Source organism: Sphingorhabdus sp., from assembly GCF_035329025.1.
Classification (GTDB): Bacteria; Pseudomonadota; Alphaproteobacteria; order Sphingomonadales; family Sphingomonadaceae; genus Sphingorhabdus_B.
Genome location: NZ_DAOLHN010000002.1, coordinates 1 through 107,801, shown reverse-complemented (window position 1 = coordinate 107,801; position 107,801 = coordinate 1). Strand labels below are relative to the sequence as shown.

General features: G+C 58.5%; 124 protein-coding genes. 44 read left to right on the top strand and 80 right to left on the bottom strand.

Annotated elements, in window-relative coordinates; genetic code table 11:
• Window positions 1-111: 111 nt before the first annotated feature.
• Window positions 112-1,008 (bottom strand): NlpC/P60 family protein, encoded by an 897-nt coding sequence (locus PKC81_RS01110; RefSeq protein ID WP_324332773.1) that lies wholly within the window; start codon window positions 1,006-1,008, stop codon window positions 112-114.
• Between the two features lie 126 nt (window positions 1,009-1,134).
• Window positions 1,135-2,526: a leucyl aminopeptidase family protein gene (locus PKC81_RS01105; RefSeq protein ID WP_324332772.1), complete on the bottom strand. Its 1,392-nt coding sequence runs from the start codon at window positions 2,524-2,526 to the stop codon at window positions 1,135-1,137.
• 42 nt (window positions 2,527-2,568) lie between these two features.
• On the opposite strand from PKC81_RS01105, the gene PKC81_RS01100 reads away from it, so the two are divergent.
• Window positions 2,569-3,204 carry a hypothetical protein gene (locus PKC81_RS01100; protein WP_324332771.1) on the top strand — a complete coding sequence of 212 codons (636 nt, stop codon included), beginning with the start codon at window positions 2,569-2,571 and terminating at the stop codon, window positions 3,202-3,204.
• A gap of 110 nt (window positions 3,205-3,314) precedes the next feature.
• On the opposite strand, the gene PKC81_RS01095 is transcribed toward PKC81_RS01100, so the two are convergent.
• On the bottom strand, window positions 3,315-4,847 hold the full coding sequence (locus tag PKC81_RS01095) for an NAD(P)/FAD-dependent oxidoreductase (RefSeq protein ID WP_324332769.1): 1,533 nt from the start codon (window positions 4,845-4,847) through the stop codon (window positions 3,315-3,317).
• 79 nt (window positions 4,848-4,926) lie between these two features.
• Window positions 4,927-6,312: a 30S ribosomal protein S12 methylthiotransferase RimO gene (gene rimO / locus PKC81_RS01090; protein WP_324332768.1), complete on the bottom strand. Its 1,386-nt coding sequence runs from the start codon at window positions 6,310-6,312 to the stop codon at window positions 4,927-4,929.
• 66 nt (window positions 6,313-6,378) lie between these two features.
• On the opposite strand from rimO, the gene PKC81_RS01085 reads away from it, so the two are divergent.
• A complete protein-coding gene (locus PKC81_RS01085; RefSeq protein ID WP_324332767.1) occupies window positions 6,379-6,780 on the top strand; it encodes a DUF1761 domain-containing protein in 402 nt (133 codons plus the stop codon).
• On the opposite strand, the gene PKC81_RS01080 is transcribed toward PKC81_RS01085, so the two are convergent.
• Entirely contained in the window at window positions 6,738-7,211 is a 474-nt protein-coding gene (locus tag PKC81_RS01080) for an Rrf2 family transcriptional regulator (RefSeq protein ID WP_324332766.1), read from the bottom strand. The genes PKC81_RS01085 and PKC81_RS01080 overlap by 43 nt on opposite strands.
• A 79-nt stretch (window positions 7,212-7,290) precedes the next feature.
• On the opposite strand from PKC81_RS01080, the gene PKC81_RS01075 reads away from it, so the two are divergent.
• From PKC81_RS01075 to PKC81_RS01065, 3 genes are read left to right on the top strand one after another with little or no spacing between them, the layout of a single operon-like run.
• Window positions 7,291-7,752: a group III truncated hemoglobin gene (locus PKC81_RS01075; RefSeq protein ID WP_324332765.1), complete on the top strand. Its 462-nt coding sequence runs from the start codon at window positions 7,291-7,293 to the stop codon at window positions 7,750-7,752.
• A complete protein-coding gene (locus PKC81_RS01070; RefSeq protein WP_324332764.1) occupies window positions 7,745-8,194 on the top strand; it encodes a hypothetical protein in 450 nt (149 codons plus the stop codon). Before PKC81_RS01075 ends, PKC81_RS01070 begins: the two co-directional genes overlap by 8 nt.
• Complete coding sequence (locus PKC81_RS01065; protein WP_324332763.1) at window positions 8,191-8,478, top strand: DUF1971 domain-containing protein; 288 nt, start codon at window positions 8,191-8,193, stop codon at window positions 8,476-8,478. Before PKC81_RS01070 ends, PKC81_RS01065 begins: the two co-directional genes overlap by 4 nt.
• Window positions 8,479-8,484: 6 nt before the next feature.
• Here PKC81_RS01065 and surE read toward each other — a convergent pair whose 3' ends face one another.
• Window positions 8,485-9,249 (bottom strand): 5'/3'-nucleotidase SurE, encoded by a 765-nt coding sequence (surE, locus tag PKC81_RS01060; RefSeq protein WP_324332762.1) that lies wholly within the window; start codon window positions 9,247-9,249, stop codon window positions 8,485-8,487.
• Window positions 9,249-10,529: a serine--tRNA ligase gene (gene serS / locus PKC81_RS01055; protein ID WP_324332761.1), complete on the bottom strand. Its 1,281-nt coding sequence runs from the start codon at window positions 10,527-10,529 to the stop codon at window positions 9,249-9,251. Before serS ends, surE begins: the two co-directional genes overlap by 1 nt.
• 211 nt (window positions 10,530-10,740) lie before the next feature.
• On the opposite strand from serS, the gene PKC81_RS01050 reads away from it, so the two are divergent.
• From PKC81_RS01050 to dksA, 3 genes are all read left to right on the top strand, one after another.
• On the top strand, window positions 10,741-11,040 hold the full coding sequence (locus PKC81_RS01050; protein WP_324332760.1) for a hypothetical protein: 300 nt from the start codon (window positions 10,741-10,743) through the stop codon (window positions 11,038-11,040).
• A 33-nt stretch (window positions 11,041-11,073) separates the two neighbouring features.
• Window positions 11,074-11,553, top strand: a complete 480-nt coding sequence (locus PKC81_RS01045; RefSeq protein WP_324332759.1) for a hypothetical protein — start codon at window positions 11,074-11,076, stop codon at window positions 11,551-11,553.
• A 638-nt stretch (window positions 11,554-12,191) separates the two neighbouring features.
• Window positions 12,192-12,656 carry an RNA polymerase-binding protein DksA gene (dksA, locus tag PKC81_RS01040; RefSeq protein ID WP_298598952.1) on the top strand — a complete coding sequence of 155 codons (465 nt, stop codon included), beginning with the start codon at window positions 12,192-12,194 and terminating at the stop codon, window positions 12,654-12,656.
• Between the two features lie 44 nt (window positions 12,657-12,700).
• On the opposite strand, the gene PKC81_RS01035 is transcribed toward dksA, so the two are convergent.
• From PKC81_RS01035 to PKC81_RS01015, 5 genes are all read right to left on the bottom strand, one after another.
• Window positions 12,701-14,191 (bottom strand): M48 family metalloprotease, encoded by a 1,491-nt coding sequence (locus PKC81_RS01035; protein WP_324332757.1) that lies wholly within the window; start codon window positions 14,189-14,191, stop codon window positions 12,701-12,703.
• A gap of 101 nt (window positions 14,192-14,292) precedes the next feature.
• Window positions 14,293-15,240, bottom strand: coding sequence for an acetyl-CoA carboxylase carboxyltransferase subunit alpha (locus PKC81_RS01030; protein ID WP_324332756.1), 948 nt, complete (start codon window positions 15,238-15,240; stop codon window positions 14,293-14,295).
• 31 nt (window positions 15,241-15,271) lie between these two features.
• Complete coding sequence (locus tag PKC81_RS01025; protein WP_324332755.1) at window positions 15,272-16,210, bottom strand: tyrosine-type recombinase/integrase; 939 nt, start codon at window positions 16,208-16,210, stop codon at window positions 15,272-15,274.
• A gap of 7 nt (window positions 16,211-16,217) precedes the next feature.
• Window positions 16,218-18,035 (bottom strand): hypothetical protein, encoded by a 1,818-nt coding sequence (locus PKC81_RS01020; protein ID WP_324332753.1) that lies wholly within the window; start codon window positions 18,033-18,035, stop codon window positions 16,218-16,220.
• A 1-nt stretch (window position 18,036) separates the two neighbouring features.
• The gene (locus PKC81_RS01015) at window positions 18,037-18,213 is read right to left on the bottom strand and encodes a hypothetical protein (protein ID WP_324332752.1); all 177 of its coding nucleotides are present in this window, start codon (window positions 18,211-18,213) and stop codon (window positions 18,037-18,039) included.
• Window positions 18,214-18,285: 72 nt separating this feature from the next.
• Between PKC81_RS01015 and PKC81_RS01010 the strand changes: the two genes are divergently transcribed.
• Together PKC81_RS01010 and aroB are read left to right on the top strand one after the other, a co-directional pair.
• Window positions 18,286-18,831: a shikimate kinase gene (locus PKC81_RS01010; protein WP_324332751.1), complete on the top strand. Its 546-nt coding sequence runs from the start codon at window positions 18,286-18,288 to the stop codon at window positions 18,829-18,831.
• On the top strand, window positions 18,831-19,937 hold the full coding sequence (aroB, locus tag PKC81_RS01005; protein WP_324332750.1) for a 3-dehydroquinate synthase: 1,107 nt from the start codon (window positions 18,831-18,833) through the stop codon (window positions 19,935-19,937). Before PKC81_RS01010 ends, aroB begins: the two co-directional genes overlap by 1 nt.
• Here the strand turns inward: aroB and PKC81_RS01000 are convergent.
• From PKC81_RS01000 to PKC81_RS00975, 6 genes are all read right to left on the bottom strand, one after another.
• Window positions 19,934-21,715, bottom strand: a complete 1,782-nt coding sequence (locus PKC81_RS01000; protein WP_324332749.1) for a cation:proton antiporter — start codon at window positions 21,713-21,715, stop codon at window positions 19,934-19,936. The two genes, aroB and PKC81_RS01000, sit on opposite strands and share 4 nt — an antisense overlap.
• The gene (locus tag PKC81_RS00995) at window positions 21,715-22,167 is read right to left on the bottom strand and encodes an iron-sulfur cluster assembly scaffold protein (protein WP_324332748.1); all 453 of its coding nucleotides are present in this window, start codon (window positions 22,165-22,167) and stop codon (window positions 21,715-21,717) included. The genes PKC81_RS01000 and PKC81_RS00995 overlap by 1 nt, the downstream gene beginning before the upstream one ends.
• Window positions 22,157-22,681 carry a CvpA family protein gene (locus PKC81_RS00990; protein WP_324332747.1) on the bottom strand — a complete coding sequence of 175 codons (525 nt, stop codon included), beginning with the start codon at window positions 22,679-22,681 and terminating at the stop codon, window positions 22,157-22,159. Before PKC81_RS00990 ends, PKC81_RS00995 begins: the two co-directional genes overlap by 11 nt.
• Window positions 22,682-22,690: 9 nt before the next feature.
• On the bottom strand, window positions 22,691-24,055 hold the full coding sequence (radA, locus tag PKC81_RS00985; protein ID WP_324332745.1) for a DNA repair protein RadA: 1,365 nt from the start codon (window positions 24,053-24,055) through the stop codon (window positions 22,691-22,693).
• A 294-nt stretch (window positions 24,056-24,349) separates the two neighbouring features.
• Entirely contained in the window at window positions 24,350-25,288 is a 939-nt protein-coding gene (locus PKC81_RS00980) for a DUF4189 domain-containing protein (RefSeq protein WP_324332744.1), read from the bottom strand.
• A 384-nt stretch (window positions 25,289-25,672) separates the two neighbouring features.
• The gene (locus PKC81_RS00975) at window positions 25,673-26,332 is read right to left on the bottom strand and encodes a nitroreductase (protein ID WP_324332743.1); all 660 of its coding nucleotides are present in this window, start codon (window positions 26,330-26,332) and stop codon (window positions 25,673-25,675) included.
• 250 nt (window positions 26,333-26,582) lie between these two features.
• Here PKC81_RS00975 and PKC81_RS00970 point away from each other — a divergent pair, with 250 nt between their 5' ends.
• The gene (locus PKC81_RS00970) at window positions 26,583-28,916 is read left to right on the top strand and encodes a patatin-like protein (RefSeq protein WP_324332742.1); all 2,334 of its coding nucleotides are present in this window, start codon (window positions 26,583-26,585) and stop codon (window positions 28,914-28,916) included.
• 3 nt (window positions 28,917-28,919) lie between these two features.
• On the opposite strand, the gene PKC81_RS00965 is transcribed toward PKC81_RS00970, so the two are convergent.
• From PKC81_RS00965 to dnaK, 4 genes are all read right to left on the bottom strand, one after another.
• Window positions 28,920-29,831, bottom strand: coding sequence for a TonB family protein (locus tag PKC81_RS00965; protein WP_324332741.1), 912 nt, complete (start codon window positions 29,829-29,831; stop codon window positions 28,920-28,922).
• 125 nt (window positions 29,832-29,956) lie between these two features.
• Window positions 29,957-31,144 carry a hypothetical protein gene (locus PKC81_RS00960; protein WP_324332740.1) on the bottom strand — a complete coding sequence of 396 codons (1,188 nt, stop codon included), beginning with the start codon at window positions 31,142-31,144 and terminating at the stop codon, window positions 29,957-29,959.
• Window positions 31,145-31,211: 67 nt separating this feature from the next.
• Window positions 31,212-32,336, bottom strand: coding sequence for a molecular chaperone DnaJ (gene dnaJ, locus PKC81_RS00955; protein WP_324332739.1), 1,125 nt, complete (start codon window positions 32,334-32,336; stop codon window positions 31,212-31,214).
• 131 nt (window positions 32,337-32,467) lie between these two features.
• Window positions 32,468-34,372: a molecular chaperone DnaK gene (gene dnaK / locus PKC81_RS00950; protein ID WP_324332738.1), complete on the bottom strand. Its 1,905-nt coding sequence runs from the start codon at window positions 34,370-34,372 to the stop codon at window positions 32,468-32,470.
• A gap of 184 nt (window positions 34,373-34,556) precedes the next feature.
• Here dnaK and PKC81_RS00945 point away from each other — a divergent pair, with 184 nt between their 5' ends.
• From PKC81_RS00945 to PKC81_RS00930, 4 genes are all read left to right on the top strand, one after another.
• Window positions 34,557-35,048: a copper chaperone PCu(A)C gene (locus PKC81_RS00945; RefSeq protein ID WP_324332737.1), complete on the top strand. Its 492-nt coding sequence runs from the start codon at window positions 34,557-34,559 to the stop codon at window positions 35,046-35,048.
• Between the two features lie 29 nt (window positions 35,049-35,077).
• Window positions 35,078-35,533: a vgr related protein gene (locus PKC81_RS00940; protein ID WP_324332736.1), complete on the top strand. Its 456-nt coding sequence runs from the start codon at window positions 35,078-35,080 to the stop codon at window positions 35,531-35,533.
• On the top strand, window positions 35,530-36,108 hold the full coding sequence (locus PKC81_RS00935; protein WP_324332735.1) for a hypothetical protein: 579 nt from the start codon (window positions 35,530-35,532) through the stop codon (window positions 36,106-36,108). Before PKC81_RS00940 ends, PKC81_RS00935 begins: the two co-directional genes overlap by 4 nt.
• A 94-nt stretch (window positions 36,109-36,202) precedes the next feature.
• Window positions 36,203-37,360, top strand: a complete 1,158-nt coding sequence (locus tag PKC81_RS00930) for an indoleamine 2,3-dioxygenase (protein ID WP_324332734.1) — start codon at window positions 36,203-36,205, stop codon at window positions 37,358-37,360.
• On the opposite strand, the gene PKC81_RS00925 is transcribed toward PKC81_RS00930, so the two are convergent.
• Window positions 37,357-38,751, bottom strand: coding sequence for an MATE family efflux transporter (locus PKC81_RS00925; RefSeq protein ID WP_324332733.1), 1,395 nt, complete (start codon window positions 38,749-38,751; stop codon window positions 37,357-37,359). The genes PKC81_RS00930 and PKC81_RS00925 overlap by 4 nt on opposite strands.
• 125 nt (window positions 38,752-38,876) lie before the next feature.
• Here PKC81_RS00925 and PKC81_RS00920 point away from each other — a divergent pair, with 125 nt between their 5' ends.
• The gene (locus PKC81_RS00920; RefSeq protein ID WP_324332732.1) at window positions 38,877-39,545 is read left to right on the top strand and encodes a CDP-alcohol phosphatidyltransferase family protein; all 669 of its coding nucleotides are present in this window, start codon (window positions 38,877-38,879) and stop codon (window positions 39,543-39,545) included.
• A gap of 6 nt (window positions 39,546-39,551) precedes the next feature.
• Here the strand turns inward: PKC81_RS00920 and PKC81_RS00915 are convergent, their stop codons facing one another.
• The 4 genes from PKC81_RS00915 to PKC81_RS00900 all read right to left on the bottom strand — a co-directional run bounded on the left by PKC81_RS00915 (window position 39,552) and on the right by PKC81_RS00900 (window position 43,080).
• Complete coding sequence (locus PKC81_RS00915) at window positions 39,552-40,232, bottom strand: hypothetical protein (RefSeq protein WP_324332731.1); 681 nt, start codon at window positions 40,230-40,232, stop codon at window positions 39,552-39,554.
• A 103-nt stretch (window positions 40,233-40,335) separates the two neighbouring features.
• A complete protein-coding gene (grpE, locus tag PKC81_RS00910; RefSeq protein WP_324332730.1) occupies window positions 40,336-40,902 on the bottom strand; it encodes a nucleotide exchange factor GrpE in 567 nt (188 codons plus the stop codon).
• 45 nt (window positions 40,903-40,947) lie between these two features.
• The gene (gene hrcA, locus PKC81_RS00905; RefSeq protein WP_324332729.1) at window positions 40,948-41,991 is read right to left on the bottom strand and encodes a heat-inducible transcriptional repressor HrcA; all 1,044 of its coding nucleotides are present in this window, start codon (window positions 41,989-41,991) and stop codon (window positions 40,948-40,950) included.
• A 33-nt stretch (window positions 41,992-42,024) separates the two neighbouring features.
• Window positions 42,025-43,080, bottom strand: coding sequence for a hypothetical protein (locus tag PKC81_RS00900; RefSeq protein ID WP_324332728.1), 1,056 nt, complete (start codon window positions 43,078-43,080; stop codon window positions 42,025-42,027).
• An 83-nt stretch (window positions 43,081-43,163) separates the two neighbouring features.
• On the opposite strand from PKC81_RS00900, the gene rph reads away from it, so the two are divergent.
• The 4 genes from rph to PKC81_RS00880 all read left to right on the top strand — a co-directional run bounded on the left by rph (window position 43,164) and on the right by PKC81_RS00880 (window position 46,666).
• Entirely contained in the window at window positions 43,164-43,877 is a 714-nt protein-coding gene (rph, locus tag PKC81_RS00895; protein WP_324332727.1) for a ribonuclease PH, read from the top strand.
• Window positions 43,878-43,966: 89 nt separating this feature from the next.
• Entirely contained in the window at window positions 43,967-44,605 is a 639-nt protein-coding gene (gene rdgB, locus PKC81_RS00890) for an RdgB/HAM1 family non-canonical purine NTP pyrophosphatase (protein WP_324332726.1), read from the top strand.
• Window positions 44,602-45,762, top strand: coding sequence for a radical SAM family heme chaperone HemW (hemW, locus tag PKC81_RS00885; RefSeq protein ID WP_324332725.1), 1,161 nt, complete (start codon window positions 44,602-44,604; stop codon window positions 45,760-45,762). The genes rdgB and hemW overlap by 4 nt, the downstream gene beginning before the upstream one ends.
• A 13-nt stretch (window positions 45,763-45,775) precedes the next feature.
• Window positions 45,776-46,666 carry a tyrosine recombinase XerC gene (locus PKC81_RS00880; protein ID WP_324332778.1) on the top strand — a complete coding sequence of 297 codons (891 nt, stop codon included), beginning with the start codon at window positions 45,776-45,778 and terminating at the stop codon, window positions 46,664-46,666.
• Here the strand turns inward: PKC81_RS00880 and PKC81_RS00875 are convergent.
• The 4 genes from PKC81_RS00875 to rsmI all read right to left on the bottom strand — a co-directional run bounded on the left by PKC81_RS00875 (window position 46,623) and on the right by rsmI (window position 49,614).
• Window positions 46,623-47,270 carry a DedA family protein gene (locus PKC81_RS00875; protein ID WP_324332724.1) on the bottom strand — a complete coding sequence of 216 codons (648 nt, stop codon included), beginning with the start codon at window positions 47,268-47,270 and terminating at the stop codon, window positions 46,623-46,625. The genes PKC81_RS00880 and PKC81_RS00875 overlap by 44 nt on opposite strands.
• A gap of 6 nt (window positions 47,271-47,276) precedes the next feature.
• Window positions 47,277-48,245, bottom strand: a complete 969-nt coding sequence (gene gshB / locus PKC81_RS00870) for a glutathione synthase (RefSeq protein WP_324332723.1) — start codon at window positions 48,243-48,245, stop codon at window positions 47,277-47,279.
• Between the two features lie 18 nt (window positions 48,246-48,263).
• On the bottom strand, window positions 48,264-48,635 hold the full coding sequence (locus PKC81_RS00865) for a YraN family protein (RefSeq protein WP_324332722.1): 372 nt from the start codon (window positions 48,633-48,635) through the stop codon (window positions 48,264-48,266).
• A gap of 97 nt (window positions 48,636-48,732) precedes the next feature.
• Window positions 48,733-49,614: a 16S rRNA (cytidine(1402)-2'-O)-methyltransferase gene (gene rsmI / locus PKC81_RS00860; protein WP_324332777.1), complete on the bottom strand. Its 882-nt coding sequence runs from the start codon at window positions 49,612-49,614 to the stop codon at window positions 48,733-48,735.
• A gap of 4 nt (window positions 49,615-49,618) precedes the next feature.
• Between rsmI and PKC81_RS00855 the strand changes: the two genes are divergently transcribed.
• Both PKC81_RS00855 and tadA read left to right on the top strand, forming a co-directional pair.
• Window positions 49,619-50,830, top strand: coding sequence for a penicillin-binding protein activator (locus tag PKC81_RS00855; protein ID WP_324332721.1), 1,212 nt, complete (start codon window positions 49,619-49,621; stop codon window positions 50,828-50,830).
• An 11-nt stretch (window positions 50,831-50,841) separates the two neighbouring features.
• Window positions 50,842-51,297: a tRNA adenosine(34) deaminase TadA gene (tadA, locus tag PKC81_RS00850; RefSeq protein ID WP_324332720.1), complete on the top strand. Its 456-nt coding sequence runs from the start codon at window positions 50,842-50,844 to the stop codon at window positions 51,295-51,297.
• A 7-nt stretch (window positions 51,298-51,304) separates the two neighbouring features.
• Here tadA and PKC81_RS00845 read toward each other — a convergent pair whose 3' ends face one another.
• The 12 genes from PKC81_RS00845 to PKC81_RS00790 form a co-directional block, all read right to left on the bottom strand.
• A complete protein-coding gene (locus PKC81_RS00845) occupies window positions 51,305-52,300 on the bottom strand; it encodes an acyltransferase (protein WP_324332719.1) in 996 nt (331 codons plus the stop codon).
• A gap of 72 nt (window positions 52,301-52,372) precedes the next feature.
• Window positions 52,373-53,266, bottom strand: a complete 894-nt coding sequence (yghX, locus tag PKC81_RS00840; protein ID WP_324332718.1) for a YghX family hydrolase — start codon at window positions 53,264-53,266, stop codon at window positions 52,373-52,375.
• Window positions 53,256-53,519, bottom strand: coding sequence for a hypothetical protein (locus tag PKC81_RS00835; RefSeq protein ID WP_324332717.1), 264 nt, complete (start codon window positions 53,517-53,519; stop codon window positions 53,256-53,258). The genes yghX and PKC81_RS00835 overlap by 11 nt, the downstream gene beginning before the upstream one ends.
• 2 nt (window positions 53,520-53,521) lie before the next feature.
• Window positions 53,522-54,322: a LytTR family DNA-binding domain-containing protein gene (locus PKC81_RS00830; protein ID WP_324332716.1), complete on the bottom strand. Its 801-nt coding sequence runs from the start codon at window positions 54,320-54,322 to the stop codon at window positions 53,522-53,524.
• Entirely contained in the window at window positions 54,319-55,476 is a 1,158-nt protein-coding gene (locus PKC81_RS00825; RefSeq protein ID WP_324332776.1) for a histidine kinase, read from the bottom strand. Before PKC81_RS00825 ends, PKC81_RS00830 begins: the two co-directional genes overlap by 4 nt.
• 211 nt (window positions 55,477-55,687) lie before the next feature.
• Complete coding sequence (locus PKC81_RS00820; RefSeq protein ID WP_324332715.1) at window positions 55,688-56,104, bottom strand: hypothetical protein; 417 nt, start codon at window positions 56,102-56,104, stop codon at window positions 55,688-55,690.
• A gap of 157 nt (window positions 56,105-56,261) precedes the next feature.
• Entirely contained in the window at window positions 56,262-57,182 is a 921-nt protein-coding gene (locus tag PKC81_RS00815; protein ID WP_324332714.1) for an Hsp33 family molecular chaperone HslO, read from the bottom strand.
• Window positions 57,182-58,108, bottom strand: coding sequence for an ornithine carbamoyltransferase (argF, locus tag PKC81_RS00810; protein WP_324332713.1), 927 nt, complete (start codon window positions 58,106-58,108; stop codon window positions 57,182-57,184). Before argF ends, PKC81_RS00815 begins: the two co-directional genes overlap by 1 nt.
• Window positions 58,105-59,301 (bottom strand): aspartate aminotransferase family protein, encoded by a 1,197-nt coding sequence (locus PKC81_RS00805; protein ID WP_115549133.1) that lies wholly within the window; start codon window positions 59,299-59,301, stop codon window positions 58,105-58,107. Before PKC81_RS00805 ends, argF begins: the two co-directional genes overlap by 4 nt.
• Before the next feature lie 312 nt (window positions 59,302-59,613).
• A complete protein-coding gene (locus PKC81_RS00800) occupies window positions 59,614-60,033 on the bottom strand; it encodes an OsmC family protein (RefSeq protein ID WP_324332712.1) in 420 nt (139 codons plus the stop codon).
• Window positions 60,023-60,145, bottom strand: coding sequence for a hypothetical protein (locus tag PKC81_RS00795; protein ID WP_324332710.1), 123 nt, complete (start codon window positions 60,143-60,145; stop codon window positions 60,023-60,025). The genes PKC81_RS00800 and PKC81_RS00795 overlap by 11 nt, the downstream gene beginning before the upstream one ends.
• Before the next feature lie 190 nt (window positions 60,146-60,335).
• The gene (locus PKC81_RS00790; protein WP_324332709.1) at window positions 60,336-60,728 is read right to left on the bottom strand and encodes a GFA family protein; all 393 of its coding nucleotides are present in this window, start codon (window positions 60,726-60,728) and stop codon (window positions 60,336-60,338) included.
• A gap of 128 nt (window positions 60,729-60,856) precedes the next feature.
• Here PKC81_RS00790 and PKC81_RS00785 point away from each other — a divergent pair, with 128 nt between their 5' ends.
• Window positions 60,857-61,273, top strand: a complete 417-nt coding sequence (locus PKC81_RS00785; protein ID WP_324332708.1) for a hypothetical protein — start codon at window positions 60,857-60,859, stop codon at window positions 61,271-61,273.
• 74 nt (window positions 61,274-61,347) lie between these two features.
• Window positions 61,348-61,536 carry a hypothetical protein gene (locus tag PKC81_RS00780; protein ID WP_324332707.1) on the top strand — a complete coding sequence of 63 codons (189 nt, stop codon included), beginning with the start codon at window positions 61,348-61,350 and terminating at the stop codon, window positions 61,534-61,536.
• Window positions 61,537-61,562: 26 nt separating this feature from the next.
• Here the strand turns inward: PKC81_RS00780 and PKC81_RS00775 are convergent, their stop codons facing one another.
• From PKC81_RS00775 to glmU, 7 genes are all read right to left on the bottom strand, one after another.
• Entirely contained in the window at window positions 61,563-62,381 is an 819-nt protein-coding gene (locus tag PKC81_RS00775) for a division plane positioning ATPase MipZ (protein ID WP_324332705.1), read from the bottom strand.
• Window positions 62,382-62,616: 235 nt separating this feature from the next.
• Window positions 62,617-64,230 carry an NAD(P)/FAD-dependent oxidoreductase gene (locus PKC81_RS00770; RefSeq protein WP_324332704.1) on the bottom strand — a complete coding sequence of 538 codons (1,614 nt, stop codon included), beginning with the start codon at window positions 64,228-64,230 and terminating at the stop codon, window positions 62,617-62,619.
• Between the two features lie 96 nt (window positions 64,231-64,326).
• Window positions 64,327-66,150, bottom strand: a complete 1,824-nt coding sequence (gene glmS, locus PKC81_RS00765; RefSeq protein WP_324332703.1) for a glutamine--fructose-6-phosphate transaminase (isomerizing) — start codon at window positions 66,148-66,150, stop codon at window positions 64,327-64,329.
• On the bottom strand, window positions 66,151-66,534 hold the full coding sequence (locus tag PKC81_RS00760) for a type II toxin-antitoxin system VapC family toxin (RefSeq protein WP_324332702.1): 384 nt from the start codon (window positions 66,532-66,534) through the stop codon (window positions 66,151-66,153). It lies immediately after the preceding gene.
• A complete protein-coding gene (locus tag PKC81_RS00755) occupies window positions 66,531-66,803 on the bottom strand; it encodes a ribbon-helix-helix domain-containing protein (protein WP_324332701.1) in 273 nt (90 codons plus the stop codon). Before PKC81_RS00755 ends, PKC81_RS00760 begins: the two co-directional genes overlap by 4 nt.
• 28 nt (window positions 66,804-66,831) lie before the next feature.
• A complete protein-coding gene (locus PKC81_RS00750) occupies window positions 66,832-67,986 on the bottom strand; it encodes a serine hydrolase domain-containing protein (RefSeq protein WP_324332700.1) in 1,155 nt (384 codons plus the stop codon).
• Window positions 67,987-69,330, bottom strand: a complete 1,344-nt coding sequence (gene glmU / locus PKC81_RS00745) for a bifunctional UDP-N-acetylglucosamine diphosphorylase/glucosamine-1-phosphate N-acetyltransferase GlmU (protein ID WP_324332699.1) — start codon at window positions 69,328-69,330, stop codon at window positions 67,987-67,989. It lies immediately after the preceding gene.
• Between the two features lie 150 nt (window positions 69,331-69,480).
• On the opposite strand from glmU, the gene PKC81_RS00740 reads away from it, so the two are divergent.
• A complete protein-coding gene (locus PKC81_RS00740; RefSeq protein WP_324332698.1) occupies window positions 69,481-70,155 on the top strand; it encodes an HAD-IA family hydrolase in 675 nt (224 codons plus the stop codon).
• Here the strand turns inward: PKC81_RS00740 and PKC81_RS00735 are convergent.
• The 5 genes from PKC81_RS00735 to PKC81_RS00715 all read right to left on the bottom strand — a co-directional run bounded on the left by PKC81_RS00735 (window position 70,140) and on the right by PKC81_RS00715 (window position 74,381).
• Window positions 70,140-71,243 (bottom strand): nucleotidyltransferase family protein, encoded by a 1,104-nt coding sequence (locus PKC81_RS00735; protein ID WP_324332697.1) that lies wholly within the window; start codon window positions 71,241-71,243, stop codon window positions 70,140-70,142. The genes PKC81_RS00740 and PKC81_RS00735 overlap by 16 nt on opposite strands.
• A complete protein-coding gene (locus PKC81_RS00730; protein WP_324332696.1) occupies window positions 71,240-72,094 on the bottom strand; it encodes an HprK-related kinase A in 855 nt (284 codons plus the stop codon). The genes PKC81_RS00735 and PKC81_RS00730 overlap by 4 nt, the downstream gene beginning before the upstream one ends.
• The gene (locus PKC81_RS00725) at window positions 72,087-72,383 is read right to left on the bottom strand and encodes an HPr-rel-A system PqqD family peptide chaperone (protein WP_324332695.1); all 297 of its coding nucleotides are present in this window, start codon (window positions 72,381-72,383) and stop codon (window positions 72,087-72,089) included. Before PKC81_RS00725 ends, PKC81_RS00730 begins: the two co-directional genes overlap by 8 nt.
• A gap of 129 nt (window positions 72,384-72,512) precedes the next feature.
• Window positions 72,513-72,914, bottom strand: a complete 402-nt coding sequence (locus PKC81_RS00720; protein WP_324332694.1) for a hypothetical protein — start codon at window positions 72,912-72,914, stop codon at window positions 72,513-72,515.
• A 105-nt stretch (window positions 72,915-73,019) separates the two neighbouring features.
• Entirely contained in the window at window positions 73,020-74,381 is a 1,362-nt protein-coding gene (locus PKC81_RS00715; protein WP_324332693.1) for a porin, read from the bottom strand.
• Window positions 74,382-74,597: 216 nt separating this feature from the next.
• On the opposite strand from PKC81_RS00715, the gene PKC81_RS00710 reads away from it, so the two are divergent.
• The gene (locus PKC81_RS00710) at window positions 74,598-75,503 is read left to right on the top strand and encodes an SDR family NAD(P)-dependent oxidoreductase (protein ID WP_324332692.1); all 906 of its coding nucleotides are present in this window, start codon (window positions 74,598-74,600) and stop codon (window positions 75,501-75,503) included.
• Here PKC81_RS00710 and PKC81_RS00705 read toward each other — a convergent pair.
• Window positions 75,500-76,069, bottom strand: coding sequence for a helix-turn-helix domain-containing protein (locus PKC81_RS00705; RefSeq protein WP_324332691.1), 570 nt, complete (start codon window positions 76,067-76,069; stop codon window positions 75,500-75,502). The two genes, PKC81_RS00710 and PKC81_RS00705, sit on opposite strands and share 4 nt — an antisense overlap.
• Before the next feature lie 63 nt (window positions 76,070-76,132).
• On the opposite strand from PKC81_RS00705, the gene PKC81_RS00700 reads away from it, so the two are divergent.
• Genes PKC81_RS00700 through PKC81_RS00690 form a run of 3 tightly spaced genes read left to right on the top strand, consistent with a single transcriptional unit; the run spans window position 76,133 to window position 79,133 of the window.
• Window positions 76,133-76,492: a c-type cytochrome gene (locus PKC81_RS00700; RefSeq protein ID WP_324332690.1), complete on the top strand. Its 360-nt coding sequence runs from the start codon at window positions 76,133-76,135 to the stop codon at window positions 76,490-76,492.
• Window positions 76,489-77,886, top strand: coding sequence for a D-arabinono-1,4-lactone oxidase (locus tag PKC81_RS00695; protein ID WP_324332689.1), 1,398 nt, complete (start codon window positions 76,489-76,491; stop codon window positions 77,884-77,886). Before PKC81_RS00700 ends, PKC81_RS00695 begins: the two co-directional genes overlap by 4 nt.
• Window positions 77,883-79,133, top strand: a complete 1,251-nt coding sequence (locus PKC81_RS00690) for an alanine racemase (RefSeq protein ID WP_324332688.1) — start codon at window positions 77,883-77,885, stop codon at window positions 79,131-79,133. The genes PKC81_RS00695 and PKC81_RS00690 overlap by 4 nt, the downstream gene beginning before the upstream one ends.
• A gap of 101 nt (window positions 79,134-79,234) precedes the next feature.
• On the opposite strand, the gene PKC81_RS00685 is transcribed toward PKC81_RS00690, so the two are convergent.
• The 3 genes from PKC81_RS00685 to epsC all read right to left on the bottom strand — a co-directional run bounded on the left by PKC81_RS00685 (window position 79,235) and on the right by epsC (window position 80,619).
• The gene (locus tag PKC81_RS00685; RefSeq protein WP_324332685.1) at window positions 79,235-79,483 is read right to left on the bottom strand and encodes a GIY-YIG nuclease family protein; all 249 of its coding nucleotides are present in this window, start codon (window positions 79,481-79,483) and stop codon (window positions 79,235-79,237) included.
• Window positions 79,484-79,558: 75 nt separating this feature from the next.
• The gene (locus PKC81_RS00680) at window positions 79,559-79,906 is read right to left on the bottom strand and encodes a DUF2794 domain-containing protein (RefSeq protein ID WP_298597948.1); all 348 of its coding nucleotides are present in this window, start codon (window positions 79,904-79,906) and stop codon (window positions 79,559-79,561) included.
• Entirely contained in the window at window positions 79,903-80,619 is a 717-nt protein-coding gene (gene epsC / locus PKC81_RS00675) for a serine O-acetyltransferase EpsC (protein ID WP_115549158.1), read from the bottom strand. Before epsC ends, PKC81_RS00680 begins: the two co-directional genes overlap by 4 nt.
• Window positions 80,620-80,804: 185 nt before the next feature.
• On the opposite strand from epsC, the gene PKC81_RS00670 reads away from it, so the two are divergent.
• On the top strand, window positions 80,805-81,713 hold the full coding sequence (locus PKC81_RS00670) for a hydrogen peroxide-inducible genes activator (protein ID WP_324332684.1): 909 nt from the start codon (window positions 80,805-80,807) through the stop codon (window positions 81,711-81,713).
• Here PKC81_RS00670 and PKC81_RS00665 read toward each other — a convergent pair.
• The 6 genes from PKC81_RS00665 to recF all read right to left on the bottom strand — a co-directional run bounded on the left by PKC81_RS00665 (window position 81,710) and on the right by recF (window position 87,129).
• The gene (locus tag PKC81_RS00665) at window positions 81,710-82,993 is read right to left on the bottom strand and encodes a serine hydrolase domain-containing protein (RefSeq protein WP_324332683.1); all 1,284 of its coding nucleotides are present in this window, start codon (window positions 82,991-82,993) and stop codon (window positions 81,710-81,712) included. The genes PKC81_RS00670 and PKC81_RS00665 overlap by 4 nt on opposite strands.
• A 26-nt stretch (window positions 82,994-83,019) precedes the next feature.
• Entirely contained in the window at window positions 83,020-83,460 is a 441-nt protein-coding gene (locus PKC81_RS00660; RefSeq protein WP_324332682.1) for a molybdenum cofactor biosynthesis protein MoaE, read from the bottom strand.
• Window positions 83,457-83,708 carry a molybdopterin converting factor subunit 1 gene (gene moaD, locus PKC81_RS00655; protein ID WP_324332680.1) on the bottom strand — a complete coding sequence of 84 codons (252 nt, stop codon included), beginning with the start codon at window positions 83,706-83,708 and terminating at the stop codon, window positions 83,457-83,459. Before moaD ends, PKC81_RS00660 begins: the two co-directional genes overlap by 4 nt.
• A gap of 2 nt (window positions 83,709-83,710) precedes the next feature.
• A complete protein-coding gene (gene pgsA, locus PKC81_RS00650; RefSeq protein ID WP_324332679.1) occupies window positions 83,711-84,283 on the bottom strand; it encodes a CDP-diacylglycerol--glycerol-3-phosphate 3-phosphatidyltransferase in 573 nt (190 codons plus the stop codon).
• Window positions 84,284-84,404: 121 nt separating this feature from the next.
• The gene (locus PKC81_RS00645) at window positions 84,405-86,036 is read right to left on the bottom strand and encodes a sulfotransferase (RefSeq protein WP_324332678.1); all 1,632 of its coding nucleotides are present in this window, start codon (window positions 86,034-86,036) and stop codon (window positions 84,405-84,407) included.
• Between the two features lie 28 nt (window positions 86,037-86,064).
• A complete protein-coding gene (recF, locus tag PKC81_RS00640) occupies window positions 86,065-87,129 on the bottom strand; it encodes a DNA replication/repair protein RecF (RefSeq protein ID WP_324332677.1) in 1,065 nt (354 codons plus the stop codon).
• A gap of 572 nt (window positions 87,130-87,701) precedes the next feature.
• On the opposite strand from recF, the gene PKC81_RS00635 reads away from it, so the two are divergent.
• From PKC81_RS00635 to PKC81_RS00625, 3 genes are all read left to right on the top strand, one after another.
• Window positions 87,702-87,878, top strand: coding sequence for a PspC domain-containing protein (locus PKC81_RS00635; protein WP_298597974.1), 177 nt, complete (start codon window positions 87,702-87,704; stop codon window positions 87,876-87,878).
• A gap of 141 nt (window positions 87,879-88,019) precedes the next feature.
• Window positions 88,020-88,364, top strand: coding sequence for a PilZ domain-containing protein (locus PKC81_RS00630; protein WP_324332676.1), 345 nt, complete (start codon window positions 88,020-88,022; stop codon window positions 88,362-88,364).
• Window positions 88,365-88,423: 59 nt separating this feature from the next.
• On the top strand, window positions 88,424-88,924 hold the full coding sequence (locus PKC81_RS00625; RefSeq protein WP_324332674.1) for a thermonuclease family protein: 501 nt from the start codon (window positions 88,424-88,426) through the stop codon (window positions 88,922-88,924).
• A gap of 10 nt (window positions 88,925-88,934) precedes the next feature.
• Here the strand turns inward: PKC81_RS00625 and PKC81_RS00620 are convergent, their stop codons facing one another.
• From PKC81_RS00620 to PKC81_RS00605, 4 genes are read right to left on the bottom strand one after another with little or no spacing between them, the layout of a single operon-like run.
• Entirely contained in the window at window positions 88,935-89,831 is an 897-nt protein-coding gene (locus tag PKC81_RS00620; protein WP_324332673.1) for a carbon-nitrogen hydrolase family protein, read from the bottom strand.
• Entirely contained in the window at window positions 89,828-90,415 is a 588-nt protein-coding gene (locus PKC81_RS00615; RefSeq protein WP_324332672.1) for a GNAT family N-acetyltransferase, read from the bottom strand. Before PKC81_RS00615 ends, PKC81_RS00620 begins: the two co-directional genes overlap by 4 nt.
• Window position 90,416: 1 nt before the next feature.
• Window positions 90,417-90,827 carry a ketosteroid isomerase-related protein gene (locus PKC81_RS00610; protein WP_324332671.1) on the bottom strand — a complete coding sequence of 137 codons (411 nt, stop codon included), beginning with the start codon at window positions 90,825-90,827 and terminating at the stop codon, window positions 90,417-90,419.
• Entirely contained in the window at window positions 90,824-91,954 is a 1,131-nt protein-coding gene (locus PKC81_RS00605; RefSeq protein WP_324332670.1) for a beta-ketoacyl-ACP synthase III, read from the bottom strand. The genes PKC81_RS00610 and PKC81_RS00605 overlap by 4 nt, the downstream gene beginning before the upstream one ends.
• A 121-nt stretch (window positions 91,955-92,075) precedes the next feature.
• Here PKC81_RS00605 and PKC81_RS00600 point away from each other — a divergent pair, with 121 nt between their 5' ends.
• Together PKC81_RS00600 and PKC81_RS00595 are read left to right on the top strand one after the other, a co-directional pair.
• Window positions 92,076-92,681, top strand: coding sequence for a lysophospholipid acyltransferase family protein (locus PKC81_RS00600; RefSeq protein WP_324332669.1), 606 nt, complete (start codon window positions 92,076-92,078; stop codon window positions 92,679-92,681).
• A complete protein-coding gene (locus tag PKC81_RS00595; RefSeq protein ID WP_324332668.1) occupies window positions 92,678-93,484 on the top strand; it encodes a DUF1295 domain-containing protein in 807 nt (268 codons plus the stop codon). Before PKC81_RS00600 ends, PKC81_RS00595 begins: the two co-directional genes overlap by 4 nt.
• Before the next feature lie 13 nt (window positions 93,485-93,497).
• Here the strand turns inward: PKC81_RS00595 and PKC81_RS00590 are convergent, their stop codons facing one another.
• Window positions 93,498-94,718: a cytochrome P450 gene (locus tag PKC81_RS00590; RefSeq protein ID WP_324332667.1), complete on the bottom strand. Its 1,221-nt coding sequence runs from the start codon at window positions 94,716-94,718 to the stop codon at window positions 93,498-93,500.
• 143 nt (window positions 94,719-94,861) lie between these two features.
• Between PKC81_RS00590 and PKC81_RS00585 the strand changes: the two genes are divergently transcribed.
• Window positions 94,862-95,284, top strand: a complete 423-nt coding sequence (locus PKC81_RS00585) for an ion channel (protein WP_324332666.1) — start codon at window positions 94,862-94,864, stop codon at window positions 95,282-95,284.
• On the opposite strand, the gene PKC81_RS00580 is transcribed toward PKC81_RS00585, so the two are convergent.
• Window positions 95,285-96,121, bottom strand: coding sequence for a hypothetical protein (locus PKC81_RS00580; RefSeq protein ID WP_324332664.1), 837 nt, complete (start codon window positions 96,119-96,121; stop codon window positions 95,285-95,287).
• An 87-nt stretch (window positions 96,122-96,208) separates the two neighbouring features.
• On the opposite strand from PKC81_RS00580, the gene PKC81_RS00575 reads away from it, so the two are divergent.
• Both PKC81_RS00575 and PKC81_RS00570 read left to right on the top strand, forming a co-directional pair.
• Window positions 96,209-96,511: an alkylphosphonate utilization protein gene (locus tag PKC81_RS00575; protein WP_115549522.1), complete on the top strand. Its 303-nt coding sequence runs from the start codon at window positions 96,209-96,211 to the stop codon at window positions 96,509-96,511.
• Window positions 96,511-97,122, top strand: coding sequence for a hypothetical protein (locus PKC81_RS00570; RefSeq protein WP_324332663.1), 612 nt, complete (start codon window positions 96,511-96,513; stop codon window positions 97,120-97,122). The genes PKC81_RS00575 and PKC81_RS00570 overlap by 1 nt, the downstream gene beginning before the upstream one ends.
• Here the strand turns inward: PKC81_RS00570 and PKC81_RS00565 are convergent.
• The 3 genes from PKC81_RS00565 to PKC81_RS00555 all read right to left on the bottom strand — a co-directional run bounded on the left by PKC81_RS00565 (window position 97,119) and on the right by PKC81_RS00555 (window position 98,813).
• Window positions 97,119-97,859, bottom strand: coding sequence for a hypothetical protein (locus PKC81_RS00565; protein WP_324332662.1), 741 nt, complete (start codon window positions 97,857-97,859; stop codon window positions 97,119-97,121). The two genes, PKC81_RS00570 and PKC81_RS00565, sit on opposite strands and share 4 nt — an antisense overlap.
• 86 nt (window positions 97,860-97,945) lie before the next feature.
• Window positions 97,946-98,323 carry a VOC family protein gene (locus tag PKC81_RS00560; protein ID WP_324332661.1) on the bottom strand — a complete coding sequence of 126 codons (378 nt, stop codon included), beginning with the start codon at window positions 98,321-98,323 and terminating at the stop codon, window positions 97,946-97,948.
• Between the two features lie 61 nt (window positions 98,324-98,384).
• The gene (locus tag PKC81_RS00555) at window positions 98,385-98,813 is read right to left on the bottom strand and encodes a hypothetical protein (RefSeq protein ID WP_324332660.1); all 429 of its coding nucleotides are present in this window, start codon (window positions 98,811-98,813) and stop codon (window positions 98,385-98,387) included.
• A 78-nt stretch (window positions 98,814-98,891) separates the two neighbouring features.
• Between PKC81_RS00555 and PKC81_RS00550 the strand changes: the two genes are divergently transcribed.
• Window positions 98,892-99,023, top strand: coding sequence for a hypothetical protein (locus tag PKC81_RS00550; protein ID WP_324332659.1), 132 nt, complete (start codon window positions 98,892-98,894; stop codon window positions 99,021-99,023).
• Between the two features lie 32 nt (window positions 99,024-99,055).
• On the opposite strand, the gene PKC81_RS00545 is transcribed toward PKC81_RS00550, so the two are convergent.
• Entirely contained in the window at window positions 99,056-100,381 is a 1,326-nt protein-coding gene (locus PKC81_RS00545; RefSeq protein WP_324332657.1) for an MFS transporter, read from the bottom strand.
• A 106-nt stretch (window positions 100,382-100,487) separates the two neighbouring features.
• Entirely contained in the window at window positions 100,488-101,084 is a 597-nt protein-coding gene (locus PKC81_RS00540) for a hypothetical protein (RefSeq protein WP_324332655.1), read from the bottom strand.
• A gap of 11 nt (window positions 101,085-101,095) precedes the next feature.
• Here PKC81_RS00540 and PKC81_RS00535 point away from each other — a divergent pair, with 11 nt between their 5' ends.
• The gene (locus PKC81_RS00535) at window positions 101,096-101,533 is read left to right on the top strand and encodes a hypothetical protein (RefSeq protein WP_324332654.1); all 438 of its coding nucleotides are present in this window, start codon (window positions 101,096-101,098) and stop codon (window positions 101,531-101,533) included.
• Here the strand turns inward: PKC81_RS00535 and PKC81_RS00530 are convergent, their stop codons facing one another.
• On the bottom strand, window positions 101,534-101,842 hold the full coding sequence (locus PKC81_RS00530) for a hypothetical protein (protein ID WP_324332653.1): 309 nt from the start codon (window positions 101,840-101,842) through the stop codon (window positions 101,534-101,536).
• 101 nt (window positions 101,843-101,943) lie between these two features.
• Here PKC81_RS00530 and PKC81_RS00525 point away from each other — a divergent pair, with 101 nt between their 5' ends.
• The 4 genes from PKC81_RS00525 (at window position 101,944) to PKC81_RS00510 (ending at window position 105,588) form a co-directional block, all read left to right on the top strand.
• Window positions 101,944-102,582, top strand: a complete 639-nt coding sequence (locus tag PKC81_RS00525; RefSeq protein ID WP_324332652.1) for a DUF2726 domain-containing protein — start codon at window positions 101,944-101,946, stop codon at window positions 102,580-102,582.
• A gap of 23 nt (window positions 102,583-102,605) precedes the next feature.
• A complete protein-coding gene (locus tag PKC81_RS00520; RefSeq protein ID WP_324332775.1) occupies window positions 102,606-103,091 on the top strand; it encodes a YaiI/YqxD family protein in 486 nt (161 codons plus the stop codon).
• 155 nt (window positions 103,092-103,246) lie between these two features.
• The gene (locus tag PKC81_RS00515) at window positions 103,247-104,401 is read left to right on the top strand and encodes a Fic family protein (RefSeq protein ID WP_324332651.1); all 1,155 of its coding nucleotides are present in this window, start codon (window positions 103,247-103,249) and stop codon (window positions 104,399-104,401) included.
• A gap of 158 nt (window positions 104,402-104,559) precedes the next feature.
• Entirely contained in the window at window positions 104,560-105,588 is a 1,029-nt protein-coding gene (locus tag PKC81_RS00510) for a DUF3644 domain-containing protein (RefSeq protein ID WP_324332774.1), read from the top strand.
• Between the two features lie 13 nt (window positions 105,589-105,601).
• Here the strand turns inward: PKC81_RS00510 and PKC81_RS00505 are convergent, their stop codons facing one another.
• The 3 genes from PKC81_RS00505 to PKC81_RS00495 all read right to left on the bottom strand — a co-directional run.
• A complete protein-coding gene (locus PKC81_RS00505) occupies window positions 105,602-106,402 on the bottom strand; it encodes a haloacid dehalogenase type II (protein WP_324332648.1) in 801 nt (266 codons plus the stop codon).
• Window positions 106,403-106,523: 121 nt separating this feature from the next.
• A complete protein-coding gene (locus PKC81_RS00500; RefSeq protein WP_324332647.1) occupies window positions 106,524-106,883 on the bottom strand; it encodes a hypothetical protein in 360 nt (119 codons plus the stop codon).
• Window positions 106,884-106,929: 46 nt separating this feature from the next.
• On the bottom strand, window positions 106,930-107,801 hold an 872-nt coding region (locus tag PKC81_RS00495), incomplete at its 5' end, for a phosphomethylpyrimidine synthase ThiC (protein ID WP_324332646.1).

The window sequence follows — 107,801 nt, the reverse complement described above, 5'->3', positions numbered from 1 at the left end:
GGAGAGGGCTTGTGGCGGCCGCCCCCTCTCAAAGATTTGCTAGGCAACAAGTTGCCAAGCCAAGTCTTTCCTCTCCCGCAAGGGGAGAGGGGCAGAAAACCGAGGGGGCAATCACAACGCCACCCTCTTCCGCGCCAGCACCGGCTCATCATGTTCGGCGAACCGCGCCGTCGCGTCAGCCAAGGGCTCCACCGAAACCGCCATCGCCGCGCCATTAGCGTGGATCAGGTTGCTCTCGTCCGCCATGATACCGACATGGCCGGGGAAGAAGACAAGGTCGCCGCGCTGCAGCTTTTCGTCCGCGCCCAGTGCTTCGCCAAAACCCGACTGCTGCATATCGGCATCGCGAGGCGCCTTGATGCCCTTGAGTCCAAAGACCAGCTGCACCAGCCCCGAACAATCGAGCGCATCGCCGCTGCGCCCGCCCCAGCTATAGGGCACGCCGACCAGCTTTTCTGCCAGATCGGCCGGCGATCCCTCGACCTTGCCGGGTTCGGACAAATGCACGCGCGGAATCCAGCCGCCTTCGCAAGCCAGAAACTTGCCACATTCGCTGGCTTCACCGCAGACGATCTGCGCGCCCATCGGATAGCGGGCCAGCACCGGAGCCTTGATCGAGGGCGTTGCCACCAGCAAGGTGGCAGGTGCGCTGACCACATGGGTTGCAGTGAAATCGTCCCCCAGATCGGCAAAGCGCAGATAACCCAGATAATCGTCGTGCAGGCAATAGCCCCAGGCCCATTCGCCCGCGACATCGAGCACGGCAAATTCCTCCCCATGCATCAACGCGCTGACGGGCATTGAGGAGAGATGCGGCTCGGCATGGATTTCGGTGACAGGCGCAATCCCGGTGCGCAGCATCGGCACCGCATAGTGCGGCGCGAACAGCTTACCGGCGAGCTTGATGTCCGCCAGATCGCCGCGGATCGGCGTCGTGCGCTTGTCGCCTTCGATGCTATGCCCGCTGAGGCGATAGGTCGCGCGTTGTTTGGGTGGCTGCTTTGCCAATTCTAACCCTTACCCTGTTATCGTCACCCCCGCGAAGGCGGGGGTCCATCACCGGCTGTTGAAACTTCCAAGTCAGGTGATGGATTCCCGCCTTCGCGGGAATGACGAGATATTCGAATTTAGTCCTTAGCGGACCGGATAGGCCTGCGACAAGTAGCGATAAACCGCCCGAAGCCCCAGCGCCTCTCCGCCCTTGGGCCGCCCCGGCTTTGCGGTCGGGCGCCATGCGAAGGTATCGAGATGCGCCCAGCGAACTTCATCGGGCACGAATTTCTGCATGAACAGTGCCGCGGTAATCGCGCCTGCAAAACCGCCGCCCGCATTGGCGGTATCGGCAATGTCGCTATCGAGCATATCGATATAGGGCTTCCACAGCGGCATCCGCCATAACGGGTCGGCCACCGCCTTGCCCGCATCGAGCAGGCCGTCAGCCAGTTCATCGTCATTGGCGAAAAGCGCTGGCAAATCAGGGCCAAGTGCAACGCGGGCAGCTCCGGTCAGCGTTGCAAAATTGACGATCAGGCCTGCCTTGTCTTCCACCGCCTTGGCCAAAGTATCGGCCAAAATCAGCCGCCCTTCGGCATCGGTATTGTCGATTTCGACATGGATACCCGCACGGCTCTTCACAATGTCTCCCGGGCGCAATGCGCCGCCTGCTACGCAATTTTCGACCGCCGCGACCAGCAAATGCAACCGCACCGGTAGATGCGCCTTCATGATCAGCTCGGCGAGCGCCAACGCATGGGCGGCACCGCCCATATCTTTCTTCATCAACCGCATGCCGACCGCGCTTTTCATCGAAAGCCCGCCCGAATCGAACACCACGCCCTTGCCGACGATGGCGATACGCGGATGGCGTTCGTCGCCCCATTCAAGTTCGATCAACCGCGGCGCATAATCGCGCGACGCTGCCTTGCCGACCGCATGGATCAATGGATAGCCGGTTTCGAGATCATGCCCCTTGGTAACATGCAGCTTGCCCTTATGCGCCTTTGCCAGCCGCTGTGCCTCGGCCTCCAACTGGTCAGGGCCCAGATCACCTGCGGGGCGGTTGACGAGCGTGCGCACCAGATCAGTCGCCTCTGCCTGGCGCACGGCATTTTCGATCCGCCCCGGCTCGCTGGTGAGCAGGACGCGCGGTCCTTTCAGCTTGGGTTCGCTGCGATAAACGTCAAAGCGATATTGGCCGAGCAGCCAGCCCAGCAAGGCATCGCCGGTTTCCGCACCTTTCAACCGATATGTGCCTTCAGGCAAAACTTCTGACGCCTTGGACAGCGACCAATGTTCGAGCTTGGTGGCATCGGCGACCACCAGTGCGGCCTTCCAATCGTCACTACCCGGGATGTGCAGGATCGCGAAATCTCCGGCATTTCCGTCAAACTTTTGCGCGGTGGCGGCGGCGCGGACGGGGCCGGGTTGGGCCGCGAACCACTCGGCAAAACCCTCTTTCGAAACGATTTCTATCTCGGTTGCGGCTTGCCCGCTATCGGGCTGGATCAAATTGCTATAGTCGGTCATCCAGCCTTGATAGCGACATCGATTCAACAGGGGGAGAAGCAAATGGACCTTCGCGCGGATTTTCTGAAGCGATTGCCCTTATTGTTCCTGTTCCTGCTCGCTGCCTGTTCGTGGAATGAACCTGCAACTGTCGAATTACCGAGAGACATCGGAGCTACGTCTGACGCTTTTGTGGCGGCGCTGCAAAAGGGCGAGAAGGCAGCGGCAGCGCGCCATGTCGCACCGACCGCCCTGGATGAACTCGAAGCCCGATTTTCAAAAGAATCTAAAGAATTACAGGCGGCACCTAAACTGACACCGCGATTTATCTCCTACAAGCCCGAAGGCATGCAAGGCCCAGAGGATTCGGAAGTCACCGTCACCTATGCCGCCAAAGATAACGGCAAGTGGACGACTGCGGAAGTGCGCCTGTTCCAGCTGCGCAACGAGCCCTATGAGGTCGATTACTGGAAGATCAGCAACGAGATGCCGGTTGCCAAATCCTACACCCCCGATCTGAGGCCAATGTACGGCGTCTTCGCCGCACTCGCTGGTGCCATTTTTGTGATCGGACTGCTCGCCATCGGCATCATCCTGTGGATCGTCCGCCGCAAACCGCATGTCGTCGCACCCGAGCCGGTCGCCGAAAGACGGGTGGCGGCGGTTACGACGCGGGAATCCGAGAACGAAGGTCATTAGAGAAAACCGTAGCCCTGAGCCTGTCGAAGGGCGCCTCAAGGTTTACACTATTCTGAAGGTCGTGCTTCGACAAGCTCAGCACTACGGTCGATTTTGCGAGCGTGAAGTTGTTACTCCGCCGCCTCCAGCATCGGCTCTGCAGTCGCTTCCAACGGTTTCACCATCTCGCCGGCCTTCGAAAATTGCATGATGCCATCGTCAATCGGTTCTTCAGTCAGGATCTTTTTCTCCGCCTTGTAATCCTGCAATACCCGCCATGGGTGGCGGTCGCCATTTTTGGGCAGCTTGTCGAACGAGCGCGCGAAATAGCCCGAGGAGAAATCATCAACCCACGGCAGGCGCGGCATATCGGCGTCGGCCAGATGCGGGTTGGCAATCTGCACACCCTTTGCATCCATCGTTTTCAGCAGGCGGCAGACATAATCGGCAACAATATCGGTCTTCAGAGTCCAGCTGGCATTCACATAGCCAAACACGCTCGCCATGTTCGGGATATCGTTGAACATCATGCCTTTATAGCTGACATGCTCATGCGGCGCGGTCGCCTTACCATCAATGCTGAGATTGGTCTTGCCCATCATCACCAGATTGAGGCCCGTAGCTGTGACGATGATATCCGCCTCCAACTCGCGCCCTGATTTCAGCTTGATGCCGGTCGGGGTGAAATGGTCGATATGATCGGTCACAATCTCCGCCTTTCCGCTGGAGATAGCGTTGAACATATCGGCATCGGGCACAAGACACAGCCGCTGTTCCCAAGGGGTGTAAGGCGGTGTGAAGTCTTTTTCGAAATTCGGATAATCGGCAGGCAGCATCTTGCGCGCCATTTCCAGCAGCCGCTTGCTCATCTTCTCCGGCTTGTTACGCGCCATATTATAGGCAAAACGCTGCATCGCGATGTTGCGCCAACGGGTGATCTTGTACGCCGTCATCTCGGGCAGGATCGCGCGCATCATATTGGCCAGCCAATCCTTTGCCGGACGGGAGACCATATAGGTCGGCGTGCGCTGCAGCATGTAAACCTTCTCGGCGGTCTCTGCCATCACCGGCACGATGGTCACGGCGGTTGCGCCGGAGCCAATCACTACAACCTTCTTGCCTGCATAATTCAGGTCTTCGGGCCAATGCTGTGGGTGAATGATCTTTCCGGTATAGCTGGCCTCTTGCGGGAATTCGGGGCGATAGCCTTGGTCATAATCATAATAGCCTGCGCACATGAACAGGAAGTTGGCGGTGAACTGCACCTCCGCGCCATCCTCTTCGCGGCGCGCGGTTACCGTCCAGCAGGCTTTTTCAGTCGACCAGTCGGCACCGAGCACCCGGTGGCGAAAGCGGATATGCGGTGTAATGCCATATTCCTCGGCAGTTTCATGGACATATTTGTGGATCGACGGGCCGTCGGCGATTGCCTTCGCCTCGGTCCAGGGTTTGAAACGATAGCCGAGCGTATGCATGTCCGAATCCGAACGGATACCGGGGTAACGGAACAGGTCCCAAGTCCCGCCCATATCGGCGCGCTGCTCGACAATGGCATAGCTTTTACCGGGGCACTGCATCGTCAAATGCGCGGCGGCGGCAATACCCGACAGCCCTGCCCCGACAATCAGGACATCAAATTCGCCACCATGCTGCTTCCCGGCCATATGCGTCTCCTCTGCGCTATTTAAGCGTGCGCTTAAAAGGAAACTTACTTACATGGTTGCAGATTGCAACCCGTTTACATCAGCCTTGGGCAATCACACCGAACAAGTCATGCTCGTCAGCATCTTCTATCGCAACGTCAACGATATCGCCCGATTTAAGCGTTTCTGGCACATCCCGCAGGAACACATTGCCGTCGATTTCCGGGGCATCGGCTTGGCTGCGCGCGGTGGCACCGATGCTGCCTTCTTCGTCCGATTCCCCGACCTCGTCGATAATCACGGGCAGCGTTCGGCCGACCTTCGCGGCGAGTTTTGCAGCGCTGATCGCGGCGGTTTTCTCCATGATGCGTTGATAGCGCTCTTCCTTGACCTCTTCGGGCACTGGATTGGGCAACGCATTGGCGGCAGCCCCTTCGACGGGTTCAAACCGGAACGCGCCGACACGGTCCAGCTGCGCCTCATCGAGCCAGTCGAGCAGATATTGGAAATCCGCCTCGGTTTCACCGGGAAAGCCAACAACAAAGCTGGAACGGATCGCGATATCGGGCGCGATGCTGCGCCAGTTGCGAATGCGTTCAAGCACCTTGGCCTCATTGGCAGGCCGCTTCATCGATTTGAGTACCGAAGGCGCAGCATGCTGGAACGGGATATCGAGATAAGGCGTTAGCAGCCCTTCAGCCATCAACGGGATGACATCATCCACATGCGGATAGGGATAGACATAGTGCAACCGCACCCAAGGCGCTTTGCCCTCCGATGTCCGCAAGTGCCCCAGTTCGCGCGCAAGATCGGTCATGTGCGCGCGCACCTGCCGCCCTTTCCATTCGCGCGGTTCGTGGCGGGTATCGACGCCATAGGCCGACGTATCCTGGCTGATAGCCAGCAGTTCCTTTGTGCCCGCCGACACCAGTTTCTCTGCTTCGCGCAGTACCGCATCAATCCGGCGGCTGGCCAGTTTCCCGCGCAAGGACGGGATGATGCAGAAGGCGCAGCTGTGGTTGCAGCCTTCGGATATCTTCAGATAGCTGTAATGGCGTGGTGTCAGTTTCAGCCCGCCTTCGGGAACCAGATCGACAAAGGCGCCGCGCGCAGGCGGGGCCGCTTCGTGCACCGCAGCGACGACATGTTCATATTGATGCGCGCCGGTGACGGCCAATACTTCGGGGAAGCGCGCGCGGATCAGCTCGGCTTCATTGCCCATGCAGCCGGTAACGATCACCCGGCCATTTTCGGCAATCGCCTCGCCAATAGCCTCAAGGCTTTCCTCCTTGGCACTGTCGAGGAAACCACAAGTGTTGACCAGAACGACGTCCGCGCCCTCATAATCGGGCGACATTGCATAGCCGTCTGCGCGCAGCTTGGTAAGGATACGTTCGCTATCGACCAGCGCCTTGGGGCAGCCAAGCGACACCATGCCCACCTTGGGCGCTTCTTGAATTTTCGTTGCCATGATGGCGGCGCGCATAGGCGTTTTGCGCGCACTTGTCACGAAGTGCGTTCACGCGCATGATGGAGCCGGGAGGAAACAGACATGGCAAACGCAAATCTTCTGGCGATACTGGTGGCGGCGGCATCTGGCTTCATGGTCGGCGGGCTTTGGTACGGTCCGTTGTTTGGCAAAGCGTGGCAACGCGAAATCGGGCTATCGGACGATGAAATCAAATCGGGCAATATGGCCAAGATTTTCGGGATCACCTTCCTGTTCAGCATCTTGTCGGCGGTTTTCCTCGGCCATTTGCTCTCGCATTTCGATACCGATTTTTACCGGACGATGATGATCTCCACCGGGATTGCGATCGGTTTCGTCGCCCCCGCTATCGGCACCAATTACCTGTACGGGCGCAAATCTGGCAAGCTGTTCGCCATCGATGCCGGATACTGGATCGCCTTTTACGCCGCGATGGGGCTAGTTTTCGGGCTGTTAGGGGCCTGATCGAAAGCCTTCAACTGCCTCAGGAATCGGTTTCGATCGGGTAGCAGATCCGAAAGCATATATTCGTCAAGCTTGTCGAGAAACGCCGCCAGCGCTCCGTTCAGCGCGCCCTGCAGCCCGCAAGCGCCAGCAACCGGACAACTGTTTGACCCGCGATCGAAACATTCGACGAAACTCTCGAGACTTTCCAGCTTGCGCACGACAAAACCGACATTGATCGCTTCGGGGGCCACGGCAAGCGCGAAGCCACCGCTACGCCCGCGCCGGGCCTCTATCAATTGCAATTCCACCAGACTGCGTGCCACCTTCATCAGGTGGTTGCGCGAAATGCCGTAGGCCCCTGCGATTTCATCGACCGGCGCCTGATCGGATTTGGTCGCCAGATACATCAGTATGCGCAGCGCATAATCGGTGTGCAGGTTCAATCGCATTAAAGTTGTATATCAAATGTTGCTTTTAGGCGCAACGCGCTTATAGATGCATTTCAAATACCACTTAATGAGTCGTATCATGACAACGCATCCATATTCCGCCTCCGCGCGCCAGGCCAAGAAAGCAGCTGCCGAGGCTGTCGGCATTGACGAGGCCTATATCGGCCTGATGGTCGAAAGCTTTTATGCACAAATCCGCAGCGATGCGATGCTGGGGCCGATCTTCAACAGCCGGATCAAGGCTTGGCCCGAGCATCTTGAGCGAATGAAGCAATTTTGGCGGTCGGTCTTGCACAACAGCGGTAGTTTTTCGGGCAATCCGATGCTGAAACATGTGGCAATCCCGCAGATCGAGGCCATCGAGTTCAATCACTGGCTCGCCCTTTTCAAACAAACCCTTGCGGATACTGCGCCATCTGAGGCCGCCCGGGATCTGATACTCGGTCGCGCACACATGATTGCCGATAGCCTACTGACCGGGATTCGCATCCATCGCGATGGCCACCTCGCCTCCAGAATGAAGGATGTTCAACATGCTTGATGAATCGCAGAGCGCAGCCCTTATCGAACAAAAGCCCGTCCCGATTGATACTGCACGCCCCGTTCGGATTATTCCTGACATCCCTGTTCTGCCAGAGGCAACCGACCTGCAGATCCCTAACTCGGTATGGCACGTCATGTGGGCATGCTACGCGTTGTTCTTCGTCGGCCTGCTCGCGGCCATTGGCACCGAACTTTCGGGCCTGTTCATGCTGGCCATAAGCGCTGCCTATACATTCATGTTTTTCGGGACAGCCGCTGTGTTGTTCGGCCTGAATCCGCCCCGGAAAAAATCGCACTTCGAACATGGCATTGGCGTGCTCGAAACCTGGACCGGCCCGATGAGCCGCAGCGCAGTAGCAGGACAGATATTGGCCGTACCGCTTTGTATTGCGCTGTTCGGCATTTCGATTGCGGTGATCGCAAGGGCGGTGGGTTTGTGAGTAATCCGGCCGTCTTGCCTGCATCGGCCACGCCCTATCGCAAAATCGGGCCGTTCGATGCGGCGACACTTCCTTCAGGCCTGCGCGCGGAGCATCGGCTGAAAGAGGACGTGTGGGGAAAACTCGAACTACTGGAGGGCTCGGTAGACTTCGTCTGGGACGATGGCCGCACCGATAAGCGCCACAGGCTCGTTACAGGCAATATCCAGTTGGTTACGCCAACGACCCCGCACCATCTGGAAGTGTCGGGGCCGTTCCGGCTGACAATCGAATTCTGGAAATAGCGCCGTTCAGGAATAAGCGGTGCGCAGCACCTGCAGCGATTCACGATGGGTCAGATCGAGTTGCAGCGGTGTGACCGAAATGAAGCCGTCATCGACGACTTCAAGGTCGGTATCATGGCCTGAGGTATGCTCGACCCCGTGCAGGCCGAACCAGTAATAGTCGTAACCGCGCGGATCGGTGCCCTTGACGATCGAACCACGGCTGTAATCGTGGAAGCCCTGCCGCACCACCTGAATGCCCTTGACCGCATCGGGTGCAACCGCCGGGAAATTCACATTGACCAGTGTGCGAGGTACGAACGGGGTTTCGAGCAGCGGCGCGAGCACTTTCGCGCCCCACGCCTCCGCAGCAGAAAAGGGCACGGCATCGCCCATGCCTTCCTTGCCATAGACCTGGCTCATCGCGATCGCGCGAACGCCAGCCAATGCGCCTTCCATCGCGGCGGAAACAGTACCCGAATAGGTGATGTCATCACCCAGATTGGCACCGCGATTGACGCCCGACAGAACGACGTCGGGTTTCGCATCTTTCATGATCACACCCAGCGCCATCATCACCGAATCGGTGGGTGTGCCAGTCACCGAGAAATGCTGATGGCCATGCTGGCGTATACGCACCGGGCGGGTCAGCGTGAGCGAGTGGCCCGCACCCGAATTCTCCTCTGCGGGGGCGACAATCCAGATATCGTCGCTGAATTCGCGTGCGATCTTTTCGAGGACCTTGAGGCCGGGGGCGTTCACGCCGTCGTCATTGGTGAGAAGTATGCGCATCAGTTCATCGGCTCCAACTTATTAAGTCCGCCCATATAGGGCTTCAGCACATCGGGAACCGACACACTTCCATCGGCATTCTGGTAGTTTTCAACCACGGCAACGAGCGTGCGGCCTACTGCCAGCCCCGATCCGTTGAGCGTATGGACAAAGGCTGTACCTTTGCCTTCCGCCGGACGATAGCGCGCGTTCATGCGCCGCGCCTGGAAATCACCGCAGTTGGAACAGCTCGAAATCTCGCGATACAGCCCCTGCCCCGGCAGCCAGACCTCCAGATCATAGGTCTTGCGTGCTCCAAAGCCCATGTCGCCGGTGCAGAGCAGCAGCTTGCGATAGGGCAGGTTCAACGCCTGCAATACGCTTTCCGCCGCCGCGGTCATCCGCTCATGCTCGGCAACGCTGTCTTCGGGGCGCGTGATCGAGACCAGCTCGACCTTTTCAAACTGGTGTTGGCGGATCAAGCCCTTGGTATCTTTGCCCGCAGCCCCTGCCTCGGAGCGGAAACAAGGTGTCAGTGCGGTCATGCGGATCGGCAGCGCGGCTTCGTCGAGGATCTGCTCGCGCACGCTGTTGGTCAGCGACACTTCGGCAGTAGGGATCAGCCAACGGCCATCGGTGGTCTGGAAGTTATCCTCGGCGAATTTGGGTAGCTGACCGGTTCCGAAAAGCGACTCCGTCCGCACCAGATACGGCGTCGCACATTCGCTATAGCCGTTGGTGCCCGTCTGATGGTCGAGCATATATTGGCCAAGCGCGCGATTCAGCCGCGCCATCTGCCCGCGCATGAAGGTGAAACGCGCACCGGAAATCGCGACACCGGTTTCGAAATCCAGCCCCAGTGGAGGGCCGATCTCGCTATGGTCCTTGGCTTCAAAATCGAAGGTGCGTGGCGTGCCCCAGCGGCTGACTTCGACATTGTCATTCTCGTCAGCACCTTGCGGCACTTCATCGAACGGCAGGTTGGGGATCGAAGCGAGCAGCGCGTCCAATTCGCCGGAAACCGCACGCTCCTGTTCCTCCAGTTGCGGCAGCTTTTCCTTGAGCACGCCGACCTCCGCCTTCAGCGCGTCGGCGGTTGCGGCGTCCCCCTTGCCCATCGCGGCGCCGATGGCCTTCGATGCTTCGTTGCGGCGCGATTGCCCTTCCTGCAGCTCGGTCAGCACCGAACGGCGGCGTTCGTCAAGGGCAAGGATTTCGGCAGACACAGCTGCGGCACCACGCCGTGCAAGCGCGGCGTCGAAGGCGGCAGGATATTCGCGGATATATTTCAGGTCGTGCATGGCCAAGGCCTATGCCGAGCAGCGCGCGCGGGCGCAAGCATCATAAACGAAAAGGGCGGCCCGAAAGCCGCCCCCCTCAACATTCCCCTGTGACGAAAATCAGGCAGCTTTCGACAGCTTCTTCTTCGCATTACGGCGGCGAGCAAAAAGGCCGGCCGCTGCTGCGCCAAAGAGAAGGACCATCGGCGGGGCCGGAACGTCCGTGCCACCGGTGCTGCTCGAGCTGCCGCCGCTCGATGACGAAGAACTGGAGCTGGACGAAGAGCTGGAAGAGCTGCTGCTCGACGACGATCCACTCGAACCCGTCGATCCAGTGCTGGTGCTGCCGCCAAAGCTGGACGAACCGCCTGACGAGCTGCTCGAAGAGCTGGAGGATGACGAACTGCCCGACGACGAGGAGGAGCCGCTCGAGCCGGACGACCCGCTGCTACCTGACGAGCCCGAGGATCCACTGCTGCCCGATGAGCCGCTCGATCCACCATTGCTGGAATGGCCACCGCTGCTGCCATGATGGCCGCCGCTGCTACCGCCCGGCTTGCCTCCCGTGCTGCCGCCGCCTGAAGACGAGCTCGACGAAGATGACGAACTGGAAGAGGATGAACTGCTCGACGACGAAGAACTCGAAGAACTTGTGCTATTGTTGCCCGACGAGGTCGATACGTTACCGCTCGAGGTGCTCACGCCGCCGGTCGAAGTGCTGACACCACCAGTCGATGTCGAGACGCCGCCCGTTGAGGTCGATGTGCTGACGCCGCCCGTTGAGGTCGAAACGCCGCCCGAAGTGCTGGATGTGCTGGATCCGCCAGTTGAGGTGCTCGAGCCGCCCGAACCGCCCGACGATGTGCTGGTCGAACCGGTCGAGGTGGACGAAACAACCACGGTGCCACCGCTGCTGCCGCCACCGCCGCCAGAAAAGCCGCCGAAGAAGCCGCCGCCAAAGCCACCACCAAAACCACCGCCAATCACAACTGGAACACCGCCACCGCTGCTGCCGACATCACCCATCGGGGGAAGCGGAGCATAGGGAATGGGCATCGGCATGCCCTGAGCGATTGCAACGGGTTGCGGTACGCAGGTTGTTGTCGTGGTGCGCACGACCTTGCGGACGCGCTTGACCTTACGGACGGGCGCGTGGCGGGCGATCTTGCGCGCCTTCACCTTTTTCTTGGCCTTGTGTACCTTGACTTGTGCGGGCGGTTGGTCAGCAACCTGCACCGCGCCGCCGCCGATCAGGGCACCGCCACATGTGCACGCGCACAATTTTGCCAAAGCCATCCGTACTGACATATTCCCTGACCTCTTCAGTCGTTGCGACGGTCAATTCACCCTGTTTGATGGATTCCCGCCCTTAATCGGTTCAATTGGGCAGAAGACTCCCATAGCCGCAATTCCATTAACCCTGTTCACCCGCCGAGAACAAAAAAAATCGCACGTTTTCCGGTGTAAAATGACGAAACGTCCCGTTGTGGAACTGTTTGGCCAGGCAAGGGTTAACTCTAACCGAAGTTATAGCAAATTTTGAACGAAAATTTCCACAGACGAATCTCGTGCGTTCGATTTGCCGCTTGTGCGGCTTTGGAGCCGCGTCTATAGCGCCCGCCAAGAGAGGGAATGCAGGCTTTTCGGCCTGTATTCAAGCCGTTCTTCGGTGGAGATTCTGCAATGAATGCCAGCACTCAAGTGCAAGATAAATCCGAAAAAATCAGCGAATTGGAGAGTGACCTAGACCCCGATTACGTGCCGTCTGATGATGAACCGTTCATGAGCGAGAAGCAGTTGCGCTTCTTTGAACTTCAATTGCTCAAATGGCGCAAAGAGATTCTGGATGAATCACGCGGTACGCTGAACCAGTTGCAAGACGGGCCCATTCGCGAACCCGATCTCAACGACCGCGCGTCAAGCGAAACCGATTGGGGCATTGAACTCCGCACGCGCGATCGCCAGCGCAAGCTTATCGCAAAGATCGATGCCGCACTGCGCCGGATCAAGGAAGGCGAATATGGATATTGCCAGGTAACCGGCGAACCCATTTCGCTCGCCCGTCTGCGCGCACGCCCGATCGCAACCATGACGCTGGAGGCGCAGGAACGCCACGAGCGCCAGGAACGCATCTCACGCGACGACTAATCAGAGTTACGGCGTCCTTTGTATTTAAGGACGCCGTCTCTATCCTAATAAGTGACGATCTTCACCTTCTGACCGCGCGAAAGCGCAGCGTTGCCGGATAGCCCGTTGAGCGCCAGGAAGCGTTCGGTCTGGAAGTTTTTATAGGCCATTTGTGCTGCCATCGTGGCTACCGTATCCGAACGCCCAACGGTAACAACCCTGACCTTACGGGGTTTTATGTCAGCCGCCTGCCTGTCGGTGAGCCGCGATACGCTCTCGAACATCGAAGTGAACGGAGTTGTATTGACCGGTGCAATTGTGACGAAGTGGAACGCCTGACTGTTCGCCCATTCATAAGCGAAAACTGTCAGCCTGACTGTACCAGATTGCTGAGTCGGTACATCAGCTGATGCGTAAAATGCTGGAATTCCATTGACCGTGGTCTGTTGAATCTGGCCGTAGTTGACCTGTTGCTGATTGCCGACCACAGCCTTGAACGCGGCATCGATATAGGCCCGCCGGTCGCCATTATAGGGCTGTGTTGTGAAAAGCGCTTTGCCGCCATTACCGTTGATCGTCACCGCCTGCGTGCCGTTAGACATGCCAAAGCCTGAAGGCACAGCAAAGCGGAGGCGAATGTCGGGGTGGAGAAACTCCTGCCCTTCGATGACGCCCTCTTTCGGGTCATCATCATACATCATCCCGTCGATCGCCCTTAGATGCGCATCGGCATTACGCACCGTGCTTGCGGGATATTTCCGCGCATTGGTTGCTGCACGGACAACGCGCTTCGCGGGATCGGGGTGCGTGCTCGCCCATTCGGGAACCGAATGGCCATTGAGGCCCGCAGCCTTGGCATCCACCGCTGTCTGCAGCGCGAGCGAGTTCAACATTGCCGACAAGGCAGAGGGATCATAGCCAGCCTTGCTGAGATATTTGATCCCCAGATCATCGGCCTGTTCTTCCTGGCCGCGCGAATATTTGAGCGTGAAAATCTGAGCCAGTGCCCCTGAATATTCACGGGCAACACCGCCCAGTGCGCCAGCGAGACCGCCATTGTCACCCAGCATCGCTCCGCCGACCGTACCGATCGCGCCGAGGATATTGGCTATTGTCGCCTGTTTTTGACGCTTCTTGCTATGGCGGGCAGCCGTATGGCCAACTTCGTGCCCCAATACGCCGGCCATCTCTGCTTCGCTGTTGCACAATGCGGCAAGCTGGCGGGTGATGTAGACGTAGCCGCCTTCGATCGCAAAAGCATTGTTCACGGCCGAGTTGAGGAAGGTAACCGTGAATTCGCCCTCGCTATTCGCCAGGCCAGATTGGAGTGCAATCTTCTTACCTACGCGTTCGACATAGGCGGTCTGCGGGCTTTGATAGGCGCCGCCAAATTCCTTGAGGATTTCAGGGTGATATTTCGCACCATTGGCCTTTTCCTTTGCCGAAAATGGCAAGGGTTCGCTGCTTTTCGATTTTGCTGCAGATACGCCTTCGGTTGAAACGTTACCTATGGCGAGAGCAGAGGCGGCGAGGGTCAAGAGCAGTTTGTTACGCACGACGGACTCCTATTTTTGCAGGCATACTTTAGCATGCAATCCCAAGAGTCTAGGTAAATTGTTGCAGTTGGCCCTGTTATGAACCCGGTTCGTGCAAGCGCTTAGAATTGGCCCATTTTCAGGAACTTGGCGTGCCGCTGCTGCTTCACTTCGCTCGCGCTGAGTTTCTCGAGTTCGGTCAGTGCTTCGGACAAGGCCTTGCCTAGATTAGCACTCGCCTCCGCATGATCGCGGTGGGCGCCACCAACTGGTTCCGGAACGATCGAATCAATGACGCCCAGCGATTTCAGATCAGCGGCGGTCACCTTCATTGCCTGCGCCGCGTCGGCGGCGCGATCATTCGTACGCCAAAGGATCGACGCACAGCCTTCCGGCGAAATGACCGCATAAACGGCATGTTCGAACATCATCACTTTATTGGCGGCAGCGAGCGCAACTGCCCCACCCGAGCCGCCTTCACCGACAATGCACGAAATCATCGGCACGCCCAGTTGCAGGCACTTTTCGGTCGAGCGGGCGATGGCCTCTGCCTGACCGCGTTCTTCCGCCTGGACGCCCGGGAAGGCGCCTGAGGTGTCGACCAGCGAAATGACTGGCAGTCCAAAACGGTCGGCCAGTTCCATCAGGCGGATCGCCTTGCGATAGCCTTCGGGTTTACCCATGCCGAAATTATGACGAAGGCGGCTTTCGGTATCATCGCCCTTTTCATGTCCGATCAGGACCACGCGACGGTCACCCAGCCTTGCCAATCCGCCCAAAATCGCCTGATCATCGCCAAAGGCGCGGTCCCCCGCCAACGGCAGGAAATCATCGAACAGATTTGCGACAAAATGCTTGAAATGTGGCCGCTCGGGATGGCGGGCCACCTGCGTTTTCTGCCATGGCGTCAGCTTCGCATAGGTATCGGCCAGCAATTTGTCCGCTTTGGCACGCAATTTTCCGATTTCGCTCGCTGCATCAATTTCGGTCTCACCCGCTGTATCTTCCAGTTCCTGGATGCGGGCTTCGAGTGCGGCGACCGGCTTTTCGAAATCGAGATAGACTGTCATGCCTCGCCGTTAGAACCTGCAGGCGGCGGGGTCAACGAGAGAGCTTGCGTTTTGCGAGCGGGTGCCGCTGGTTCACCAGTTCGACGAGCTTCGAGGAATCGACATGGGTGTAGATTTGCGTGGTTGCGATATCCGCATGGCCCAACATAGCCTGTAGCGCCCGCAAATTGGCCCCACCAGCCAGCAAATGGGTAGCAAAAGCATGGCGTAATACGTGCGGGCTGACCTTTGCCGGATCAATACCCGATTCCGCAGCCAGTTCGCGGATTATCTGGAACAGGCGGATACGGCTGATGTGCACATCGCCATTACCCGAAGCCCGGGCCGCCCGCGAAGGGAAGAGATATTTCGACTCTTTGGGCACAAAGGCGTGCCAAGCACCGACCGCTTGCCGCGCACGGTCCGAAATCGGAACCAGCCGCTCTTTCGAGCCTTTGCCAATCAGGATGATGTAGGGTCGGTCGCGAACAATAGAGGTACGCGGCAGCGCAACAAGTTCGGTAGCGCGCAAGCCAGAGCCGTAGAGCAGTTCAACAAGTGCCGACAGCCGATAGTCGAGCGGCGACGGTTTTGGTTTGGCCAGTCGCGTTTCGATCGAAGCAAACAGCGCCTCCACTTCTGAAATATCGAGAACTTTTGGCAGAGCACGGCTTTGCACCGGGCGCGGCAAGGCAGCGGACGGATTATCAGCCCGAAAGCCTTCTTCTTCCAAAAAGCCGAAAAAGCCCCGCAATGCCGCCGCTTTTCGCGCGATAGAACTGTTCGCCAGATGCGACCAGCCGGCAGTCAATATGGCCAGCCTATCCTTGCCGGCTACGGCCATTTTGCCTGCAAGCATCTCGGATGCGGCAGCAAGATCGCTGCGATAGGCGAGAAGGGTATTTCGCGCGACGCCACGTTCTGCAGCAAGCATTTCGAGGAATCGCTCAATCAGATCGGCATCGGTACCTGGGTTGGTTGAGCTATTCAACTGAGCCTCAACTCCAGCTCACTGCTTCTGCGGCGATCATCCGCGCTTCCCCATCAAGCCCGACCTTTTTCAGCGCGCGCACAATGTGAAAGAGATGGTGCGGTGGAATATCCTCCCAGCCAGCGCCCTGCAGCGCCGCAGCAGAAAGGAGGACCACGGTTCCGCTTTCCCCGCGTTGCGCCGCCGATGTGATTGCACGCGACCAGCCACTTTCTTTGCGGATATTGACCTCGAGTGTCTCCGAGAAATCGGTGACTGCTGCGGCCTCTACACGGCCAAGTCCTGCAAGGCCTGCCAGCAAGAATTTCGATTTCCGATAATCGGTACTGTCGTCATTGCTGCGGAAATCGTTGAGTTCGCCTTCGTTGATCGCTCCACGCCATCCGGGTGCGGCACAGGCAAGCAGACCCCAGCCGAGCGAACCGCCCTCGACGATCGATGCCCAGCGAACCGCCTGTTCGTCAAAGCCGGCCGATAGCATGGACGCAACCAGTCGGTCGGCTTCGCCCGCATGATCTTCGCTAGGGGCAATCAAGGCCGCTGCACGCGCAGTCAAAACCAGTGCTGACCGGCGCTGATCGGGGGTTGAACCACCATCCCACAAATCGGCCATGGCAGCGACCTTCGCGGCGTTGCCATTGCCTGCATAGGCCGTTCGCAACAATTCCCCGCGTGCCTTGATGTCGGATGGCGCATCGGGGTCTTCAAAGGCGATGCTATAGATATCGACCAATGCGCGGTTGGATAGCACGCCCATCGCAGCAGCAGCCGGGGCGGAACGCATACGGGCAGGAAGCGAGGCCGTGGGAAGTTGCGCGACCCAGCCATTCACCTGTCTGCCTGCCTCCGCGTAGAGTGCTTCGGGGGGCTCAACACCGGTTGCCTGACCGATACCATGGCGCCAGGTCGTAAAGCCTTTGGCTTTTTCCCATTCAATTTTTACCGAGCGACGCCCCTGCATCCCGGCGCCGACCGCTTTTTCGCCCAGGAGGTAATCTATCCCTTTCATCCACCCGCGCGCGCGCGCCTGATTGATCAGCGCTGTCGCGCGGCCTTGCTCTCCAGCCAGCGAGGCGCAGATCGGCTGCGCCATCTTCCACGTGCCTTCGCCCGTCTGCTGCGCGCCAGAGTCTGCCACAGGGCACATGCCGGACAAATCGGCATTGGCGAGGAAAACCGGCATCGCGACTTGATACAGCCGCTTTGTATATCGATCCGGATCGATCTGTTGCACCAACTGGCGCGCTGCGACCGCATCGCCCATGCGTAAAAGCAGCCAGCTACGCTCTGCCGTCCAGTCTGCGCCATTGACATTGCGCGGCGTTTCCGTGCGGCTGGCGAGCAACCGACGGGTCATGATCATCCCCCAGCGCGATGCGAGCGGGCCGTTCGTCCGCTGCAAAACTTGCGTCAGAAATGGACCGTCTATGGTTCCGAACGCCCCTGCCGGAAAACCGCCCGATGCGTCGGTGAATAGTCCGACTGCCTTGAGGGAGCGCCTTGCGGTCGGCGGCACGTCATATCGAACTTCGGTCTCTTCCTCTTCCTCCTCTTCATCCTTTTCAGGATCTTCGGAAGACGTGGCGTCTGTAGCAGTGTCGTCGGCAGGAGCCGCGGAAGGCGCCGTTGGCGCACCATCCGAGGGGCGCGGCACATTGCTGCCCGGCGGCGGCGAAGGACGCGATGCAGGTGGAGGTGCAGGATCGTTAAAGCCAGGCGGCAACAGCGATTCCGGTCCCTGTTGGCCAAGCACCGGGATGGTGTAGACCAACGCCGCAACGCCTGCCGTCGCGCATAGAAGCATCGAGATCCGCTGCTTTGCCATATCAGTCTTTACCACTCGCTCCGTCGGTTGTGGGCCGGATGCCCGGCTGAACCTCTATTTCGACAACCCTTTGCGGCTGTTCACTGCCAAGCCATTCGAAGAAAAACAGCGCCGCGACAAGTACAATCGCCACCGTGAACCACGGCAAGATGCGCTTGACCTTAGGCTTACCCTGCACTTTTCCTCCTGAATACGCCATTCGGCAAAGGGCTTTCCGGCAGGGATTAGCCGATATATAGCGCGCATCGCAATGGCTTCGCGACCCGACCCCGCATCTGTTACAATTGACGGCAATGACCGCTCAATCGTGCTTGTCGGCATGATGGGCGTGGGCAAGTCAACCATAGGCAAATTGCTCGCCGGAAAACTCGGGCTCAGCTTTGTTGATTCTGACGAAGAAATCGAGAAGGCCGCCGGCATGCCAATTTCGGAAATGTTCGAACGCTTCGGCGAATCCAGTTTTCGCGATGGCGAGAGGCGGGTGATCGCGCGCTTGATAACCGAAGGCCCCAAAGTAATCGCGACAGGTGGTGGTGCCTTTATTAACGATGAAACCCGCAGGCTGATTAAAGAAAAATGCCGTTCGGTATGGATCGATGCAGACCTGGACGTGCTAATCGAACGCGTATCGCGCCGCAGCAATCGGCCGCTGCTGGTGGGCAAGGATCCGCGCGAAGTTCTGACCGATCTCGCGACCAAGCGCACACCCTTTTATGCCGAGGCAGACATTCATGTCCGCAGTGATTCCGGGCCCCACGCCCGCACCGTCAACCAGATATTGGAGGCATTGGCCTGATGGACAGGATTACAGTCGGTCTCGAAGGCAGACCTTATGATGTGCTGATAGGTCAGGGGTTGATCGGCAAATCGGGCGAGTATCTGGCACCTTATGCGCGGAGCGGACGCCTGTTGATCGTCACCGACACCCATGTCGGACAACATGTCCTTCCCCAATTTGCTGCTTCATTGCAAGCAGCAGGGCTCAGCTATGCCGCCCATTTGTTGCCCGCTGGAGAAGGCGCCAAAAGCTGGGCAGAGCTCGAACGCCTCGTCGACTGGCTGCTTTCCGAACATGTCGAGCGCAGCGACCATATCGTAGCCTTGGGTGGCGGTGTTGTCGGCGACATCACGGGTTTTGCGGCGCATATCGTGAAACGCGGCTGCCATTTCGTTCAGGTGCCAACCACGTTGCTCGCCCAAGTCGACAGCAGCGTTGGTGGCAAGACGGCTATCAACAGCGGCGCGGGCAAGAATCTGGTGGGCGCATTTCATCAGCCCGCCCTCGTCCTCATCGACCCTGATGTGCTCGATACACTCCCGCGCCGTGAATTGGGCGCGGGCTATGCCGAAGTCGTGAAATATGGCTTGATCGATGCGCCCGAATTTTTTGACTGGTGCGAAACCAATATCGACGCCTTTCTGGCGGGCGATGCCGATACTCGCCGTCATGCCATTGCGCGGTCGGTCGAGGCGAAGGCGCGGATCGTGGCGGCCGACGAAAAGGAATTGACCGGCGTTCGCGCCCTACTCAATCTCGGGCATACTTTTGGTCACGCGCTGGAGGCAGAGACCGGATATTCCGACACGCTGCTGCACGGCGAAGGCGTGGCTGCGGGCATGGCGCTGGCATTCCGCTATTCGGTGCGCAGGGGGCATTGCCCGGCGGGCGATGCGGATCGGGTGAGCGTCCATCTCGCCAAAGCCGGCTTACCGACCACATTGCGTGAAGCCCATGTCGATGCAAGTGGCGGACAGCTCGTCGAACATATGCTGCACGACAAGAAGAAAAGCGGCGGCACCCTGCCCTTCCTGCTCGCCAATGGGATAGGCAAGACATTCCTCGCCAAGGATGTCGATCTGGAAGATGTGGCGGCCTTCCTGGATGAAGAGCGGAATCGCTAACCCTCATCCATTGCAAAATCGTCCGATTCCTTGCCGCCGAAGCTGTGGCGCGAACCGGCACGCATATTGCCAGTCTTGAACTGCGCCTTCAGCCGGGCAAGATCACGGCGGCGGAATTCGGTGACAGCCTGTTCGGCGACCGAAGGGTCGACATTGATGGAACGCAGCGCATCTTCTGCCATTTGAACAGATGATTCAAATACTTCCCGTGTAATCTTGAGATTCTCTGCCGGCATCAGTTCGAGCATTTGACGCCTGTCATACGCCCTCACAAACAGCTTGGCATTGGGGAAGGTTTCGCGCACGGCGACCAAACCGTCGGCATCCAAATCACGGTCATCCATACAGAATAGGATCGCACAGGATTCATCCGCGCCCGCGCGGCGGAGCAAATCTATGCGCGTGCCGTCGCCATAAAATACCTTGCGCCCGAACTCGCCGCTGACGTCGATCTGCTCGGGCTTGATGTCAATCAGGGTTATGGACAGACCCGCGGCCTGCATGATCTGCCCGACAGTCTGGCCAAAGCGGCCATGGCCGACGATGATGATATTGGCTTGTGCTGCTAGTTCAGGATCATCAAGCGCGACATCGCTCGTCCGCCGACGGGCCGCCAATCGGCCTGCAAGGATCATCAGGAACGGCGTTGTCGCCATCGATAGCGTGATAACCGCACCGAACAGGCTGGCCGCCTCTGGCTCGATCAGCAGCGCATTTTGCGACGCGGTGAACAGCACGAAACCGAACTCCCCGCCCTGGCTGAGCAGCAGCGCCATGATGATCGACGCGCTGTTGTTTAACCCGAACAAGCGACCCAAGCTGAAAACCACCGCGGTTTTGACCAGCACCAGCCCCGCCGCCAAGCCGACAATCAGCAAGGGTTGCGCAGCGATGACATCGAGATCAAGCATCATCCCGACTGCGAGGAAAAACAGACCGAGCAGAATGGAACGGAAGGGATCGATATCCGCCTCCAGCTCATGCCGGTAGGGCGATTCGGCAAGCATCACGCCTGCGACGAACGCGCCTAGCGCAGCCGAAACGCCAATCGACTGCATCAGGGCAGCACTCGCACAGACCGCAAACAGGCCAGTGACAATGAACAATTCGCGTTCGGACACCCGACCGACCAGCCGCAACAAGGGCGACAGCACATAGCGCCCGGCCAGTATCAGCCCGCCGATGGCGAGTATGGCATAGATGGCGAGCACCAGCCCGCTGGGTGCGCCCTCTTGCGCCGGCGCGCGCGACAGAGCGGCAACGATGGTCAGCAAGGGGACGATCGAAATGTCCTGAAACAGCAGGATGGCAAAGCTTTTCTCGCCATAGTCGGTTTTCAAACGCCCACGCGATTGCAATAGCGGCAGGACCTGCGCGGTCGAGCTCAAGCCAAGCGGAAGCCCCAGCACCAGCGCCGCCTCCCAGCTGAAAGGAAGCACTGCGTAGATGATGGCGAACATCGCGAGGCCGCACAGCGCGACCTGCAGCGGTCCGAATAATAATATGTCCCGACGCATCACCCATAATCGCGAAGGCGACAGTTCGAGCCCAACGAGGAACAGCAGCAGGATGATACCGATTTCCGCAAAACTCAGGATGGTTTCGGGTTCACCGCTCAGGCCCAATACGTCCGGCCCGATGATGATCCCCGCGACCAGATAGCCGAGTACCGCACCCAACCCCAATTTGCGGAAAACCAGAACCGCCACCAGCGCCGCACCCAGCAGAAGTGCGCCAGTGGTCAAAATGTCGGTCAGGAAATGGTGGCCCTCGTCCATCAGTCGGCCCCCGTCATCGCGGCGAGAACCGCATCAAAAGGCAGTAATATCGCCGCATGGCGTGCCGGATAGGCGCGAGCGCTTTCAAAAACCGCCAGTTCGGGCCAACAGCCATCAAAGCCGCCATCTCCAACAAGCGCCTGCGCAAGCGCGGCCCGCGCATCCGCAATCTCTTCAGCCGAACGACCAACTGCAATTTTACGAACCACCGCCGCCGATGCCTGTCCCATCGCGCAGGCGCGGCCACGCAAGGCAATCGCCGTGAGAAGGCCATTGTCGACTTTCACTTCGGCGCGCATTTCACTGCCGCAGACTGGCGAACGGCGGGTTGCGCTTGCATCGGCGTCCCCCAACGCGTCTGCATGCGGCAGACTCGCTGCAAGCCGCAATATATCCTTGGTGTAGAGCTCGGGCTTGGGCGATTTCGAGCGCGCGGCAAGATCAGCCGGCATCGCTGCCCTCGCCTTCACTGTCCTGCTGACGTTCGCGAATGAAGGACGAGAGCGCATCCCCCGACGCGTTCAACAACGGATATGTGCGGGACGCGGTCATCCATTCCGGTCGTTTGCTGTCGCCGCCATAAGCGACTTCGAACAGCATGACGAGCAGCAGGAACAGCAAAGTCGCGCCGATCAGCCCCTTCACCGCGCCAAAGCCAAAGCCGAGCACGCGGTCGAACGGACCAAGCGCCGACTTGCGGCTCTTCTCGCCAATCTTGCGCGCTATCAACCGCCCGCCGACATAGGTGACGATGGCAATGGCGAGAAATGCCAGAACGGCCGCCCCGGCGTCGGTACCAACCGGACCATAAAGCCATTCGGCGGTCGGCGCGTGCAGAAATCGTATCGCCGCAACGACCAATACCCAGACGCCCAGCAACAGCACTTCCTGCGTGAAGCCGCGCATGAAGCCGAAAATGGCACCGGTACCGAGCAGGAATAGGACGATGATGTCGAATGCGGTCATCGCATCCAGTTAGTCCCGCCCGAGTATATGGTCAACGAGGTTGGAGAGCGTCCGGAACTGTTTCAGTTTCATGCCCGCGTCCTCCTGTACCGATGGTGGTACCAAAGCGGCCTGGAAGCCCAGCTTGGCCGCTTCCTTGAGGCGGAGATTGCCATGCGCGACGGGACGGATTTCGCCTGAAAGCGCCACTTCGCCGAACAAAACGCAATCTGAAGGCAGCGGCTTTTCGGCATAAGCGGAAACCAGCGCAGCGGCGACGGCAAGGTCAGCTGCAGGATCGGATATGCGATAGCCGCCAGCAATGTTGAGGTAAACTTCAGCTGTCGCAAAGCTGAGCCCGCAGCGCGCCTCCAGCACTGCCAATATCATTGCCAGCCTGCCGCTGTCCCAACCAACCACCGCACGGCGCGGCGTTGCGCCGCTGGACAGGCGCACGGTCAGTGCCTGGATTTCGACCAGCACCGGCCTTGTGCCTTCGAGCGCGGGGAACACTGTCGCCCCTGTCACCTGCTCGGCGCGGTCGGTAAGGAAGAGCGCGCTGGGATTGCCGACCTCGGCCAAGCCGCTGTCAGCCATGGCGAAGACGCCAATCTCGTCGGTACCGCCAAATCGGTTCTTGTTGGCGCGCAGGATACGATATTGGTGGCTGCGCTCCCCCTCAAACGCCAGCACGGTATCGACCATATGTTCGAGTACACGGGGCCCCGCAATGCTGCCATCCTTGGTGACATGGCCGACGAGCATCAACGCAGTGCCGCGCTCCTTGGCAAAGCGGATCAGCTCCTGTGCCGAAGCGCGCACCTGGCTGACCGTGCCCGGCGCGCCTTCGATGAGGTCGCTGTGCATCGTCTGGATCGAATCGATGATGAGCAAGGCAGGCGGCTTTGTGCTGCCCATCGTCGTCAATATATCGCGAACCGAAGTCGCCGCCGCGAGCTGCACCGGCGCATCGCCAAGCCCCAGCCGCCGGGCGCGCAGCCGCACCTGATCGACCGCTTCTTCACCCGAAATATAGGCGACATCGAGCCCGCGCCGCGCAAGATTAGCCGCCGTCTGCAGCAACAGCGTCGACTTCCCGATTCCCGGATCACCGCCCAGCAAGGTCGCCGATCCCGCAACCAGACCGCCGCCCAGAGCGCGGTCAAATTCCGCTATCCCGGTCGAAGCGCGATCGGGCAGCTTGATATCACTATCAAGCCCGACCAGCCCGACATCGCGCCCGCCATTTTGCAAATGATGCTTCAGCTCGAAAACGGTGGCGCCAGCCTCTTCAACAAGGCTGTTCCACGCACCGCAATCCTCACACTGCCCCTGCCAACGCGGTGCCACGGTGCCGCATTCCTGACAGACATAGCGTTTCTTGGGTTTGGCCATCGCGCAACAGTATCAGAACATATAAGGAACGCAACCAGGTAATTGGCCGCTATGTATACGAAAATGACACCAACGCAGCGGCGTTGCGGGGGTTAAAGGCGACACAGGTTACCGGCAGAATACCCCCCACTGTTACCCGTGTCACTTTAAGGATGTAATGAGGGCGGCGGATTTAGCAGGAGCGGAATGACCGGGTTCAAAGAGCTGGATACCGGCTCGCAAAACATATCCTACATTTCAAGAGGCGACGGCACTCCAATTCAGAAAACCGACGCCGCCATTCCATCTCGTTGTTCAATAAGGTCCAAGCTTGTTCAATCCGCTTTGGCTTGCAGGAACCACCGCTTTTACAGTGCAGGTCAATCCTGCGCCGCACGAGCCCTTTACTATGGTGTCCACCATATCTTCAGTTGGGCTTGATGTTACAAACATTCGACCGTCGCTTTGGCGTACCACTGCCATAAACGTATCCGCAACTGCACGGGCGATTGAGCATGTATTTTTACTCTGCTGTTGGCATGTTTCTAGCGCGCTACGCTCAGCTTCGGCTTTCGAGGCGTATCCGCCCGTTATATAAACCATGCTCTTCGCCGCATTTGTCGGACCAGCTTCGCCCTGCCAGGCTGCCGCAGCATGGACTTTACGGAAATTGCCTTCCGGTTGGTGCGATTCCTGTGTCGGTGCGTAAGAAATCGTGGGATGGGCCACCCAATGCCGAAAAACGGCGCAATAATCATTTTGGTTCCGGCACGCGATCAGAACCGCGGCATCGCTCACCGAAGTATCAGCACCCATTGCATAATATAGGTCTCCGTACATTCCACGCGCGAACGACGCGACATTGTTTGAACCGCTAAACGTTACCGAGCATCGCTCGACAGATGCTTCGTCTGCTCCTGCTTTTAGGAGCATGTTGATTCCGCAAAGCATGCGCGCATCATTTTCTGCGGAATTGCGTTTCGTTGCACCGCCCATGATAAATACATCTGAAGAATCAGGATGAAAGGCCACGGCATAATAGTTGTCGAAACGCTTTTTGACCTTCTTCTTTTTCAGCTCGTCAACCAGATCCTGATTGTTTGTGGCTGGCCCGTCAGACACCATAGCACAGCCTTCATAACCCGAATTTCCTCCGCCAATCGGAACCGAGCCCGGCGGGCAATTGCCCTCTGCCCGAGCACCTCCGGAAAATGTGAGCGCGATGAAGAAAAACAGCGCGAAAAATCTGATCATCCTATTTCCCTTATCGAGATACTTACTTTGCTTCCAAAACCGGCACACCTGTCAATTCAATCGACGCCATGACGGCGGTCTACGGCGAAGATGCCTGCCGTTTGGCGCCCGCCATTTTGGACTACAATGTGCACATGGTCTAGGTTCCAAATCTCTTTAAGTTGTCACCCAGCATGGCTTGCCAATCGAAAACCGCGCTTATCATATATCGATAGAACCAATCGCTAGCGCTGCAATGTCCATGTTGTACTGGTACGCCTAACCAAAGCACGCCGCAGCACGGCGACACACAATCACATGTCGCTCAAATTGCGCTCGGTCGTCCTGGTCGGCGGAGACATTGGATAGGATGTCCCCGGCTTCGCGGTCATTCCACCGTTTCAATCAAAACCCCAGAAAGGTCACCTGCTCGTCCAAAGGCACGCGCTCGCGTTGGAAGCCGTTCACCGAATCGCTCTCATCGCGATAACCAATGGCGAGGCCGCAGAAGAGGAGGACGTCCTCTCCCAACCCCAGCTGGTCTTTGATGGTCTTGCCATACATGCCCATATATTCCTGCGGGCAGGTATCGAGGCCTTCTTCGCGGCAGAGCAGCATGATCGTCTGCAACCACATGCCGGTGTCAGACCATTGGGCTTCCTTCATGAATTTGGGGAAATGGCAGAGCAAGAGCACCGGCGCGCCGAAGGAAACGAGGTTCGACTGGACGAAATCGGCGCGCTGTTTGCCATCATCGCGGGCAATCGCCATCGCGCCATACATCGCGGCACCTACGGCCTGCAGGCGCGCCTTATATTTGTCATGCTTGCCGGGTTCGGAGAAATCATAGTCCATAGGATCGTCCGGCTGGCTGGCGGTCAAACGATCCTGCAATGCCTTGAGCGGCGCGCCCGTGAGGACTGTCGCTTCCCACGGTTGGAAATTGCAGCCCGAAGGTGCCATCCGCGCGCGTTCCAATATGCGCTGGATCGTTTCAAACGGAACCGGCTTGTCCAGAAACGATCGGATCGAACGGCGTGTCGCTACGGCTTCGGATACCAGCATAAATTCTCCTCTGTTTATTTTATGTCTCTTCCGTAAACGACTTACCGTAGTGCTGAGCCTGTCGAAGCACGCCGCACAGCATGGCGCTGCAACTGAGAAGCGCCCTTCGACAAGCTCAGGGCTACGGTTGAAGTTTCAACGTTGTCCGGATGAACTCTGCACGCACATTTAATCGAACGATTAAATGCTGCAACAGATAAATGAACAACGCCCCCTTGCGCGCCCTGTCCCGCCCTGCCACATCTTCGGTATGCGCGAGAAGGAACTGCGGCTGGCCCTTATCTGCTATGGCGGGGTCAGCCTTGCAGTGTACATGCACGGGATCACGCGCGAGATCTGGCACCTTGTGCGTGCCAGCCGCGCCTTCCTCGAAGGCCAGCCGCGTAGCGGCGGTAGCGAGGATGTGTATCGCGAGCTGCTCGAATTGATCGAGGCAAAGTCAGGCACCAAGCTGCGCGTGCTCACCGACATTATTTCGGGCGCGAGTGCCGGGGGCATTAATGGCGTATTTCTGGCGCAAGCCATCACCACCGGGCAATCGCTTGAGCCGTTGACCGACCTGTGGCTGGAAAATGCCGATGTCGAAGTGTTGCTCGATCCCGACGCACGACCCCTGTCGCGCTTTTCCAAATTCTGGGCCGCACCGATTGCTTGGGCGGTATTGCGGCGGCGCGGCGGCGCGGTTGCGCAGACGGTCGCGAAAGAAGCGCAGGACGAAGTAGCAACCAAGCTGTCAGGCTTTGTCCGCGCACGCTGGTTCCAGCCACCCTTTGGTGGACGGGGCTTTTCTACCCTTCTGCTCGACGCTTTGCAGGCGATGGAGCAGCAAGGCGTTGCAAGACCCCTACTCCCGGCAGGCCAACCGCTTGACCTGTTCGTCACTGTCACGGATTTTCATGGCCATCGCGAGCAGTTGCAACTCAACAGCCCGACTAACGTCAGCGAGAATGAGCATCGGTTGACGATCGGTTTTTCGACGCGTGGGCAGGATGCAGGCCAACTCGCCCACCCGGCAGAGCTGGTATTTGCCGCCCGCGCCACCGCCAGCTTCCCCGGCGCCTTCCCCCCCTTTACGGTGCGGGAGCTGGACGGCCTGCTGCAAACCCGCGCCATTGGCTGGGATGGGCGCGAGGCTTTTCTCAAGCGCATATTGCCGCAGCAGTTCGAGGCGGGAAGTGTTGAGGACGCTTTCCTGATCGACGGTTCGGTGCTTGCCAACGCGCCCTTTGCACAGGCGATCGATGCTCTGCGCAACCGGCCCGCCCGGCGCGAAGTCGACCGGCGCTTCGTCTATATTGATCCCAAACCCGGCATGCCGAGCTTTCGCGTGCGTGGGCGCGGCAAGACTGCAGATGGGCATTTGAAACCACCCGGCTTTTTCTCCACCATCTTTGGTGCAACGTCGGACATCCCGCGCGAACAGCCGATCCGAGACAGCCTGACTGCGATCGAGGGCAGGTCGCAACGCATCGCCCGCATGCGCGAAATCACCGATCATCTGGAGGTTGAGGTTGAGCATATGATCGAGGTCATGCTTGGCAAGACCTGGTTCCTGACCAAGCCGACCCCCGAGCGCCTGCGCAAATGGCGGCTGACGATGTTGCAGAAATCGGCGGCGGCCACAGGGTACAGCTATCCGGCTTACGCCCATTTGCGAATGATGGGTGTGCTCGACGATCTGGCCGCCACAGCCCGGCGGCTTTGCCCCGATGCCCGGAGCGAACATTGCCGGATGTTGCGTGATGCGCTGTGGGGCGAAATCTGCCGCCGCGGGCTCGACAAGATGACCGGGCCACGAGGCAAGGTGATGGCTGCGGAATCAATGGCATTCTTCCGCGAGCAGGACGTCCGCTTCCGTATCCGGCGGCTGCGTTTCCTCGCGCGCCGCCTTGCCGAGGATGTGGAGGTGATGGCTGACATACCCCCGCATGTGGCAGACCGGTTGCGGCAAGCAATCTACGCCTCGCTCGCACATTTCCTCGAAGTCGAAACGTCCGAATATCTCGGCGTCGATGTGGCCGAAGCGGTTCGTCACGGGGTCGAAAATCCCGGCGCGCTGCTCGACCTGTTGGCTTCGCGGCGCAATCTGGAGATGGCGGATTCAGCAACCGACGCTGCCTTGATCGCCGCCCTGCGCGACGTTCCCGAAGCCGCCACCCGCAAGATCCTGCTCGGTTATCTCGGCTACATCCTTTACGACATCGCGACTCTGCCGCTGTTGCAGGGCGAAGGGCTCGACGAGTTCGACCCGATCAAAGTCGACCGCATCTCTCCCGATGATGCGACCACCATCCGCAAAGGCGGGGCCGCCGCGACGCTGAAGGGCATCGAGTTCAACAATTTCGGCGCCTTTTTCAGCCGCGCCTATCGCGAGAATGACTATCTCTGGGGCCGCCTGCACGGCATCGACAGGCTGGTCGATATTGTGCTGTCGTCAATGCCCGGAGCGGTATCAGCGGAACAGTCCGAGGTTATAGCGTTAAAAAAGAAAGCGTTTGAAGCGGTGCTGGAAGCGGAAGCGCTGCGACTGACACGGATTCAACCTCTGATTGAAGAGTTACGCAAAGAAATCGAAGCGATTTAACGCTCACATGGCGGTTAGTTGAAAATGAACTCGACCGTTCCAATAGGAACGAATGGGGCTGCCTTCCGCATCGATAGCCGGACTAAAATTTGCACTTCGGACCAGCGCATTGCAGACGGCATCGTCAAATTCTTTTTTTCGCGTAGTTTCCTGAATATGGCATCCGACTACCTGCCCATTTTCGTCAACATCGAGCCTATATTCGACAATAGAAGATTGACCTTCTGCCAACATTTTTTTTGGATAGTCGTTGCTGTTGATCCATGCCCCCGGATCCCCAATAGGTAGCACCTTTTGTTTCAACTTTTTATGTTTCTCGACGTCTAGCCCCCAATGCACCATTAGTTCATCGATGCAGTTGTTCAAAGCGGCGAAGGGACGGTCCATCGCTCCTAATTCCAGTTGGATAGGCTTGTGAAGCGGCATTCTCGCACGAAGGTAGGTCACCACTTTTTCGCGATCAGCCCCTATTTTAGCATCATCATAATATCCGTTCGAATTTGACTCGCCCGTCTGGCTCTGCCCGATTTCTGTCATTGGCGCCAACCGAATAGCTGAACTCATAATTGCGGCGGGCATCGTCGGCCCCAAAAATCCGACCAGAAAGTCGACTCGCTGTTCCCTTTCATTCGGACCAAACTGCAATGTGGCGATTCCGCTCGATTTCATTCGAAAGGGTTCACCTGCAAGGGTTAGGTTAAATTGATCACCTGGGCTAAAACGACTAAATGTTACAATAACTTGGTTTTCGTCCTGGCCGAACTGCCTGATCAACCGGCAACCGTCATTTTGATATTCGGCAACCCATTTTGAAGTTGGCAGGAGGCGCAGAGGTGAAGCGTCACTTTTCGCCTCTGATCGCGCACTCAAAAACAGTGAGACAAAAATCATTGTCCACAGCAATATCAATCGCATGGCCCATCTACCCCCCATTTAAACCTGCAATTCGGATGCACCGACTCCACAAGCTTAATAAAGGTGCAAAGTCTCGAACACTTTTTCGATAAACCAGTACACCGAGGCGCAATATGGGGACGGAATCAGGCCGCGGTTTGCATCTCGATTTCCCCCGCATCGGCGAGCAATTTCAGCATCACCGCCGCACCGCATTGTTGCGACTTGGCGGTCTGGCTGAACTTGCCATCGGCAACAAATTTGCCGCGCTCATAATGGTTGGAAAAGCTCCACAAATAGGGCGTCGGCACGCCAAGCCCGCGATAGCCAAGACCATTATAGGCCTCGAGCCGATAGAGCGTGCGTTCGAGGCTCCAGTCCTTTTGTCCGGTATAACCAAGCAGCCGCAGAGCATCGTTAGCGCTCGATTCCCAGTCCGATGGCGGCAACCATTTTGTCGGCCGACCTGCAGGAACCTGTCGCGTGCGCGCTGTCAGCGGGAAATCGCCATTGTGCAGGTGCGCGCGGAAATTGAAGCTCGCCTCCAGTCCGTGGGTGACCGCGATGAAATACCAGGGAACGCCTGTCTGCGCCTCGACCGTTTCATAACGGCTGCGCGCCTTTCGGATCAGATCGAGATGCCAGTCGACGGTTTCCTGATATTGCGGACGCACGGTCAGTTTGCGGAACAGCCGTGCATATTCGGCCTTGAGGGCAGCAAATTCGCGCGATTTGCTCAAGGGACGGTCGGGTTCGTCGATAATGGGCACGGTTGCAGCTTCGGCAGGAGCTGGAGTGGTTGGCAGCGGCGGGGCACCGGGAACAAAGATGATTTCACCTTGCGGCGTTTCAGGCTGGACCAGATAGCGCTGCTCTTCCGGCAGAAACGGTTTCACACCAGCGTCGCCGAAACCCAATTTGAGCGCTTCGGGCAGTTCGTGCTGGCTTTGATGCAGTTCGGCGAGCAATTCGCCAGCCTTGTCGGCAAAAGGAGGGTCAATATCCTCGCTTCGGTCAATCAGCGCAACCAAGCGCGGCATCGCCATCTGATAGAGCGAATCCGCCAAATCGGAGAGCGACTGTCCTTTGCGCGTTTCGAGGGGTGAATTGGGCAGACCTTTGCGGTCGGCTTCGCGTTCCAGTTGAACCACGGCTTCGGCAATACGTAGAAAGTTTAATGGCTTGCGCGGGATCAACTCGATGACCTGTTTCGGTAAGTCGAGCCCGAGGATGCGGCCGTCCTGCGCAAATACACGCTGGCCAATGAACGATGCAATCACACCGCCACCGGCCAGCTTCAAAAAATCGCGTTTGTCGAAACCCTTGCCCGCCATCGACTCGCTCCCATCGAAGCGAGCATAACATTGGGCATAAAGCGAGTCTTGTACCCGCCTGCAGATTTTACTCGGTCAAATCGTCCCAGAATTCCTTGACCTTGTCGAAGAAACCGCGCGACTGCGGGCATTCCTCGCCGGTTTCGGTCTCGCGGAATTCGCAGAGCAATTCCTTTTGCCGTGCGGTCAATCTTGTCGGGGTCTCGACGTCGATCTGGATGACAAGGTCGCCCCTGCCGCGTCCTTGCAGCACAGGCATGCCCGCACCGCGGACGCGGAGCTGCTTGCCCGACTGTATGCCTTCGGGGATGTTGACACTGTGCTTGCTGCCATCAGGTCCGGGGATTTCGATTTCACCGCCCAGCGCCGCTTTGGTGAAGCTGATCGGCGCGCGGCAGAACAAAGTCGTCCCGTCGCGTTCGAACACCTTGTGGCGCGCGATGTGCATGAAGATGTAGAGGTCGCCCGCAGGCGCACCGTTCGGCCCCGCTTCTCCCTTGCCAGCCACACGGATACGTGTGCCTTCATCGACGCCTGGCGGAATGGTAACTTCAATCTTCTGCCGCTCGTCTACTCGGCCTTCACCACCGCATTTGCGGCACGGATCTTCGATCACTTCGCCACGACCGTGACAGGTCGGACAGGTGCGTTCTACAACGAAAAAGCCCTGCTGCGCGCGCACCTTGCCATGCCCGCCGCACAAATTGCATCGGCGCGTACTGGTGCCCGGTTTCGCACCCGTGCCTTCGCAGTCACCGCATTTCGCGGCAACATCGATCGCGATTTCGGTGGTGCGGCCATGGAATGCGTCTTCAAGACTGATTTCCAGATCATAGCGCAAATCCGCGCCGCGCACCGGCCCACGCTGGCGACCACCACCAAAGGCATCGCCGAAAAAGCTTTCAAAAATGTCGGAGAAGTCGCCAAAGCCGGCACCGCTGCGGCCACCGCCCATGCCGCCATTTTCAAACGCAGCCTTGCCATATTGGTCATAGGCGGCGCGCTTCTGCGGGTCTTTCAGCACTTCATAGGCTTCGTTGACCGCCTTGAAACGGGCTTCAGCTTCGGCATCGCCGGGGTTGCGATCCGGGTGAAATTGCATCGCCATGCGGCGATAGGCGGATTTCAGCGTCTTGTCGTCCGCCGTCCGCTCACATTCCAGCAATTCGTAATAATCAATGTCGAGGCTCAAGGCATACCACTCCCACCTCCCACTTCGTCATTCCCGCGAAGGCGGGAATCCATCACCTGCTATTGAAATTTCGACATCCGGTGATGGACCCCCGCCTACGCGGGGGTGACGAAAATGGGCTTTACCTTAGCTTAGTCCTTTTTATCCTCGTCAACTTCAGAAAACTCGGCGTCGACGACATCATCGTCAGCCGGAGCTTCTTCCGAGGGAGCAGCCGACGCACCTGCCGCCTGTTCCTGTTCGTAGATCGCCTGACCCATCTTCATCGCGACCTGGGCCAAGGCATTCGCCTTTTCCTTCATCGCTTCGGGGTCGCCGCCTTCGATGGCCGCCTTGGTTTCGCCCATGGCTGCCTCGATTTCAGCCTTCAGACCAGCGTCAATCTTGTCGCCATGCTCTTCAAGCTGCTTTTCGGTGCTGTGAACGAGGCTTTCGGCATTGTTCTTGGCTTCGGCAGCCTCGCGGCGCTTCTTGTCTTCTTCGGCAAACTGCTCGGCATCGCGGACCATCTGGTCGATGTCAGCATCGGACAGACCGCCAGACGCCTGGATCTTGATCTGCTGCTCCTTACCGGTGCCCTTGTCCTTCGCGGTCACGCTGACCAGACCGTTGGCGTCGATATCGAAAGTTACTTCGATCTGCGGAACGCCGCGCGGTGCTGGCGGAATGCCGACAAGGTCGAAATTGCCCAGCAGCTTGTTGTCTGCCGCCATTTCACGCTCGCCCTGGAACACGCGGATCGTCACGGCGTTCTGGTTGTCGTCCGCCGTCGAGTAAACCTGCGACTTCTTGGTCGGGATCGTCGTGTTGCGGTCGATCATACGGGTGAACACGCCGCCCAGCGTTTCGATACCGAGCGAGAGCGGGGTCACGTCGAGCAGCAGCACGTCCTTGACGTCGCCCTGCAACACACCCGCCTGAATGGCAGCACCCATGGCAACGACTTCATCGGGGTTCACGCCGACATGCGGTTCCTTGCCAAAGAAGGCCTTCACGACTTCGCGCACCTTGGGCATGCGGGTCATACCGCCGACCATCACGACTTCGTCAATCGCGTCTGCCTTCAGGCCTGCGTCGGCCAACGCCTTTTTGCATGGCTCGAGCGTGCGCTTGATCAGGTCGTCGACCAGCTTTTCGAGGTCTGCGCGGCTGATATTCTTGACGAGGTGCTTCGGACCATTCTGGTCTGCGGTGATGAACGGCAGGTTGACTTCGGTCGTCTGCGCAGAGGAAAGCTCGATCTTCGCCTTTTCGGCAGCTTCCTTCAAACGCTGCAGCGCAAGCTTGTCTTTGGTCAGGTCAATGCCTTCGGCCTTCTGGAAATCGGCTGCGAGGAATTCGACCAGCTTGCTGTCGAAATCTTCACCGCCCAGGAAGGTGTCACCATTGGTCGACTTCACCTCGAACACGCCGTCGCCGACTTCGAGGACCGAAATATCGAATGTACCGCCACCAAGGTCATAAACCGCGATGGTCTTGTTCTCGTCCTTGTCGAGGCCATAAGCGAGCGCTGCTGCAGTCGGCTCGTTGATGATGCGCAGCACTTCAAGACCGGCAATCTGGCCGGCATCCTTGGTTGCCTGACGTTGGGCGTCGTTAAAGTAAGCGGGAACGGTGATGACCGCCTGCGTTACGGTTTCGCCCAGATAGGCTTCCGCTGTTTCCTTCATCTTCTGCAAGGTGAAGGCGCTGATCTGAGACGGGGAGTAATCTTCTCCACCCGCCTTGACCCAAGCGTCGCCATTCTTGCCCTTGACGATATTATAGGGGACGAGTTCCATGTCCTTCTTGGTCATGGGGTCGTCAAAGCGGCGGCCGATCAGGCGCTTCACCGCGTAAATCGTGTTGTCCGGATTGGTCACCGCCTGGCGCTTGGCGGGCTGGCCGATCAGGCGCTCACCATCTTTCGCAAAGGCGACGATAGACGGCGTCGTGCGCGCGCCTTCCGCATTTTCAATAACCTTCGGCTGGCCGCCTTCCATCACAGCAACGCAGCTGTTTGTGGTGCCCAGATCGATACCAATAACTTTTGCCATTACAAATTACCCCGATAACTAAATTAGCCCTGTTTTTGGCGAGCAGCCCTATCAGGCACTGCAGCCAAACATGCGAGGGCGATATAGGTGGCAAATTGCTTGGCACAAGGCTTCGCCCGGCTTACATTGTCAAAAAGGCGGGCAATGCCCCGTTTCAGAACGAAAAAGTCGAACCGGAAAGATTATGACAATGCTGAACATGCGCGCACGATTGGGACTATTTGCCGCTCCGTTGCTGGTAGCCGTTCTGGCAAGCTGCGGCCCCACGCCGCAACTTCGCGTCCACGACGCGGTGGTCAAGCTGAACCCGGTCGATAGCAATCCGTCGGCCATGTATTTCACGATCCGCGGCGGGCCCAAGGACGTCTATCTGATGTCGGTCACCTCGCGTTCGGCACTCCGCACCGAAATGCACGAGAGCAAGGTCGATCCCAAGACCGGCGCGATGACGATGCGTCCGCTGACCCGCGTTTTCATCCCGGCAGATGGCAAGGTCGAATTCAAGCGCGGCGGCAAGCATGTGATGGTCTGGGGTGTCAATCTGGTCGGCCGCCGACTGGGTGAGATGGAAACGCAATTCCTGTTTTCAAACAATGAACGCATCCTCGTCAAAGCCCGTGTCGAGGAAATGGACGGCCGCGAACCCGACGAGAAGACAGGCCACAATAACCACTGATGTTTGGTCCGCACCCATCAGGACGGCCAATGACAGCGCGCGAGATCAAACTTGCGCGCTCGGTGTTTCACGATGCCATCGACTATGAAAAGGTGCGCATCCACAAACGCAAATGGTGGTGGTTCCAGCCGCGCAAGATCACCATGGCGCCCGACGGGCATTTATGGTTCCACCCCGATAGCGACCTGTTCTGCGACGATTTTTGCGACCGCGATCTGGGATTGCAGGGGCTGTTCATTCACGAGTTGGTTCATGTCTGGCAGCACCAGCAGGGCATTTTCCTGCCACTCCGGCGCTATCCGTTCAGCAGTTATAATTATGTGCTGAAACCCGGCTGGATGCTGGAGCGCTATGGCATCGAGCAGCAGGCAGAAATCGTCCGCCACTATTTCCTTTTGAAGAACAAGGCGAAGGTGCCAGGCGCCCCTCCATTGGAACAATATGAGGGCGTGTTGCCTTTCGGCAAAAAAGCGACCGCGAAATGATGTCGCAGTTCGAATTCATTTTTTCGCTCTACAGCCTGTTGCTCGGCCTCTCGCTGGTCGAACTCCTGTCGGGGCTGGGCAAGACGGTGAAGGCGCGGCTGCATGTTGATGAAGAGACGAAGGCCGGATACCGCATCGGCTGGCTGACGCCGTTGCTCGGCCTGTTCGTCATGCTCGACCTCCTGTCCTTCTGGGGGGCGGCCTGGGCGGTGCGTGACATCATTGCCGTATCGGGCGGCTGGATGATGGGCACGATGCTGTTTGCGAGCGCCTATTACCTCGCCGCCCATCTGGTTTTCCCTGAAAGCATCCCGAAAAACGGCGATCTCGACCCGCATTATTTCCACGTCCGGCGGATTGTACTCGGGATGCTGTTTGCACTGTTGTTCGTGCAACTCACATTCTACCTCTCCCACCCCGACTTGTCGGAGCGTCTGGTCAATCCACTCGCACTGGGTCTGACGGCAGTTCTAATTGCTCTAATGACAGCAGCCTTTTTCGTCAAATCGAAGACCATGAACATCGCTGTCCTGATCGCGCTTATCGTCCGCTATGCGGCGGTGTATCTTATCTGAGGACTACTGATACACTCCCGCTTGCGCAAACCGGTTTCAATTGATACCAAATCAGTAGAGGTGGCCCAACCCGCACCTCGCCCAAGAGACTTCCATGAAACTTGAAGATTTTGGCCTCAGCGCAGAGCGTGGCTACCTCTCAACCCATGAAATCGATGAAATTTCGTTGCCCGATAGCTTCGACGAAATGCTGGATGCAGCGGCCAGCCTGTCGGACCTGATTACCTCAGGCCGCGTGCGCCATTTCCTGAAGCAGGTGGGCCATCCCGATATGGCGGCCTTCCTTGCGACCGCCAGCAATGAACAGGTGCGCACCGCGATGGTGCATTACAGCTTCCTCGTGCAGGCCTATGTCTGGGGAGAGGCCGAAGCGCCGACCACCCTGCCCGCAAATCTCGCAATCCCGATTTGCGCCATCGGCGACGATCTGGGACTGCCGCCGCTGCTCCCTTATTCGGGCTATGTGCTCGATAACTGGTACCGGCTCGACAAGTCCGGTGGCATCAGCCTGGATAATATCGCGATGCACCAGAATTTCCTTGGCGGTCAGGACGAGAACTGGTTCGTCCTTGTCCATGTCGCGATCGAGGCCGAAGCAGGCCGCGCATTGCAGTTGGCGACCGCATTGGTTGATGCGGCGGCACAGCAAGACGCAGTCAAAGTCGAGCAACTGCTGACCGACATGAACAGCGTCTGGGATGCGATGAACGCGCATTTTGATCGCATGCCTGAACGCTGCGATCCCTATATCTATTATCAACGCGTGCGCCCTTATATCCACGGCTGGAAGAACAATCCGGCGATGCCCGAAGGCCTGATCTACGAAGGCGTTGCCAAATATGCCGGTAAACCACAGGCATTTCGAGGGCAAACCGGTTCGCAAAGCTCGATTGTTCCCGCGATGGACGGGCTGTTTCAGGTTGTGCACGAAAGCGATCCGTTGCGCGAGTTTCTCGATGAACTCCACCAATACCGCCCGCCACAGCACCGCGCCTTTATCGACGCGGTTCGTGAGGCCAGCACTTTGCGCGACTTCGCCAAAACGCAAAACCAGTCGGTCAAGGATTCCTTCAACGCCTGCGTCGAACAGGTCGCGCGCTTCCGCACCCGCCACCTCGAATATGCCGCCAGCTATATCAACAAACAGGCCCCATCAGGCGCGGGCAACGATACCGATGTCGGCACCGGCGGCACGCCGTTCATGAAATACCTCAAAAAGCACCGCGACGAAAATCGCGCGCAGACGATCTAATTCGTCGGAACAAGTCTCAGCCGGTGGCGCATCAGCCACCGGCTGAGGACCAATGCGGCAACAATGCCAAGGCCGAGCGCCAGGCCGATCCAGATGCCGACACCATCATAGCCACGGTAAAAGGCTAGCCAAGCGCCAAAACCCAGCCCAACAACCCAATAGCCGAACGCGGCAAACAGCATCGGCCAGGTCGTATCCTGCAGCCCGCGCAACATGCCTGTGCCGACCACTTGCGCGCCATCGACGATCTGGAAAATGGCGGCGATAATCAGGAAGGAGACGGCTAGCCGCAGCACCTCTGCATTGCCCTTCAATTCGGGATCGAGGAAGAAACCGGCCAGCGTTCCAGGGATCGTCCAGATCAATATTGCCATTGCGGTCATGAAGCCCACGCCCAGCGCGTAAGCCGTCCAGCCCGATAGCCGGATTGCCTCCGCATCACGCCTGCCATAGCCCAGCCCGACCCGCACCGTCGCCGCTTGGGCGAGGCCCATCGGCACCATGAAGGTCATCGAAGCTATCTGGATCGCTACTGCATGGGCGGCGGCGGCCTCTATGCTGATATAGCCCATAAGGAAGATTGCGGCGGCAAAGACCATCGCTTCAAAACCCATATGCAGTCCGATAGGAAAGCCCAGTTTCCAGATCGTGGCGAAACGCTGCCAATCGGCTCGCCACCAGCGGCCAAAAAGATGGTAGCGACGAAATTTGGGGTGCCGCATTGCGATGGCAGCCAGAAACAGGAACTGGAACAGCCCGGTCAGCGAACTGCCGATACCCGCCCCTACCAGCTCCAACCGTGGCAGACCGAAATGGCCGAAGATCAAACCATAGTTAAGCACGGCATTGACCACCACGGCCGCAAAGCCCGCGACCATCGTCCATTTGGGTAACTCCAGCGCAGCCATGAAGCTGCGCAGCGCGACAACGCCAAGCTGCGGCCACAAGAGCCACATGATAGCGCGCATGAATTGCCCCGTATCTTCGGCCAGCCTTTCCGGTTGCCCCGCCCATGCGAGGATATCGCCGGTGAACCACAAGAACACCCAGATCGGAACACAGACCACCGTCGCCGACCACATCGACTGCCGGAATGTCCGGCGGATATCGCGTACCGAATAGGATTTGCGGCCAAGCTCCGCCGCCATCAATGGCGATCCGGCAACCACAATGCCGATCCCGACCAGCATCATCGCGAACAAAATGCCTGTCCCCAACGCGGAAGCCGCCAGCGCATCCGGCCCCAGCCGCGCAAGCAGAAATACGTCGGTCGAATTGATCAAGACCATCGAGACGTTGGTCAAAATCAGTGGCCAGGCAAGCACCAGCGTAGCGCGAAGCTCGTCACGCCAGGGAGACTGGCTGTCCAAAAGGCTTGCTGCTGTGGCCATGACATTCAATTAGCCCAGCAATTTGCGCACGGCTAGTGCTGGCAGTGCTCTCTGCATTCCAGCTTGCGCTTTTGCATCACCTGTCACAAAAGCGCAACATTGGGGGATGGCAAAAAGGACTATAAGTGACTGCCCCGAAACGCATTCAGGAAAATCTGACCGCCGCTGTCGAGCGGCGCCTGCTCAACTGGATTTGCACGCGTTTGCCCATGTGGTGGACGCCCGACCGGCTGACGGCGCTCGGCTTTTTCGGTGCCATCCTGATCTCCGCTGGCTATATTGCCAGCAATTGGGGCCGCGACTGGTTGTGGCTTTCAGTATTCGGCTATTGCCTCAACTGGTTCGGTGATTCGCTCGACGGCAGCGTCGCCCGCTATCGTAAAATCGAACGGCCCAATTATGGCTATTTCATCGACCACAGCCTTGATGCGCTCGCCAACACGATCTTCATTCTTGGAATGGGGTTGAGCCCCTATATGCGGATGGACACCGCTTTGTTCGGCTTGGCCGGTTATTTGCTGCTGTCGATCCACACCTTCATTTCAGCCAAAGTCACCGGTGTGATGAACCTGACCTATCTGGGCGGTGGGCCGACCGAGGTTAGGATGATGCTGATTGTCCTGACGATCTGCATGTTCGTTTTCGGACCAGAGACGAACATTCACTGGCCTGTAGCGAACCAGATGTTCTCCCCCTTTGACATTTTTGCGGTGGTGCTGGGTATTTTGTTAACAGGCGTTTTCGTGTTCCACACGACGCGGTCAGGCATAGATTTGTTCCGAAAGGGAAGTTGAACCCGCTTAATAACCGCACCAACTTGGCGCGCTTTCATCCCTGTCGCATTGTTTCCGGTCCATTCCGTCGAGATAATATTTCTGTCGCCCGATACGCGTCCAGATGACTTTCGATTTGGTCACCGGAGTGCCGGCGTCAGGTTCAAAAATTTCGATGCCGGTCGTCACCTTCTTCCGGTTGGTGAGAAAGTTGATACTGATTTCCTCACCCGTTCCGCCATTGCGCGCATAGGATCGGCGGTCAAAACCGATCAGGCGATAGCGGCCATTTTCCAGCCGGAATTTATAGCTGTCCTTGGACGTGCTCCAGCTACCGCAGCTGAGCCAATAATTGAGATTTATCGTCAGCACAGTGTTGCGCAAATCTATGCCGCCCTCCTCAAGCGGATCGGCAAGGCAGGGTGTATCGCTATCCCCTTCTGGCGGCAGGAAATTGTCCGCTGAACCGGTCTGTTTATAGCCAGCCGAAACGCGCGACAGAATCAACAACCGGCGCGGATTGGTGTTGAGCTCATCCGGCCCGAGCCCGGCATTTTTGATGCGCTTTGCCGGATCATCCTGCTCTACCATCAGAACGGCAGCATCGGCTTCGGCCGCATCGCCGATCAGTTTCCAGCCAGACGGAACATGACTTTGCCAATCTTCCGCCGCATATGCTGCGGGCGATGCAACCAGGGATAAAGCCAAGAAGGCAAGCGATTTCAAAACACTACTCCCGCATCATGGGCGCAAATCCTGAACCGGTTTTGCGCGTTTTGCAAGCGAGAGCGGTACCTAGTACATCACATAGCTAGTCCGGTTTTTTGGCAACTCCGACCATAGCCGGTCTCAACAGCCGGTCCTTGATCATATAGCCTGCCTGCATCTCCGCGACGACGGTGCCCGGTTCTGCATCTGCGGTCGGGATTTCGACCATCGCCTGATGCTGGTTGGGATCGAGCGGCAGACCCATTGCGGCAATGCGGCTGATGCCGTGTTTGGCGAAGACGCTTTCAAGTTCACGGCCCGTTGCTTCGAGGCCGGTGACCAGCGGCTTCATCTTTTCGTCTTCGCGCAGTTCGGCGGGAATGGCGTCGAGCGCGCGGGTGAGATTGTCCGATACCGAGAGGATATCGCGGGCAAAGCCGGTGGCGGCATAGGCGCGCGCATCGGCGGCTTCCTTTTCCATGCGACGGCGCACATTCTGCACTTCAGCCTGTGCATAAAGAATATCCTGCCGCGCGGTTTCCAGTTCTGCGGCCAGCTTGTTCAGCTCTTCCGCGGCGCTGTCAGCAGCATTGGCCTCGCCCTTCAGATGCTCGGGCATACCTTCCAGCTCCTGTTCAACCGCTGCGTCAATATTGTCCTTATCGTTCATAACTGCCCCGAATGTCTGTGTTGCAGGCGCATATAGGCGCTCGCATCATTTCATCAAGCGGCTGAGGGCCTGTGCGGTGAAATCGACCATGGGAACGATGCGGGCATAGTTTAGCCGGGTCGGGCCGATTACGCCGACCACGCCGACAATCTTGCCTCCCTGATCGCGATAGGGCGCGGCAATCACGGACGAACCCGAGAGCGAGAACAGGTTATTCTCGGAACCGATGAATATCCGCGTAGCCTGCGCTTCGCGTGCGCTGTCGATCAAGCGGGCGATTTCTTCCGTGTTTTCAAGCTCGTCCAGCAGCTGACGCACGCGATCAAGATCGGCTGCCGCGCTTTCATCGATAAGGTTCGATTGCCCGCGCACGATCAGCACTGGCCGGTCATTGGCGTCGAGCGACCAGACCGCAAGGCCATTGCGCACAAGTTCGGCACTGGCTTGGTCTAGCGCGGCTTTGTGGCTGCGAATTTCAGCATCAAGCCGTCCCAGCGCTTCCGATAGCGTCAGGCCGGAAAGGCGCGAGCTGATATAATTTCCTGCTTCAGTTAGCGCACCGTCGCCGACGGAAGGTGAAATATCGACCAGCCGGTTCTCGACGCTGCCATCAGCACCAACCATGATGGCCAACGCCTGCGTTGCAGACAATCGGGTAAAGCTGAAATGTTTCAGCACCGCCTCGCGCTTGGGCACCATCACCACTCCCGCGCAGGCGGACAGGCCGGAAAGCGCAACGGTTGCGGCGGCCAGTGCCGTTTCAATCGGGCCGCTGCCCGCAATCTGCGATTCGATAGCTCGCCGCTCTTCTGCAGTGGGTTCTGCCGCCTGCATCATGCCGTCGACAAACAGGCGCAAGCCTTGTTCGGTCGGCATCCGCCCTGCACTGGTGTGTGGTGCAGCGAGCAATCCAGCCTCTTCCAGATCCTGCATCACATTGCGAATCGAGGCAGGTGAGAGGTTAAGCCCGCTGACTTTCGACAGCGTACGCGATCCCACCGGCGCGCCAGATTCGAGATAGCTTTCGACAACGACCTTGAAGATCGTGCGCGTGCGATCATTGAGTTCAGAGATCGGGGGCGTTGCCATTGCAAGGGAATGTGCGCAGCCCCCGCGTTGGTGTCAATCAGGCTTCGCCAGATTTCGCGCTATCAAGGGATATATGGGTGCCAGCATTGCCCAAATCGCCTCATTCTTGGCGGTGTAGCATGTTCGATCAAAGCGATAGCCTTTTTGGTCTTTAACCTCCGACCACTTCAGAATTCCAAAGGGCTGATCGGTCATGCAGCGACGGTTGGGTTCATCCGGATCGGTTTCCCAAGGCTCTATCATCGGTGCGACACGTCCGGCAATCACGCCATCCAGTGAAGCCCGAACTTTGAGATAACCCGCCCGACCAATGTCGAACCGGCTTTCCCCGGTCGGAATGAAATATTGGTCGCGCAACTCCTTGTCCGCATACCAGCTGATATGACCGTCGGTTACGATTTTTCCTTTTCCATCCGGGTGCAAAATAAAAAGCTTGCCTCCAGCCCCCATGGGACCAACTTCATCATAGCGCAGCGTTTCGTTCCATTCGAAAGGTTTACCGTCTTTGGGAACGGAAATCGCGATATTACCGCCTTGTTCAGACAGGCGCTTGCCGAGAATCTGCCAAGCCTGATCGAACCGCGCCAACATCTCGGCAACCGCTTTATCTTCGTTGCGGCAACCAAAGTCTGCAAAAGCCAGCCCTTCCCTGGCATCTTTAGTCCAGCGCAGCTGTGCGGCACCGAGATCCATTGTGCGGGCCATACGGCATTCAAGCCACGGGCCATCCAGCGTCAATGGCATCGGTCCGCGTTCGACAATTTGCGCCAAAGCGGCGCGCAGTTCGGCATAGCCGTCCGCCCCGATATCAATAGGATGCTCGCCTTGCAGAAAGTAATAGTCATTCGCGGTCGCAGGGATCAGATGACCGATAGAGAATGGGATAGCGACTTCACCCTTACCATCGGGGCCGACGGTCCATTTGAACCGGTTACCAAAGCGTGTGCCGATGATAGTATAGTGCAGCGTTTCACCACCCAACTCAGCTTTTGCCATTTGAGGGGGAGCTGCCGGTGCGGCATCCGCCGCAGCCAGCGATGGCGCGAAAGCCAGTGCCGACAAAAATGAAAACAAACCACGCAGGCGCATAACTTTCTCCCTCGGTCGCATTGCTCCCATAGCTATCTTCGGATAAGTGCCGCGCCGTTGATACCATCAAAGGGAACTAGTACATGCGCCCATCCGGACGCGCGCCAGACGAAATGCGCGCCATTTTCATCGAGACCGCTTTCACCAAACATGCCGAGGGCAGCGTTCTCATCGGCTTCGGCGACACGCAGGTGCTGTGCACCGCCAGCGTCGAAGACCGGCTGCCGCCATGGTTGCGTGGCAAGGGTGAAGGCTGGGTGACCGCCGAATATTCGATGCTCCCCCGCGCAACGCACACGCGTGGCCAACGCGAAGCAGCCAAAGGCAAGCAATCGGGCCGGACGCAGGAAATCCAGCGACTGATTGGCCGTTCATTGCGCGCGGTTGTTGACCTCAAAAAGCTCGGCGAATTCCAGATCACGCTCGATTGCGACGTGCTGCAGGCCGACGGCGGCACCCGTACAGCTGCAATTTCCGGTGCGTGGGTCGCCCTGCGTCTCGCCGTCAACAAGCTGATGGCCGAGGGCAAAATCAAGGAAGACCCAATTACCGGGCGCGTGGCCGCTGTTAGCTGTGGCATCTGCAATGGTACGCCGGTACTGGACCTCGATTATGTCGAAGATTCAAGTGCAGATGCCGATGCCAATTTCGTGCTCATCGAAGGTGGCAAGATCGCCGAGGCACAGGCCACTGCCGAGGGTGCACCCTATGATGAGGAAGCATTGTTGCGTCTGCTGCGTCTTGCCCGCATGGGTTGCGACCGGATTTTTGCAGCACAGGCGGATGCGGTGAAGTAACGTGTTGAAACCGTAGCGCTGAGCCTGTCGAAGCACGCCCAGCAGTCAAGCGCCCTTCGACAGGCTCAGGGCTACGGTATGAGGAAAGCATGACTCACAGAAAACTTGCCCCCGGAAAGCTGGTCATCGCCAGCCACAATGCTGGCAAGGTGCGCGAAATCCGTGCGTTGCTCGAACCCTTCGGGATCGAACCGGTGTCGGCGGGTGATCTGGGCCTGCCCGAACCGGAGGAAACTGGCACGACCTTTGCCGAAAACGCGCTTTTGAAGGCGCATGCCTCGGCGCAAGGTTCGGGCCTGCCCGCCCTCGCCGACGACAGCGGTTTATGTGTCGCGGCTCTCGACGGAGCGCCGGGGGTATACACCGCCGACTGGGCCGAGAAGCAATGGTTCGAGGCGCAGGCACTGGGCGGCCCGGGGCGCGACTGGTATCTCGCCATGGGCAAGGTCGAGGGGAAGCTGGCCGAGCAAGGCCCCGATGTCGATCGCAGCGCCTATTTCACCTGCACGCTCGCCTTGGCTTGGCCTAACGGGCGTGAGGAAGTGTTTGAGGGCCGCGTCCAGGGCACCCTCGCCTGGCCGCCGCGCGGAACTATGGGTTTTGGCTATGATCCGGTATTCGTGCCGCTGGGCCGCGACCAGACATTCGCCGAACTCGATCCCGCCGAAAAACACGCAATGAGCCACAGGGCCGATGCCTTTCGCAAATTGGTTGAGGCACTGTTTTGAGCGAGACGCTCGCCCTTTACATCCATTGGCCTTTTTGCGTTTCGAAATGCCCATACTGCGATTTCAACAGCCATGTGCGCGAACAGGTGGACCAAGCGGCATGGCGCGATGCGCTGATCGCCGATCTGACGCATGAGGCGCGGCTGACCGAGGGGCGCAAACTGGGATCGATCTTCTTCGGGGGCGGCACGCCTTCGTTGATGCCGCCAGAAACCGCTGCCGCGCTGATCGATGCAGCAGAGCAGCATTGGGGCTTTGCCGACGATGTTGAAATCATGCTGGAGGCGAACCCCTCTTCGGTCGAAGCGGCACGCTTTGCCGAACTGGCATTCGCAGGAGTCAACCGCGTGTCGTTGGGGTTGCAAGCGCTCGATGATGCGACTTTGAACTTCCTCGGCCGTGCCCATCGGGTCGAAGAAAGCCTTTCTGCACTCGAAACCGCGCAAAGGCATTTCGGGCGGGTCACCATCGACCTGATCTATGCCCGACCCGACCAAAGCGCCAAGGCGTGGGATGCCGAACTGGCGCGCGCCATCGGCTTTGGAACCACCCATATGTCGCTCTACCAGTTGACCATCGAACCTGGCACACGCTTCGCCACCGATGTTGCGAAGCGGCAATGGGAACCGCTCGACGATGATGCCGCGGCTGATCTGTATGAACTGACTCAGGCGCGGATGGAGGCCGCCGGCCTTCCGGCCTACGAAATCAGCAATCATGCCGCACCGGGCCAGGAAAGCCGCCATAACCTCGCTTATTGGCGCTACCGGGATTATGTCGGCATCGGCCCCGGTGCGCATGGCAGGCGGACTAACATGGCGACACAACGGCACCGCAAGCCGGAGAATTTCCTCTCCGCCATCGAACGTAACGCGCATGGCCTGCAAAGCGAAACCGCGCTTGATGCATCCACACAAGCTATGGAGGCGATGCTGATGGGGCTGCGACTGCGCGAAGGCGTGGATATTGCCTCGTTGGCCGACCGGTTTGCAATGGATAGCGGCGATCTGGTTGATTGGACTGCAGTGCAAAAGCTGGAAGCCTTAGAGTTTGTCAACCGGGATGGACTTCATCTGGCCATTACTCCCAAAGGCTTCCCATTGCTCGACGCCATCCTGCCGCAAATCGTTGCGATTGAGCCGACGCCCGACGCCTGATAGCATCGCCGCCATGGCCGACGCGCTGATCGCCGAATATCGTTCCTACCTTGCGGATAATCGCCGCCGGTCGGTGCACAGCGTGCGCGCCTATGTCGCGACGGCGGAGCGACTGTGCGAATTCCTGACCGAACATTTGGGCGAACCCGCCAACCGCGCTACACTTGCCAAAGCGACCGCCGCGGATTTGCGCGCTTTCCTCGCCAACCGGCGGGGGGACGGCCTGACCAACCGGTCGACCGCGCGCGAGCTATCGGCGGTTCGCAATTTCCTGCGCTTTTCGCTTGGCGATGAAGCCACAATTCCTGCGCTCAAGGGCCCGCGCGTGCAGCGCAGCCTGCCGCGCCCGGTCGATCCCGAAGCGGTGTTGGCGCTTGCAGGCGATGCGGCTGATGGCGCCAGCGACAGTTGGATCGGTGCGCGCGACTGGGCCGTCCTTCTGCTTCTGTACGGCTGCGGGTTGCGCGTCAGCGAGGCGACCGGGCTAACCGGTGATGTTCTTCCGCTGGGGCCGACCTTGCGTGTAACCGGCAAGCGCAACAAGACCCGCATCGTTCCGCTGCTCGACAATGTGCGCGAGGCGATTGAGGGCTATCTCGAACTTTGCCCTTATCCGCCAGCCAAGGGAGAACCGCTGTTTCGCGGGCGGCGCGGCGGGCCGCTATCCCCTGCTCTTATCCGCCGTGCGGTGCAGGGCGCGCGCAATCGGCTCGGTTTGCCGGAAAAGACCACACCGCACGCACTGCGCCATAGCTTTGCAACGCACTTGCTGGCTGGCGGTGCGGATTTGCGCAGTCTGCAGGAACTCTTGGGCCATGCCAGCCTGTCATCAACGCAGGTTTATACTGCGGTCGATACCGCTATGCTTCTGGACGAATATCTGAATTCGCATCCACGGGCTTGATTGTTTCGGGTCGGGGCTTCCAGTGCGCGAGCCGCCAGATATAGGTCACCACAATCGCCGCAATCACCAGCGTCGAAAGCGGGCCCAGCCATTTTTCGACATCGTCGAATTGCGAACCGAGGAAATACCCAGCCCCAGCCAATGCCGCGCTCCAGCCTGCTGTGCCGATTGTCGAAAAGACAAGAAATCGGCGAAGCGACATGCCGAACAGGCCTGCCGGAATCGAAATCAGCGAACGCAAGGTCGGGATCATCCGCGCCATCAGCACAATCGTCGAGCCATAACTTTGGAACAGCCGCTCTCCGCGCTCAACCTCTTCCCAGTCGAGCGTCAGCCAGCGGCTATATTTGTCGATGAAGACATGCATCCGCGCTTCACCGAACTTGATAGCCAGCCAGTACCAGAACCAGTTGCCCAGCATCGCCCCGGCGGTGCCCGCAGCAATCGTACCCGTCAGCGTCATATTACCGCGCGAAGCCGAAACGCCTGCCACCGTCATGATGACCTCGGAAGGCACCGGCGGAAACACGGTTTCGAGCAGCATCAGAAACGCCACCCCCCAATAACCGGCCCAATCGACCAGTCGGATAATCCAGTCTTCCATGGGAGATCAGCTCGCTTTGCGATCCTTGAGACGACGTTCGATCGCATCCCAGATTTTGCCGGGGGTGTCGGTGCCGTTGAACCGGTCGATCGCGACGATGCCGGTCGGTGAGGTCACGTTGATCTCGGTCAGCCATTCGCCGCCAATCACGTCGATGCCGACAAAGATCAGCCCCAATTCCTTAAGGCGCGGGCCCATCGCGGCGCAGATTTCCTGCTCGCGCGAGGTAAGCTCGGTTGCCTCGGCGCTGCCACCGACAGCCAGGTTCGAACGGAATTCGCCCTCGCCCGGGCGGCGGTTGATTGCGCCGGTGACCTCACCATCGATCAATACGATACGCTTGTCGCCCTTGGCCACATCGGGAAGGAAAGGCTGCACCATATGCGGTTCGGGCCAGGTGGTGTTGAACACTTCAAACAACGCGCCCAGATTGTCGCCTTCGGCGGGCACGCGGAAAATCGCCTTCCCGCCATTGCCGTGGAGCGGTTTTACGACGACCGCGCCATGCTCCTTCTGGAATGCGCGCACCTCGTCGGTTGATCGAGTGATTAGCGTCGGCGGCATGAAACGGCGATAATCGAGTACCATCACCTTTTCCGGCGCATTGCGCACGCTGACAGGGTTGTTCACCACCAGCGTCTCATGCTCGATCCGCTCCAAAAGATGCGTCGCGGTGATATAGCCGACATGGAAAGGCGGGTCCTGCCGCATCAAAACGACATCCACATCCGAACCAAGATCGATCCTTTTGGGCTCGCCAAAGCGGTAATGCACACCTACCACGCGCTGCAGGTCATAAACCGGATGGGCCAAAGCGGTCAGCCGGTCATGGGCATCGAGTGTCAGTGTGCCGACATCATAATGCCAGACGTCATAGCCCCGCGCCTGTGCGGCGAGCATCAGTGCAAAGCTGCTGTCGCCATTGATGTTGACGCCCGCCATCGGGTCCATTTGCACCGCAACGCGCAATCCCATCTATCGCCCTCTTCTTCTCTATCCGTGCCAGACGTTGACCAGATGGTGCGGCCAACGCCAAGGTGCAACCAATATCACATCAATCCGCATATTTTCCGCACCCTTACCATAACGCGGCAGCAATTGTTCGGCTGCCGCGGCGACGCGACGCAGCCGCCAACCGTCAATCGCGGTTGCCAAATCGCTTTGCTTCACCCGCGCCTTGACTTCGATAAAGGCAATAGTTTTTCCGCGTCGCGCGATCAGGTCAACCTCTCCACGCGGGGTCTTTAGCCGTTGCCCGACAATTCGCCAGCCATGCAGTCGTAACCACCAAGCCGCAATCGCCTCGCCCTGCCGCCCGCGTTTTTCGGCCAGTTCGCGGCGGTTGGTCACAAACTGTTTCCCCATAACCGTAGCCCTGAGCCTGTCGAAGGGCGTCTCAAGGTTTGCGCTAAGGCTGAGATGCGCCCTTCGACAGGCTCAGGGCTACGGTGAAAATTTGCCGTCATTCCTTAGCCTTCAACGCCATCGCCCGCTCATATACCTCGGCGCGATCGACACCGAAGCGCTTGGCGATACCCTTGGCGGCCTTGGCGGGCGGCAGGGTTTCGAGTGCCGCCCTGAGCGCACTTTCATAATCACCTTGCTCGGCTTGTGCCTCCCCCGGCGCCCCGACAATCAGCACAATCTCACCCTTGGGTTCGGCCACAGCATAGCGTTCTGCCAGTTCAGGCAGGGTACCTGACACCACTTCCTCGAACTTCTTCGTCAGCTCGCGCGCCACAACCGCCTCGCGGGGGCCCAACTGTTCGGCCAGCGCCGCCAGCGTTGCCCCCAGTCGCGGGCCGCTTTCGTAAAAGACCAGCGTAGATTTTACATTCCCGATTTCGGCAATCACATCCGCCCGGGCTTTGGCTTTCGAAGGCAGGAAGCCAGCGAACAGGAAACGGTCAGTGGGCAGGCCCGAAATCGACAGCGCGGTTATTACTGCACTTGCACCTGGGGCGGTACTGACCGGGATACCTGCCTCCCGCGCCGCGCGTACCAGCTTGTATCCGGGGTCGGAAATCAGCGGCGTTCCGGCGTCCGAGACAAGCACGACCACACCCTGACGCGCCGCCGCCAGCAACGCTTCCCGATCCGCATCGCTGCTATGATCATGGTAAGGCCGCATACGTTTTTTAAGGCCCAGATGGTGTAATAGCTTGCCCGTCACGCGGCTATCCTCAACCGCAATCAGGTCGGCTGCCCGCAGCATTTCGATAGCCCGATGTGACATATCTGCCAGATTGCCGATCGGGGTGGCGACGATGTAGAGGCCTGAATCGATTGCCTTGGCCGGTTTATCCGGCTCTGATAAAGAATAATCATAAGGGTCGGAGGACATGGACATGACCATTGCAGCAACCGTGGCTGCGCCGCAAGCGCAGTTGGATAGTATCTGGTCAACAGCCAAGCGTGCTACTGCGCTTTTCATGCTGATATTTCTGGCTGCCTGTCAGTCAGTCATCCCCAAAGGGGGACAAGGCCCGAATGGCCCGCCGCCTGTTGAGTCCCCCGATCCTGGCAATGTTGTGCTTTCGGACGGCGATCGCCACCGCGTTGCTTTGCTGCTACCCGTCACGGGTGCCGACAGTGACGTCGGCCAGTCAATTGCCAACGCAACCACATTAGCGCTGCTCGACACACGCAACACCAATATTCGGATGACGACTTACGACACTGCACTGGGCGTCGATGCTGCGGTGAAAAAGGCAGTGGCTGACGGCAACAAGCTGATCCTCGGTCCGCTGCGGAGCGATGATGTGGTCGCGGTGGCCAATGTCGCAAAGCCCGCAGGCGTGCCCATGATAAGCTTCTCTAACGACGTCGGCTCGGCGGGTCCGAATGTGTTTCTGCTTGGCCATCTGCCATCGCAGTCGATCGACAGGGTCGTCAAATATGCCAAGGCGCAAGGATATACCCGCTTTGGAGGCATCGTACCCAAATCGGTCTATGGCCAGCGCGCCCTATCGAACCTGACCAATTCAGTGCGTGCGGCCGGCGGTGCACTGGTCTCGGTGCAGGAAATTGATGGTTCGACCGTCTCGATTGATGCGGCAGCGCGCAAGCTGAATGCCTCTGGTATTATCGATGCTGTACTGATCGCCGACAATGGACGGGTTGCGATTGCTACCGTGCCTGCATTGCGCAAGGCTGGCCTGTCCAGTGCCAAGGTGCTTGGAACCGATCTATGGAATATCGATGCAGGCGTTGCTGCCAATCCGATGCTGCGCGGTGCATGGTTCGCCAGCGTTTCGGACACGATGTTTCGTCAATATGCCGACAAATATCGCGCCCGCTTCGGTCGCGCCCCGTCGCGCCTCTCGAGCCTTGGCTATGACTCGGTGCTGTTGGTCGCTCGCGTTGCACAAAACTGGAAGGTGGGCACTCGCTTCCCGGTCGCTCGCCTGACCGATCCGGACGGCTTTATCGGCATCGATGGCGCCTTCCGCTTTGCGGCCAATGGCATGTCGGAGCGTATGTTGGAGGTGCAGGAGGTGCAGGCGGGCAAATATGCCACCATCGATCCTGCCCCGCGCGGCTTTGCACCCGCAAAGTAGCGAAACGGCACATGCCGATTGAACAGGCCCGCCGCTATATGGGGGCCGCGCTGGATCTGGCGCGGCTGGCCGCTGCAGCGGGCGAAGTGCCGGTGGGCGCCATCGTCGTCAAGGATGGAGAGATTGTGGGCCGCGGCGGCAACCGCCCCATTGCCGGCCACGATCCCACCGCCCATGCCGAAATCGTCGCAATGCGGGAGGCGGCGGCGGCCCTCGGCACCGACCGTCTTATCGGCTGTGACCTCTGGGTCACGCTCGAACCCTGCGCGATGTGCGCCGGTGCCATCGCCCATGCCCGTATCGCACGGCTCTATTACGGAGCCAGCGACCCGAAAGGCGGCGCTGTCGAACATGGCCCACGGCTGTTCGAACAGCCAACAGTGCATCACCGGCCTGAAGTCTATGGCGGGATATGTGAGGATGAAGCAGGCTTTATTCTGCGGCAGTTTTTTGCGGAGCGACGCTAGGCGACCGCTATTTTTTGAACGCCAAACTTGCTTCATCGGACTGTTGGACGTTGCCCGTTTCAGGTCGCTTCGCGGAAAACATTTGCAGCATCGGCCGTTCAAGAAACCAATAAACGCCGCACCCCATTAAGACCATGCCGACTAAGGTCACTGCAGTAAAGGCCACTATGCTTTTACCTACAATAGGCCAGAGATATACTAGCACGCCGAGAGCGATCAGGTGGAACAGATATATCGAGTATGATGCCGAACCCAGAAAATTTGCCCATTTCCAACTGGGCATCCGGTCTTCTGCACTAAGAAACGAAGCAACAATCACGGCTGCAGGCAATCCCAAAGAAATTAGCCGATCCAACTCGAAAAACTGCATTGCTATCATTGCCGCGAAACCAATAGGTGCGGCAATAATAGGTAGCCTAATACCAAATCGGGCTATCGCCATTCCAAACAAAAATTCCAAGATAATGCTACGGGTATAGAAGCCGAAAATTCCGCCGCCATCAAAGATGAAGCCGGCAAGCACAAGTGCGACAAATACTCCTGAGACTGCATATATCCTGATTTCACGCGCTAGCACTAAGGAAGCAGCAAAGAGCACATAGAAAAACATTTCGTAATTAAGCGTCCATCCCGGCTCAAGAACAGGTTGCATCATTCCAATTTTGGGATTCATAGCCGGTATGAAAAGCAAACTACATATTTTGAGATACCACTCTCCGGTGACCCTTGGCATCGCTGCCAATGTCGCTATCCAATATAAAGGCACTATGCGACGGCACCGCTGCAATAAAAAGTGCTTTGGACTGGTATCTTTTGAATCGGTGGATTGCACCATTACAAACCCCGATATGACGAAGAATATATCAACGCCTCCGCGCATCCAATGAATTGCTCCATTGTGCTTGGGCATGAAATCTACATTACTAAAGATGTGGAAAACGCAAACGAGAACAGCGGCAAGGCCGCGCAGATAATGAATCGAGATGAAATGCTGTTTTTGCACTGGCCGTGGATTTAATTTGATTTCCAACCAGATACATATAATTCACTAGTTAATATTCACTTATCGAGTTTTTTAACTTGAAAGCAGATGCTTCCCGAAAAACGCCAACGTCCTTTGCCACGATAATTCTGCGGCTGCCTTATCGTAGCGCGGGGTCGTGTCATTGTGGAAGCCGTGCTGTGTGCCGGGGTAATAGTGCACCTCAAACGGTTTCTGGTTCGCCAGAAGTGCCGCCTGATAGGGCAAGGCACCCGCATTGATACGCTCGTCATTCTCGGCATAATGGATCAGCAGCGGGGCCTTGATCGAGGGCACTTCGGCCGCGGTCGGTTGGCGGCCATAATAGGGCACAGAGGCCGATAGCTCAGGGCAGGCCACCGCGAGCGCATTGCAGATGCCGCCACCATAGCAGAAACCAACCGCACCGACTTTCCCTGTCGATTTGGCATGCAGGCGCAGGAAATCGAACGAAGCGATAAAATCTTCGAACAGTTTCTCGGGATCGAGCTTCGCCTGCAATTCACGGCCCTTGTCATCGCTGCCGGGGTAGCCGCCCACTGAGGTCAGCCCGTCGGGCGCAAAGGCCAGATAGCCTGCCTTGGCCAGCCTGCGCGCAACATCTTCGATATAGGGGTTAAGACCGCGATTTTCGTGGATAACAAGAACCGCCGGGATCTTGCCCTTGGCTTTGGCAGGCATAGCGAGCAGTCCGGAAATTGCGCCATGGCCTTTAGGGCTCGATACAGACGGGCGCTCGGTCTTGATCGCCGGATCGTCCGCCTTCACCTGCTGCGCCAAAGCATAATCGGGGCGCAACTGGTCAAAAATCATCGCCCCCGTCACGCCGACCGCGGCAAACTTGGCCGCGCGCTCGATAAACTCGCGCTTGCTAAGCTTGCCATGAACATAGCCGTCAAAAATTTCGAGGATCGCCGGATGGAAATCGGCGGCGGTTTTACGTGACATCCGAACTCTCCTCAAGATTGCTGGCAATGGGTTTGATCAGTCTTCGAAGGTTAGAACGGGTCAGCGTGCCATCCATATGTCGATAAATCCCAGCAACCTTAGTGGCGATTGCACCACTCTCGTCCAGCATTTGAAAAGCGATACCGTTTTGGTCGTGTTTCAGTATCTCGATTTTCCAATTTGGGTACAGGTTTCCCAGCTTTCGAATAAGCAGTGTTCGGAACTGGGGAGTAGAAACGCTGGGATTTGCCATTATCAATGCACAAAGCGCGCCACCACGTCGCGATAGCTGCGGCTGACCTTTACCTGCGCACCTGATTCCAGGATCAGGAAGCATTCGCCATTGGTGTGCGGCTTCACCTGCCGGACGAGGTCGAGATTGACGATCTTTGAACGGTGCACGCGCTGGAAAGTGCGCGGGTCGAGCCGCTTTTCGAGATCCTTCATCGTCTCGCGCAGGATCAACGAATTGTCCGCGGTGATAATGCACATATAGTCACCGGCAGCCTCGATGCGCTCGATCGTGTCGACGTCGACGCGGAAAATCTGGCCGCGATCCTTCACATTGATCAGTTTTTCGAACCGTCCGCTCGACATCTCTTCGTCGGCAGGCGGCAGGTTTTCAGCCGCATCCGGCGCTACCTCACTGATGACGTTGCGAAGGCGCTCCACCTCTTCCGACGTCCGCTTGTCGGCCAGTCGGTTGCGAACGCGCTCCATGGTATCGGCCAGCCGGTCGGGCTCGACCGGTTTCATCAGATAGTCGATGGCTTGCGCTTCAAACGCCTTGATCGCATGCTCGCTATAGGCGGTGACGAAGACGAAGAGCGGCGGATCGATGTCCATCACGCCCTGCACCACCGAAAAGCCGTCAAATCCCGGCATCTGGATATCGAGGAAGACCAGATCGGGCTTCAGCGTCTTGATCTTGCGGATCGCCTCCCGCCCATTCAGGCATGTGGCGACGATTTCTACATCGTCAAATGCTTCCAGTCGCAGCTGGAGGCCCTGGGTCGCCAATTTCTCGTCATCGACGAGGATGGTGCGAATAGTCATGCGGTTACTGCTCCTTGAACACCGACGCCCGCTGTTACCGCCGGTGCTTCGATGGCTTTTGTTTCGCCCCCGCTGTTGTTGGTTTGATAGGGGAATTCTATCACAACCTCAAATCCTCCGCCGCTCCTTGTATAGCTGTCAAAGCGCTGTTCATCGCCATAGGCCTGCAACAGCCGCTCGCGCGTATTGGCCATGCCGACCCCTGTCGACAATTTGGGGTCCGGGATACTCGACTGCAACCCCGGACCTGAATCGGATACGATTATGCGAACGCGATCGCCCACACGTCGGGCGTTGATGGAGATATCCGCCCCATCCTCTTGCGGCGTGACCGCATATTTGATGGCGTTTTCAACCAACGGCTGCAGCAGCAGCGATGGCACCAGAGCATCTTTGACGGCATCTTCGACATCGAAGTCGGTGCGCAGCCGCTCTTCGAAGCGCATTTTTTCTATATCGAGATAGAGCTTCAGCGTTTCGACTTCACTCGCCAGCGTCACTTTTGCGGTGGTTTCATTGACCAGCGTGAAGCGCAGGAATGAGGAAAGCCGCGACAGCATGGCATTGGCTTGCTCGGTCTGTTTCAAGAGCACCAGCGTCGAAATGCTGTTCAGCGTGTTGAACAGGAAATGCGGGTTCAACTGATAGCGCAGCATCGTCAGCTGCGCGCTGGTTGCCGCCGCCTCGAGCCGCAACAGCTGATCCGCCTGCTCCTCCGCACGGACGAAATAGTTGATCGCGTAATAGAGCGCGGACCAGGCGACGAGCAAAACGCCGTTGATGAATATCGCACCCACCATCAATTGAGCAAAGGGCGTCTCGTCCGCACCTTCACGGATGGTCTGCAGAACCCAGACGTCGATATAGGCGTAAATCAGTGTCGCGAGGATGACCGAAACGCCCGTGACGCCCCAAGTTAGCAACGGGCGCCGGTCGATGACATTGCGGAAAACAACGGAAAGAATCAGCGAAACCGAAAATCCGGTGACGGCTGAAATCAATACCGGCACCAGCGCGCTGAACGGCTGACCATTGGCGATAGTTGACGCGCTGCGTACCAGCGCCGCGCCGCCCCAGCCTGCGCTATGCAGATTCCAGAACGCCCGGTTCTTGTCTGAAAAGAAGGGCTGGTCGCCCAGTTCGAGTACGGCCATCGCCATTGTCTAGCGCGATTTCGCTTTGGCATGAAGCCCTTGTTTCGCAAAAGGGCGGCGTTTTCGACAAGCACCATGGCCAAAGAAAAGGGCCGCCCCGGAAAGGACGGCCCAGTGTGGCATCTAGCCAGTTAGGGAGGAAAGCGTGCCCCAAATGATAGGCACGTACCCTGATTAGCGGATCATGGTTAAAGAAGGCTTAACGCCGGATTCAGCAGCTCGCCGAACGCCGCCCCTCAACCGAAAAGGAGAAAGGGGATCCATCATGGATACCCTGCGACTGGATCTGGATCAGGCGCGGCGATTCTTTGCGGATCGTGGTCAGCCCCTGACCTGCACCCTTACAGCTATAGCTGATCGTCACCGACGTCGGTGTCGAACGGACGACGAAATGGCTGCACTGGGCATTCGCCCCATGCTTGATCTGCGCCAGCATCCTTGGGTCGCCTGCGCAATATTGGCTTACACCGGCCGTCGACGTACCACCGCCCACTGCGCGTAACTGCCACATCCCGCGTTCAAGCGATTGCAGCAAGTCGGGCGTCTCTGACTGCGCAGCGATGCCCATGGCAGCCATTCCGACCGCCAGAAAAGCGGCGATGCCCAACTTCAATCTTGAAAATTTCATGCTTATGCGTTCCGTCGTTTCACTTGCCCCAGCGACCCGACCCGATGTGCTAATTCGGCTATTACCGATTGATTGTAACCGTCGCCACGATAAACCGTGGCCTATGAACGATGAATGACATGAATTTGGTTAATCGTGACTGAACAGTTCGGTGCGTTCAGTTGTTCAGGCTGGCCAGACTGATCGGGAATTTGCGCGAGCAAAATTCACAATTGACGACGATATCGCCTGCTTCATCTGCCATATCGGCGCGGTCGCTGGCCGGAAAGCGCGCAATGACATCGCGGATATGGTGCGGATCGCAACGGCAGCCTTTGGTCATCGGCTGCCCTTCAACAATCCTCACCTCCTGCTCCTCATGAAACAGCCGCCAGGCGATTTCTTCAAGCGGAAGCGCAGGATCGGCGAGCTCGTCGGGCTTGATTGTTTCTGAAAGGATGCGGACATGTTCCCAATCGGGATGCTCGCCACGCGCCTCAATACGCTCACGGCCTTCCTCGCCATCGGGCAGATGCTGCACCAATATGCCGCCCGCGATGCAGCGGCCGTCGACATGGTCGATGGCGATGCGGATAAAGGTCGGGATCTGTTCCGACTGGTCGAAATATTGCATCGCCGCTTCGGAGAGATTGGCGCCTTCCAAAGGCACGATGCCCTGATAGCGCCCGCCGCCTTGCGCTTCCGGCAACGGACGATCGAATGTGACGGCGAGATAACCTTTGCCGAACAGCGCGAAAAGATTGGGATCCGATGGCACCTCGGCCAGTTTCGCCAGATCAAACTGCGCATAGCCGCGCACCGCGCCGTCGATATAGTCGGTGACAAGTAACGACAACGGGCCATTTTCGGTCTGCGCCTGTATCGTCAGCTGGCCTTCCCGTTCTTTGAGCGTCGTGCCGAGCAAAGCCGTCAACACCAGACCTTCGGCAAGGATTTTCTCGACCGCTGGCGGATAGGCATGTGCGGATAGAACGTCGTTGAGCACGGCATCAAGCCGCACCAGCCGCCCGCGCGCGTTCAGCGCAGGTATCGAAAAGCGCAAAGGCTGATCGCAGCGGGTTTCCGACTGGTCGGCCATCAGATCTTGTCGAAGCACCAGAGCAATATGGATTTCTGGGCGTGCAGTCGATTTTCGGCCTCGTCCCAGATCACTGATTGCGGGCCGTCGAGTACGCTGTCGGTCGCCTCTTCGCCACGGTGTGCTGGCAAGCAGTGCAGGAATTTAGCATCGGCCTTTGCACCTGCCATCAACCGGTCATTGACCTGATAGGGCATCATCGCCGCAATCTTATTGTGCGCATGCTCCTGTCCCATCGACACCCAGGTATCGGTGACGACAACATCCGCACCGGCAACCGCCTCGGCGGCATCGCGGGTGACGGTGATATTGGCACCATTGGCGCGTGCAGCATCGATAAAGGCGGGGTCGCTGTCATAGCCTTGCGGAACGCCGATGCGGACGTTGAACTTCATCAGGCCCGCGGCTTCGACGATTGAATTGAGCACATTGTTACCATCGCCGAGCCATGCAACCTCAAGCCCGGGCAGCGCCTTGCCATGCTCAACCAGAGTCAACAGGTCGGCGACGATCTGGCACGGGTGCGACAGGTCGGTCAGCCCATTGATGACCGGCACGCTTGAATAAGCGGCTAGCTCCTCGATCTTGGCATGATCGTCAGTGCGGATCATGATGGCATCGACATAGCGCGAGAGTACGCGGGCAGTATCGGCGATGGTTTCGCCACGCCCCAATTGCATCTGGCCAGAGGCCATGAACATGCTGTCGCCGCCCAATTGCTTGATCGCCATTTCGAACGAGGCGCGGGTGCGGGTCGAATTCTTCTCGAAGATCATGCCCAGCGTATGTCCGGCCAGCGGCGCATCGGCATCTGCCTTGCCCTTGGGCCAGCCGGCACGCACCGCCTTACGGTCAATGGCGTCGTTGATCATTGCCGCAATCGCGTCAGCACCGGCGTCCGCGAGATTGAGGAAATGCCGGGTCACGCCGCTTGCGGCATCTGATAGTCGCGCGCACCAGCCGAAAGCCGTTCGATGCACTCGGCGATATGATCTTCGTTGATCACCAGCGGCGGCAGCACGCGGAAGACATTCTCACCCGCAGCAACGGTCAACAAGCCGTGATTGTCGCGCAGGTGCGCCACAAAATCGCGGCTGACGGCAGGGTCCTTCATCTTGATACCGAGCATCAGGCCCTTGCCACGGATTTCCTCAAACAGATCATCATGGTTCGGGATCAATTGCTCGAACGCGGCGCGCAGGCGATCACCCATCGCGGTCACATGCTCGAGAAAACCAGGTTCGGTCATCACGTCGAGGATCGCCTGCCCGGCGGCCATCGCCAGTGGGTTGCCGCCATAGGTCGAGCCATGCGTGCCCGCGACCATGCCCTTTGCCGCTTCTTCAGTGGCAAGGCATGCGCCAAGCGGAAAGCCGCCGCCAATACCCTTGGCTGAGGTCAGGATGTCGGGCGTGATGCCATAATGTTCATAGGCCCACATTTTGCCGGTGCGGCCATAGCCGCACTGGATTTCATCAAGGATGAGGAGCAGACCATGCTCGTCGCAGGCCTTACGCAGGCCCTGGATGAATTCGGGCGTGCCCGCAGTCATGCCGCCTTCGCCCTGCACCGTCTCGACAAGGAAACCTGCGGTTTCATCGTCGATCAGCGCCAATGCGCCTTCGAGATCGTTGAACTTCGCATAGGCAAAGCCGGGCAGCAGCGGTTCGAAACCATCGCGCATCTTCGCCTGATCGGTCGCCGAAATCGCGCCCAATGAGCGGCCGTGGAAGGCGTTTTTGAAGGTGATCAGCTTGTGGCGTTGCGGATTGCCATTGGCGAAATGGTAACGGCGCGCGGTCTTGATTGCGCATTCAATCGCCTCGACCCCCGAATTGGTGAAGAACACCGTATCGGCAAAGCTGTTGTCGACAATGCGCTGCGCCAGCGCCTCGCCCTGCGGGCTGCCGTACAGGTTCGACACATGCATCAGCGTCGCGGTCTGCTCGCAAATTGCCTTGGTCAGATGCGGATGACCGTGGCCGAGCGCGTTAACCGCGATACCTGCCGCAAAGTCGAGCGCGCGGCGGCCATCCTCGCCAATCAGATAACATCCCTCGCCTCGCACCGGCCGGAACCCGCAACGGGGATAGACGGGCATCAGGGGGGTGATCGACATGGCGGAATCCTTTCAAATTGTTGGCTTCCGGCACCAGCCCACGCCCCCACCCGGCCTCCCATAACATACCCTGCCGATGGAAGGCCGGGTGGGGGCGTGGGCTGGTGCCGCAACGACAAAGCGCCAAAAGGCAAAAAGCGGCCCCGGGGGGACCGCCATTGCTAAAATCCGGCTATAAGCCCGCCCAAATGGTGAATCAACCCCTTGGGCTCCCCTCCCGCTTGCGGGAGGGGCTGGGGGAGGGCCTGAAAGGGTGCATGGCTCGCTTCGCTCGCCCCCTCCCCTAACCCCTCCCGTAAACGGGAGGGGGATTTACCCCAGCAGCGTGTTGATGTTGATCTGGTTGGTGAGTGTGCGGTGCACCGGGCATTTTTCGGCAATCTCGATCAGCTTGGCGCGCTGCTCGTCATCGAGCGGCCCTTCGAGGCGGACGACTCGGTCAATCATGTCGACTGGCTTGCCGCCATTCTCTCCTTCGCGTTCCTCCTTGGAGTGCTCAAGTGTCACATGCACCTTTTCGAGCGGCCAGCCCTTGCGCGCGGCATACATTTCCAGCGTGATCGAAGTGCAGGCGCCTAAAGCCGATAACAGCAATTCATAGGGCATCGGGCCGTTGTCGATACCGCCGTCCTCGACAGGTTCACCCGCCGCCCATTCATGCACCCGCGCCTTGATCAATTGGGCGTAGGTGCCATCGGCGCTTTCGACAGTGGCGCAGGGGTTATCCTTCATTCTGTTTATCCTTTTCGCGTTTCGCGGCGTTGATGCGACGCTGGAGATAGCCGTAGAGCAACAGATGCACTGCAACCAATAGCAGTACGACAATGGCCACGACTTTGATCATGCTCAATCGCCTCCTCCTCCGTCGCAAGCACCGCCGTCAGAAACCGAACAATCACTTCCGGACGCGTCACTTGCAGTTGTTGCGCCCCCATCAGCGCTCGATTGCTGCCTTCTCTTGGAACTACGGCGCGCAATGAACACCACGAACAGACTGATCGCTACAGCGCCCAAAGAAATGAACAATGCGGCACTCATTGGCTCTTCTCCAGACGCACCCTTGCATCTTCCCAATTGCGACCATCGAACTTGACTATGGTCGGCGTCAAGCCATGTCCGTCATCTAGACAACGATAGTTCACACTCCACGCGTCCGGATGCGAGCGGGGCTGGTAAAAAGACTTCACGCCGCATGTGCTGCAGAACAGATGCTCCGCCGCTCCCGTTCCAAAACGATAGGATGTCAGCGCGGTTTCGGGCGTCAACAGTTCGAAATCCGCATGCGGGACGATGAGGTGAAGAAATCCGCTCCGGCTGCACATCGAACAGTTGCAGTCGAGCAGATCAACCTCAGGCGATGCCAATGCGAAACGAAAGCGCACCGCACCACAATGGCAACCACCTTCGACGTTGATGTCCTGGCTCATGGCCTGTTGTTCCGCGAACAACTCTTCCGGTCAACAGCAATCTTGTCCGTTGCTCGCACACAAAATTATTGCCCAGCCGCTAGCCCTGTGGCAGCGGCCAGTGACAATATCCAATCGAAGAGACGGACATGACTTTACGCCCACTTTTCATCGCCGCCGCTTTGTTGGCCAGCTCGACCGGGGCTGTGGTCTATGCTCAAGGCGTACCGATGATGGGCGGTCGCTATATGTTCAACTGGAGCAATGATAGCGGATCGGGTTCGGAAGAGGTTTGTCTGTCCGATATGCAGCAATTTCGCGATCCGGCACATATTGTTGCCATCTACATCAACAATTACAGCAACAGCTGTTCAACTGAGGCCAAGGGTGGTGGGGTATATGGCGTCAGTTGCACCGGAGCGTTGGTCGAAGGAACACTGACCGTGCTCTCGGCAGGGGCTACGTCCTTTTCTGTGTCGGGAGGCGTATTGGTGAACACGGACAATATGGGCGGACGTACAAGAACCAGTATGCGGCTTTCCGCCCAGCGCCTGGGTGACTGCTAAGGCGCCTCACCCGAACTGTTAATTACTCAAAGAGACTTCGCGGCTAAAGCCTCCTGCGTCAGGAGTCTTTTCCCATGAAGTTCATTACCCTCAAGTCTCGCGGCGGCAATTATCTGGTGGTCGCATCCAATATCGCCTGGCTACGCACGGCCAAAAATGGCCAAACGCAGATCGGCATTGTCGGTGGCTCACCCTTGCTGGTCACCGGGACTATTGAAGAGACTGCTGCTGTCATATTGGCTGAATCCGGCAAGGCGGCCTGAAGAACAAGTCCTTACCTGCTTTGCCGCTAGGATGGTTCTCCGGGCGCAATCGCCTTGTTCAATGCTGCGCTGGGTAAATTGAGCGCACGCAACATCGCCCAGATTTCTTCGCGGGCGTTGGGCTGCGGCTTGCCCAGTTCGGGGATCGCCTCAAGGTCGAACAGCGTCAGCCCCATTGGAAATAATTCACGATAGGTCACCCGTTCGCGCAATCCGGGAACGATCCGGAAACCCGCCACCGGCGCAATCTTTTCCAGCGCGTCGAGCACCTTGCGCTCGTTCTTCGTGGCAAAGTTGCGCGACCGGTTCTGCATCACGACCCAGTCGAGCGCCTTGGGCCGGATGGCCATTCCCGGTTCCTTGAGATGCTCAACCAGCCGCGCGAAATTGCCGAGCGTGCGGAGCTCGCCGGTACGCGGATCGATGCGGCCGAGCATATCAAGATCGATGAAACTGTCATTCACCGGGGTGATGATCGTATCGGCCATGAAGATCGCCTTGCGCGCGATTGGCGAGTCATGCCCGCCGACATCAATGATGATGAAGTCATGGTGGATGCGCGCCATGCGCAGCTTTTCCTCCAGCTCATTCTCATTCTGCTGGGCGAGCAAGATCTGCTCCGGCCCGGGCAGCTTCACACCAAATTCGCGTTCGCTCTCCTGCCTTGCCCACAGCGCATGGTGCAGTGTCAATTGCCGCAGGTCGACGTCGAGTGCGGCAACGCTTTCCCCGGCATTGCACAGCGCGATGCAGGTGTGGAAGGCGCTAGTCGATTTGCCTACCCCGCCCTTTTCATTGGCAAAAACGATAATGTGCCCGCGCTGGCCACCGACCGGATATTTCATCCATGACGGTGTTTCCTGCATCTGTTGGGGATACGCAGGCGCGCTATCAAAGGAACGGTATTGCGGTGCCGGTGAAAGCGGCGCGGGTGGCCACTGGCTATCGTCAAACGGGCGTGGTGGCGGCAGTGCCTGCCGCTTTGGTTTTCGCCGGAATAGACGCGAAAAGAATCCCAATGGCCAGACCTCCGATGCGAGCCTGATGGCGAAAAGCAACCGGGCTTTCAACCCTGCCGCATCAGGCCGGTGGTTCCGCCGGTTTCAGCTTGAACCCCATATAGGCATTGGCCGCCACCGCCGCGCACAGATCGCGATAGGCCCCGACACCGCCTGCATAGGGCATGAACACCCGTGGCTTTCCGGGAATATTGGCACCCAGATACCAGCTATTGGCGTAGTTATAGACGGTGTAGTTCGACACCTCGTTGACATGCTCGACCCAGAATTCCTGCGCATGCGCGGTCGGCTCGATCTCGACCATCATATTGTCGCGCATGAACACGAACAGATCGGCGAGCCATTCGACATGCTGCTCAATCGACACCACCATGTTCGAAAGCACCGACGGGCTGCCCGGGCCGGTGATCGTGAAGAGATTGGGAAAACCGGAAACCATCAGACCCAGATAGGTTTTCGGTCCCTCCGCCCAGCTATCGACCAGCGTGCGCCCCTCGCGGCCCTTGATGTCCATACGTGTCAACGCGCCGGTCATCGCATCAAAACCGATGGCAAAAATGATGGCATCCACCTCATATTCCTTCTCGCTGGTGGCGACGCCCTTTTCGGTAATCGTATCCAGCGGAGTATCGTTGAGGTCGATCAGCTCGACATTGGGGCGGTTGAAATTCTGGTAATAGCCCGTGTCGACACACAGCCGCTTGGCGCCAAAAGGATAACTTTTGGGCGTCAGCTTTTCCGCCACTTTGGGATCGCGCACGATCTCGCGGATTTTTTCGGCAGCAAATTGAGCGACGAGTGCGTTCGCGTCTGGATTGGCCGACTGGTCGGCAAACGCTCCCAATATGGCAAAGCCACCTTCGGCCCAGCGTTCCTCGTAGATCTTGCGCCGTTCATTATCCCCGGTTTCCACGGCCTTTTGTTCATTGGGCACAGAAGAGAGGAACCCGCCCAGCGTCTGCCGCTGCGCCATGCGGTTTTCGGCACGGTTGGCGAGCCAGTTTTTGCGCACCTCCGGATTGGCCGGGCCGTTATGCGCGGGCACGCTGAAATTGGGGGTGCGCTGGAACACATAAAGCTGCCGCACCTGCCCTGCAATTTCGGTGATCGACTGGATCGAGGAGGAACCGGTGCCGATAACCGCTACCCGCTTTCCACTAAGATCAACGCCTTCATGCGGCCAGCGGCCGGTGTGGTAGGTCGGCCCGGCAAAACGCTCCTGCCCTTTAAAATTCGGCTCATTGGGAACCGATAGGCAACCCGTCGCCGAAACGCAGAAGCGCGCATGGACGCTGTCTCCATTTTCGGTATCGACACGCCACAGTTGGTTCGCGGCATCATAATGCGCCGACTTCACCCGCGCATTGAACTGGATATCGCGGCGCAGATCGAAACGGTCGGCTACATGGTTCAGATAACGCAGGATTTCAGGCTGGCTGGCATAACGCTCGGTCCAGACCCATTCTTCTTCGAGCTCCGCGCTGAAAGAGAAGCTGTACTCCTGACTCTCGATATCCACCCGCGCGCCGGGATATCGGTTCCAGTACCAGGTTCCGCCAACATCATGCCCGGCCTCGAATACCTTCGCACTCAGGCCAACCTCGCGCAGCTTGTGCAGCATATACATGCCCGCCATGCCGGCACCGATGATGATGACGTCGTAATCGTATTTCATGTGTTTCCTCTCCCCATGATCCAGCCGCGCCGGTTACAGCGCGACAGAATCACCCGGCAGGATACACAAAAAGGGCAGATGCCAAAGGGGTAGTTGCTACTCCACGGTAACCGACTTCGCCAAATTTCTTGGCTGGTCGACATCGGTGCCTTTGGCGCAGGCCACATGATAGGCCAGCAATTGCACCGGCACCGCATAAACCAAGGGCGCAATCAACGGGTGGACGTGGGGCATTTCGATGGTGGCGAGGCAGCCTTCGCCGGCTTCGGCCAGCCCTTTGGCATCGGAGATCAGCACGATCTTGCCACCGCGCGCGCGGACTTCCTGCATGTTGCTGACGGTTTTCTCGAACAGCGGCCCGCTGGGTGCGAGGACGATCACCGGCACTGCCTCATCAATCAACGCGATCGGCCCGTGCTTCATTTCGCCCGACGCATAGCCCTCGGCGTGGATATAGCTGATTTCCTTGAGTTTCAGCGCGCCTTCAAGCGCGAGGGGATAATCAGGGCCGCGACCCAGATAGAGCACATCGCGTGCAGGCGCGATCAGGTGCGCCATTGCGGCGATATCCTCGTCATGTGCCAGCGCTGCGTTCAATGCGGCGGGGGCTTCGATCAGGTGGCGGACGATTTCGCGCTCTTCCTTAGCCGATAGCTTGCCCTTCACCAGTGCGAGGTGCGCGGCGAGTGCGGCGAGCACGGCCAACTGGCAGGTGAAGGCCTTGGTGGAGGCAACACCGATTTCCGGGCCGGCATGGGTGGGGAGCAAAAGGTCCGCTTCGCGCGCCATGCTCGATGTCGGCACGTTCACGACGACCGCGATGGTCTGGCCATTTTCCTTGCAATGCTTGAGCGCGGCGAGCGTATCCGCCGTCTCGCCCGATTGCGAAATGAACAGCGCGAGGCCGCCTTCCTCGAGCACCGGATCGCGGTAACGGAACTCGCTGGCGACATCGATGTCGACCGGCACCCGGGCGAAGGTTTCGAACCAATATTTGGCGACCATCCCGGCGTAGAAGCTCGTCCCGCAGGCAACGATGGTGATGCGCTTTACACCGGCCAAATCGAAATCCATTTGCGGCAGTGCGACGGTCTGTTCGAGCGGACGGATATAGGAAGAGAGCGTCTGCGCAACCACAGTGGGCTGTTCGAAAATCTCTTTCTGCATATAGTGGCGGTAATTGCCCTTTTCGATCGCCGCTGCCGACACGCCGCTGGTCGTGATTTCGCGCTGGACCGGATTGTTATTCTTGTCAAAAATCTGCGCGCCTTCGCGGTAGATGATGACCCAGTCACCTTCCTCCAGATAGGCAATCTTCTGCGTCAGCGGCGCGAGCGCCAGCGCATCCGAACCCAGATAAGTTTCGCCATCGCCATAGCCAACGACCAGCGGGCTGCCGAGCCGCGCGCCGATCAGAAAATCCGGGTTCTCGCGGAAGGCGATCGCCAGTGCAAAGGCACCGCGCAGTTGGGGTAGCACTGCCTTCACCGCCTCGGTCGGCGATTGCCCTGCCTCAATCTGTTCGCTGACAAGATGCGCGACGACTTCGGTATCAGTCTCGCTTTCGAAGGTGCGGCCACGCGCCGTCAGTGCATCGCGCAGCGGCTTGAAATTCTCGATAATGCCGTTGTGGACGAGCGCGACCTCATCCGTCGCATGAGGGTGGGCGTTGCTGGTGGTCGGCGCGCCATGCGTGGCCCAGCGGGTGTGCGCAATGCCGATATTGCCGGGGGCCGGGTTGCCGGCCAGTTCCTTGACCAGATTGTTGAGCTTCCCCTCCGCACGGCGGCGGATCAGTTGGCCGTCAAGCACGGTGCACACACCGGCGCTGTCATAGCCGCGATACTCCATTCGCCGAAGGCCATCGACCAGACGGTCTGCGACAGAGGATTTGCCGACGATGCCAATAATGCCGCACATTTATTTTGTTTCCTTTGGAGCTTTGTATGGAACGCGGATGCCCGGCATTTCAGCAGGGAAGTCCTTTGTATTTCTTGTTACCAATATCCGGCCTGAAACCTGCGCCGAAGCCAGGATGATTGCATCTGGTGATTTCAGCGATTTGCGCTGATGCCGAAGTGCTGCAGCGCGACGACCGATTTCTTCATCGATTTCGCACATCGCAAACAGACGAAGGAATTCCTCCGTTTCCTTTGTCGCTTCATCGGGAACGCCGGACATAACCTCTATCCATGTCATCCGGCTGATCCATGCACGGGTTACGCTGCGCACTTCAGCCCATGCTGCCGGTCTGTTATGCAGCATATCGATAACGATGTTCGTATCGAAGAATCGCTCGCTCACGCGGCTTTTGATTTCTTTTTGGGCGGCGTCAGGTCGCTCACATCCGGCCATTCGCCGCGAAGTTTGCGTTCATATTCAAGACCATCCACGGTAGATCCATGTCGCTCCCATAGGCCGAAATATTTTTCAAACCCTTCCTTGCCACTTGCCTCCAAATAGTTGGATACGGCTTCACGCAAAACAGCCGCGCGTGACTTGCCTTCGCGCTTGGCGATTTCATCCAGCTTGCGAACATCGTCTGCCGGAACATCTACAAGGAATCTACCCATAATGATATATTGATATCATATCATGATATCATGTCAAGATCAGCTTGCGTAATTTGGAAAATGGCAGGGCAGGGCCGGGATCGGCGTTGAACAGAATTGCAACCGTCCGTCGTGCTTTCAGCTCGGTGAGCAGCATCGCGGAAAAGCCGCTGATAAAGCCATAATGCATGATATTTGGGTGGGCATCCGACGCAGGCGAAACCAACAAACCGCAGCCATATTGCACATCGCCATAATGCGCATCCTCAGGAGAGAAGCGGTTTGCGCCTGACAAACGCCCATCCCGCAACCGTCCAGGCGCAAGCATGATCTGCAGATGCGCCGGATCGAGCAGCCTTCCATTGAGAAGCGCATGATGCCAGCGGCAAAGGTCGCTCGCCGTGCCGCGCAGTGCGCCGGCGCCACCCGCCTCTTCAACCTTCATAAACGCGGCGGGGACGAAGGCTGGCGGCTGGTTTTCAGCATGCGAATAACCGACAACGCGGCGCGCCACATCGTCATCAGCATAGTCCATCGCGATCTTTTTCAGGCGCAATGGTGAGAATATGAGCTCTCTGAAGGCGCGTGGCAAAGCTTTACCCGAAACCTGCTCAATCAAGGCTCCTGCCATGATATAATTGGCGTTGCTGTAAAACCAGGCCGTGCCGGGGAGAAAATCAACTGGATTGGACTGAGCTGCAATTTCCTTCGCCAAATCGATCTGGGTCCGATTTTTTGTTTCACTCTCTATCTCGGCAACTTCGCTCTCATCGCTATGGAGCCCCGCCGTCTGATGAATAAGTTCGATGACGCGAATCTCGGGTAGTACTGCCGTAAATGGAAGATATCGACTGATAGGGGCATTGAGCTCCAGCTTTCCCATTTGCGCCAGCTTGAGAATGGCCGCAGCTGTAAACTGCTTTGACAATGACGCGATGCGAAAGACGCTGGTTGAACTCACGGCTTCACCGGTCGCCAAATTGGCCTTGCCGCCGGATTGGTGATAGACGAATTGTCCTTGCTCCATGACCGCAAGCTGAAATCCAGGCGCAACCTGATTAGCCATCGCCTCCGCAAGCGTCTCAGCGATAGGCTTTGCGAAACGGCTATCGCCAACTACACGGCCTAGAGCAGCGCTCTCAAAGCACAGTAGCGCTGCCGAACCTCCCGCTTGGGCTAGAATATGGCGACGACTGATACTCAATTATTTCCCTTCCTTCTTCTTCCGCATGGCATCGTGGAAACGATCGGCCCAGCCGGGTTTCACCAGTTGCTCTGCCCGCACCATGCGGAGTTCGCCGTCGGCTACGTCACGCGACACCGCGCTACCTGCGGCGACAATCGCGTCGCGACCGATCTTCACGGGCGCGATCAGGGCGCTGTTTGAACCGATAAAAGCCCCCTCGCCAATCACCGTCTGATATTTGAAATAGCCGTCATAATTGCAGGTGATCGTGCCCGCGCCGATATTCGCCTTCGCGCCAATTTCGGCGTCGCCCAGATAGGTCAGGTGGTTGGCCTTCGCCCCCTTGCCCAGATGCGCCTTCTTGGTTTCGACGAAATTGCCGATCTTCGCTTTTTCCTCCAGCACCGTGCCGGGGCGGAGGCGGGCGAAGGGGCCGACTTCGCAGCCTTTGCCGATTACCGCACCCTCGATGTGGCTGTTAGCCCGGATCTTCACATTGTCGGCAATCGAAACTCCGGGGCCGAAAAACACATTGGGCTCGATCACGACATCACGGCCAAGCTGCGTGTCATAGGAAAACCAGACCGTCTCCGGCGCAATCAGGCTGGCGCCATCGGCCATCGCCTGCACTCGGCGGCGCTTCTGCCATTCGGCCTCCATCGCCGCCAATTCGCCCCGACTGTTGATCCCGGTCACGTCATAAGGTTCGGTCCTGACGACATGGCAATGCCGCCCGTCCTGCACCGCGATATTGACGATATCGACCAGATAATATTCGCCCGCCGCATTGTCGTTCGTCACACGTGCGAGCAGCGCGAACAGGTCCTTTGACCGCACCGCCATCAGGCCCGAATTGCACAGCTTGGTCTGCCGCTGTTTTTCGGTCGCGTCCTTATGCTCGACCATCCATTCGATGCGGTCGCCGGTCGCGACGATACGGCCATATTGCAGTGTATCTGCGGGCTCAAAACCAAGCACTACCACCTCCGGATTGTCATCGCTGTGCAGCCGATCAATCATCGCCTGCATCGTCGATGTCGGTACAAAAGGCACGTCGCCATAGAGGACCAGTACATCGCCATCGAAATCCTTGAGCGCGCTTTCCGCCTGCTGCACCGCATGGCCGGTGCCCAGTTGCGGTTCCTGCACCACCGTTTCCGCGCTGTCGCCCAGCGCATCGCGAAGCTGATCCGCCTTGTCGCCCACGACGACCACCTTCTTCGCTGGCTCCAGCGCGTCGACACTCGCCATCAGATGCATCAGCATCGGGCGGCCCGCTATCGGGTGCAGCACCTTGTGCAGGTCGGATTTCATGCGGGTTCCCTTACCCGCGGCGAGGATGATTGCTGCTATGTTGCTCATGCGCCAAGGCTTTAGAAGCAAATGGTTGCAGTTTCCAGAATTTGCGGACACATCTGCAACTTCGATTTACACCGAAGCCCTGAGCCAGTCGAAGGGCGCCTCGCCGGACGGAAATGCGTCCATCGACAAGCTCAGGACTACGGTTACACAATGACCCGCAATTTCCCCTTCGACATTGTCGGCTTTGATCTCGATGGCACGTTGCTTGATACCAGCATCGAGCTTGCCGCCTCGCTCAACCATGCGCTGCAAAGCATCGGACGACCACCGATTGCCACCGACGGCGTCAAGGCGCTGGTCGGCATGGGCACGCGGCACATGCTGACGCTGGGGTTGCAACAATCGGGCGAAGCCAACGAGGAAACCATCCGCGCGCTCCACCCCGTGTTGATCGACCATTATCGCGCCAATCTGGGCAGCAATTGCCCGCCCTTTCCGGGCCTGGTCGAGGCAATCGACCAACTCGAGGCGATGGACGTCAAACTGGCGGTGGTGACCAACAAGTTTGAAAGCCTCGCGGTCGAATTGCTCGGCAATGTCGGTCTGGCGGATCGCTTTGTTACCATCATTGGCGGCGACACAATGGGGAAAGGCAATGGCAAGCCGAAGCCCGACCCGATCCACGAAATGATCGCACGCTGCGGCGGGGGCAGTGCCGCCTATATCGGCGATTCCATCCACGATGTGCACGCGTCACGCGCGGCAGGCATTCCCAGCATCGCAGTTGCCTTCGGCTTCCTCAGCCAGCCTGCAGAGGAATTGGGGGCTGACGCGGTGATCAATCATTATGACGAACTGGTCGATACGCTTCAGGCGCTTGCCTGACCTTTTCGCCATTTCGTCCACAAATGCCGCGCCAGCATTAACGGCGGCATGCGCAGCCAATGCGAGCGGATGTAGAAAATCAGCCGGATGAATTTGCGGGTCGGGCGGCCCCAGCCGTCGCGGGCGGTCAATCGCGCGACATACCATTTATCCTGCCGGTGCCAGCCCTGCCATTCCGTCGGAATTTCGGTACCATAAAGCCGGTGAGCCAGCCGGACGGCGCGTTCGACTGGCTCGGAGAGCTGGTGGCGCGCCGCACGCTCGCGCAGTTGCGCCCAGAATTCTGAGCTGGAAAATTCGCTCATAAGGCAATGGATGTCCCAGAGGTTCCTGAGGCCACCATCCAATTCGCCATCGGCAAAGAGATGCGCTGCGCTGTGACAGACCATGTCTGCAGGGGAGAGGGTGCAGGGCCCCTCCCCTTCAGGGGAGGGGTTGGGGTGGGGTGTGTCAGCGTCGCTCAAGGGCTGAAAGACCCCACCCCTAACTCCTCCCCTGCAGGGGAGGGGAATTGCTTCTACCAACATCCCGTCAGCATCCGGCCTCCGCCCCGCCGTCAACGGCAACACCGTGTGGTGCACATCGATCATACGGTCGCGTTCCCTGTGGATCAGCGGCGGCAGTTCGTGCATGTGATCGCGGTAATAGGCATCGTCATAAGGGTCGGGCTTCACCCATTCCCAACCGGCGGCGAGCAGCGCGACCTCAACCTCCGGCAAATCGTCACGCGCCACCAAAATATCGAGGTCGCCAATCGACCGGCCTTCGCCCGCCCACAAACCCGCCGCGACATAGGCGGTGCCTTTCAGCAGTACGACCTTGCCATCATAGCCTGCCAAGGCACGTCGCGCGCAATCGGCCTCCCACAACGCCGAACGCCTTTGATAGGCGGCGTTGATCCGCGCTTCGGCGATGATTTCTGCGATCTTAGACGGCACCGATTCAGATTTGAGTCGCTCTGCCAGCGTTCCGATCAACTGTTCGGCGCGCGCCATTGAGAGCAATTCGGTCCAGCCTTGCGCGTCCAGATTGCGTGTGGACGCGGGGTCGCGCAGCGCTTCGACCAGCAGCATCGCGTCGCGGCTCATGCCAGCCGCTCCCACAGCTTTTCAACAAGCGCAATCGCCTCTTCGCCCGACTGGTAATCAATCGCGCGCGAGGGCATCGATTTGACGAAGCGGGTCAGCGTGGTGAAGCCCTCCTCCCCAAGTGCAACATAGTTGGTCGAGGCTTGGGTCAGGCGCATGAAAGTCTCGCCCGGAGCCACCTCTCGCACCGCACCCGGATAGCCATAACGCGGGAACAGCAGCAATGCAGGGGCACCGCCCTGCCCCATCCGCGCAATGGCTTCCGCTGGCGGTACCATATGGCGGATGTCGCCCTTGGGCGTACCCGCCAACAGCGGCCCTAAGCGCGCATCGGGCTGCGCCGATTGCATTGCGGCAATGGCTTCATTCTTTAGGCTGATGAGGCGCGGGAACGGGGCGACATTGCCAGTCACCGGATCGAGCAGGACGAACTCATCGCCCAGAAAACGCCAACCTTCCGAGCCGAGCAAAGCCGAGAGGGTCGATTTACCCGATCCCGACTGGCCGGTCATCACCAGCACGCGTCCGTCGCGCTCGACCGCGCTGGCGTGCAGCAACAAATGCCGCCGCCATCCGAGCGCCATTTGCAGGTTCATGGCCATTTCAGCAGCGAGCAGTCCCTGCGCCAACGGCAGGGGCGCCGCATCGGGCAGCATATAATCTCCACCAATCGCGACCGAAGGCCGCAGCCAGCGCCGCAGCCAAGTCGTCGGTTCCAGCCGCACGGTGAAATCGGTGAAATCGGGCTGCGGATAATCGCGGTAAAGATCCGCCAACTGGTCGATAGGTGCCCGCCATGCCGAACCAATGCGAAAGGCCGCAGGCCCCACCTTAACGCGAAACTCATGCATCGGTGACCCGCTCCACCAGCCCAAGCTCGGCCAGTTCCTCCAGCCGTTCGGTGATCAGGGTAACCGCATCATCTTGCCCGCCCAGATCGAAACTGACCGCCAGCCGTGCGGCCAGTGTAGCGGCGTCAACAGCATCCTCGCCCATCGCCTCGAGAATCTGCGGCACTGGCTCTCCGACCATATGCGTGATACCCGACCGGCGCTGATAGATAAGCGTCATCATGTCGAGTGGCTCGACGATACGGGCGTCGGCCGGTTCTGCCGAATAGAGGGTTTTGGGATTGGCCACGACCAAGGCCTAATACAAAGCAATTAAAATACAACGATGCTTACCATCATCGTCATCCTGAACTTGTTTCAGGATAACGGGCTGTGGTGTGTTATCCCGAAACGAGTTCGGGATTACGAAACTATCCGATCAGCGCGGCATCTGCAGCGAGGCGAAACAGGTGAAACCACTCTGCCCTGCCTGCAGGCGGCGGATGTAGTTCACATAGGCCTGGCTCTGCTCATAGTTCGTGCCTGGTAGCGTCTGGCCCGAAAGCGCACGCTTCACTTCCTCACCACTGAATTTCTGGCCTGTGGCAACGAAGGAGCCGGGCGTATCGGGCGCGACCAGATTGCCCGTCGCATCGATATTCATCCCCGTGCCATGCGGCCCCGGAACCGGAATTTCGCAGTTGAGGACTGATCCAGCGGTCTGGGCAAGCGCGGGACGCACCGACACCACCGTCGCAACGCCCGCGGCACCCAGCATTAACGCGCGACGGCGTGTCGGCATCTGGATCGGGTCGTTTGGCTCGGGTGTATCGCCGCTCATGCAATGCCTTTAGCAATATCGACCGGGGAATCCACTGCCGGAATTGTAAAGGCTGGCCTACGTCTTGGAACGGGACAGCCTTTGCGCAAAGGTTAAACTCAGGCGTCAGAAATCGATCTGCGCGCGCATGCCGACAACATCTGCCGAATAGTCGCCGCTGCCGCCCGCAAGCACAGCCGCGTCGGTCAGTTCGAGATGGCCGTAATTGGCCATGAAGCGCACATATTCGGTCGGAGTCCAGACCAGCGATAGGCCGTAGATCTGCTGCTTTCCTCCGGTGACGGCTTCATCAGAAAGATCAACCCAGTCATAACGGGCGTTGATTTGCCACGCACCCATGCCACCCTTGCCCAACGGATTGGCGGGTTTGGTGCGATCGACTACGCCGCCCTTATAGGCGAGCGAATCCTTGGTCAGGAAATAGCCAACCTCCGCATAACCGCCGTTGAAGGTCGGGTCGGCAAAGGCGCCGATGCGCTTGGCGGTCAACCAGTGGCTTTCGGCGCTGGCGTGGAAGCGGCCATTGTTGACCAAGGCTTCAAGACCGAAGCTGTCCTCTCCATTCGCAAGGAACCCGCGCGTATCGACAAAACGGGTGTCGGTGGTGCGGGTGAAGGGGCGGGCGCGATAGCGCGCGGTGCTCGAAAAATCGTTGAAACGGCGGCTATGGCCCGATGCACCGAGGTGCAGCTGTGTATTGCCCATTTTGGGCATGAACACGATGCGGCCATCAAAGCTGCGGCTGTTGTTCGTACCGTCACCGTTTAGATCGGCTGCATTGTCAGCGAAAATGCCGCCCTGCAGCAGCAGATTCTTGGCTACATAAGTCGCAGACAGGCCGACACGCCGTTCGAACCCGAAGGCACCATGATAGGCGGCGCGCTCGTTGAAGCTGGTGAACAGGTCGCTCGTCAGCTCTTCCAGACCCCAAAAGGGCTTGTGCTGGCCAAGGGTTATCGTCAGTTCCTTGTTCGCCTTGTAGGTGAGGTACATGTCAGTCAGTTCAGCCGAACCGCTGCCGATATCGGCTTCGACGCGATAGCCAAAACCGCCCGGGATTGTGCCGTCCATACCGAATTGCGCGCGGCGCACGCGAACGGTTGAACCCAAGCTGTTGGTCGCGATGGTGTCAGACGGATTGATCGACGCTGCATCAATCTGAAGACGTCCGCGCGGCTTGAAGCTCCAACCGCCCTCGCCCTTAATCTCGGGCGAGCCCTTCCATGAAATTTCGGCAGCAGGCTTCTTTTCGGCGGCAGAGACAGCCACCGGGGAGGGCGCAGGTGCAGGCGTCGCTGCCACCTTTTCAACCTTGGCCGACAGTTCGGCCAGTTGCGCTTTCAACGCGGCAACTTCGGCCCGCAGAGCTTCCATCTCGGCGTCATTCGACTGTGCGAGCGCCGGATTGGACGCGAGCATGGCGGCTGTGGCAGCGCTACCGAGCAGCAATTTGCGTGCGAATTTCATGTCGGTCCCTTTTCCTTCCCCGAATCACCGTGACAAATAGATTGCCAATTCGCGTCGCCTTTATGACGGCAATAAGTAGCTTTTGTTACAGCATCCAAATTCCACCGCTTTACGCTTGCGTAAACGTAAGGGCCGTGCCAATCCGCGCCCCGCAAATTCCCGGGGTTTGGAGTCGCTTTTGGGCGCCTATGAACCTCTTAAATCTGGAGCATGAAAATGACCATCAACTTCAAGGATAAAGTCGCCATTGTGACCGGTGCGGGCGGCGGACTGGGCCGTGCCTATGCGCTCGAACTCGCCAAGCGCGGGGCTAAGGTTGTCGTGAACGACCTCGGCGGATCTCGCGACGGCACCGGCCATTCGGATGCCGCACTCAAAGTGGTTGAAGAAATCAAGGCGGCTGGCGGTGAAGCGATGTCGAACGGCGGCAGTGTCACCGAATATGAGCAGATGGTCGAAATGGTTGCCAAGGCGAAAGAAGCCTGGGGCGGCGTCCACATCCTGATCAACAATGCAGGTATCCTGCGCGACAAGAGCTTCACCAAGATGGAAATGGCTGACTGGAAACTGGTAGTCGACGTCCACCTCAACGGCTCGGCCAACTGCACCAAGGCGGTGTGGGATACGATGCGCGAACAAAATTATGGCCGCATCCTGATGACCGCGTCGTCGACCGGCCTGTACGGCAATTTCGGCCAGACCAACTATGGCGCGGCGAAACTCGGCCTCGCAGGCTTCACCAAGTCGCTCTATCTTGAAGGCGCAAAGTACAATGTGAAGTGCAACACGCTGGCACCGATCGCGGCGACCCGCATGACCGAAGACATTTTGCCGCCCGCGGCTTTCGCAATGTTCGATCCGGTCAATGTCGTTCCGGCCGCCCTGTTCCTCGTATCGGAAGACGCGCCTGCCAACGTCATCATGGGCGCAGGTGCCGGTTTCTTCCACACCGCCAATGTCACCATGACGCAGGGTATGCTGTTGTCAGGCGAGGACCTGTCACCCGAAGGCGTTGCGGCCAATTTCGCAGCCATCAGCGACCGTACCGGCGAAATCGTCCCCCAATCGGGTGGCGAACAGTCGATGCAGGCGATGAAGCTGCTGCAGGCAAAGGCTGGCTAAGCCAACAAGGCCCGGATCGCCCGGGCCGCATCCTGCATGATTAACCGGCTATCGAGCTCGGGTTCGTCGAAGACGAGTTCGATAGCCGCATATCCCAGATCGACCGCCAGCCGCGCACGGCGCTCCAGACTGGCCCGATCCTGCCGCGGCTCCAATGCCAGCGCGCGCTCCACCAAAGCCTCTGCCAGCATCCGGTGCGACGCCAGCCGCACCTCGGCCAATTGCGGCACCGCGCGCAGCATCCGCATCACCCATGGTCCGCCGGGGCTCTGGCGTGTCAGGTCGACATGGTCGAGCAGAGACTTGGCGATTGCATCCTCCCCCTGCCCCGGCTCCAGCGGGACCAGCGCATTCTGCGCCGCCATCAGCCGCATTCCCAGCGCCGCCAGCAGCGCATATTTGTCATCGAAATAATGGTAGAGCGTCGGCGGCGTGACACCGGCTTTGGCTGCAACCAAATTGGTGCTGAGCCGCTCCACCCCAACTTCAGCCAGCAGTTCGCCCGCCGCATCGAGCAGCTTTTCCCGTGTCGCGATTGATCGTTTCTGGAGGGGCCTGCGCTGCATTCCATTATCCTGCTTGACGAAATATAGTTATAGCTATATTTCTTGCTTTGGGAAGGGGAAAGCATGCGAAAAATTGCGCTGGCGATTCTGGCAATGCCACTTGCGGCCTGTGGCAGCGGAGAGCCCCCGCCCAAGCCGCTGAGCGAGGCGGAGAGCGCGATGCTGTCACCATCCGATCCGAAACTCGCCGAACTTTATGCTGGCTCGTGCAAGGCCTGCCATACCGTCAAGGATTCGCTCGCGCCCTTGACCGGCGACCGCACCCTTTGGGATGCGCGCTGGGCACAAGGCGAAGATGTGCTTCTTGCGGCTGCCATTCAGGGTAAGAAGGGCATGCCCGCCGGCGGCCAATGTTTCAGCTGCACACCTGATGACATGAAAGCCTTGATCCGCTTCATGGCTGGCCGGGAGGAAAAACAATGAAACTGGGCCGTCGCGCATTATTGGGAGGAGCCGGACTGCTGGCGCTGGGCATCGGCGGGCTGGCCGGACGGCGAATGTGGTTGAGCCGTGAGCCTGAACCGCCCGTCGCCATAGATACCAACGGCCGTGCTCTCTGGTCGAACTGGGCGGGGAACGAGCATGCCTATCCAGCCGCCCGCGCCGCCCCTGCAAACGAGGCCGAGCTCGCCGCCCTGCTGCCCAAAGCCCAGACGCCCGTGCGTCCTGTAGGTTCTGGCCACAGCTTCACCGCACTGGTCCCGACCGAGGGCACATTGCTTTCGCTCGATCGGTTGAGCGGGCTTGTTAGCCATGATGCAACGGCGATGACCGCGACCGTTCGAGCAGGGACCAAACTTTCCGCGCTCGGCCCGTTACTCGCCGGGATTGGGCAGGAAATGCCCAACCTGCCCGATATCAACAAACAGACGCTGGCAGGCGCGTTGGCCACCGGCACGCACGGGACCGGGAAAGGCGTAAAGGCGATCCATGGCGAAGTGACCGCGATGCGGCTAGTGCTGCCCAATGGCGAAGTCGCGGAATGCAGCCGCGATGTAAGGCCAGACCTGTTTCATTCCGCGCGCGTATCGCTGGGCGCATTTGGCGTATTGAGCGAAGTCACCTTGCAGAACCGCCCGCTCGAACGGGTGAAGAAAATCGTCACTTTGGTCGACACCGAAGACATGTTGCGCCAATGGCCTGCGCTCGCCGAAAAGCATCGCAATGCCGAATTCCTCGTCCTCCCCTTTACTGGCAAATCGGCGCTCATCACACATGACACAACAACCGAACCGGTCAGTCCGCGCGGGCCCGATGGCGATACCGATACGCTGATGGACCTGAAATCGCTGCGTGACCTGTTCGAATTTGCGCCTGAACTGCGTAAGAAAGCCGCGCAATCGGCAATGGCCGACATCCCGCCCGATATCGCCATCGACGAAGGCTGGAAACTGCTTTCGAACGAGCGGCCGGTGCGTTTCAAGGAAATGGAATATCACCTGCCGATTGGCGAGCAGGTTGGCGTGTTGCGTGAAATCATCCGCCGGATCGAAAGCGACGCGCGTGGCGTTTTCTTTCCGATCGAGGCGCGGATCATAGCCCCCGACGATGCCTGGCTGTCGCCTTTTTACGAGCGCGAAAGCGGCTCGATAGCGGTGCACGCCTGGTACAAGGAAGACCATGACTGGATGTACAAGCTGGCCGAGCCCGTATTCCGCGAAGCTGGGGGGCGCCCGCATTGGGGCAAGCTGCATTCGCTCGGCGCGCGGGATTTCAAGCGGCTTTATCCGCAATTTGCCGAGGCGGATGCGGTAAGGCGCGCGGTCGATCCCGAAGGCCGGATGCTCAATCCGTTCCTGAAACGGATTTTCGGATGAAGCGCCGCACCTTCTTTATTGGCGGCGGTGCCTTGATTGCAGCGGGAGCGGGTGCAATGCTGCTGCGCCCGGCAGAGGAGGGAGCGATGCACAGCGACTATTTCAAAGGGCTAGCTGCTGCGCTCGGCCGTGCCGGTCTCAACCGCCCCACGCTGGTCATCGACCGCAAGAGACTTGCCGCCAATGTGACCTCTATCCGGCAAAGCGTCGACAAGGCAGGCCTCCCGTTGCGCGTCGTCGCCAAGTCACTGCCTTCACCCAAGCTGCTGGATGCGGTGCTTGCCGGAATGGGCAGCAACCGGTTGATGGTGTTCAGTGCCGAGATGCTGCTCCAACTGTTGCCGCAGCGCGCCGATGTTGACTATCTGATGGGTAAGCCCCTCCCCGCCAGCGAATATGCGCGCGTGATCGATAAAGCGGGTAGCGCTGCCATCGCCAATGTGCAGTGGCTGATCGATACGCCGCTGCGCCTCTCCGAATATATCGAGGTGGCAAAGGCACGCGGGGTGCAGTTGAATGCCAGCCTTGAGATCGACGTCGGCCTCCATCGCGGCGGCTTTGCCGATCCGGCTATGCTTTCCGACACGGTCGGGGCCGCGAAAAAGGCCGGCGTAAAGCTCTCAGGCCTGATGGGTTATGACCCGCACGTCCCCAAAATGCCGAACCCGGACAAGACCTATGCGGCGACGCAGGCAGCCTATAAAAACGCTATCGGAATATTGAAGTCTGCCGACCTCGATATCGGCGCGATGACACTCAACGGCGCAGGCAGCCCCACTTTCCGCCGCCACTGCAAGGGAACCGTCGCCAATGAGGTCTCGGTCGGCTCCGCTTTCGTCAAACCCGGCGATTTCGACTATGACGATCTGGCCGACCTGACCCCGGCGGCTTTCATAGCCACACCCGTGCTCAAGGCCAGCAGCGACCAGCAACTACCCGGCCTCGAGCCGCTATCGGGCGCACTCCATTGGTGGGATCGCAACACCGAACGCGGCTTCTACATCCATGGCGGCCACTGGCTTGCCAAACCCGCATCGCCGGAAGGCCTGCAATATTCCAAGCTGTTCGGCCGCTCTTCCAATCAGGAATTGCTGACCGGTTCGAAGAAAATTGCCCTCAAACCGGGGGACACCATCTTCCTGCGCCCAGACCAGAGCGAGGCGCTGTTCCTGCAATTCGGCGACATCGCGGTGTTCGACGGGGGCGAGATAGCCGAGTATTGGCCGACTTTACCGGTGAGTGCTTAAGGGTTCCCGCGCAAGAAAACCGTAGCCCTGAGCCTGTCGAAGGGCGCCTATCGGTTCAAACCACGGCATCGGGCAAGCTCTGATATCCGCGCCCAATCGCGTTAGATCAACGCTTCCTTCTTTGCCCGGCTCCAACCCTTGATCCGCTTTTCGGCAGCCTTGGCATCATCACGCGACTGGAACGCATCGTTCCACGCAAGTTCAACCGGTCGGCGCTTGTAAGCATATCCTCCGCATACACCCGACTGGTGTTCAGCCAACCGCCTGTCCAGATCATCTGTATGGCCGCAATAAAATGTGCCGTCAGAACATCTTAGCAAATAGCAATGGAACATCCAGTCGCTGGTCATAGGGGACAGCGTAAACCGCAAGGCGCCCTTCGACAAGCTCAGGGCTACGGTTCTGGAACGCAAGTAATTAGCCCGCTAGCCCTCAACCAGCTTCAGCAGTTTGCGCTCCACCGGCGCTAGCACCGGCACCAGTTCGTGCCCGCGTTTCAGCACGGCGCCGCCTTCACCAATCAGCGCCCACATGCCTTGCTTGTTGCGCAGCGAGGGGTCTTTGACGATGCGATATTCGGGGCGTTCGGCTGTGCGCCGGAAAGCCGAGAAAATGGCTACATCGCGGCCAAGATCGATGGCGTAGTCGCGCCAGTTTCCCGCCGCAACCATGCGACCGTACAAATCCAAAATGCGGGTAAGTTCGTCACGCTCAAAGCCGACCTGCGCCGGATGGCGCGCTGAAACCGGAAAGGGCGTGATGATCGCGCTCAAGCCGGTTTGCTACCTCCACGCTTGCGTGCCGAACTTTTGGCCGCCGCAAGGGCATCGCGCTCTTCGAGCAGCACGGCGAGGCGCTTCTGCATCGTTTCCATTTCGCATTGCAGCAGTTCGAGTTTTTGCGTCGCCGGATCGAAGCGTTCGCTGCACGGTGTGCCATAAGGCACAAAATTCTGCGTTTCGGGCTTCACTTCGACCAAAGTCGGCTTGGCCGGAATGCCCACCATCGTCGCACCTTCGGGCACATCCTTGGTGACCACCGCATTGGCACCGATACGGCTGTTCGCGCCGACGGTCAGCGGGCCCAAGATCGCCGCACCCAGACTGACAATCACATTGTCGCCCAAAGTCGGGTGGCGCTTGCCGCCTTGTCCGCTGGTCGGGTTGGTGCCGCCCAGCGTAGCCCCCTGATAGATGGTCACATTGTCACCGATCTCGGCGGTCTCGCCGATCACCACAAAGCCATGGTCGATGAAGAAATTCCGCCCGATTGTCGCGCCCGGGTGAATATCGATCGCTGTCAGGAAGCGGGAGATGTGGTTCACCAACCGCGCGAGGAAATACATCTCGCCCTTGAACAGCCAATGCGCGACACGGTGCATCCCGAGCGCCCATACGCCCGGATAGAGCAAAATCTCCCAGCGTGTACGCGGCGCCGGATCGCGTGCCTTGATCGAGTCGAGATATTCGACAAAATTTCCAAGCATGGCCTTTTACCTCCCGCAACCCGCAGTGCGGACTTCCTGTCCGCATTGGCCATTCGTTTGTTACGCCTGTAAAGTTAAGCGCTGATGCAAATAATTCCAGACCTGTTGACCTTGGTCAAAGGAAAAACATGGATTTTATCGGATAAGGCGATTAATTAAGCCCGATTAATCGATTGGACCGCTTTATGTCGACCTATCTGCCAACGCTGAAACAGTTGCAATATCTGGTCGCGCTCGAGGAGCATGGCCATTTCGGCAAAGCAGCCGATGCCTGCTATGTCACGCAGTCGACATTGTCCGCAGGAATCCGCGAGCTCGAGTCGCTGCTCGGGCTGGTGCTGGTCGAACGCACCCGCCGCGTTGTGCGCTTCACCCCTTTGGGCAAGAAAATGGTTGCCAAGGCGCACCGCATATTGCGCGAGGCCGAGGAACTGGCCGATATGGCGCGCGCTGCCGGAAAGCCGTTGGCCGACGAATTGCGGATGAGCGTGATCCCGACCATCGCCCCCTTCCTGCTTCCGCGCCTGCTGCCTGCACTGCGCAAGAAATATCCCGATCTCAAGCTCTATCTGCGCGAAGAAACCAGTGCAGCTGCGTGTGAGGCACTACACCGCGGGCAGGTCGATTGCGTGCTGTTGGCGCTGCCTTATGGTTGCGGCGATACCGAGCATGCCAAGCTATTCGACGACCGGCTTTATGTTGCCTTTCCCAAGGGCGAGCCGGACAATCCGCCAAGCACTATCCTCCCTGAAATGATCGATGAATCGCGCCTCTTGCTGCTCGTCGACGGACATTGCCTGAAGGATCATGCCCTCGCTGCGTGCAACCGCCCCGAATTGCGCGCGTCGGCAACGATGCTTGGCACTTCGCTGCACACGCTGATCCAGATGGTCGATAACGGCCTCGGCCAGACTTTGGTACCCGAAATTGCGGTGAAGAACGGGCTGCTCAACGGCACCGAAGTATTGGCCCGCCCGCTCGACGCGCCGCATGCCAGCCGTGAAATCGCACTCGTATGGCGCACCAACAGCCCGCGTCAGCCTGAATTCGAACTGCTCGCCGAAACGATGCGCGAACTGGTCAACAACGCCTAATCGCCGGACGGTCCGAGATAGCTCGCCCCATAGACCGCCTGGCGGATGTCATGGTGCAATGTGCCGTCAAATGGCATCACCTGCACAAAATAGACCGCCGCCAGATTGTTTGCTGGATCGACCCAGAACAATGTCGTTGCAGCACCATCCCAGAAAAACTCGCCGGTCGCACCGCGATTTTCCTCTTTCGTCTGCGGTGGCGATTTGCGCACGGCAAAGTCGAAGCCGAAACCGACCGAGCCCTTGCCGGGCAACCATTGCCGGTCGGTTACCCGCGGATCAAGATGATCACTCGCCATCAATTCGACCGTGGATGGTTTCAGAATGCGCACCCCTTCCAACTGGCCCTTACCCAACAGCATCCGGGCGAAGCGCATATAATCGTCGAGCGTGGAGGCAAGGCCATAAGCGCCTGGGGTGAGCTTGTTGTCCTCAAAATTGAGCATACGGGCTTGCGCGTCGCTCGCGCGCTCCAATTTTCCATCTTTGCGCAGATACATGGCTGCGAAGCGTGCAAAATTGGCATCCGGCTGGCGCCATGCCGTGTCGCGCATCTTGAGCGGATCAAGGATATGCTGCTTCACATATTCTGCATAGGGCTGGCCCGAAAGCCTCTCGACCAGCAACGCCTGCACGTCCACCGAAATGCCATAAACCCAGCGTTCGCCGGGATCATGCAGCAAAGGCACGCGCGCCAAACGGCGGCCTAGTTCGGACAGGTCGTGATCGAGCGCCGAGGGCTTGGCGAGGCTGAACGCTTCATGCGCGGGCGTTTCCTTGCCCTCACCCGCAAAACCCGCGCTATGTCGCATCAGGTCACGGATGCTGATCGGGCGGCCCGCCGGACGATATTGCGCAACACCGTTGACGTCCTTGCCGGCATAAACCTGCATATTGGCAAATTCGGGCAGATAGCGCGCCACCGGATCGTCGAGACCGAACTTCCCCTGCTCCCACAATTGCATCAGCGCGACGCCGGTAACCGGTTTGGTCATGGAGTATATCTGCACGATCGTGTCGCGCTGCATCGGCTTGCCATTTTCGCGGTCGGCGTGGCCCGATTTGCCGAAATAGACCTCCCGCCCATCCTTCCACACCAGCGCCGAAACGCCCACTGCCCGCCCATCCTTGACCATGCCCGTCAAAGCCGCATCAATGCGCCCCTTGCTGATCGAAAAGCTTTCTGCGGTCTCTTTGGATGCACCCGCTTGGGCCTGAACCGGAGTTATAGCTGCCAATGCGATCGCACCGCATAAGGCGATATCTCTCAAACGCTTCATACCCCACCCCATTTCATCGATATAGTTCACCCGTCCCAACCCTGGCCGCGTTCGACATCGCTCGTTTTCTGCTCCACCCAATGCGCAACATCGCCCCGATATTCCCGTTTCCAGAAAGGAGCGTCGGTTTTCAGCCGGTCGATCAGGAAGGCACAGGCCTCCAGCGCAGCCGCGCGGTGCGGCGACGCGGTTACAACGAGCACTATGGGCTCGCCGACCTTCATCCGTCCAACGCGATGAATGATTGTACAGCCGGTCAAGCCCCAGCGCTCCTGCGCTATCGCACAAATGTCGTTGAGGCTCGCCTCGGTCATGCCGGGATAATGTTCGAGCTCGATCGCGGTTACACCGTCATCGCCGCGCACATTGCCCGTAAAAGTCGCAACCGCGCCAACACCCGTTGCCTCCAGCGCCACGGTTTCGGCAGCTATATCGAATGCTTCGCGTTGAACCGAAACGCGGATCATCCGCCCGTGACCGGCGGGAAGATGGCAAATTCGGTTGCGCCTGTTACCGGTGCGTCAGATTTCACCATGCGCTGGTCGAGCGCGAAGCGAAGCTTCGACCTGTCCGCAAAGGCCTCCGCATGGCGCGGCGATTGCGCGACCAGCCAGTCAATCGCATCGCCAACCGTCAGCACGCTTGCGGGAAATTCCATCTCCTCGCCGTCGCTGCCCATTGCTTCGCGAACGCGTGCGAAATAGACCAGCTTCATGGTCAATCCATATGCTTGATGCCGACGCGCAGATAATCCCAGCCGGTGATGATCGTCAGTACAGCGGCAACCCACAACAGGCCGAGCGCGGCGGTTTTGAGAAGCGCCCAGTCGGGCAACGCACCAGCAAGGATGAGGCCGCCAAAAGCGACCAGCTGCGCCGTGGTTTTCCATTTGGCCAGTTGCGACACCGGCACCGACACCTGCAATCCGGCGAGAAATTCGCGCAGGCCCGAAACCGTAATCTCGCGCAGCAGGATGATCAGCGCGGCAATCACGTGCCAGCCATCGACATCGCGGGTGAAGACCAGCAGCAAGATGACCGCACCGACCATGATCTTGTCGGCGATCGGATCAAGGAACACACCGAGTTTCGAAACTGTCCCCTGCGCGCGCGCCAGATAGCCGTCGAAATAATCGGTAATCCCCATCAGGCAGTAGAGCGCGAAGGCCAGCCAATAATCGATCGGCAAGGGCTGGGTCAGGCCCGGTCGCGTGCCCGGCCACAGCAGGAACACCAATATCGGCACCGCCAGGATGCGTGAAAGCGTCAAGATGTTGGGCAGGCTCAGCATAACGACTCGGTCTTAGTTAGAATTGCATCTAAATAAAACCGTAGTGCTGAGCCTGTCGAAGCACGCCTTGCCGATAAACGCTCTTCGACAGGCTCAGGGCTACGGTGAAAAATCACAGCCATCAGTTTTCGACACCCACAGCCGGGTAGCTTCGCCACAATGCACCCAAAGCAGCCTTCAGCGGATCGAGCCATTGCTCATAGGGTTTCCATTGCTCCACGCCGTCGCGATTGATCGGGCGGCGCACCTGCTCGCTCGACGCGGTGCGAACCGCGCGCTTGTTCTGGTGGAAATTAAGGCAGGCTTCCTCGAACGGCACACCCAGATAGTTCAGCATCGCGCGCACCTGTGCTTCGGGTTCTTCAATCACCTGTTCGTGGATCACGCGGTGGACGCGCCCCGGCAGCACCTTGTCGAAATGCGCCATCAGCCGCACATAATCGGCATAATAGCGCCCCATGTCAGACAAGCTGTAACTGAACGCCTGCCCCTTGGCGAAATGCTGGCGGAAGTTGGAGAAACAGCAATCGAGCGGATGCCGCCGCGCGTCGATGATCTTGGCATTGGGAAGGATCAGGTGGATGAGGCCGGTATAGACCCAATTATTGGGCAGCTTGTCGATGTAAAAGGGTTTGTCGGTCTTGCGCTGCACGGCAGTACGCTGAAGGAATTCCGCACCGAGCTCGGCCAATCGCTCCGCCGACATATCCTTTACGGCATCGACCCAGCCGCTCGGTGTCGCCTTGCCTTCGCGCAGCGCTATCGCAGGCAAGTCGGGCAATTCCATCGTGCCTTCGATCCGCGAATGGCTGGCCAATATCTGTTCAAGCAGGGTCGATCCTGCCCGTGGCATGCCGAGGATGAATACCGGATCGGGCGTGGGATCGCCCTGCCCTGCACGGGCGGCGATGAATTCGGGGGTGAAGGTGGCGATGATCTTGTCCACATGGCCCGTCACCACATCGGGATCATAATCGAGCTGGCTGTGCCGGATCGCATTCGCCCGGTCATAATGGCCGAAAGAGGTTTCAGCCTCGCGCCGGTCATCAGACGCCTTGCCGAGCGCGAAATGCAGATGCAGCCGGTCGTCGTCGGACAGCCCTGCGGTTTCGAGCGCAGCCTCCATCGCAGCTATGTCAGCCTCGTCAAAGCGCACGGTCTTCAGGTTCGCAAGACTCCACCAGACCTCGCCCAGGGTCGGCTCCACTGCCAATGCGCGGCGATAGGAGGCAATGCCTTCGTCCTGCTGCCCCACGGTCTTGAGGACATGGCCATAGCTCATCCAGAGCTTGGCGTGCTGCGGGAAACGCCGGGTCAATGCGCCATAAAGCGCCAGCGCCTCATCATATTCGCCAATGCGGCCCAGCGCCGCCGCCATAAGGCTCTGTCCGCTTGCATCGTCAGCATCGACCTGCAGCACCGTGTCAAGCAACTCGACTGCCTCTTCGAACCGGTTCTGCCGGTATAAAATGCCTGCCAGATTGGATTTTGCTGCGGTGAAATCGGGTGCCAGCTCCAACGCTCTCCTCAACAGCGCCTCGCTGTCCTTGAACCGCCCCAGCCGCGCCGCCAGCTGCGCCATCAGGCGGATGGCCGCCACATCGAACGGATCGTTGCGCAGATGCGCGCGCAGGATCGGCTCGGCATCGGGCAAACGGTCTTCATTTATCGCCAGCGCCGCCTCGATAAGTTGCGGATTGCGCATTCCGCGCGCGACATAATGGCTGGCAAGATCAGGAGCAGTTTGCGTCATTCTGCTGCGCTTATCGCACTCACCGGTTTCAGCCAAGCGCGCTGTCGGCGATGTACAGCCGCAGGGCGTCTGTCCCTGCACTTTCGAACAGGCTCTCCTCCGTCCCCGTCATCCAGACCTGGCTACCGGTATTGTAAAGCCGCTCGAACAGGGCTTCACGACGGCCGGGATCAAGATGGGCTGCAACTTCATCGAGCAGCAATATCGGCGGCGCGCCGCGCAATTCGGTTACCAATCGGGCATGGGCGAGGATGAGCGAGAGCAAAAGCGCTTTTTGCTCGCCCGTTGAACAACTTGCCGCAGGCTGGCCGTGACCGTCATGTCGAACGAGCAGGTCGTTGCGGTGCGGGCCGGACAGCGTGCGCCCTGCCGCCCGCTCGCGCCCGCGATTGGCCTTCCAGCCTTCGGCCAACGCGGCAACATCGGGCATTTCCGCATCCTCCAGCGCAAGCTTGGGCCGGGCAAAGGGCGATGGTGGCATGGCGGCAAGCCGTTCGGAAAGCTGCACCACTGTGCGCGCCCGGCTTTCGATTATCGCGGCGGCATATTGCGCCATGCTTGCCTCGACCGCGTCGAACCAGGCGGCATCGCCCTGCCCTTCGGACAGCATACGGTTGCGCTGGCGAAGGGCATTTTCATAGCGGCTGCTGTTGAGCGCATGCGACGGCTCAAGCGCCAGCACCAACCGATCAAGGAAACGCCGCCGTGCGCCAGCGCCATCCATGAACAGCCGGTCCATCGCAGGCGTCAGCCACAGGATCGAAAGCCATTCGGCCAGATCGTTGATGGCAGAGTTTGCACCATTGATATGCACTATGCGTCGACCCGGCGCGTCAGCCGACACAGCTGTGCCCAGCGCAGTCCCGTTTAGGGTTGCAGCGACGGTAAACCCCCCGGCCCCGCCTTGTCGCGCCATTTCGTGCAAATTGCTCCGGCGCAGACCCCGCCCCGGCACCAGCAGCGAAACGGCCTCCAATATATTGGTCTTACCGGCCCCGTTTGCGCCATGCAGAATGATGAAGCGCCCCTGCGGACGCACACTCAAAGCCGCATGGTTGCGAAAATCTGTCAGGTTGAGCCGATCGAGCGCCATTAGGATGCCCTATCCGAGATGCTGGCCGCGTCAACGTCGATTTGGGGGTAAGGTGCGCCTTGGCGCAATTTCCACCACAGCAGCCCCAAAATGTTGGCGTATTTTCCCAATATTCAGGTTCGTAAAATCGTGTTTTTTACACCGGACAATTTTATACCTTTGTTATTATTGTTTTTTTCAAATCTGGCACGCCTCCTGCAGTAACCTTGGCATCCCCGGAACACTCCGGAACATGAACAAGGAAGGATATTTAAAATGACCATTTCGACCCGCAATCAGTTCGCTTCGATCTTCGCAGCTATCGCATGTGCATTCCTGACCATCGGCGTCAGCGTTGCCCCGGCAGTTGCTCCCGTAGCCCCCTATCTCGCGTAACAGCGTCACACCTGAAAGGAATTTGAAATGAACGCTTCGTCTCGCAACCAGCTCTTTTCGATCGCAGCCGCTCTGCTGTGCGCCTTCGTCACGGTCGGGATGAGCATCGCCCCCGCACTTCAGGGTGGTATCGTCTGATGAACCCGAAATTCGACCTGCCCCCAGTCATCAAACCCGTTACTTCAAAGGAAAGCAAAATGACCAAATTAGTGCTTGATCGCGCCAACAAGAAAATCTGGGGCGTCTGCGCAGGCCTCGCCAACTGGACCGGCGTCGACGCCACGGTAATCCGCGTAGTTTTCGTACTCGCCACGCTGTTCGGCTTCGGCTCTGCATTGCTGATTTACGTCGCCTTGGGGTTGATCCTCGATTGACCCCAATCGACCCGGCAATGGGTAAATTCTCGCCCACCAGCTAAATCATCAATTTTTAACGGCGTTATTCAGTTTGGACTTAAATTTTGAACGTGATAATCTATGATGCATACAAGCAATCGCTTGCAGGAAAGGCATTCCATGCCAAAAGGCCCGGACAAACGGGATGAAACTGTAGATAAAAGCGACGAACATCGCAGGTTTTCACGCGGCGAAGTCTATATAACCATTGATGTACGCGAACATGGCGGAGGTCGGCATAAGGCGCTGATCATGGATTTGTCCCAGTCGGGCTGCCGCATTTCATCAGTGACCTATATGGGCGAAGGCAAGAATATCCATGTCACCCTGCCGGGTTTCGCCCCCTTGGAAGCGGTCATCGTCTGGAAAAAGCAGGATGAATATGGCTGTTCGTTTCTGCAGCGGCTGCATCCGGCTATCTATGACCATATCCGCGCCAAATATCCGTCGCTCGGCCATTTGTGAGGGCTCTGCGATTTCCGGCTAGCCGGACCCATCCGAAAAAACGCCGCTTAGGCAGAAGCTTGATCGCCTTACTGATGCTCGGCTTCATGTTTGCCGCAGCCTGGTTCTATGACCCTCGGGAATCGATTTCCGCCAGTGGTGAAAAAGTGGCCGTAGCGGATGGAGACAGCTTCACCATCGGCGCCAGCAAATTGCGACTCCATGGCATTGATGCTCCCGAATATCGCCAGACCTGCCGCGATGCAGAGGGCGTTGAATGGCAGTGCGGGAAAGCCGCACGTGCCGCTCTCGAAAAACGCCTGCTAGAACCCGGCCTTGTCTGCAAAGCACAAGCCAAAGACAAATATGGCCGCGCGCTAGCTACCTGCTCCACCCGCCAAACGGCCGATGTTGCCGCTGCCCAAGTCCGCGACGGCATGGCCATCAGCCATGAATATTTGGGCGTGCGCGACTATCCTGACGAGGAGGATGCGGCGCGTGCCGCGAAAAAAGGCATCTGGATCGGCGCCTTCGAGCGCCCCGAGGATTGGCGCGCGCAGAAACGGATCGTCACCGAATAGCGCACACCGATTATAGCAAGCTGTGCGTCGTCACCTGCAATTTTGGCAAAGGCGCATCAGACTGTTCGTCCCAATGCTTGTAATTATACACCGCGCCTTCGGCGCGAACCTTATCGACTTTTTCCAGATCGACGTCAGCGAACAACCACATCGGCTTGTCCAGTTCACCCAAGGCAACGACGCCATTGTCCGGAAAGCCGATGTCGGGAGGGCCGTAGACCCCGGCGGCACCGCGATTGCTATCGAGCGAGGGGCACCACGGCGCCTCCCCAACCGTCGGCGAATGTACGGCGTAAAACTGGTTTTCCAACGCGCGGGCTTGCGCACCGATGCGCACCCGCCAATAGCCTGTCAGCCCATCGGTTGCCGATGGAACGAGCAACAGCTTTGCACCAGCCTCTGCCAATGCGCGGGCGATCATCGGAAATTCGCTGTCGTAGCAGATAGCGATGCCAATCTTGCCCAGGGCAGTGTCGAACAGGATCAGGTCGCGCGCGCCGGATACGCCCCAAATCTCGCGCTCGAAACGGGTCATCACGATTTTCGCCTGTTCCCCCATCTTGCGATTGGGTGCAAACAGGCGCGCGACATTGTGGAATTGCGCCCCCACCCGCGTCGGGCAAGATGAGGCGCAGATATGGATATGATGTTCGGCCGCCAGCCGTTCATGGGCGGCGTCAATGTCGCTGCGGTGATCCGACAACCATTCGAGCGAATAGGCCAGATCGTCGCGCGCCTTGGCGTTCGCAGCGGTCAGTTCCATGATGCCATATTCGGGGAAGACCGCGAGGCTCGCCCCGCCTGCCTTGGCTTCTTCGACCCATCGCGCCAGCTTATCCTCCCATTCGGCAAAGCTGCGGACTTCGTCGATCGGATATTGCGCGGCGGCAATGGTAAAGGCGTTCATAGCTGGCCAATCCAATATTGCATTTGGTGCGACACCTCTTCTGCGCCACCGATTTCCTTCCAATCAAAATCAGTCACGAAGCCGGAAACAGGCGCATAGCCGCGTTTCTTCCAAAAAGCATCGAGAGGTTGGTAATCGACGGGTCGGGCAGGATGGTCGTCAGGCCGTATGACTGCGCAGAAACTTGCCTGCTCCGCCCCTGCCGCTCGACCCGCAGCTTCGCGATAGTCGAAAAAGGCGTGGCCGATGCCTTTCCCGCGATAATCGGGCAACAGCACCGACTCGCCGAAATAGAAAAGCCGGTCGACATCCAGACCGCGCTCGACAAAGGGGCGCTGAAACTCCACCTTTTGCGCGCCCATGGGTGAGGCTGTCGCCGCACCGACAATGCGGTCATCATGGAAAGCCGCAACCAGTGCAGCATCAGGGGCGGCTGCAAATTCGGCTATATAATCGCGTTCGTAGCCGACATCGCCGTCGTAGAGATAGGGGAAGGCGCGGAAAACCTCGATGCGCAAGCGCGCAAGATCGTCGAGCGCTGCGGCGATTTCCGCACCCGTCAGCGTGCGCACCGCAATCGCCAATTCAGCCTCCGACCTGCCGGATCCAGTCGGTCAGATTATAATAAACCGATACCCGCGAAATGAGGCCATCACGCACTTCAAAAAAGGTGCCTGCGGGCAATTCATAGGTCTGTCCTGCCGCTTCGGGCAGGCCTTCATCGGTCGCCAGATATTCGCCATGCACGATGAATTCTGCGGAACCACGGCTGCCATCTTCATTCGCCATCATTGCGATGTCGGTGAGACGTTCCTTGTAACACCGGTCCATATGCGCGAGGAAAGCGCGGAACGCCTCCTTGCCCGACTGCCGGTCGCCCTGATTGATGTCATGCGCGACATCGTCGGTCAGGCAGGCCAGCATGCCTTCGCCATTGCCAGCGTTGAATGCCTCATAATAACGCGACAGCAGCGCCAGCGTATCGGCGCGGCTCATGCGACCTTCCGCACGAACACCGTGCCCGCCGAATAGCCCGCGCCGAACGAACAGATCAGCCCGGTATCGCCGGCCTTCAGGTCTTCACTGTGCTTGTGGAAGGCGATAATCGAGCCCGCGCTGGAGGTGTTGGCATAGGTGTCGAGCACGGTCGGGCTCTCATCCTCATTTGCCTCATGCCCCAGCACGCGCTGCGAAATCAGGCGGTTCATCCCCTGATTGGCCTGATGCAGCCACAGGCGGCGCAGATTGCTGCCTTCAAGGCCGAGATGCGTGGCATGATCGACGATCATCTGCGCGACCATCGGCACCACTTCCTTGAAGACCTTGCGGCCTTCCTGCACGAACAGCTTGTCGGTCTTGGGCCCGCTCTGATCGACCGGCCCCTTGCCTTCAGCCCGATTGAGGAAGCCGAAATTGTTGCGGATATTGTTGCTATACTGGGTCTTCAACCGCGTACCGAGAATTTCCCAATGCTGTGCAGGGGCCAGATCCTTGGACTCGACAAGGATCGCGGTCGCCACATCGCCGAAGATGAAATGGCTGTCGCGATCGCGCCAGTTCAAATGGCCCGAAGTGATTTCGGGGTTCACCACCAGCACCGAACGCGCATTGCCCGAACGGATATAGTCAGCCGCAGTCTGGATGCCGAAAGTGGCCGAGGAGCAGGCGACATTCATGTCAAAGCCAAAGCCGCGCTCCATGCCCAGTTCGTGCTGGATTTCCACCGCCATCGCCGGATAGGCGCGCTGCATGTTTGATGCGGCGCAAAGCACAGCATCGACATCGGCTATGTCGCGTCCGGCCTTGGCCAGCGCGTCGCGGCACGCGGCAACGCCGATTTCGGCCATCAGCGAAATCTGGTCATTGGGCCGCTCTGCATAGCGCGGTTCCATGATTTCGGGATCGATAATCGCGCTCTTGTCGATCACATGGCGCGATTTGATGCCGCTCGCTTTTTCGACAAATTCGACCGAGCTGTGCACCAGCTGCTCGGCATCTGGGTTGCGTGCATTATACAGATCAACATAGGCATTGAAGCTCGCGACCAGTTCCTCGTTCGAGATGGTATCGCTGGGGGTGTAAAGCCCGGTCGCCGAAATGACCGGAGTGTAGGCGTCTGACATGGCAATCCCGCTTATATTGTTGTGATGTCAGCGGACTAGCGCCACCCAATACGGGAAACAAGCTAATTGCTTTTGATTGGCCGCGCGTTCAAAGTCATGCAGGAGAGGGGACCATAAAAATATGGCATTGGAGACGCGCAAACCCAGCCTGCTGTCGCGAGCTGTCCGGGCATTGCTGATGTGGTTTTACCGTCGACAGGGCTGGACTGCGGTGGGCTCGATACCCGAACCGCGCCGCTTCATCATCATCGCCGCGCCGCACACATCAAACTGGGATTTTGTCTATTATATCGGACTCACCCAGACCCTTGGCATTACCCCGCATTTCATGGCGAAAACCGGGCTTTTCCGCTGGCCGATGCGCAATTTCATGCTCGATATGGGCGGGGTTCCGGTCGATCGCAAAAAGGGCGGCAATTATGTGCAGGCGATGATTGACGAATTCGCCAAGCATAAGGAATTCATGCTCACCATCGCGCCCGAAGGCACACGCGGCGCGGTGCGCAAATGGAAAACAGGCTTCTACCATATCGCCATGGGCGCAAAGGTGCCCATGGTCGTGGGAATGATGGATTATGGCAAGAAAACCGGCGGACTTGGCCCGATGATCTGGCCAACCGGCGATTATGAAGCGGATATGGCGAAGGTGGCAGAGGTTTATGCCAAGGTAACGCCGAAACATCCGTCAAAACAAATGGCGAGCATTACCGGGGAGAGCGAAACATGAGCGGTGCGTTGACCATGCTGGCGATCAACCTTGGGGCGTTGATGATCGCAATCCTTTTGCTCTGGGCCTATTCGGTCAAAATCCGCGATGTATCGTTCATCGATGCATTTTGGGCATTTGGCATGGTCATCCTTGCCTGGGCGAGCTGGTTCCAGATCGACGGCAATGGCCGCCGCGCCGATGTGTTGCTGGCACTCACAACGATATGGGGTGTGCGCCTTGCCGCCCATCTGGTCACACGCTGGCGGCGTGAAGGCGAAGATCCACGCTACAAAAAGATTATCGGCCATGCGATGGAAACCAAGGGCTGGAGCTGGGCCAAGACCGCGCTCCTCATGGTTTTCCTGACGCAGGCTCCCCTGCTCTTCATCACCTCATTGCCCGCGCAGCTCGGCATATGGGCCAGCGAGGGCGGACGCTGGGTGATGGGGCCGGTTGCCTGGGTCGGCGTGGCGGTCGCGATGATCGGCATCGTCTTCGAAACCGTTGGCGATGCGCAGTTGAAGGCCTTCCGCCACAATCCGGCAAACAAGGGCAAGGTGCTCGACACCGGCCTGTGGCGTTATACCCGCCACCCCAATTATTTCGGCGATGCCTGCACCTGGTGGGGTATCTGGCTGGTGGCGGCGGAAACCGGCCCTGCTGGCTGGGTGAGCATCATCGGCCCGATCTTCCTGACCTTCACACTGACCAAATGGTCGGGCAAGCCGTTGCTCGAACGCAGCCTGAAAAAGAACCGCCCCGAATATGCCGCCTATATCGAGCGCACCTCGGGCTTCTTCCCCTGGCCGCCGAAGAAATAGCTCCTATGCGGAGCTATTTCACCAACCACACCTCGCCATAGCCGTTAAAGGCGGGGGCGACCTTGTGCTTCACCTCGCGCCCCGGCGCGAAGGCGAGGTTGGGAAAGCGTTCGAACAGCATCGGCAGCGCAATCTTCGCCTGCGCCTTGCCCAGCCCCGCACCCAGGCAATAATGCGCGCCGCCGCCAAAGGCGAAATGCTGCACGTTCTTGCGCTCGATATCGAATTGCAGCGGATCGGGGTTCATTTCGGGATCGTAATGCACGCCGAACAGCGACATGTGCAGGGTGTCACCCTTTTTGATCGCCTTGTCCGCGACCTGCATATCCTCATGCGCGCTGCGCAGCACCTGTGACACCGGTGGCTCGACGCGCAAAATCTCGTCCATCGCATTGTCGTGCAGGTCGGGCCGCGCGCGGAATTTGGCGAGCTGATCGGGATGCTTGAGCAACTGCACCACACCCGCGCCGAGCATATCGGTGGTGGTCGAATTGCCTGCGATCAGCAACAGGCGGATCAGCAACACGATGTCCTGCGTCGTCAGGCTGTCGCCCTCTTCCTCCGCCTGCGCAAGGCGGGTGATCAGGTCGTCGCTTGGCTGGCTCCGCCGAATATCCACCTCGCGCGCCAGATAGTCGGCGAGCACGGTGGTCGATTCCTCGTACAGTGCGGTCTGCTCTGGCGTGCGGAACGGGTTGAGCGCCTGCATGCAGCCTAATGACCAGCGGCGGAAATCCTTGCGGTCGGCGGGGTTGATACCCAGCAATTCGGCCATCACCGTGGTCGGCAAGGGCGAACCGAACAGTTGGACAAAATCAAACTCGCCCACCGCCGCCTCGATATCGTCGGCAAGTCCCTTCGCGATTTCCTCTATGCGTGGCAGCAGCGCCTCGACCGAGCGTTTGTTGAAGGCCTTCAACACCAGCGTACGTTGCCGCTTATGCTCGGGATCGTCGAGCATCAGGATCGACAATTCCTTGCTGTTATTGCCATAGAGCGTTTTGGAGAAACTGCCTTCATTGGCCTTGCGGGGATCGGCGTTGAGTTCGCGGTTCTTGATCAGTTCCGAAACCTCTTGCCCGCGCGTCAGAAAGTATCGGCCAAGCTGCTGGTCATGATGAACCGGGTCGGCGGCACGCAACCGGTCGAGCGGCACCCACGGCGTTTCGCGATAGGTCGGGTCAAGCGCCGAAAGCTGGTAACCTGTTGGCAGCGGCTGTTCTTCGTCGGACATGAATAGGATTCTCGCTTGTTGTGGGACCACCCGCCGCGACGATACGCAGCCGAGTTGGCATTGCAACCATGCTTACCAATTTTGCCCACAGACAATTTGCCCTGCATCAATGGCAGCGCCCAAAATTTCACTATACTGGTCAAATGTTGGCACAACTCGCAATATCGACACTTATGGGGATCATCACCGTCGTCATTCACGGACTCGGCCTCAACTTGCTTACACGCATGGTGCGCAAGGAATTCCACGAGGAAAAGGTGCACCACATCTCTTCGCTGTCGGCACGCAGCATGTTCTTCATCGTCGGCCTCGTGCTGGGACTTTTCCTTCTGCACGGGTTCGAAATCTGGCTCTATGCCTTCCTCTTTATCGGCCTAGGAGCAATCAAGCCGCTTGAGACAGCCGTCTATTTTTCAACGATCAGCTATGCGGGAATCGGTTATGACGACCGCTATATCGAGCCTGCCTGGCGGCTGGTTTCAGCGATCGAAGGAATAAACGGGTTGCTGTTGCTCGGTTGGTCTACGGCTTTCTTTTTCACACTCGTCACCCGATTGGGGCGATGATCACCGCACTGGCATTTCCCGCGTCAGCGCCGCCATGGCGCGATACAGCGCAATCATCTCGGCAAAATCGAATGCCTGCTTCACCGGTTGGTCGTTCGCCAGCCTTGCTTCTATCTCGATCGGCACCGGGCCTTTCTGTTGCAGCAAGGCATCGGTGAAAGTCTTGCCCTCGAGGATCGCGGTCCAGGCGCTGACATCGTCCCGGTCAGACAGAGACTGGTTGACCCAGTCGACCGTCACCGGCGCATTCTCTCCGGCGCGGAAGTGCAAGGGTGCTAATGGCCTGCCTTTATGCTCGGGCCAGTCGTAGGAACTTACCGAAAGGCCAAGCTGATATTCCTCATTCTGGTTCTGCAACACCAGCATGCTTGCGCCTTTGGGGCCGAACCCGGTGGTGCACTGGACGACTGCAGCCGCGCCGCTGAGATAGCAGCGGATCTCCCCCTTGCGTGTGGGGTAAGTGGCTGCCGGTGTTGCGCCTGACAATGAAAAGATAATCGTATCACCTTGATAGAGCGCGCGAATCTTCTCACCGTCCAGCAGGAAATCTTCGACCAGCGCGATACCAATCGCCTTGCCAAAGCCGTCGAGCGTCCTTGCACAGCGAAGCCGCCCACGAAATTGCGGCATCGTGACCGTCGAGGGCATCAACTCTTCGCGCACATAGCCCAGTTCACCAGCGCGCTTCGCCATTTCGGCGGGCAGCGCATCGGTGACGCTGCACGTCGGCACCGTCCCGCGATCGGCAACCTCAAGTTCGGGATTGGCCATTGCGGGCGCAGCACCGAACAAGGATGTCGCAACAAACGTAAAGCCAATCATGGCGGAAATTTTCATACCCTGCCGTTAGCCACCGCTGTCATGCACGGCAAGCTTGCAAATCGTGCAGCCGGGGCGCACAGCGCGCGCAAGAAAGGCGGGAAAATGTCCGACGAAGATTATGTCTATGATGAGGAAAGCGGCGAATGGCTGCCCGCGTCCGAACTTGCGGCCAAACAGGCTGCCGCGAACACTGTCGAAGTACGTGATGCCGTGGGCAACATATTGCAGGATGGCGATCAGGTAACGCTGATCAAGGATCTGACCGTCAAGGGTGCGGGGCAGACGCTGAAGCAGGGCACGCTGATCAAATCGATCCGGCTGACGGGCGATGCGCAGGAAATCGACTGCAAATTTGAAGGCATCAAAGGTCTGGTGCTGCGCGCCGAATTTGTGCGGAAACGCTGATGCGGCGCTTGGCCATAATCGCAGCGCTTGCACTTTCAGCCTGCGCGACCACCCCGCCCGCCAATCCGCAAGACGCCTTTTGGGCGAATCTGAGCGCGCATTGCGGAATGGCGTTTCCGGGCAAGCTCGCCAGTGACGAAGACACCGATGCAGATTTCAAAGACCGCCCGATGATGATGCACATCCGCAGTTGCACCGACAGCGAAATCCGCATCCCCTTCCATGTCGGGCCCAAGGAGGCTGACGGCAAATGGGATCGTTCGCGCACCTGGGTGATTACACGCACCACAACCGGCCTGCGGCTAAAACATGACCACCGGCATGAGGATGGCAGCGAGGACAGGCTGACCCAATATGGCGGCGATACGGCAAACGCGGGCACGGCGACCGCACAAGCCTTTCCCGTCGATGCCGAGAGCATAGCGTTGTTCCGTCGCGAGGGCCGCGACGTATCGGTGACCAATGTCTGGGAGGTCGAGATCAGCGACAAGGGTGCGGCCAATCCCGGCTTTGCCTATGTGCTGCGCCGCACCGGTGAAAATGCCCGCTTTTTCCGTGTGGAGTTTGATCTGACCACAACTGTTGTCGCGCCGCCGCCTTGGGGCGGCTAGGCCATTCCCACAAGTTTTAGCAACGCGTCGGTGAATGCCATCCAGCCCGGTGAATCCCAGATCAGCGGCTTGATGATGCGGTGTGCGGCAACCAGCAACAGCCCGCCCCACAGCGTAATTTTGTGCAGCCGCCCCAAACTGCGCCAGTCGTAAACCGCAAGCCCGACAATCATCAGTTCAAGGACGAAGCGCGTCCACCCCACCGGCCAGTCACCGATGACTGGCCATCTTGCAAGCGGCGCGCCCATCATCCCGATTGTCGCTAAAATCATTGCGCGCTTATGAAGCGCCTTGTTCTTGCGTTTCCAGAAACCGATGCCGGCAAGGATAGTAAAGGTCATCATGCTGAAAAAGGGCGTTGCCCAGCCTTTTTTGGGTGGCATGCCGGTTTGCAGCATGTCGGCGAGCCCGCCTGCCCGCAGCAATGCTCCCCAAAGACCTGTCGTCACCACCAGCACGGCAACCGCAAGGCCGAACAAGCCTAGGCGTTTGTGCAGGTTATAGTTCCCACGCCCGATCAGCCAAGGCTGAACTGCAATCAGCGCCATCCATAGAGTGAACACCGGCCCGTGAATGGTATAATAGAACGGCTCACCCGGTCGCGGAATATCAGGAAAGGCTGCACCGAAATACCAAGTCCGCGAAAAACCGATAAAGGCGACGAGGAACAGCATGATTCCCATGCCGGTGAAAAACCACCGTTCCCGCAGGGCTGCGTCTTTAGCTGATATGTTCAAGCCTCTTCTCCCCCGAGTGAGGCGACCCGCATTTTTTTACTGGCTATTCGCAGAACGCCTGCAAAGCAAGACAAGCAGCCCACTTTTTACATCGGCTTGGGCTGCCAAAGTTCAATCTTTCGGCCTTCGGGGTCCATGATGTGGGCGAAACGGCCATTGGCCTCTTCTGGGAAGGTTTTCACTGGCTCCACCCCATGTTCGGCGCAGCGGGCAAGGATACCGTCGAGATCATCGACCATCAGATTGAACATGAATTCCTTGTCCGACGGCGCGAAATAATCGGTATCGGCCTTGAACGGAGAAAAGACCGTTGCCGCCCCGGGATGTGCAGCGGCGGCATCGGGGGTGAAGACCACGCCCCAAGGCTCCACCTTGATGCCCAGCACACGCGCATACCATTCGTTAGTCGCCGCCGGGTCCGCCGATTTGAAGAACAGGCCGCCAAGGCCCAATATTTTTGCCACATCCGCCTCCTTCAACGCGCTTGAAAAGCTATTACCTCGGCCGAAGCCCGTCATGCAAAGCCTATCGCCGCAGCAGAAAGAACAGAAAGCCGATAGTAAACAACGCATCGCCGGACAGGATTGCGCCCGTCCCCGGAGCTGACGTCCCGCCGAGTACATCGGGCAGCAACAGCGCTACGATCCCCGCCTTGCCCACTATCCCCGCCCACAGCATGGGTCCAAAGCGCCCCGGATCACGGCCGACCATCGCATAGACTATACCGAAACAGATCACGAGCAGGCCGACAATCCGGTCATTCACCGCCGCCGCACTATTCGCCAGCCCTGCTCCGCCAATCACGATATTATAGGCCGCCGCCGCATAAAAGAACCAGCGCCAGCGCTTTTTAACCCCTTCGTCCAACTCCATCATCCCACCCCCTTCAAACATGTATCTACCTGCAAATAGCGCAGGGTAAAGCGCGCGGTACATTGCAGGAGCGCTTTTCATGCCCGTTCTGCGCCGAAAGGGTGTAAGGCGCCGCCAGCGCTCCGAACGCCTTGGGTCAGTCGCATAGAGGAACCAGCCTTGGAAACCCGACTGATCATTGCCTATTCGCTGATCGCGTTGATGGCCGTGCTGGCCATAATCGGCGGTATCGCCATCCGCCGTAACTACGCCCGCAAACAGCGCCGCGACGAAGGCCGGAGCAATTATTGAGCTAGCCGCTCAATAGCGCTCCCCCCCCCCCCTCAACCAAATTCAAACCTGCCCGGCAAACCGCTCTCGATCCGCGCCTTGTCGCGGTGGAACCAGCGTCCCGCGAGGAAGAAGGCAGGCAGCGCCAAGAGCGAGGCGACCGACATAGTCATCGCTGCATGGGTATAAGGCTCCAGACTGCCCGCCGTGCGGAACATGTCAATCAACCAGCCGGTGCCGGTAATGCCAAGGCCAAGGCCCACGACATTCAGGCACAATATGTTGAACGCGATCACCGTGGCACGGGCGTTGGGTGGAGAGAGTTCCTGGATTGTCGAGATGGACGGGCCATAAAAGGCGCAGAGGATGAAGATACCCAGCCCGATCCCCGGCACGAACAGCGCCGAATCCGCTGGCAATATGCGGAAGATCACCGAAAAAGGCCCGACAATCAGGAACATCCAGAAGAGCAACATCGCGCGGCCCGATTTCCGGTATTTATACCACCAATCCCCCGCGAAACCGCCAAACAGCGTTCCGGCGATCCCGGCAACCACTGTGATATAGCCGGTCAGCTTGGCGATTTCGGCGCGTTCGAACCCGCGTTCCTCGACAAACCAAATCTGGTCAAACGCCGCCGCGCCCACTGCAAAGTGCAGCGCAACCCCGCCACCGATCATCATGCACAATGCCGGCGATTGTTTCAGTGCAGCGCCGAGCAGCCGCATATGCCCGCGCAGGCCGGGCCCATGTTCATGGTGATGCACGTTCGGCACGCGCGGGTCGCGGACAAACAACATAAACACTGCAAACAGCATCCCCGCTCCGCCCAGCAGGTAGAAGCAATTGCGCCAACCAATTGTCGGCCCCAGATAGCCTGCGACCAGCAGGCTGAGCCCCGCCCCCACGGGTACGCCCAGATAATAAAGCGCCGCCGCCATCCCGAGTTGCGAAGGGCGGAACCGGTCCGCCAGCAGCGAGGTCGCCGCAGGCGTCAGCGCCGATTCCCCGACGCCGATCAGCGCGCGCGGTATCGCCATCGAAACGAAACCCTTCGCCGCCCCGCTCGCCGCGGTCAGCAAGCTCCAGACCGCAATCGCGGCCGCGATCAGCTTTCCCCGATGCATCCGGTCGGCCAATATCCCCATGAACAGTCCGGCAACCGCGTAAAAGATGATAAAGAACAGCCCCGTCAGCAGGCCATATTGGGTGTCGGTCAGCCCGAGCTCCGGCTTTATGAAATTCGCAAAGCTGGGGAGCAACTGCCGGTCGACAAAATTCAGGACATTGATGATGGTGAGCAGCACGAGCAGCCCCCATCGGGACGCCGAATCCTGAACTTTATCCTGCTCCGCAGAACTTAAACCATTGGCGGACATCGGCTCTCTCTCCTCATCCCGTCCGGCCACCATGGGTGAGCGGACGAGCGATGCCAAGAGATATATGCGGCCTGCCGTCTTGTTTTATGTCTCCGTCGTTCCCCGGCTAACTGCACATCCGGCTGCGTTCGCTTTCCCAATAATGGCGTTCTTCGAGCAAGGCGTTGTGCTGATCCACGGCCGCGCGATGGCCTTCGTCATTCTCAATCCGGTACGCATAATCGGCCAGCTTTTCAGACAGAATCTGCGCCTCCTTCAGATCAGAGATCAGCCCGTCCAAAAGCGCGCAGCCCCGCGCAAAATCCCTTTCGGTTTTCATGTCCGTCTTGGCTTCGTTAACGCGATCAATCGCTTTGTTAAAATCGCGGATGGTGCTGTTGTACTGGAACACATAAAAATCGCGTCCCTGCGCCGCCGCCATCTGGGGTAAGGCCAATGCTAAGCAGATCAGCAGCGACAAAATGTAACGGCGCATGGCGGGAAGCTCCTTCGGAACACGGATTGATGACATCCCATAACTTTCCCGGACGGCAAAAAATTGGAAAAATCGCGCAAACTGCCACAGAGAACGGCCCCGATAACGGCCGATTTTCTGGCCCGAAAAGCGCCAAGACGCTTGCAAATGACCTGATGCATTCGCGCGATTGACAGGATTAGTGATATAATACACTATTACAGATAGCCGCACCCGTTTCCGGTGCATGGGGGAATAGCATGCAGACGATCAACGACACCCAATTGCCGCCCGTCGCCACATGGCGGATCAACGCGATGCGTTTCCTGTTCCTTCTGATGGCCGGGATTATGGGGGCGATGTTCGTCTGGCCGCAATTGCTGTTCGAAAGTGCCGACTGGGATGTGATGCGCGGCCTCGCGAAATCGATGCTGGCGGCGCTCGCGCTGATGAGCCTGCTCGGCGTGCGCTATCCGCTGCAGATGCTGCCGCTGATGCTCTATGAAATCGCGTGGAAGACGATCTGGATCGTCCTGATCGCGGGCCGCGCCTGGATGGCGGACAAATGGACGCCCGATATAGAGGGGTTATTCTACGACTGCATCGGCATCATCATCGCCTATTTCATCGTGCCCTGGCGCTATGTCTGGGCGCGCTATTTCGCCCAGCCGATGGAGCCGTTGCGGCAGAAAGCCTAGCTATTTCGCCAGCCGTTCCCGGTTGCGGCGCACGCGGCGCGAATAGTGGGCGATGCTGCCGCTAAGGATCTGGTCGGGGCTGGTGCCGAGCTTTCCGGTCATCAAGTCAAAGCCCAGCGCCATGTTCGCTGCGACCTTTTCCGAAACCATCCGCTCCGCCTCTTTCACCGCCGCCGGTCCGCCAAAGGCCAGCGCACCCAGCCGCATCGCGATCACCATATTGGACTCAGCGGCGAGCGCCCATGCATCCATCGCAATGGTGAAAGGGTTGGGGCGTTTGCGGATGGGGGATTTTGCAGGACTGGTCATATCGCCTTGTCCTACCCCGTTGGGAGAGAATGTCACGCGGGGATTGGGTGCAACAATCCAACTATTGACCATTTGTCGGCCATTTTACACAATAGCGCCTTATGCCGCCCGAATTACTTGCTCTTATTGATCGACCCTTGATCCTTCTCGTCGTGCTGGCGGTGGGGGCGGCGCTGGGTATCGGGGTGGAGCGGCTGGTCGAAGGGCAAAAGCGGGCAGAGCGGCGTGCCTATTGGCAGGGGCGCAATGCGGGTAAAAAGGGCGGCAAGGTTGTGCCGCTTGGCAAGGTCGTGCCCGTCGAGACAGCCAAAGCCAATGGCAGCGCCACCGATCAACTCGCCTGCGTAATGGCTGCAGATTTCAGCGCGCGCGCCCTTCTAAACCGGCCAGAGGCCAATCTTTTCAAGGCGCTCGACGCCGCTGTCATCGCGCGCAACCCCGGCTGGCAAGTTATGGCGCAGGTATCCTTGGGCGAGTTTTTGTCGAGCCCCGACAAGGATGCCTATTGGGCGATCAATGCAAAGCGCGTCGATTTCGCACTGATGGACCCTGATGCGCGCGTCGTCCACGCTATCGAATATCAGGGCAGCGGCCACCACCAAGGCACGGCGGCGGCAAGGGATGCGGTGAAAAAGGAAGCGCTGCGCAAGGCGGGGATTGGCTATCATGAAGTGGTCGCCGGGCACACCACGGCGGGCGAGTTGAAGCGGTTGGTGGAGAAATTGGTGCCGGAGAGTTAATTGCTCTATGGCCTCAAATGGAAATGACCTCCGACAGTCCCGATCCCTCGCCGCGCATCCCGACGCCCCGCATCCTTGTCGATGCCGATGCGTGCCCGGTGAAGGAGGAGATTTACAAGGTTGCCTGGCGCCGCAATGTGGCCGTCGTGCTGGTCAGCAATGCGCGCTTTCGCATGCCCGACCATCCGCTGATTACGCGGCAGATCGTATCGGACAGCTTCGACGCCGCCGATGACTGGATTGCGGAGCAAGCCGGGCCACGCAGCGTCGTGATCACCGCCGACATTTTGCTCGCGGACCGGTGCCTCAAAGCCGGAGCAGTCGTCATCGGCCATAACGGCAAGCCGTTCACCACCTCCTCCATCGGCAGCGCCATCGCCACCCGCGCCATCATGGCCGACCTGCGCGCCGGTATGGACGGGATTGGGGGCGGGCCAGCGCCGTTTGCGAAGGCCGACCGGTCAAGGTTTTTGCAGGCGTTGGATGAGGCTTTGGTTAGGTTGGGGTGAGGCGGTTAAGGGCTGATCTTTATTAAACGCTGCCATGCCCCGCTAAGTACGGCCAACCTTTAATTAGCGGGCACCTCTCATTCTAATTAAAGGCTACCCTTGACTAAATGAGAAAACTCCCGATAAGTTAAGTCAGGCTTTAATTAGAGGCAGAAATGACGACGCAATTCAGGGCTGGCCGATATGTCAAACAGCCAAACCACTATTCGGCTTTCATGCCGGAGCCGCTGCCGCCCTTGCCGCCGATCGATATTGACGGCGCAATGCAGACTATGTTGTCAAAAGCGGATCGTGCGCTTGGGCGGCTAGATGGATCGATCCAAACATTGCCCGACCCCGACATGTTCGTTTTCATGTATGTCCGCAAGGAAGCCGTTCTTTCCAGCCAGATCGAAGGAACGCAATCGTCGCTCAACGATCTGTTGGAAGCGGAGGCCGCCATACACGACGCGGACCGGCCCAGCGATGTCAGCGAGGTGCTGAACTATGTGCGCGCCATGAATTATGGTCTGCAGCGGTTGGCGGAATTGCCAATTTCCGTTCGGCTTATCCGTGAAATTCATGAGCGACTGATGCATGGCGTACGGGGGAATCATGCTAACCCGGGCGAATTGCGCACCAGCCAAAATTGGATCGGACCCGGCGGATCGACACTAAACGATGCCATCTTCGTTCCGCCACCGCCCCACGAAGTCGGACGGCTGCTCTCCGACCTCGAGAAATTCGTTCATACCGAAAGCGATATTCCAGCACTCATCAAGATCGGGCTGATCCATGCGCAGTTCGAAACCATTCACCCTTTTCTCGACGGCAATGGCCGTGTTGGGCGGCTGCTGATCGCCTTTTATCTGTGCCAAAAAGAAATATTGCTGAAACCGGTGCTGTACCTATCGCACTGGTTCAAACTGCATCGGGCCCGTTATTACGAGCTGCTGCAGAACATTCGTGACAAAGGCGAGTGGGAGGAATGGATCAAATTCTTTCTTGAAGGCGTGGCTTCGGTCAGTCTGGAGGCAACCGAGACAGCGCGCAATATCGTCGCCATGCGGGAGGAGCATCGGAGGAATATCACCGATCGCTTTGGACGTTCTGCTGGCAATGGATTACGCGTGCTGGAAAGCCTCTACACGCATCCATTCATCGACAATCGAAATGTGATGGAAAAACTGGGCGTTTCATTCCCCGCAGCGGCCGACCTGATCGACCGTTTTGTCGAGGCTGAACTATTGGTCGAGATTACGGGGCAGGCCCGGTATCGCGTGTATCAGTATTTTCCGTATGTGCGGCTGTTTTCGGATGTGGGGCGGTGAGTTCAATGAAAACCCCTTCACTCTCTGAAAATGAAAAGCGAATTGCGAAGAAGCTTCTAGGTGATGGAGAGACCTATCAAGATGTTCAGCAGCTTATCAATACCGGGCGTAGTCCGTCCGTAAACCCTGGGCGATTTGCAGGGTGGAAGACCTAGCCCATTGAGGCAGCAACTGATGATGAAATTGCCAGATTCAGATACGAAAAATCGCTGGTAGATCTAAAGAGCGGCCTTTCACCTATTGATGATGAACGTCTTTACCGTTCACGAGAAGCGATGCTGGCGGCTGTAGAAAATTTCAATAGCCCGACGAAACTGTTCAAGATACAGATTTTTCCAGTTCTTAGTCAAATCGCTTGGACATACCTTCTGCACGAATACTATGAACGGAAGGGCGTGGAAAACGTCAATGAAGATGGCAACTCGCTATTACTTAGCCAAATGCTTAACCGAGACGATTGCCCTTTAGGTGAGGACGTAAAAAAGAACTTGAGTGCACTGAAAATTCTCAGAGACAATGTTGAGCATAAACTCTTATCGTCCATTGGGCGGACTTATTGGACTTTGTTTCAAGCAAACTGCTTAAATTTTGATCAGACAATTCGCAAGCTCTTTGGAGAAAGAACCGGATTGCAGGACAGCCTTTCTCTGTCCCTCCAGTTCGGCAAAATGCAAGTAGACCAACTGGCAAAGCTACAAACATACGATCTGACCCCAGCCATTGAAGCCATCGATCAAGCAATCATAGATCAGGTTGGTATCAGTGGTAAGGAAGGTCCGAGTTACAAATTCAAAGTTAGCTATCACTTTGAAAAGGCGACAAAGGGCGATTCGCACATTGTATTTAACAACAATAACCCTGATACTGGAAAAGTTTCCAATATTCTGATGCAAAAAGTCGTCGGTGACGAACTGTGGCCTCATAAACCAACGACAGTGATTGCGAAGGTGCGGGAGCAAACAGGTGAAAACTTTACCTCACACCACCACCAGCTGGCATGGAAGAAGTTCGGAGCACGCCCCCGTAAGGGCGCGAAGAACCCTTCAGACTGCAAGAAGGACTATTGTCATTTCCATTCAGCTCACAATGACTACACATATTCTGATAAATGGGTCGAATTTTTGGTCGGAGTGGTATCGAACCCGGAAGAATTTGAAGCACTGAAAGCATTCGTCCCAACAAAATGAGAGTTCACTTTGTTTATGAATCAGGCTCCCGATCACCAATGCTCAAGTATAGCTCGCGCCTAGTGTTGTAAAAGACCTTGTTCATTTGGCGTCCCCAACACCCCCCAAACACCGCAGCAAGCTCGGTCAAACTCCCCGCCTCATAATCCCATGGCTGCTGATATTGCAGGTCGGGCGCCGGGGCGCCGCCATATTCCAGCGGGCGGTGGATGAAGGCGGTTTGCAGGCCGGCGGCGCGCGCGGCGAACAGATCGCCATGGTGGGCGGCGACGAGGCATAGCTCGCCGGGGGCGATATCAAGCGCTTGTGCGGTGCGCTGATAGGCGGCGGGTGCGGGCTTATAGGCTTGCGCAACCTCCGCCCCCAAAATCGCATCCCAGGGCAGGCCCGCGTGCCGCGCCATATTTACGAGCAGCGCGATATGGCCGTTGGAGCAGGTGACAAGCGGGAAAAGCCGTTTCAGCCGGGTCAGCCCCTCAACGCTATCGGGCCAGGGCTCCAGCCGGTGCCAGCCCATCACCAGCGCGTGGCGATCGGCCTCCGCCAGATCGAGACCGGTATCGGCGAGCAGCGCGTCGAGCATTTCGCGGTGCAGGATATCGAGCTTCACAAAGCCGCGCCCCGTCTGCCCGAAATCGCGCATGCCGATCAGGTAGCGCATCCGCCAATCATCGGTGAAGGCAAAGGCATCGATATCGGGATGGCCCGCCGCGCCGAGCACCCGCCCCACCAAGGCCGCGATGCTCGTCCGCCAATCGACGACCGTGCCGAAAACATCAAAGGCCAGTGCCTTGGGCGGGGTGCGTACGGTCATGGTTTCAACCCTCAATCATGCTCGTGATCGCCTTGCCCCATATAGAGCTCGCGCCCGGTGGCGTCATAGACCTTGCTCCTCTCGGCCATACCTGCCTCGGCATCCTCTGCCGCGACAAGCATCACCAGACCTTAATGGTCGGTTCAAATCCGCCATGCTTGTCACTATGGCTAGCCTTCATCACTATTCGACTAGGGACAAAACTGTTGCCCTTATACTCTGGTTCGACGGTAAGCTTGTTGATCAGGTCGTCTTCGACATATTTGATCAGAGTTTCAGTGATGAGAGCCTTAGCGTCGGCAGCAGCCTTCGGGACGAAAACTACATTGGCAGGAATATCTTCTCCGCCAAACTCCTCGGGGAACAGCAGTATTTTTACCAACTCGCCCTTGGCTTCAAGCCGTTTGGCATCCTCAACCAATGTCACGTCGCTGAAATCAAGTTTCACCTTGGCCTCCGCCTGAATAGGTTGAAGTGGCATTGCAGCAAATCCGCAAGCGAGCAACATTGCGCAAAGTGCCCTGCGATCAATCATGCTCCCGATCGCCCTGCCCCATATAGAGCTCGCGCCCGGTGGCGTCATAGACCTTGCTCATCTCCGCCATGCCTGCCTCGGCCTCTTCCGCCGCGACAAAGCCATCGGCTGGCTGGTTCTGCAACCGCGCAAACTCCCGCACTTCCTGGCTGATCTTCATCGAGCAGAATTTCGGCCCGCACATGCTGCAGAAATGCGCGGTCTTGGCGCCTTCTGCGGGCAGTGTCTGGTCATGATATTGCTCCGCCGTATCGGGGTCGAGGCTGAGGTTGAACTGGTCGCGCCAACGGAATTCGAAGCGCGCCTTGCTGAGCGCATCGTCGCGCACCTTCGCCGCCGGGTGGCCCTTGGCCAAGTCCGCCGCATGCGCCGCCAGCTTATAGGTGACCACGCCGACCTTCACATCGTCGCGGTCGGGCAGGCCCAGATGCTCCTTCGGCGTGACGTAGCAAAGCATGGCCGTGCCGTACCAGCCGATCATAGCCGCGCCGATACCGCTGGTGATATGGTCATATCCGGGCGCGATGTCGGTCGTCAGCGGCCCGAGCGTGTAGAAGGGCGCCTCGCCGCACGCCTCCAGCTGCTTGTCCATATTCTCCTTGATCTTGTGCATCGGCACATGGCCGGGTCCTTCGATCATCACCTGCACATCCTGTTCCCAGGCGCGCTTGGTCAGCTCGCCCAGCGTGTACAGCTCGGCAAATTGCGCCTCGTCATTGGCATCGGCGATGGAGCCGGGGCGCAGGCCGTCGCCAAGGCTGTAGGCAACGTCATAGGCCTTCATGATCTCGGTAATCTCGTCAAAGCGTTCGTAGAGGAAGCTTTCCTTGTGATGCGCGAGGCACCATTTCGCCATGATGCTGC

Coding starts and splice junctions, on each gene's coding strand:
- PKC81_RS00865 (WP_324332722.1), bottom strand. CDS start 48,635: ATGGGGAAACAGTTTGTGACCAACCGCCGCGAACTGGCCGAAAAACGC.
- PKC81_RS00530 (WP_324332653.1), bottom strand. CDS start 101,842: ATGACCAGTCCTGCAAAATCCCCCATCCGCAAACGCCCCAACCCTTTC.
- surE (WP_324332762.1), bottom strand. CDS start 9,249: ATGCGCATACTTCTCACCAATGACGACGGCGTGAACGCCCCCGGCCTC.
- PKC81_RS01085 (WP_324332767.1), top strand. CDS start 6,379: ATGGCAAACGCAAATCTTCTGGCGATACTGGTGGCGGCGGCATCTGGC.
- PKC81_RS00800 (WP_324332712.1), bottom strand. CDS start 60,033: ATGAAGGATAACCCCTGCGCCACTGTCGAAAGCGCCGATGGCACCTAC.
- PKC81_RS00645 (WP_324332678.1), bottom strand. CDS start 86,036: ATGACGCAAACTGCTCCTGATCTTGCCAGCCATTATGTCGCGCGCGGA.
- PKC81_RS00825 (WP_324332776.1), bottom strand. CDS start 55,476: ATGGCCGTACTCGAACTGGGCGACCAGCCCTTCTTTTCAGACAAGAAC.
- PKC81_RS00575 (WP_115549522.1), top strand. CDS start 96,209: ATGTCCGACGAAGATTATGTCTATGATGAGGAAAGCGGCGAATGGCTG.
- PKC81_RS01000 (WP_324332749.1), bottom strand. CDS start 21,715: ATGGACGAGGGCCACCATTTCCTGACCGACATTTTGACCACTGGCGCA.
- PKC81_RS00590 (WP_324332667.1), bottom strand. CDS start 94,718: ATGTCCGACGAAGAACAGCCGCTGCCAACAGGTTACCAGCTTTCGGCG.
- PKC81_RS00670 (WP_324332684.1), top strand. CDS start 80,805: ATGTCGACCTATCTGCCAACGCTGAAACAGTTGCAATATCTGGTCGCG.
- PKC81_RS00700 (WP_324332690.1), top strand. CDS start 76,133: ATGCGAAAAATTGCGCTGGCGATTCTGGCAATGCCACTTGCGGCCTGT.
- PKC81_RS00875 (WP_324332724.1), bottom strand. CDS start 47,270: ATGGAAGACTGGATTATCCGACTGGTCGATTGGGCCGGTTATTGGGGG.
- PKC81_RS00690 (WP_324332688.1), top strand. CDS start 77,883: ATGAAGCGCCGCACCTTCTTTATTGGCGGCGGTGCCTTGATTGCAGCG.
- PKC81_RS00930 (WP_324332734.1), top strand. CDS start 36,203: ATGAAACTTGAAGATTTTGGCCTCAGCGCAGAGCGTGGCTACCTCTCA.
- grpE (WP_324332730.1), bottom strand. CDS start 40,902: ATGAACGATAAGGACAATATTGACGCAGCGGTTGAACAGGAGCTGGAA.
- PKC81_RS00660 (WP_324332682.1), bottom strand. CDS start 83,460: ATGATCCGCGTTTCGGTTCAACGCGAAGCATTCGATATAGCTGCCGAA.
- PKC81_RS00780 (WP_324332707.1), top strand. CDS start 61,348: ATGAAGTTCATTACCCTCAAGTCTCGCGGCGGCAATTATCTGGTGGTC.
- PKC81_RS01070 (WP_324332764.1), top strand. CDS start 7,745: ATGCTTGATGAATCGCAGAGCGCAGCCCTTATCGAACAAAAGCCCGTC.
- PKC81_RS00975 (WP_324332743.1), bottom strand. CDS start 26,332: ATGCTGGTATCCGAAGCCGTAGCGACACGCCGTTCGATCCGATCGTTT.
- PKC81_RS01020 (WP_324332753.1), bottom strand. CDS start 18,035: ATGGCAAAGCAGCGGATCTCGATGCTTCTATGCGCGACGGCAGGCGTT.
- PKC81_RS00805 (WP_115549133.1), bottom strand. CDS start 59,301: ATGTCGATCACCCCCCTGATGCCCGTCTATCCCCGTTGCGGGTTCCGG.
- PKC81_RS00535 (WP_324332654.1), top strand. CDS start 101,096: ATGCAGACGATCAACGACACCCAATTGCCGCCCGTCGCCACATGGCGG.
- PKC81_RS00545 (WP_324332657.1), bottom strand. CDS start 100,381: ATGTCCGCCAATGGTTTAAGTTCTGCGGAGCAGGATAAAGTTCAGGAT.
- PKC81_RS01010 (WP_324332751.1), top strand. CDS start 18,286: ATGGCTTCGCGACCCGACCCCGCATCTGTTACAATTGACGGCAATGAC.
- PKC81_RS00960 (WP_324332740.1), bottom strand. CDS start 31,144: ATGGCGGGCAAGGGTTTCGACAAACGCGATTTTTTGAAGCTGGCCGGT.
- yghX (WP_324332718.1), bottom strand. CDS start 53,266: ATGTCACGTAAAACCGCCGCCGATTTCCATCCGGCGATCCTCGAAATT.
- PKC81_RS00835 (WP_324332717.1), bottom strand. CDS start 53,519: ATGGCAAATCCCAGCGTTTCTACTCCCCAGTTCCGAACACTGCTTATT.
- PKC81_RS00555 (WP_324332660.1), bottom strand. CDS start 98,813: ATGAAAAGCGCTCCTGCAATGTACCGCGCGCTTTACCCTGCGCTATTT.
- PKC81_RS00775 (WP_324332705.1), bottom strand. CDS start 62,381: ATGAAATATCCGGTCGGTGGCCAGCGCGGGCACATTATCGTTTTTGCC.
- PKC81_RS00820 (WP_324332715.1), bottom strand. CDS start 56,104: ATGAAATTTTCAAGATTGAAGTTGGGCATCGCCGCTTTTCTGGCGGTC.
- PKC81_RS00515 (WP_324332651.1), top strand. CDS start 103,247: ATGACGACGCAATTCAGGGCTGGCCGATATGTCAAACAGCCAAACCAC.
- PKC81_RS00740 (WP_324332698.1), top strand. CDS start 69,481: ATGACCCGCAATTTCCCCTTCGACATTGTCGGCTTTGATCTCGATGGC.
- PKC81_RS00630 (WP_324332676.1), top strand. CDS start 88,020: ATGCCAAAAGGCCCGGACAAACGGGATGAAACTGTAGATAAAAGCGAC.
- PKC81_RS00900 (WP_324332728.1), bottom strand. CDS start 43,080: ATGCGCCTGCGTGGTTTGTTTTCATTTTTGTCGGCACTGGCTTTCGCG.
- PKC81_RS00995 (WP_324332748.1), bottom strand. CDS start 22,167: ATGCCGGCTGATCTTGCCGCGCGCTCGAAATCGCCCAAGCCCGAGCTC.
- PKC81_RS00585 (WP_324332666.1), top strand. CDS start 94,862: ATGTTGGCACAACTCGCAATATCGACACTTATGGGGATCATCACCGTC.
- PKC81_RS00965 (WP_324332741.1), bottom strand. CDS start 29,831: ATGCGATTGATATTGCTGTGGACAATGATTTTTGTCTCACTGTTTTTG.
- PKC81_RS00945 (WP_324332737.1), top strand. CDS start 34,557: ATGACAATGCTGAACATGCGCGCACGATTGGGACTATTTGCCGCTCCG.
- PKC81_RS01075 (WP_324332765.1), top strand. CDS start 7,291: ATGACAACGCATCCATATTCCGCCTCCGCGCGCCAGGCCAAGAAAGCA.
- PKC81_RS00715 (WP_324332693.1), bottom strand. CDS start 74,381: ATGAAATTCGCACGCAAATTGCTGCTCGGTAGCGCTGCCACAGCCGCC.
- PKC81_RS00735 (WP_324332697.1), bottom strand. CDS start 71,243: ATGAGCCGCGACGCGATGCTGCTGGTCGAAGCGCTGCGCGACCCCGCG.
- PKC81_RS00815 (WP_324332714.1), bottom strand. CDS start 57,182: ATGGCCGACCAGTCGGAAACCCGCTGCGATCAGCCTTTGCGCTTTTCG.
- PKC81_RS00695 (WP_324332689.1), top strand. CDS start 76,489: ATGAAACTGGGCCGTCGCGCATTATTGGGAGGAGCCGGACTGCTGGCG.
- PKC81_RS00935 (WP_324332735.1), top strand. CDS start 35,530: ATGATGTCGCAGTTCGAATTCATTTTTTCGCTCTACAGCCTGTTGCTC.
- PKC81_RS00525 (WP_324332652.1), top strand. CDS start 101,944: ATGCCGCCCGAATTACTTGCTCTTATTGATCGACCCTTGATCCTTCTC.
- moaD (WP_324332680.1), bottom strand. CDS start 83,708: ATGAAGCTGGTCTATTTCGCACGCGTTCGCGAAGCAATGGGCAGCGAC.
- glmU (WP_324332699.1), bottom strand. CDS start 69,330: ATGAGCAACATAGCAGCAATCATCCTCGCCGCGGGTAAGGGAACCCGC.
- PKC81_RS00980 (WP_324332744.1), bottom strand. CDS start 25,288: ATGATCAGATTTTTCGCGCTGTTTTTCTTCATCGCGCTCACATTTTCC.
- recF (WP_324332677.1), bottom strand. CDS start 87,129: ATGGCGCTCGATCGGCTCAACCTGACAGATTTTCGCAACCATGCGGCT.
- PKC81_RS01105 (WP_324332772.1), bottom strand. CDS start 2,526: ATGACCGACTATAGCAATTTGATCCAGCCCGATAGCGGGCAAGCCGCA.
- PKC81_RS00705 (WP_324332691.1), bottom strand. CDS start 76,069: ATGCAGCGCAGGCCCCTCCAGAAACGATCAATCGCGACACGGGAAAAG.
- PKC81_RS00620 (WP_324332673.1), bottom strand. CDS start 89,831: ATGAACGCCTTTACCATTGCCGCCGCGCAATATCCGATCGACGAAGTC.
- PKC81_RS00520 (WP_324332775.1), top strand. CDS start 102,606: ATGACCTCCGACAGTCCCGATCCCTCGCCGCGCATCCCGACGCCCCGC.
- PKC81_RS00940 (WP_324332736.1), top strand. CDS start 35,078: ATGACAGCGCGCGAGATCAAACTTGCGCGCTCGGTGTTTCACGATGCC.
- PKC81_RS01100 (WP_324332771.1), top strand. CDS start 2,569: ATGGACCTTCGCGCGGATTTTCTGAAGCGATTGCCCTTATTGTTCCTG.
- tadA (WP_324332720.1), top strand. CDS start 50,842: ATGCCGATTGAACAGGCCCGCCGCTATATGGGGGCCGCGCTGGATCTG.
- PKC81_RS00505 (WP_324332648.1), bottom strand. CDS start 106,402: ATGACCGTACGCACCCCGCCCAAGGCACTGGCCTTTGATGTTTTCGGC.
- PKC81_RS00790 (WP_324332709.1), bottom strand. CDS start 60,728: ATGAGCCAGGACATCAACGTCGAAGGTGGTTGCCATTGTGGTGCGGTG.
- PKC81_RS01095 (WP_324332769.1), bottom strand. CDS start 4,847: ATGGCCGGGAAGCAGCATGGTGGCGAATTTGATGTCCTGATTGTCGGG.
- PKC81_RS00580 (WP_324332664.1), bottom strand. CDS start 96,121: ATGAAAATTTCCGCCATGATTGGCTTTACGTTTGTTGCGACATCCTTG.
- PKC81_RS00925 (WP_324332733.1), bottom strand. CDS start 38,751: ATGGCCACAGCAGCAAGCCTTTTGGACAGCCAGTCTCCCTGGCGTGAC.
- PKC81_RS00710 (WP_324332692.1), top strand. CDS start 74,598: ATGACCATCAACTTCAAGGATAAAGTCGCCATTGTGACCGGTGCGGGC.
- PKC81_RS00665 (WP_324332683.1), bottom strand. CDS start 82,993: ATGAAGCGTTTGAGAGATATCGCCTTATGCGGTGCGATCGCATTGGCA.
- PKC81_RS00595 (WP_324332668.1), top strand. CDS start 92,678: ATGAGCGGTGCGTTGACCATGCTGGCGATCAACCTTGGGGCGTTGATG.
- PKC81_RS01030 (WP_324332756.1), bottom strand. CDS start 15,240: ATGACAGTCTATCTCGATTTCGAAAAGCCGGTCGCCGCACTCGAAGCC.
- PKC81_RS00730 (WP_324332696.1), bottom strand. CDS start 72,094: ATGCATGAGTTTCGCGTTAAGGTGGGGCCTGCGGCCTTTCGCATTGGT.
- rdgB (WP_324332726.1), top strand. CDS start 43,967: ATGACTCACAGAAAACTTGCCCCCGGAAAGCTGGTCATCGCCAGCCAC.
- rimO (WP_324332768.1), bottom strand. CDS start 6,312: ATGCGCGCCGCCATCATGGCAACGAAAATTCAAGAAGCGCCCAAGGTG.
- PKC81_RS00720 (WP_324332694.1), bottom strand. CDS start 72,914: ATGAGCGGCGATACACCCGAGCCAAACGACCCGATCCAGATGCCGACA.
- radA (WP_324332745.1), bottom strand. CDS start 24,055: ATGGCCAAACCCAAGAAACGCTATGTCTGTCAGGAATGCGGCACCGTG.
- PKC81_RS00990 (WP_324332747.1), bottom strand. CDS start 22,681: ATGACCGCATTCGACATCATCGTCCTATTCCTGCTCGGTACCGGTGCC.
- PKC81_RS00755 (WP_324332701.1), bottom strand. CDS start 66,803: ATGGGTAGATTCCTTGTAGATGTTCCGGCAGACGATGTTCGCAAGCTG.
- PKC81_RS00970 (WP_324332742.1), top strand. CDS start 26,583: ATGCGCGAGAAGGAACTGCGGCTGGCCCTTATCTGCTATGGCGGGGTC.
- pgsA (WP_324332679.1), bottom strand. CDS start 84,283: ATGCTGAGCCTGCCCAACATCTTGACGCTTTCACGCATCCTGGCGGTG.
- gshB (WP_324332723.1), bottom strand. CDS start 48,245: ATGGGATTGCGCGTTGCGGTGCAAATGGACCCGATGGCGGGCGTCAAC.
- PKC81_RS00635 (WP_298597974.1), top strand. CDS start 87,702: ATGACCAAATTAGTGCTTGATCGCGCCAACAAGAAAATCTGGGGCGTC.
- PKC81_RS00685 (WP_324332685.1), bottom strand. CDS start 79,483: ATGACCAGCGACTGGATGTTCCATTGCTATTTGCTAAGATGTTCTGAC.
- aroB (WP_324332750.1), top strand. CDS start 18,831: ATGGACAGGATTACAGTCGGTCTCGAAGGCAGACCTTATGATGTGCTG.
- epsC (WP_115549158.1), bottom strand. CDS start 80,619: ATGCTTGGAAATTTTGTCGAATATCTCGACTCGATCAAGGCACGCGAT.
- rph (WP_324332727.1), top strand. CDS start 43,164: ATGCGCCCATCCGGACGCGCGCCAGACGAAATGCGCGCCATTTTCATC.
- PKC81_RS00570 (WP_324332663.1), top strand. CDS start 96,511: ATGCGGCGCTTGGCCATAATCGCAGCGCTTGCACTTTCAGCCTGCGCG.
- PKC81_RS00880 (WP_324332778.1), top strand. CDS start 45,776: ATGGCCGACGCGCTGATCGCCGAATATCGTTCCTACCTTGCGGATAAT.
- dksA (WP_298598952.1), top strand. CDS start 12,192: ATGAATGCCAGCACTCAAGTGCAAGATAAATCCGAAAAAATCAGCGAA.
- PKC81_RS00610 (WP_324332671.1), bottom strand. CDS start 90,827: ATGAGCCGCGCCGATACGCTGGCGCTGCTGTCGCGTTATTATGAGGCA.
- PKC81_RS00500 (WP_324332647.1), bottom strand. CDS start 106,883: ATGCCACTTCAACCTATTCAGGCGGAGGCCAAGGTGAAACTTGATTTC.
- PKC81_RS00540 (WP_324332655.1), bottom strand. CDS start 101,084: ATGCACCGGAAACGGGTGCGGCTATCTGTAATAGTGTATTATATCACT.
- PKC81_RS00600 (WP_324332669.1), top strand. CDS start 92,076: ATGGCATTGGAGACGCGCAAACCCAGCCTGCTGTCGCGAGCTGTCCGG.
- PKC81_RS00855 (WP_324332721.1), top strand. CDS start 49,619: ATGACCATTGCAGCAACCGTGGCTGCGCCGCAAGCGCAGTTGGATAGT.
- serS (WP_324332761.1), bottom strand. CDS start 10,529: ATGCACGACCTGAAATATATCCGCGAATATCCTGCCGCCTTCGACGCC.
- PKC81_RS00830 (WP_324332716.1), bottom strand. CDS start 54,322: ATGACTATTCGCACCATCCTCGTCGATGACGAGAAATTGGCGACCCAG.
- PKC81_RS01080 (WP_324332766.1), bottom strand. CDS start 7,211: ATGCGATTGAACCTGCACACCGATTATGCGCTGCGCATACTGATGTAT.
- dnaK (WP_324332738.1), bottom strand. CDS start 34,372: ATGGCAAAAGTTATTGGTATCGATCTGGGCACCACAAACAGCTGCGTT.
- glmS (WP_324332703.1), bottom strand. CDS start 66,150: ATGTGCGGCATTATTGGCATCGTCGGCAAATCCTCTGTCGCAGACCGT.
- PKC81_RS00795 (WP_324332710.1), bottom strand. CDS start 60,145: ATGATCAAAGTCGTGGCCATTGTCGTACTGCTATTGGTTGCAGTGCAT.
- PKC81_RS00770 (WP_324332704.1), bottom strand. CDS start 64,230: ATGAAATACGATTACGACGTCATCATCATCGGTGCCGGCATGGCGGGC.
- PKC81_RS00785 (WP_324332708.1), top strand. CDS start 60,857: ATGACTTTACGCCCACTTTTCATCGCCGCCGCTTTGTTGGCCAGCTCG.
- PKC81_RS00605 (WP_324332670.1), bottom strand. CDS start 91,954: ATGTCAGACGCCTACACTCCGGTCATTTCGGCGACCGGGCTTTACACC.
- hrcA (WP_324332729.1), bottom strand. CDS start 41,991: ATGGCAACGCCCCCGATCTCTGAACTCAATGATCGCACGCGCACGATC.
- rsmI (WP_324332777.1), bottom strand. CDS start 49,614: ATGTCCTCCGACCCTTATGATTATTCTTTATCAGAGCCGGATAAACCG.